This window comes from Paenibacillus lacisediminis (assembly GCF_046567315.2).
In genome coordinates this window covers 57,672-173,014 of record NZ_JBKIAX020000008.1, presented here as the reverse complement: position 1 = coordinate 173,014, position 115,343 = coordinate 57,672, and the positions used below count along the sequence as shown (strand labels likewise).

At 50.6% G+C, this 115,343-nt stretch carries 101 protein-coding genes, 2 tRNA genes and 2 pseudogenes; 27 read left to right on the top strand and 78 right to left on the bottom strand.

The features are described from left to right. Positions 1-139: 139 nt before the first annotated feature. From ACLD72_RS17285 to ACLD72_RS17255, 7 genes and pseudogenes are all read right to left on the bottom strand, one after another. Positions 140-508, bottom strand: coding sequence for a DUF4180 domain-containing protein (locus ACLD72_RS17285; RefSeq protein WP_410998716.1), 369 nt, complete (start codon positions 506-508; stop codon positions 140-142). A gap of 84 nt (positions 509-592) precedes the next feature. Further along, positions 593-679 (bottom strand): annotated as a pseudogene (locus ACLD72_RS17280) (TetR/AcrR family transcriptional regulator); the annotation flags it as partial. An 817-nt stretch (positions 680-1,496) separates the two neighbouring features. Then, the gene (locus ACLD72_RS17275) at positions 1,497-2,639 is read right to left on the bottom strand and encodes a hypothetical protein (RefSeq protein WP_410998718.1); all 1,143 of its coding nucleotides are present in this window, start codon (positions 2,637-2,639) and stop codon (positions 1,497-1,499) included. Beyond that, complete coding sequence (locus ACLD72_RS17270; protein WP_410998720.1) at positions 2,636-5,773, bottom strand: DEAD/DEAH box helicase; 3,138 nt, start codon at positions 5,771-5,773, stop codon at positions 2,636-2,638. Before ACLD72_RS17270 ends, ACLD72_RS17275 begins: the two co-directional genes overlap by 4 nt. Positions 5,774-5,940: 167 nt before the next feature. After that, complete coding sequence (locus tag ACLD72_RS17265) at positions 5,941-6,318, bottom strand: RidA family protein (protein ID WP_410998722.1); 378 nt, start codon at positions 6,316-6,318, stop codon at positions 5,941-5,943. A 239-nt stretch (positions 6,319-6,557) separates the two neighbouring features. Beyond that, on the bottom strand, positions 6,558-7,994 hold the full coding sequence (locus ACLD72_RS17260; protein ID WP_410998724.1) for an ATP-binding protein: 1,437 nt from the start codon (positions 7,992-7,994) through the stop codon (positions 6,558-6,560). A 38-nt stretch (positions 7,995-8,032) separates the two neighbouring features. After that, positions 8,033-9,538 (bottom strand): HD-GYP domain-containing protein, encoded by a 1,506-nt coding sequence (locus ACLD72_RS17255; RefSeq protein ID WP_410998726.1) that lies wholly within the window; start codon positions 9,536-9,538, stop codon positions 8,033-8,035. Positions 9,539-9,993: 455 nt separating this feature from the next. Between ACLD72_RS17255 and ACLD72_RS17250 the strand changes: the two genes are divergently transcribed. The 4 genes from ACLD72_RS17250 to ACLD72_RS17235 all read left to right on the top strand — a co-directional run bounded on the left by ACLD72_RS17250 (position 9,994) and on the right by ACLD72_RS17235 (position 14,464). Beyond that, the gene (locus ACLD72_RS17250; RefSeq protein WP_410998728.1) at positions 9,994-10,905 is read left to right on the top strand and encodes an FMN-binding protein; all 912 of its coding nucleotides are present in this window, start codon (positions 9,994-9,996) and stop codon (positions 10,903-10,905) included. A 33-nt stretch (positions 10,906-10,938) separates the two neighbouring features. Next, positions 10,939-12,819: an FAD-dependent oxidoreductase gene (locus tag ACLD72_RS17245; RefSeq protein ID WP_410998730.1), complete on the top strand. Its 1,881-nt coding sequence runs from the start codon at positions 10,939-10,941 to the stop codon at positions 12,817-12,819. A 152-nt stretch (positions 12,820-12,971) separates the two neighbouring features. After that, positions 12,972-13,424, top strand: a complete 453-nt coding sequence (locus ACLD72_RS17240) for a hypothetical protein (protein WP_410998732.1) — start codon at positions 12,972-12,974, stop codon at positions 13,422-13,424. Positions 13,425-13,483: 59 nt separating this feature from the next. Then, a complete protein-coding gene (locus ACLD72_RS17235) occupies positions 13,484-14,464 on the top strand; it encodes a polyprenyl synthetase family protein (protein WP_410998734.1) in 981 nt (326 codons plus the stop codon). A 662-nt stretch (positions 14,465-15,126) separates the two neighbouring features. Here ACLD72_RS17235 and ACLD72_RS17230 read toward each other — a convergent pair. The 11 genes from ACLD72_RS17230 to ACLD72_RS17180 form a co-directional block, all read right to left on the bottom strand. Continuing rightward, the gene (locus tag ACLD72_RS17230; protein ID WP_410998736.1) at positions 15,127-16,581 is read right to left on the bottom strand and encodes a glycoside hydrolase family 1 protein; all 1,455 of its coding nucleotides are present in this window, start codon (positions 16,579-16,581) and stop codon (positions 15,127-15,129) included. Positions 16,582-16,623: 42 nt separating this feature from the next. Next, positions 16,624-18,519 carry a beta-glucoside-specific PTS transporter subunit IIABC gene (locus ACLD72_RS17225; protein WP_410998738.1) on the bottom strand — a complete coding sequence of 632 codons (1,896 nt, stop codon included), beginning with the start codon at positions 18,517-18,519 and terminating at the stop codon, positions 16,624-16,626. Between the two features lie 114 nt (positions 18,520-18,633). Beyond that, positions 18,634-19,470 (bottom strand): BglG family transcription antiterminator LicT, encoded by an 837-nt coding sequence (gene licT, locus ACLD72_RS17220; RefSeq protein WP_410998739.1) that lies wholly within the window; start codon positions 19,468-19,470, stop codon positions 18,634-18,636. 335 nt (positions 19,471-19,805) lie between these two features. After that, a complete protein-coding gene (locus ACLD72_RS17215; RefSeq protein ID WP_410998741.1) occupies positions 19,806-20,678 on the bottom strand; it encodes a UbiA-like polyprenyltransferase in 873 nt (290 codons plus the stop codon). Between the two features lie 472 nt (positions 20,679-21,150). Further along, a complete protein-coding gene (locus ACLD72_RS17210; protein ID WP_410998743.1) occupies positions 21,151-22,434 on the bottom strand; it encodes an aspartate aminotransferase family protein in 1,284 nt (427 codons plus the stop codon). Positions 22,435-22,604: 170 nt separating this feature from the next. Continuing rightward, positions 22,605-24,725, bottom strand: a complete 2,121-nt coding sequence (locus tag ACLD72_RS17205; RefSeq protein WP_410998841.1) for a peptidase U32 family protein — start codon at positions 24,723-24,725, stop codon at positions 22,605-22,607. 662 nt (positions 24,726-25,387) lie between these two features. After that, on the bottom strand, positions 25,388-26,188 hold the full coding sequence (locus ACLD72_RS17200) for an energy-coupling factor transporter transmembrane component T family protein (RefSeq protein WP_410998745.1): 801 nt from the start codon (positions 26,186-26,188) through the stop codon (positions 25,388-25,390). Position 26,189: 1 nt separating this feature from the next. Beyond that, complete coding sequence (locus ACLD72_RS17195) at positions 26,190-27,104, bottom strand: energy-coupling factor transporter ATPase (RefSeq protein WP_410998747.1); 915 nt, start codon at positions 27,102-27,104, stop codon at positions 26,190-26,192. Further along, positions 27,080-27,925 carry an ATP-binding cassette domain-containing protein gene (locus ACLD72_RS17190; protein WP_410998749.1) on the bottom strand — a complete coding sequence of 282 codons (846 nt, stop codon included), beginning with the start codon at positions 27,923-27,925 and terminating at the stop codon, positions 27,080-27,082. Before ACLD72_RS17190 ends, ACLD72_RS17195 begins: the two co-directional genes overlap by 25 nt. Positions 27,926-27,989: 64 nt before the next feature. Then, positions 27,990-28,538 (bottom strand): Gx transporter family protein, encoded by a 549-nt coding sequence (locus ACLD72_RS17185; protein WP_410998751.1) that lies wholly within the window; start codon positions 28,536-28,538, stop codon positions 27,990-27,992. After that, positions 28,522-28,914, bottom strand: coding sequence for a NusG domain II-containing protein (locus tag ACLD72_RS17180; protein WP_128631550.1), 393 nt, complete (start codon positions 28,912-28,914; stop codon positions 28,522-28,524). Before ACLD72_RS17180 ends, ACLD72_RS17185 begins: the two co-directional genes overlap by 17 nt. 278 nt (positions 28,915-29,192) lie before the next feature. On the opposite strand from ACLD72_RS17180, the gene ACLD72_RS17175 reads away from it, so the two are divergent. Continuing rightward, on the top strand, positions 29,193-30,275 hold the full coding sequence (locus ACLD72_RS17175) for an FAD:protein FMN transferase (protein ID WP_410998753.1): 1,083 nt from the start codon (positions 29,193-29,195) through the stop codon (positions 30,273-30,275). Between the two features lie 815 nt (positions 30,276-31,090). Here the strand turns inward: ACLD72_RS17175 and ACLD72_RS17170 are convergent. The 8 genes from ACLD72_RS17170 to ACLD72_RS17135 all read right to left on the bottom strand — a co-directional run bounded on the left by ACLD72_RS17170 (position 31,091) and on the right by ACLD72_RS17135 (position 42,077). Next, a complete protein-coding gene (locus tag ACLD72_RS17170) occupies positions 31,091-31,972 on the bottom strand; it encodes a glycosyltransferase family 2 protein (RefSeq protein ID WP_410998755.1) in 882 nt (293 codons plus the stop codon). 394 nt (positions 31,973-32,366) lie between these two features. Next, positions 32,367-33,704 (bottom strand): glycoside hydrolase family 30 protein, encoded by a 1,338-nt coding sequence (locus tag ACLD72_RS17165; protein ID WP_410998757.1) that lies wholly within the window; start codon positions 33,702-33,704, stop codon positions 32,367-32,369. A 197-nt stretch (positions 33,705-33,901) separates the two neighbouring features. Beyond that, the gene (locus ACLD72_RS17160) at positions 33,902-34,729 is read right to left on the bottom strand and encodes a carbohydrate ABC transporter permease (protein WP_410998759.1); all 828 of its coding nucleotides are present in this window, start codon (positions 34,727-34,729) and stop codon (positions 33,902-33,904) included. After that, complete coding sequence (locus ACLD72_RS17155; RefSeq protein ID WP_410998761.1) at positions 34,726-35,610, bottom strand: carbohydrate ABC transporter permease; 885 nt, start codon at positions 35,608-35,610, stop codon at positions 34,726-34,728. The genes ACLD72_RS17160 and ACLD72_RS17155 overlap by 4 nt, the downstream gene beginning before the upstream one ends. 155 nt (positions 35,611-35,765) lie before the next feature. Further along, a complete protein-coding gene (locus tag ACLD72_RS17150) occupies positions 35,766-37,067 on the bottom strand; it encodes an ABC transporter substrate-binding protein (protein ID WP_410998843.1) in 1,302 nt (433 codons plus the stop codon). Between the two features lie 79 nt (positions 37,068-37,146). Next, positions 37,147-38,226, bottom strand: a complete 1,080-nt coding sequence (locus ACLD72_RS17145; RefSeq protein ID WP_410998763.1) for a response regulator — start codon at positions 38,224-38,226, stop codon at positions 37,147-37,149. 3 nt (positions 38,227-38,229) lie between these two features. Continuing rightward, complete coding sequence (locus tag ACLD72_RS17140) at positions 38,230-40,005, bottom strand: sensor histidine kinase (protein ID WP_410998765.1); 1,776 nt, start codon at positions 40,003-40,005, stop codon at positions 38,230-38,232. Between the two features lie 65 nt (positions 40,006-40,070). Further along, positions 40,071-42,077 (bottom strand): beta-galactosidase, encoded by a 2,007-nt coding sequence (locus ACLD72_RS17135; protein ID WP_410998767.1) that lies wholly within the window; start codon positions 42,075-42,077, stop codon positions 40,071-40,073. Between the two features lie 232 nt (positions 42,078-42,309). Here ACLD72_RS17135 and ACLD72_RS17130 point away from each other — a divergent pair, with 232 nt between their 5' ends. The 3 genes from ACLD72_RS17130 to ACLD72_RS17120 all read left to right on the top strand — a co-directional run bounded on the left by ACLD72_RS17130 (position 42,310) and on the right by ACLD72_RS17120 (position 45,517). Next, positions 42,310-43,932, top strand: a complete 1,623-nt coding sequence (locus ACLD72_RS17130) for a sensor domain-containing diguanylate cyclase (protein WP_410998769.1) — start codon at positions 42,310-42,312, stop codon at positions 43,930-43,932. 72 nt (positions 43,933-44,004) lie between these two features. Then, entirely contained in the window at positions 44,005-44,607 is a 603-nt protein-coding gene (locus ACLD72_RS17125) for an RNA polymerase sigma factor (RefSeq protein ID WP_410998771.1), read from the top strand. Beyond that, on the top strand, positions 44,564-45,517 hold the full coding sequence (locus ACLD72_RS17120; protein WP_410998773.1) for a hypothetical protein: 954 nt from the start codon (positions 44,564-44,566) through the stop codon (positions 45,515-45,517). The genes ACLD72_RS17125 and ACLD72_RS17120 overlap by 44 nt, the downstream gene beginning before the upstream one ends. Before the next feature lie 474 nt (positions 45,518-45,991). On the opposite strand, the gene ACLD72_RS17115 is transcribed toward ACLD72_RS17120, so the two are convergent. The 6 genes from ACLD72_RS17115 to ACLD72_RS17090 form a co-directional block, all read right to left on the bottom strand. Next, the gene (locus ACLD72_RS17115) at positions 45,992-47,314 is read right to left on the bottom strand and encodes an MFS transporter (RefSeq protein WP_410998775.1); all 1,323 of its coding nucleotides are present in this window, start codon (positions 47,312-47,314) and stop codon (positions 45,992-45,994) included. Beyond that, positions 47,314-47,652, bottom strand: coding sequence for an L-rhamnose mutarotase (gene rhaM, locus ACLD72_RS17110; protein ID WP_410998777.1), 339 nt, complete (start codon positions 47,650-47,652; stop codon positions 47,314-47,316). The genes ACLD72_RS17115 and rhaM overlap by 1 nt, the downstream gene beginning before the upstream one ends. Positions 47,653-47,804: 152 nt before the next feature. Beyond that, positions 47,805-49,448, bottom strand: coding sequence for a response regulator transcription factor (locus ACLD72_RS17105; protein WP_458476063.1), 1,644 nt, complete (start codon positions 49,446-49,448; stop codon positions 47,805-47,807). Next, the gene (locus ACLD72_RS17100) at positions 49,445-51,289 is read right to left on the bottom strand and encodes a sensor histidine kinase (protein ID WP_410998779.1); all 1,845 of its coding nucleotides are present in this window, start codon (positions 51,287-51,289) and stop codon (positions 49,445-49,447) included. The genes ACLD72_RS17105 and ACLD72_RS17100 overlap by 4 nt, the downstream gene beginning before the upstream one ends. After that, on the bottom strand, positions 51,273-52,355 hold the full coding sequence (locus ACLD72_RS17095; protein WP_458476060.1) for an autoinducer 2 ABC transporter substrate-binding protein: 1,083 nt from the start codon (positions 52,353-52,355) through the stop codon (positions 51,273-51,275). The genes ACLD72_RS17100 and ACLD72_RS17095 overlap by 17 nt, the downstream gene beginning before the upstream one ends. A gap of 850 nt (positions 52,356-53,205) precedes the next feature. Further along, the gene (locus ACLD72_RS17090; protein ID WP_410998783.1) at positions 53,206-54,882 is read right to left on the bottom strand and encodes an SWIM zinc finger domain-containing protein; all 1,677 of its coding nucleotides are present in this window, start codon (positions 54,880-54,882) and stop codon (positions 53,206-53,208) included. A 150-nt stretch (positions 54,883-55,032) separates the two neighbouring features. Between ACLD72_RS17090 and ACLD72_RS17085 the strand changes: the two genes are divergently transcribed. Then, positions 55,033-55,212, top strand: a complete 180-nt coding sequence (locus ACLD72_RS17085; RefSeq protein ID WP_410998785.1) for a hypothetical protein — start codon at positions 55,033-55,035, stop codon at positions 55,210-55,212. A gap of 105 nt (positions 55,213-55,317) precedes the next feature. Here ACLD72_RS17085 and ACLD72_RS17080 read toward each other — a convergent pair whose 3' ends face one another. The 4 genes from ACLD72_RS17080 to ACLD72_RS17065 are packed head-to-tail and all read right to left on the bottom strand — an operon-like array spanning position 55,318 to position 59,023. After that, the gene (locus tag ACLD72_RS17080; RefSeq protein WP_410998787.1) at positions 55,318-56,382 is read right to left on the bottom strand and encodes a mandelate racemase/muconate lactonizing enzyme family protein; all 1,065 of its coding nucleotides are present in this window, start codon (positions 56,380-56,382) and stop codon (positions 55,318-55,320) included. Positions 56,383-56,406: 24 nt separating this feature from the next. Continuing rightward, entirely contained in the window at positions 56,407-56,961 is a 555-nt protein-coding gene (locus tag ACLD72_RS17075) for a helix-turn-helix domain-containing protein (protein WP_458476086.1), read from the bottom strand. A 46-nt stretch (positions 56,962-57,007) separates the two neighbouring features. Beyond that, a complete protein-coding gene (locus tag ACLD72_RS17070) occupies positions 57,008-57,565 on the bottom strand; it encodes a helix-turn-helix domain-containing protein (protein WP_410998789.1) in 558 nt (185 codons plus the stop codon). Between the two features lie 18 nt (positions 57,566-57,583). Beyond that, positions 57,584-59,023 carry a serine hydrolase gene (locus tag ACLD72_RS17065; protein WP_410998791.1) on the bottom strand — a complete coding sequence of 480 codons (1,440 nt, stop codon included), beginning with the start codon at positions 59,021-59,023 and terminating at the stop codon, positions 57,584-57,586. An 826-nt stretch (positions 59,024-59,849) separates the two neighbouring features. Between ACLD72_RS17065 and ACLD72_RS17060 the strand changes: the two genes are divergently transcribed. After that, the gene (locus tag ACLD72_RS17060) at positions 59,850-60,344 is read left to right on the top strand and encodes an RNA polymerase sigma factor (RefSeq protein ID WP_410998794.1); all 495 of its coding nucleotides are present in this window, start codon (positions 59,850-59,852) and stop codon (positions 60,342-60,344) included. Next, a complete protein-coding gene (locus tag ACLD72_RS17055; protein ID WP_410998796.1) occupies positions 60,341-61,321 on the top strand; it encodes a hypothetical protein in 981 nt (326 codons plus the stop codon). Before ACLD72_RS17060 ends, ACLD72_RS17055 begins: the two co-directional genes overlap by 4 nt. Before the next feature lie 96 nt (positions 61,322-61,417). Here the strand turns inward: ACLD72_RS17055 and ACLD72_RS17050 are convergent, their stop codons facing one another. From ACLD72_RS17050 to ACLD72_RS17030, 5 genes are read right to left on the bottom strand one after another with little or no spacing between them, the layout of a single operon-like run. Then, positions 61,418-63,661 (bottom strand): amylo-alpha-1,6-glucosidase, encoded by a 2,244-nt coding sequence (locus ACLD72_RS17050; RefSeq protein WP_410998797.1) that lies wholly within the window; start codon positions 63,659-63,661, stop codon positions 61,418-61,420. A 53-nt stretch (positions 63,662-63,714) separates the two neighbouring features. After that, complete coding sequence (locus ACLD72_RS17045; protein ID WP_410998849.1) at positions 63,715-64,593, bottom strand: carbohydrate ABC transporter permease; 879 nt, start codon at positions 64,591-64,593, stop codon at positions 63,715-63,717. An 18-nt stretch (positions 64,594-64,611) separates the two neighbouring features. After that, positions 64,612-65,502 (bottom strand): ABC transporter permease, encoded by an 891-nt coding sequence (locus ACLD72_RS17040; protein WP_410998799.1) that lies wholly within the window; start codon positions 65,500-65,502, stop codon positions 64,612-64,614. Positions 65,503-65,523: 21 nt separating this feature from the next. Continuing rightward, the gene (locus tag ACLD72_RS17035) at positions 65,524-65,961 is read right to left on the bottom strand and encodes a hypothetical protein (protein ID WP_458476055.1); all 438 of its coding nucleotides are present in this window, start codon (positions 65,959-65,961) and stop codon (positions 65,524-65,526) included. Positions 65,962-66,008: 47 nt separating this feature from the next. Further along, complete coding sequence (locus tag ACLD72_RS17030) at positions 66,009-67,247, bottom strand: extracellular solute-binding protein (protein WP_458476085.1); 1,239 nt, start codon at positions 67,245-67,247, stop codon at positions 66,009-66,011. A 485-nt stretch (positions 67,248-67,732) separates the two neighbouring features. Between ACLD72_RS17030 and ACLD72_RS17025 the strand changes: the two genes are divergently transcribed. Then, positions 67,733-69,277 (top strand): response regulator transcription factor, encoded by a 1,545-nt coding sequence (locus tag ACLD72_RS17025; protein ID WP_458476053.1) that lies wholly within the window; start codon positions 67,733-67,735, stop codon positions 69,275-69,277. Between the two features lies 1 nt (position 69,278). After that, complete coding sequence (locus tag ACLD72_RS17020; protein WP_410998804.1) at positions 69,279-70,976, top strand: sensor histidine kinase; 1,698 nt, start codon at positions 69,279-69,281, stop codon at positions 70,974-70,976. Positions 70,977-71,091: 115 nt separating this feature from the next. Here ACLD72_RS17020 and ACLD72_RS17015 read toward each other — a convergent pair whose 3' ends face one another. Then, positions 71,092-71,379 (bottom strand): hypothetical protein, encoded by a 288-nt coding sequence (locus ACLD72_RS17015; protein ID WP_410998805.1) that lies wholly within the window; start codon positions 71,377-71,379, stop codon positions 71,092-71,094. A gap of 180 nt (positions 71,380-71,559) precedes the next feature. Between ACLD72_RS17015 and ACLD72_RS17010 the strand changes: the two genes are divergently transcribed. Together ACLD72_RS17010 and ACLD72_RS17005 are read left to right on the top strand one after the other, a co-directional pair. Further along, positions 71,560-71,937 carry a MerR family transcriptional regulator gene (locus tag ACLD72_RS17010; protein WP_410998851.1) on the top strand — a complete coding sequence of 126 codons (378 nt, stop codon included), beginning with the start codon at positions 71,560-71,562 and terminating at the stop codon, positions 71,935-71,937. A gap of 68 nt (positions 71,938-72,005) precedes the next feature. Beyond that, positions 72,006-72,830, top strand: a complete 825-nt coding sequence (locus tag ACLD72_RS17005; RefSeq protein ID WP_410998807.1) for an NAD(P)-dependent oxidoreductase — start codon at positions 72,006-72,008, stop codon at positions 72,828-72,830. 363 nt (positions 72,831-73,193) lie between these two features. On the opposite strand, the gene ACLD72_RS17000 is transcribed toward ACLD72_RS17005, so the two are convergent. After that, complete coding sequence (locus ACLD72_RS17000; RefSeq protein WP_410998809.1) at positions 73,194-74,249, bottom strand: RNA-guided endonuclease InsQ/TnpB family protein; 1,056 nt, start codon at positions 74,247-74,249, stop codon at positions 73,194-73,196. Positions 74,250-74,253: 4 nt separating this feature from the next. Further along, positions 74,254-74,652: an IS200/IS605 family transposase gene (gene tnpA / locus ACLD72_RS16995; protein ID WP_410998811.1), complete on the bottom strand. Its 399-nt coding sequence runs from the start codon at positions 74,650-74,652 to the stop codon at positions 74,254-74,256. A 329-nt stretch (positions 74,653-74,981) separates the two neighbouring features. Here tnpA and ACLD72_RS16990 point away from each other — a divergent pair, with 329 nt between their 5' ends. Further along, on the top strand, positions 74,982-75,065 hold the full coding sequence (locus tag ACLD72_RS16990) for a putative holin-like toxin (RefSeq protein ID WP_082207943.1): 84 nt from the start codon (positions 74,982-74,984) through the stop codon (positions 75,063-75,065). A 267-nt stretch (positions 75,066-75,332) separates the two neighbouring features. Here the strand turns inward: ACLD72_RS16990 and ACLD72_RS16985 are convergent, their stop codons facing one another. From ACLD72_RS16985 to ACLD72_RS16935, 11 genes and pseudogenes are all read right to left on the bottom strand, one after another. Beyond that, positions 75,333-75,890: an O-acetyl-ADP-ribose deacetylase gene (locus ACLD72_RS16985; protein WP_410998813.1), complete on the bottom strand. Its 558-nt coding sequence runs from the start codon at positions 75,888-75,890 to the stop codon at positions 75,333-75,335. A gap of 22 nt (positions 75,891-75,912) precedes the next feature. Further along, entirely contained in the window at positions 75,913-76,260 is a 348-nt protein-coding gene (locus tag ACLD72_RS16980) for a hypothetical protein (protein ID WP_410998815.1), read from the bottom strand. A 27-nt stretch (positions 76,261-76,287) separates the two neighbouring features. Next, the gene (locus ACLD72_RS16975; protein WP_410998817.1) at positions 76,288-76,590 is read right to left on the bottom strand and encodes a hypothetical protein; all 303 of its coding nucleotides are present in this window, start codon (positions 76,588-76,590) and stop codon (positions 76,288-76,290) included. A 3-nt stretch (positions 76,591-76,593) separates the two neighbouring features. Continuing rightward, positions 76,594-76,848, bottom strand: a complete 255-nt coding sequence (locus tag ACLD72_RS16970; protein WP_410998819.1) for a hypothetical protein — start codon at positions 76,846-76,848, stop codon at positions 76,594-76,596. Between the two features lie 236 nt (positions 76,849-77,084). Continuing rightward, a complete protein-coding gene (locus ACLD72_RS16965; RefSeq protein ID WP_410998821.1) occupies positions 77,085-77,612 on the bottom strand; it encodes a hypothetical protein in 528 nt (175 codons plus the stop codon). Positions 77,613-77,645: 33 nt separating this feature from the next. Continuing rightward, positions 77,646-77,864 (bottom strand): annotated as a pseudogene (locus tag ACLD72_RS16960) (DUF2262 domain-containing protein); the annotation flags it as partial. Continuing rightward, positions 77,857-78,558: a HEAT repeat domain-containing protein gene (locus ACLD72_RS16955; protein ID WP_410998823.1), complete on the bottom strand. Its 702-nt coding sequence runs from the start codon at positions 78,556-78,558 to the stop codon at positions 77,857-77,859. The gene ACLD72_RS16955 and the pseudogene ACLD72_RS16960, both read right to left, overlap by 8 nt. 456 nt (positions 78,559-79,014) lie before the next feature. Beyond that, positions 79,015-79,134: a putative holin-like toxin gene (locus ACLD72_RS16950; RefSeq protein WP_458476045.1), complete on the bottom strand. Its 120-nt coding sequence runs from the start codon at positions 79,132-79,134 to the stop codon at positions 79,015-79,017. 99 nt (positions 79,135-79,233) lie between these two features. After that, positions 79,234-79,422: a hypothetical protein gene (locus tag ACLD72_RS16945; protein ID WP_458476047.1), complete on the bottom strand. Its 189-nt coding sequence runs from the start codon at positions 79,420-79,422 to the stop codon at positions 79,234-79,236. Positions 79,423-79,629: 207 nt separating this feature from the next. After that, on the bottom strand, positions 79,630-79,749 hold the full coding sequence (locus tag ACLD72_RS16940; RefSeq protein WP_458476045.1) for a putative holin-like toxin: 120 nt from the start codon (positions 79,747-79,749) through the stop codon (positions 79,630-79,632). Between the two features lie 112 nt (positions 79,750-79,861). After that, positions 79,862-80,785: a helix-turn-helix transcriptional regulator gene (locus tag ACLD72_RS16935; RefSeq protein WP_458476043.1), complete on the bottom strand. Its 924-nt coding sequence runs from the start codon at positions 80,783-80,785 to the stop codon at positions 79,862-79,864. 96 nt (positions 80,786-80,881) lie between these two features. Here ACLD72_RS16935 and ACLD72_RS16930 point away from each other — a divergent pair, with 96 nt between their 5' ends. The 3 genes from ACLD72_RS16930 to ACLD72_RS16920 all read left to right on the top strand — a co-directional run bounded on the left by ACLD72_RS16930 (position 80,882) and on the right by ACLD72_RS16920 (position 84,533). Then, a complete protein-coding gene (locus ACLD72_RS16930; protein ID WP_411002591.1) occupies positions 80,882-81,373 on the top strand; it encodes a GyrI-like domain-containing protein in 492 nt (163 codons plus the stop codon). Positions 81,374-81,575: 202 nt separating this feature from the next. Further along, positions 81,576-83,423 (top strand): hypothetical protein, encoded by a 1,848-nt coding sequence (locus ACLD72_RS16925; RefSeq protein WP_411002590.1) that lies wholly within the window; start codon positions 81,576-81,578, stop codon positions 83,421-83,423. Positions 83,424-83,894: 471 nt separating this feature from the next. Next, on the top strand, positions 83,895-84,533 hold the full coding sequence (locus ACLD72_RS16920) for a phosphatase PAP2 family protein (protein WP_411002589.1): 639 nt from the start codon (positions 83,895-83,897) through the stop codon (positions 84,531-84,533). A gap of 374 nt (positions 84,534-84,907) precedes the next feature. Here ACLD72_RS16920 and ACLD72_RS16915 read toward each other — a convergent pair whose 3' ends face one another. From ACLD72_RS16915 to ACLD72_RS16905, 3 genes are all read right to left on the bottom strand, one after another. Next, the gene (locus tag ACLD72_RS16915) at positions 84,908-85,393 is read right to left on the bottom strand and encodes an EVE domain-containing protein (RefSeq protein WP_411002588.1); all 486 of its coding nucleotides are present in this window, start codon (positions 85,391-85,393) and stop codon (positions 84,908-84,910) included. A gap of 96 nt (positions 85,394-85,489) precedes the next feature. Beyond that, the gene (locus ACLD72_RS16910; RefSeq protein ID WP_411002587.1) at positions 85,490-86,296 is read right to left on the bottom strand and encodes an arsenite methyltransferase; all 807 of its coding nucleotides are present in this window, start codon (positions 86,294-86,296) and stop codon (positions 85,490-85,492) included. Positions 86,297-86,359: 63 nt separating this feature from the next. Next, on the bottom strand, positions 86,360-86,710 hold the full coding sequence (locus tag ACLD72_RS16905) for an ArsR/SmtB family transcription factor (RefSeq protein WP_411002597.1): 351 nt from the start codon (positions 86,708-86,710) through the stop codon (positions 86,360-86,362). A gap of 373 nt (positions 86,711-87,083) precedes the next feature. Here ACLD72_RS16905 and ACLD72_RS16900 point away from each other — a divergent pair, with 373 nt between their 5' ends. The 3 genes from ACLD72_RS16900 to arsC are packed head-to-tail and all read left to right on the top strand — an operon-like array spanning position 87,084 to position 89,180. Continuing rightward, on the top strand, positions 87,084-87,410 hold the full coding sequence (locus tag ACLD72_RS16900) for an ArsR/SmtB family transcription factor (RefSeq protein WP_411002586.1): 327 nt from the start codon (positions 87,084-87,086) through the stop codon (positions 87,408-87,410). A gap of 15 nt (positions 87,411-87,425) precedes the next feature. Further along, a complete protein-coding gene (locus tag ACLD72_RS16895; protein ID WP_411002585.1) occupies positions 87,426-88,718 on the top strand; it encodes an arsenic transporter in 1,293 nt (430 codons plus the stop codon). A 36-nt stretch (positions 88,719-88,754) separates the two neighbouring features. Beyond that, positions 88,755-89,180: an arsenate reductase (thioredoxin) gene (gene arsC, locus ACLD72_RS16890; protein ID WP_411002584.1), complete on the top strand. Its 426-nt coding sequence runs from the start codon at positions 88,755-88,757 to the stop codon at positions 89,178-89,180. A gap of 124 nt (positions 89,181-89,304) precedes the next feature. Here the strand turns inward: arsC and ACLD72_RS16885 are convergent, their stop codons facing one another. Then, a complete protein-coding gene (locus tag ACLD72_RS16885; protein WP_411002583.1) occupies positions 89,305-90,072 on the bottom strand; it encodes a carbonic anhydrase in 768 nt (255 codons plus the stop codon). Between the two features lie 419 nt (positions 90,073-90,491). Between ACLD72_RS16885 and ACLD72_RS16880 the strand changes: the two genes are divergently transcribed. Next, a complete protein-coding gene (locus tag ACLD72_RS16880) occupies positions 90,492-91,349 on the top strand; it encodes a lytic polysaccharide monooxygenase (RefSeq protein ID WP_458476038.1) in 858 nt (285 codons plus the stop codon). 53 nt (positions 91,350-91,402) lie between these two features. On the opposite strand, the gene ACLD72_RS16875 is transcribed toward ACLD72_RS16880, so the two are convergent. The 3 genes from ACLD72_RS16875 to ACLD72_RS16865 form a co-directional block, all read right to left on the bottom strand. Further along, positions 91,403-93,229: an APC family permease gene (locus ACLD72_RS16875; RefSeq protein ID WP_411002581.1), complete on the bottom strand. Its 1,827-nt coding sequence runs from the start codon at positions 93,227-93,229 to the stop codon at positions 91,403-91,405. Between the two features lie 344 nt (positions 93,230-93,573). Then, positions 93,574-93,906 carry a branched-chain amino acid transporter permease gene (locus ACLD72_RS16870; protein ID WP_411002580.1) on the bottom strand — a complete coding sequence of 111 codons (333 nt, stop codon included), beginning with the start codon at positions 93,904-93,906 and terminating at the stop codon, positions 93,574-93,576. Continuing rightward, positions 93,897-94,616 (bottom strand): AzlC family ABC transporter permease, encoded by a 720-nt coding sequence (locus ACLD72_RS16865; RefSeq protein WP_411002579.1) that lies wholly within the window; start codon positions 94,614-94,616, stop codon positions 93,897-93,899. Before ACLD72_RS16865 ends, ACLD72_RS16870 begins: the two co-directional genes overlap by 10 nt. 112 nt (positions 94,617-94,728) lie before the next feature. On the opposite strand from ACLD72_RS16865, the gene ACLD72_RS16860 reads away from it, so the two are divergent. Continuing rightward, positions 94,729-96,156 carry a PLP-dependent aminotransferase family protein gene (locus ACLD72_RS16860; RefSeq protein WP_411002578.1) on the top strand — a complete coding sequence of 476 codons (1,428 nt, stop codon included), beginning with the start codon at positions 94,729-94,731 and terminating at the stop codon, positions 96,154-96,156. Here ACLD72_RS16860 and ACLD72_RS16855 read toward each other — a convergent pair. From ACLD72_RS16855 to ACLD72_RS16840, 4 genes are all read right to left on the bottom strand, one after another. Further along, the gene (locus ACLD72_RS16855) at positions 96,091-96,807 is read right to left on the bottom strand and encodes a glycosyltransferase (RefSeq protein ID WP_411002577.1); all 717 of its coding nucleotides are present in this window, start codon (positions 96,805-96,807) and stop codon (positions 96,091-96,093) included. The two genes, ACLD72_RS16860 and ACLD72_RS16855, sit on opposite strands and share 66 nt — an antisense overlap. 99 nt (positions 96,808-96,906) lie before the next feature. Then, positions 96,907-97,701 carry a metal-dependent hydrolase gene (locus ACLD72_RS16850; RefSeq protein ID WP_458476034.1) on the bottom strand — a complete coding sequence of 265 codons (795 nt, stop codon included), beginning with the start codon at positions 97,699-97,701 and terminating at the stop codon, positions 96,907-96,909. A gap of 120 nt (positions 97,702-97,821) precedes the next feature. Continuing rightward, positions 97,822-98,319, bottom strand: coding sequence for a sigma factor-like helix-turn-helix DNA-binding protein (locus ACLD72_RS16845; RefSeq protein ID WP_411002575.1), 498 nt, complete (start codon positions 98,317-98,319; stop codon positions 97,822-97,824). Beyond that, positions 98,309-99,619 carry a hemolysin family protein gene (locus ACLD72_RS16840; protein ID WP_411002574.1) on the bottom strand — a complete coding sequence of 437 codons (1,311 nt, stop codon included), beginning with the start codon at positions 99,617-99,619 and terminating at the stop codon, positions 98,309-98,311. Before ACLD72_RS16840 ends, ACLD72_RS16845 begins: the two co-directional genes overlap by 11 nt. A 242-nt stretch (positions 99,620-99,861) precedes the next feature. On the opposite strand from ACLD72_RS16840, the gene ACLD72_RS16835 reads away from it, so the two are divergent. Continuing rightward, complete coding sequence (locus ACLD72_RS16835) at positions 99,862-100,641, top strand: DUF1836 domain-containing protein (RefSeq protein ID WP_411002573.1); 780 nt, start codon at positions 99,862-99,864, stop codon at positions 100,639-100,641. A gap of 99 nt (positions 100,642-100,740) precedes the next feature. On the opposite strand, the gene ACLD72_RS16830 is transcribed toward ACLD72_RS16835, so the two are convergent. The 7 genes from ACLD72_RS16830 to ACLD72_RS16800 form a co-directional block, all read right to left on the bottom strand. Beyond that, entirely contained in the window at positions 100,741-104,478 is a 3,738-nt protein-coding gene (locus ACLD72_RS16830) for an S-layer homology domain-containing protein (protein WP_411002596.1), read from the bottom strand. A gap of 1,166 nt (positions 104,479-105,644) precedes the next feature. Beyond that, positions 105,645-107,297, bottom strand: a complete 1,653-nt coding sequence (locus tag ACLD72_RS16825) for a DUF4179 domain-containing protein (protein ID WP_411002572.1) — start codon at positions 107,295-107,297, stop codon at positions 105,645-105,647. After that, positions 107,284-107,820, bottom strand: coding sequence for an RNA polymerase sigma factor (locus ACLD72_RS16820; RefSeq protein ID WP_411002571.1), 537 nt, complete (start codon positions 107,818-107,820; stop codon positions 107,284-107,286). Before ACLD72_RS16820 ends, ACLD72_RS16825 begins: the two co-directional genes overlap by 14 nt. A gap of 268 nt (positions 107,821-108,088) precedes the next feature. Further along, positions 108,089-108,164: transfer RNA gene (locus tag ACLD72_RS16815), tRNA-Thr, on the bottom strand. 207 nt (positions 108,165-108,371) lie between these two features. Continuing rightward, positions 108,372-108,671: a hypothetical protein gene (locus tag ACLD72_RS16810; protein ID WP_458476030.1), complete on the bottom strand. Its 300-nt coding sequence runs from the start codon at positions 108,669-108,671 to the stop codon at positions 108,372-108,374. 26 nt (positions 108,672-108,697) lie between these two features. After that, positions 108,698-109,369 carry a hypothetical protein gene (locus ACLD72_RS16805; protein WP_411002569.1) on the bottom strand — a complete coding sequence of 224 codons (672 nt, stop codon included), beginning with the start codon at positions 109,367-109,369 and terminating at the stop codon, positions 108,698-108,700. Positions 109,370-109,826: 457 nt separating this feature from the next. Beyond that, the gene (locus ACLD72_RS16800; protein ID WP_411002568.1) at positions 109,827-110,846 is read right to left on the bottom strand and encodes an alpha/beta fold hydrolase; all 1,020 of its coding nucleotides are present in this window, start codon (positions 110,844-110,846) and stop codon (positions 109,827-109,829) included. 143 nt (positions 110,847-110,989) lie between these two features. Here ACLD72_RS16800 and ACLD72_RS16795 point away from each other — a divergent pair, with 143 nt between their 5' ends. Beyond that, entirely contained in the window at positions 110,990-111,898 is a 909-nt protein-coding gene (locus ACLD72_RS16795; protein WP_411002595.1) for a LysR family transcriptional regulator, read from the top strand. A gap of 52 nt (positions 111,899-111,950) precedes the next feature. Here ACLD72_RS16795 and ACLD72_RS16790 read toward each other — a convergent pair whose 3' ends face one another. Both ACLD72_RS16790 and ACLD72_RS16785 read right to left on the bottom strand, forming a co-directional pair. Next, positions 111,951-112,403 carry a VOC family protein gene (locus ACLD72_RS16790; RefSeq protein ID WP_251592416.1) on the bottom strand — a complete coding sequence of 151 codons (453 nt, stop codon included), beginning with the start codon at positions 112,401-112,403 and terminating at the stop codon, positions 111,951-111,953. A gap of 114 nt (positions 112,404-112,517) precedes the next feature. Beyond that, a complete protein-coding gene (locus ACLD72_RS16785; RefSeq protein ID WP_411002567.1) occupies positions 112,518-113,072 on the bottom strand; it encodes a TetR/AcrR family transcriptional regulator in 555 nt (184 codons plus the stop codon). A 294-nt stretch (positions 113,073-113,366) separates the two neighbouring features. Here ACLD72_RS16785 and ACLD72_RS16780 point away from each other — a divergent pair, with 294 nt between their 5' ends. Further along, positions 113,367-114,050, top strand: a complete 684-nt coding sequence (locus ACLD72_RS16780) for an NAD(P)-dependent oxidoreductase (RefSeq protein ID WP_411002566.1) — start codon at positions 113,367-113,369, stop codon at positions 114,048-114,050. Positions 114,051-114,261: 211 nt separating this feature from the next. Here ACLD72_RS16780 and ACLD72_RS16775 read toward each other — a convergent pair. The 3 genes from ACLD72_RS16775 to ACLD72_RS16765 all read right to left on the bottom strand — a co-directional run bounded on the left by ACLD72_RS16775 (position 114,262) and on the right by ACLD72_RS16765 (position 115,174). After that, positions 114,262-114,334 (bottom strand) — tRNA-Thr (locus ACLD72_RS16775). Between the two features lie 203 nt (positions 114,335-114,537). Then, positions 114,538-114,837, bottom strand: a complete 300-nt coding sequence (locus ACLD72_RS16770; RefSeq protein ID WP_251593252.1) for an MTH1187 family thiamine-binding protein — start codon at positions 114,835-114,837, stop codon at positions 114,538-114,540. A gap of 43 nt (positions 114,838-114,880) precedes the next feature. Continuing rightward, positions 114,881-115,174 (bottom strand): hypothetical protein, encoded by a 294-nt coding sequence (locus ACLD72_RS16765; protein WP_458476026.1) that lies wholly within the window; start codon positions 115,172-115,174, stop codon positions 114,881-114,883. Between the last annotated feature and the right edge of the window lie 169 nt (positions 115,175-115,343).

Genomic DNA, 115,343 nt, shown 5'->3' with positions numbered 1-115,343 from the left:
AAATAACTGCACTTTTTACATCTGCTAGGCATTCTCTCGCTGGAACCGGCCGGAATAACTGCAAATTTGCAGCTATTTCGGCTTCTTCGTTAATTTGCAGCGCCTTCTTCGCCCCATCTCCTCCGCCGCATCCAAACCTTTATTTTACCGTGCTTAACTTTTCTATCGCTTGCTGTTCGGACGGCATAAAAAAGAGATCATTCCCGCTGTTGGATTCATAGATGAAGTCCCGCAGGCTTTTACTGGCATACCCCGAAAAATCCCCTACGATGGCAACCTTCGTCTGGTAATTGATGAATTTCTGAACAATCTCGCCCGCCAGACCGGTTTTTAGATCAAAAAAGCTTTCGTTTATCAGGGACTTGTCCATCATAATTCGATCGCAACCTGTTTCATATCGTACGGTGGCCATAAGATCCAAAGCAGACTGAACGTCATATATGACCACTTTGCTGCTGCTCACAACAGCGATTTCTGTTCCGTTAGCTTCTAACTTTTTGATTTGCACAGCGATCCTCCTCCTCGGGTTCCGTTATTTTTTCGCGATAAACCTTTGAACATAATCATGACTAATCAAGCGGTTATCTTCGCCCTTATCCAGCGTAAGGCCGTCCATTCCGTGCTTGCTGATGCAGGTCAACGTGGTATTGAGGACTTCCGCACGGTGCTTTGGCTCCATTCCTAATTTGGGTAAAGGATAGGCTAGTTCGCTCCTGCTGTCAAGTTCTCTATAGAGATACAAACCCTGCCGAAGAAACGCTCTTGTTTAGGGCGTTATCAGAATCGCACAGAAAAAACCGACCCTTTCGGATCGGTTAAAAGCCCAACCGTCGGCTGGGTCTGCAAAATAGCGGAACTTTATGTACTTATTACCTGAAGCCAGACTTGTTCATCTCCATTAGCGACATTTTTTGTCCTTATTTCCCTATGAAGAGGCCGGAACGTGGGCATTTCCTTGCAATTCGAGAAAATAACGACATAAATTGCCTCTATTTTTCTCAAATGGATGGATACCGCCTGAATAAGGACATTTTATGCCCTTAACTGGGGGGCTGAACCACTAGCGTTACATCAAATCTAACAAGATACACATTTCTAGCCACAAAACTATTCTAACGGTTGCCACAACCGCTATTTGTTCCAAAAACGTGGATTTCAAATTCTAACGGTTGCCATGGCGCTTATCTCACTTAAATCCAGCGAATTTTGCCCGGATCAAGGCAAATAGCGGCGTTCACAACCGTTAGAATTTAGAAAAGGGTTATTTTCATAAAATAGCCGCTGCTACAACCGTTAGATTTCCGGCGAACGATAGTTTCGATTCGAAAACCAGGTCCGTTGCGGAAATCTGGAAAGTACCAGGGCTACAACATGTCTTGTGCAAAAGTTGATGCAACGCTAGCGGGACTGAACAGCCGCGGCTTCATCACGGTCAGCGATGCGCTTTGCCGCTGCGGGGCCGGCGGACTGCGCTGGGGCCGGGCGCGGGCGGCGCGTCAGCGCGGCTTGCCGCGCAAAGGGGCGGCGAGCCGCTCGGCCCGCTGCCGCACCTGGGCGGCGACGAGCGCCAGCCCCTGCGCCGCGCCGGGCACGCCGGGCAGCAGCGCCGCCCACGGCGCCGGGTCCGGGCCGCCAGGCGGCTCGCCGGCCGCGTCCGGGCGGCCCAGTTCCACGCCAAGGTCGTGGAACTCCGGCCCCGGCTCGTGCAGCCGGCCCTGCTCCGCCGCCTCGGCGAGCCACTCGGCCAGGGCCGCGCCGCCGCCGCCCGGCCCGGACGCCCGGCGCTCGCCTTCGCGCGGCCCGGCGGCCTGGCGCAGCGCCGCCTCGGGGTCCGGCAGCGGCGCAGCGGCCGCCCAGGCGGCCCACACGGCGCCGGCCAGCGCCTCGGGCGTCCAGCCGAGCGCCTTCAGGCGCAGCGCGGCGTCCCGCGCCCAGGCCGCCTCGGCGGCGGCGATGGCTTCGGCCGCCCTCGCACAGCCGGGCGCGCCGCAGGCGCAGCGCACGCGGCCGCCACTGATGCTGCCGCTATCGCCACTGCCTTCGCCGCTGCCACCGTCACTACCGCTTCCGCTGCTGCCTTCGCCACTACTGCCACCGCTATCGCCGCTGCCCCCAACATTGCTGCCGTTGCCGCGACCGCCTCCGCTGCTGCCTTCGCTACTACTGCCACCGCCATCGCCGCTATCGCCGTTGCCGCGACCGTTGCTGCCGCCACCGCTACTGCCTTCGCTACTACTGCCACCGCCATCGCCGCTATCGCCGTTGCCGCGACCGTTGCTGCCGCCACCGCTACTGCCACGACCACCACCGCCAATACCGCCGCTACTGCCACCGTCACTACTGCCACGACCGCCACTGCCATTACCGTCACCGCCGGCCCACGCCCCCGCCTCGCGCCACGGCGGGCGCTCCGGCAGCAGCGCCGCGATCCCGGCGGCCCCGCGCTCCAGCAGCGCGGCCAGCGCCCGCGGCTGCTCCTGCAGCCGCCGCAGCAGGGCGCGGCCCGCCCGCTCCCGCTCCGCCGCCGGAGCCAAGGGGAGCGTCACCGCATGCTCCCCTCCTATTTTGCAAATCAGCCCGTCTGCCGTAAGGCTCAGGGAGAACTCCCTCCCCTCCGCCAACGATGCCGCGCGGCTCATCCGATCCCTCCTTCCAGAATGCTGTCCGTCTGCAGCGCAATCAGGCTGCGCAGCTCGTCATCGCTCATTTCCGTCAGCCACTGCTCACCGGAGCCGACGACTTGCTCTGACAGCGCTTTTTTCCGCTCGATCAATTCATCGATCCGTTCCTCCAGCGTTCCCTGGCAAATCAGCTTATGCACTTCGACGTTTTTCTCCTGGCCGATGCGGAACACCCGATCTGTGGCCTGGTTCTCCACCGCCGGATTCCACCAGCGGTCATAGTGGACGACATGGTTCGCCCGCGTCAGATTCAGGCCCACGCCGCCGGCTTTCAGCGACAGCACGAACAGCGGAGAGCCGCCGCCTTCCTGAAACAGCCGCACCATGCGGTCCCGGTCCGCTTTCGCCACGCCGCCGTGCAGGAAAAACGGCCTTTCCCCGTACCGGTCGGCCAAAATCTCCTGCAGCAGCTCGCCCATCCGCACATACTGGGTAAAAATCAGCGCCGCTTCCCCGCTGTCCGTAATGATGTCCAACAGGTCGCCAAGCCGCTCCAATTTACCGGACCGCAAAACCGGATTTCCGGTGCGGGTTCTCCCCGCCACCAGATCAGGGTGATCGCAAATTTGCTTCAACCGGGTCAGCGAAGCCAGCACCAGTCCTTTTCGGGCAATGCCACCCTGCCCGCCAATGTTTGCCAGCAGTTCCTCCGTCACCGACCGGTATAGACGGGTCTGCTCCGCGGTAAGCGCGCAGTAAGATTTCAGCTCGATTTTTTCGGGCAGATCCTTGCGGATATCCGGATCGCTTTTCAAGCGGCGCAGCATAAACGGCGCAACCAACCGGCGCAGCTTCTGCAGCTCGCCGGTCTGCTCATCGGCCCCGGCCTGGTAACGCGCGCGAAAAGACGCACTGGACCCCAAATAACCGGGATTGAGGAAATGAAAGATCGACCACAATTCGCTGAGCCGGTTTTCCACCGGTGTTCCGGTCATGGCGATCCGATGGATCGCGCTTAGCTTCATCACGCTTTGGGCCTGCTTGGTCCCGAAGTTTTTGATGTATTGGGCTTCATCCAGCACCACCGTCCCCCACTCCATCGCCCGCAGTTCTCCGGCGTCCCGGCCGGCCAACTGATACGTAGTCAGAATCACGTCGCAGTCACGACACGCTTCAACGAACTGCTCTCCGTGGCAGCGGCCGCTACCGTGATGGACGTACAGCCTGAGCTCGGGGGCGAAGCGGCTTAATTCGCGCTGCCAGTTTCCGAGCAGGGAAGTCGGGCAAACGATCAAGGATTGACCGGCAAAGCGGCTGGCATTGTCCAGCAGTACGCTGATAACCTGCACGGTTTTACCGAGTCCCATATCATCCGCCAGCAGGGCGCCGAAACCGAGCTCCCGCATCGCGGCGAGCCATTGGTAGCCCCGCTCTTGATACGGCCGCAGCGTACCGTTAAGCCCGGGGGGAACCGGCCGGGGCCGGGAGCTTCGGGCCAAGCCGCCTTCGATCAGCATGGTGAGCATGCCCGCCGTCTCGATGCTCTCGACTTCCACGCCGTCAAACAACGCTTCGCCCGCGCCGCTGGAAAGATGCATCAGTTCGCGGAACGTCAGCGCGCCGTTTTCATGGCGTTTCATGAATTTCAGAACCTGACGGATTTCCTTGTTATCGATCTCGATCCATTCACCGCGAAAAAAAACGAGCGGCGTTTTCGCCGCAGCCAGCTCGGCCAGCTCCTCCCGCGAAATTTCCCGGCCGTCCAGCACCGCCGCCGCCTCAAACGCAACCAGCTGCTCAACGCCCATCCGGGGCGTTTCCTGCACGCCGTCTCCCGCCCAGCCCCGGGTTTTAAGGCGGATGCCCGTATTACGGCGGCCTTGCCGGGTCCAACGCGAGGGCATCTGTACCGTGACCCCGTTTTTGCGCAGAGTTGATACCGATTTACTGAGGAACGAATACACCTGCTCCGGCGCCAGCAGCAAACCATCCGGCCGGGGCCCATCCAGCGCGGCGGCGATTTCCGGGGACACCTCCGCCGCTTTGGCCAGCCGCAGCAGCGCCTGTTCCTGCACATTCCGGTAGAGCCGCTCGCGAATCTCCATATCCCGCTGCGGATAACTCCAAATGAGCCGCAGCGGAAGCAGCACCTCGGCATCCTCGGCCCCTTCCGCCCAAAACGTCAGCCGCCACAGCGGCAGATTTGGAGCTTCGCCCTCTGCCTCTGCCCCCGGCTCGTATTCCCCATCCGGTTCGATGCGCAGACATAAGCGGAAGCTCCCTGTCTCCGGCGCTCCTGCTTCCTGTGCAGGAGACTTTGGCCTGCCGCCTCCGGCTCCCGCGATCTCCTCCGTCAATTGCTCCAGTTCCACCGTGCTTCCCTGTATGTCCACCGGTTGTCCGCCGCTAAGCAGCCCGTTCCACCACAGCTCGGCCAGCGGCGAATACCCCCTGCGGTAATCCGCACGGCTCGGATTCAGCTTCCGGCCAAGTTCGCCGGCCGCAGCCCTGGTCTCATGATCGATCATCGCCATCAAAAAGGAATGCAGGACCGACATTTGCCGATCGAGAAGCGCCCCTTCTTCTTCAGCGGCACCGGTTTGCACCGCGGCCAGGCAGACGGGAGGCATGGAGCCGGCCAACTGCCGGAACCGTTTCGCATCCCGCTCCGCCGTCAGCAGCGGCCCCCAGGCCGAGCGCAGCAGCGCCTGCGCGCCGCGGCGGCGCCCGCCGGCCGACACCGGCCTGCTTCCCGGCGCGATCCGCCCCCGCAGCAGCAGCTCCAGCGCAAACTGCGCCGCCTTGCTCCAATAGCTCATCTCTGCCCCGGGTTTGATCCCCTGTGCTTCCCAGTCCGTCTTCTCCCAAGCCAGCAGAAGCCGCCAAGCTTCCGGCACGGGAAGCGCCAGCCCTTCAAGCGTTCGTCCGATCAGGCTTTTACGCTCTCCGGACTTAAACGATTTGCGGACAGAGGACACCGGAAACCGGACCTCCGCCAGCCGCAGCGCGGCATGCCCGAATGGCCGCACACCCGGCTCCGGCTCTACGCGCCTCATCACTGAGGTCCATGCATCCACCCTCACTTCAGATATTTCACCGGAGAAACAGAACAGAACGTCCCCCAGCCATATTCCATATAGACGTTGATTCATGGTGATCTCCCGTCGATTTCCTGTTTCCATCCAATTTTGCTACTACCATCTTATACGAAAACCGGGTTATATAAAACCTGAAGCCGCCGAAGGAGATTCACTTCTCCTCCGGCGGCTCCGGCAAGGCAATGCGGACCGTAAGGCCCGGGTTCCCTCGGCTTGCTGTTTTATTTTACGGCGATGACTTCGATTTCGATGAGGCCGTCCTTGGGCAGGCGGGCCACCTCAACCGCGCTGCGCGCCGGAAACGGTTCGGCGAAAAACGATCCGTACACCTCGTTCACTTTGGCAAAATCGTTCATATCTTTCAGAAACACCGTCGTTTTCACGACTTTATCCAGCCCGCTTCCGGCCGCTTCCAGCACGGCTTTAACGTTGCGGAGCGCCTGCGCGGCCTGCGCCTCGACACCTTCAGCGAATTGTCCGGTTTCCGGAACGAGACCCAGTTGTCCCGAAGTAAAGACCAAATCCCCCAACTGAACCCCTTGCGAATACGGCCCGATGGCCCCGGGCGCAGAAGTCGTTGAAATCACTTGTTTGTCCATTTATACCCATCCCTTCTTAAGTTGAATTATTGATAAGAGCGGGGAAGGCAGGAGGGTAAAATGATTCTGGAGAAGCGGCAGCGTTCGCCTTTGTGAGCGGATTTCTACTTTGTACGAATTTACACCAATCATAGAAATCCGGGAACAACAGCGATCGGAAGAACATTTTACCCGTTTGCATCTATCCGCCCAAATCAATAATTTCAACTTATACACTCTTTCATCTATTGTAGCGATGTTTATCTGCCTTGGGCAAGCCTTGTCTCATTTATTTCGGCCTCCTCCAGCTGCAGGGGCAGATAAAATGAAAACACGCTGCCCTCCCCTTCAGCGCTTTTCATGCGCAGAAATCCACCGAGCAGGCGGGCCAGGTTGCTGCTGATCGGCAGGCCAAGCCCTGTCCCGCCGTATCTGCGGCTGATCGATCCGTCCGCCTGCTGGAACGACTCGAATACGGCCAATTGCTGCTCTTTCGGAACTCCGATCCCGGTGTCGGTTACGGCAAACACGATCCATTCCCCTTGCGGCACTTCGCCGCGTGCGGCCCTCCGTATGTTAAGCGTCACTTTTCCTTTATCCGTGAACTTAAAAGCGTTGGAGAGCAGGTTCCGCAAAATCTGCGCGATCCGATGCGGATCGGAAACGATCGTTTCCGGCAGCCCCGCTTCCACCCGCACCTCATACGCCAGCTTTTTCTGCGCGGCAATATGGTCGAAATGAACCTGCATCCAATCCGCCACTTCCGTCAGCACCACTTCTTCGTTCATGATCTCCAGCCGCCCAGCCTCCACTTTGGACAAATCGAGGATGTCGTTGATGATTTGCAGCAGGTCATGGCCCGATTTGTAGATGATCCGTCCATACTCCGGCAGTTCGTCCCCGGCGTCCTCGCTTTCGGCGATGATTTGCGCCAGATTGATGATGCTGTTCAGCGGCGTCCGCAGCTCATGCGACATCGTCGCCAAAAATTCCGATTTGTAGCCGGAAGCGAGCGTCAGTTGCTTGGCCCGGTCCTCCAGCCCGATTTTCGCTTTATGCAGCTCATCCGTCTGCTTTCGCAGCAGCTCGTTGGCATGCTTCAACTCCAAATTTTGCCGATGTCCCATCTGAAAATCGCGGAGAATCAACGTAAATACAAAACTAAAGAGAACGGCGAGCGGGAGCATGATCGGCATAATTTCAAACAAATAGGTATGTACAGGGGTAACCCCGAAAAGGATAATGTTCAAACAGTTAATGACGTTAACGGCCAGGATGGTGACCAGCCCCATGAAGGCGAAACCCTGCTTCGCCCGGTTAAACCAAATGCGCAGGCCGGCGCAGACTGCTCCGAGCACCGTCAAGTTCACAAGCCCGAAGATCGCGGCGTCGCTTACGCCAAACGATAAGCGCACCACCCCGATCCCAAGCCCGATGATCAGCAGGGTAAGCGGATGCGGATAAACCAGCGTCGCAATAATCAGCGGAACGATCCGGAGGTCGAAAATAATCCGCTCATTCAGCGAGAATCCGAATTCGATGCATATCCAGCCCGCCAAAATCATCACCAGAACGGACAGAATGTAATTGACGCACGGCGAAAGATTCCTGAATACGTATTTGTACAGAATATTGGCCAAATAAGCGACCGCAATCAGCATGCCCAAATTGATCAGGAACGTGTTCCCCAGACTCATAGGCTTCCCTCCCTGTTGGTACACTGGTTTGTATGCGATTATCCGGGATTCGCCTTCTTTTGTTCGGTGCGGTACGCCTTTACAAACAGCTCGGCATAATGCGGATCCCACTGGCTTCCCCGGCCCTGTTCGAGGATCGCGAGCGCCTGAGCGGGCTCCAAGCCTTTGCGGTAAGGGCGGTCGGAGGTCATCGCATCAAAGGCGTCCGCCACCGCGATAATCCGTCCAAACAGCGGGATGTCCTCCCCGGCGAGGCCGTCCGGGTAGCCTTTGCCGTCATACCGTTCGTGATGCGACCTTACCCCCGGCAAAAAAGGAGCCATCGCATCCGCAGGCTCGATCTGCTTCAGAATCGCCTCGCCAAGCACGGGATGCTGTTTAACCTGCTCCCATTCCTCATCCGTCAGGCGCCCATCCTTCAACAGCACGGCGTCGCGAACGCCAATTTTGCCGATATCGTGCAGCAGCGCCGCCTTGCGCAGCTCATCGACGCGCCGCTCCGGCAATTCGGCCAGTCTGCCGATTTGCACGGCATATTCGGCCACGCGCAAGGAATGCCCGGCCGTATACGGATCACGGGCGTCCAAAGCGGCGGCCAAAGTGGCAAAATAGCTGTCGACCAGCTGGCTGTTGCGCGCCGCCTCGGATCTGAGTCCCCGCAGCATATGATTAAACCCGGACACGAGCCGGGAAAATTCATCGGAATACAAATCCGCGGCCTCCGCGCGGAGATACCCCGTTTTTACTTCGGCCATGCGTTCATACAGCTGCTGGATCGGCAGCATGATTTCACGCGCCATCAGCCTGGAACCGATGAAGGCAAAACCAAGGCCGACGGCCAGAATATAGCCCGCCCACTGCCAGTACGCGTAAGAGCCGTACCCCCAATTCTGCAGCCGGAACTGGACGGATAGACTGTACAGCAGCAACGGGGAAGCGCCGACCAGAAAAAAGCTCCATTTTAATTTTCGCGATACGGGAACGAATACCCTTCCTCCCAGCGACAATTCCCTGCCGAACAATTTGCGGCTCCAGGCGCTGAGCTCCTGTAAAACCGGCCGCACCGCATAGGAGGTCAAATAGAACTCGATCAGGGCGTGCATACCGCAGACGAGAACACAGCCCAAGGAGGCGAGCAGCACATAATAGGAAGGAATCGTGATCCGCTCGTCAGCTATAAGCCCCAGCGTCAATCCGGCCCCGGGCCCGACCAATCCGAGCAGATGCGGGCCAAGAATCCGTTTTACGGCCAGGGAAGGCATCCGGTGCACCCTTATGTATACGCTTTGCAGAACCTGGAAGCTGCCGATCTCCTGGAGAAAGGCGCTTCTGACCGGTTTGAGCTGCAAATAAAAGACGCCCCCATCCAGCAGGAGCATGACGCCAACCGATACGCATAATACCCCTGCCAGCCAGAAGTACTCTTCCCTGGAAACATCCAGCGGGGCAGCGAAAATCAGGCTCGCAATCGCGATCCCTGCCAGAAAGGAGCCGGCTGCATAGTTAAGCATGAGACGATGGATAAATGTTTTGTATACCGTCACGGCGTATTCCGCCTTCCCTTTGCAAATTGTCGGTTAACGCCCACTTCCTGTATTATCGGCATGAATCGGACCGCATTTCAGATAGCTCCTGGAATTTTTTATTTAAACCCCCTTTCTTTTTGTACATTAATTTGAGCCCAAGGACAAAACGCAAACAAATCAAGTAACTCTGTGGCAATTTAAAAATAAATATTTTAAATTGGTAAAAATCGCATTTAAACCTGTGAAACCTTGCACAAAGGTACATTCGCCATTTTGCAGGGTTATTTTATGTCACAATGTACGTGATTTTTTTCACATTAACTCATATTTTTATATGCTAAAATGCCTTCGAACAAAGGTTATAAGACTCCTTTAGGCCTAGTCCGATCGGCTATCCGGCGGGCTTCCCGACCTCATTCGTTATTAAAATGTCTTCACATTTTAATATATAACAATTAATGGAGGGTTCTATCATGAAAAAAGCTTTACTCTTCCTCAGCAGCGCCCTGGTATTAGGGCTGTTGGCAGGCTGCGGTTCCAACAATGCCGCGGGCAATGGCAGCGCGGAACCTGCGAACACCGCCCCGGCAACGGCGGAAAGCGGTACAAACAGCAATGGCTCCACGACTTCTCCCGAGCAAGGCCAATACAAGGATGGCGTCTACTATGCGATTGGCGAAGCCGATCCGGATTCCGGATGGCAATCGTACGTGACTCTGACCGTGTCCGGCGGCAAAATCACCGACGCCAAATGGAACGCGCTCAGCGAAAAGGCTCCCGTCGATAAAGTGACTTATTCCAAAGAAGGCAAATACGGCATGAAAGCCGGCGGCGCTTCCTCCGAATGGCATGAACAAGCCGAAAAGGTAGAGCAATTCCTGCTCGAAAAACAGGATCCCAAAGCGGCCGCTCTGAACAATGAAGGAAAAACCGATGCGATTTCCGGCGTTTCCATCCATGTAAGTGATTTCTTTAATCTCGCCGATCAGGCGCTTGCCGCCGGACCTGTGGAACCGGGCATTTACAAAGACGGCACCTACCACACCGAAGGCGCCGAGTTCGATCCGCATTCCGGCTGGAAGGAAACCGCGGACGTCGTGGTGGCCGCAGGCAAAATCGTGAAAGTCAACTTCAGCGGCGTCAATGACAAAGGCGAAGACAAGAAGCAAAATTCGATCGACGGCAAATACGGCATGAAAGCCGGCGGCGCCCAAGCGGAATGGCACGAAGAAGCCGCCAAGGCAGAAGCTTATCTCGTGGAAAACCAGGATCCGGCAGCCCTTACTTTTAATGAAGAAGGCAAAACCGACGCGATTTCCGGCGTATCGATCAGCTTGAAATCCTACTTCGACCTGGTTGTCAAGGCACTTGAACAAGCGAAATAACTACTACCAACCTATACGAGAAGGTGAAACCTCTTGAAAAAGATAGTCGTTTTGGGCGGCGGTTACGGCGGTGTCGTCACTTCCAAGCATCTGGCCAAACTGTTCAAAAAAGACAAGGACGTGCAGATACAGCTTATCGACCGAAACCCCTATCATACGCTGCTGACCGAATTGCATGAGGTCGCGGCCAATCGGGCGCCGGAGGATTCGGTCAAAATCGAGCTTAAAAAGATTTTTGCCGGTCAAAAGGTGGATGTCGTGCTCGATTCCATCGACAATATCAACTTCGCCGCCAAAGAGCTCCGCTCGGCGAAAAATACGTACAGCTACGATTACCTTGTGATCGGCACCGGCTGTAAACCGACGTTCTTCGGAATTCCGGGGGCTGAGGAGCATGCTTTGACCCTGTGGTCCTACGAGGATGCCGTCCGGCTTAAGGAACAGGTTCGCCGCATGTTCAGCGAGGCGGCCAAAGTTGCCGACCCGGTCAAACGCCGGAAGATGCTTACCTTCGTCGTAGTCGGGGCCGGGTTCACCGGCGTCGAGTTGGTCGGCGAATTGGCAGAGTTCCGCGACGAGTTGTGCAAAGAGTTTTACATTGACGCAAGCGAAGTCCGGCTCGTCGTGGCGGATATGGCGCCGAAAATTTTGCCGATCCTCCCCGACAAGCTGATTGAAAAGGCGGCTAAACGCCTTCATAAAATGAACGTGGAGATCATTACGAGCGCGAAAATCACTGGCGTTACGCCAGCCAGCGTGCAGCTTGGGGACCGCGGCGAGCTTGAAGCCGATACGATCGTGTGGACGGCCGGCGTCGAAGGCTCCGAGCTCGTCGGCAAGCTCGACGTGAAGCAGGAAGGCCGCAAGCGGATCGTCACCAACGACAAGCTGCAAAGCATCGACCACGAAGATGTGTACGTCGTCGGCGACAACATTTTCTTCATTCCGGAAGGTGAAAAGCGGCCGGTGCCGCAAATGGTGGAAAACGCCGAGCAGGCCGGGCCGCTGATTGCGCATAACATTTACGCGGACGTCCACGGCAAGCCGAAGAAGTCCTACAAGCCGGGATTCCACGGCACGATGGTGTGCATCGGCAGCCGCTACGGTGTAGCGAATGTCGGACTGCCGAATAAAATGTTTATGTTAAGCGGCTTTATGGCCATGCTCAGCAAGCACATGATCAATATGTATTATCTGTTCACCGTGGCCGGCTTTGCGAAAGTCTGGACTTATATGATGCATGAATTTTTCCATGTCAACAATCGCCGAAGCTTCGTCGGCGGCCATTTCGCCAAACGTTCACCGAACTTCTGGCTGCTGCCGCTGCGCCTTTTCGTCGGCTACAAATGGCTGGAAGAAGGTCTCGACAAGCTGCCGAAAATCCTGAAGGACCCATCAAACATCTTCTTGATTCCGGCTCCACCCCACGCCAGCGACGTCGTCTCCGCGGCCAGTGAAGCGGCCGGCAAGGTTACGGAAACGGTTGACGCCCAGGCTGCGGCTTCGACCGTGGAGAGCGCTTCGACCGCGGTTACCGCGCTTCCCGTGCCGGGATTTATCAAATCCATCGTCAGCTGGTTTATGGACGTGTTCTTCTATACATCCGACGGCGGATATACGGCGCTAGCCACCGTGTTCCAGTTCTTCATGGTATTCATGGAAATCGCGCTTGGCATCATGATTATCGTAGGTCTCTTCACCGCGATTGCTTCGGCAGCCACCGTTGCCCTCGGCGTCATGATCTGGTCCTCCAGCATGGCTTCCGCGGAAATGCTGTGGTATATGACGGCGGGCGTCGCCTTGATCGGCGGTTCGGGCAGCGCGTTTGGCCTGGATTATTACGTTCTGCCTTGGCTCAAGAAGCAGTGGAAGAAAATCCCGTTGGTGCGAAGATGGTATTTATACACCGAATAGTAATCATAGCAAGTGAAAACCAGTAATTCCCCCTTAATGAATAATCCGGAGTAATGGGCGCTAGAGCCGCTTATTACTCCCCTTTTTCTATAATTGCCGAGTCGGTGCCCTTGTTCCCTGCAAGCTTACCGCATACCAAGGAGTGTGTCCTTATGAATTTTATACTCTTCCAAGACGCTTGTCGCTTATTGCAAGGCGAATTATCGCCCGAGGCCGGCATTCATCTCGATATCACGGCAGAAGAAGTCCAACCGTTAGTGAACCTCCTGGAACAATACGATATACCTACGGTGCGCCAGTGCCGTTTGTTGACCATTTACATCGCAATCAAGCTCGCCCTTCAGCGCCACAGCCGGTGCGATCATGCGGCTGCCGGCGAAGAGTTGACCCGTTTGGTGCTGGACGGCGACTATCTATATAGTTTTTACGTAGGGTTATGCCTGAAGTGGGAGGAATACGATCTCCTGTCCCATCTGGCCCCCATCATCAAACAGCTCCAAATCAAACGCGCGGAAGGACGCGCCGAAGATGAACGGCTGCTTAAGGGTTGGGAGCTGTTCCTGCAGCTCGATTTGAACCGGACCACGACCGGCCGGGCGATTTAAATTTTGCGTTACGGTTTAGCCTTGAGATTATGGGAAATGACAGCAAGGAGGGGCTTTCCATGAAGCTTCATGAGGCGCTTGATATTTCTTTAAAAGCGATAGACCGGGAAATCGAAAATATCGTCAAATTTGACCGGGACGTTCCCAACTCCTCACAGCTGGTCAAAAGCATCATCGAACTCGTCCGTTCCGGCGGCAAGCGGGTCCGCCCGCTGATGGTCATCGTCGGCAGCCGTTTCGGCCCCGCCCCGGATAAGCAAAAAATTTGGCGTTTGGCCGCGGCCGCGGAGTTTATCCACGCCGCTTCCCTGATTCATGACGATATCATCGACGATTCCCCGGTCCGCCGCGGACAGAGGGCGATGCACATGAAGCTGGGCGTAAGCGGCGCGCTGCATGTGGGGAACTATATGTCGGCCAGGGTGATCGAGCTGATCTCCGTTTACTCGGCGGACCAGGAAAAATACGTGTACGACCTGTCTTCCCTGGCTACAACGCAGTTATGTTTGGGCGAATATCAGCAGTTGGCTCATCTGTACGATTACGACGTAACGATCGAGCAGTATTTGGAAAAGTCAAAAAACAAAACCGCGCAGTTGATGGCTTCCTGCTTGCAAATCGGCGCCCAGGCGTCCGGGGCGGACGCGGAGACGGCCAAGCTGCTGTATGCCTTCGGGGAGAAGCTGGGCATGTCGTTTCAAATCCGCGACGATGTGCTCGATTTCGCCCAATCGGCGAAGAAGCTGGGCAAGCCGGCCGGCAGCGACCTGCGCAGTGGCCAGGTAACCTTGCCCGTGCTTTTCGCGCTGCGGGACGAACGACTCGCCCCCCGCATCCGGGCGATCACGGCGGCGAGCCCCGCCGCCGAAGTCGACGCCGTCGTCGCGGCCATCCAGGCGAGCGGCGCACTGGAGCAAACCGAGCGCCTGAGCCGCCGCTACCTGGACGAGGCCCAGGAAATCATTGGCCAGCTTGCCCACTACCCGGCGCATCAGGATCTTCAAGCCCTGCTCGACTATTTTAGCGGCCGGGATCATTAGCCGGGAGGGAACCAGAGCTCCTTGCAACCAGTCGTTCCCACCTCCCATTGGAAAAATCCAATAGATTGACGGAAATTGAACGTGATTTAGAGCTCTCATTGGAAAAAATCCAATAGAATCCGCTCAAATTGCCCGTTACGCCCCTGCCGTGCCTAATCTATTGGAAAATTTCCAATCATGCCGCTGTATTTACCACTCATTTTCCAATTCTATTGGAATATTTCCAATCAGAAACATGTATCGAGCGCCTTGGGAACTACGAGACGCCGTATTCCAAACGCAAGGGCCAGTTGAGCCTGCCGCTACGCGCACCTGCTGCCACGCGCACTCATCGCACACACCTGCTACCACGTATATCTTCCACCACGCATACCGGCCGTCATACGTACCTCATCGCACACACCTGCAACCACGTATATCTATCACCACATGCCGGCCGCCATACGTACCTTCATCACACGCACCTGCCACCACGTATATCTGCCACCAAACGTACCTCACCTCACGTACCTGTCACCTATTCTGCCACCACGCATACCTGCCACCATACGCCCAACTGTCCGGCGCCCCTGTACGCCAATTGCACTCTACTTGCACACTACTACGCCGCTTGCACGCTACTTGCACGACCACTTACCAGCCGCGCCCTACCTCTACTACCTCTACTCCACCCCCTCCCCGTTCGTCGCAATTACTTGTTTATACCAGTGGAAGCTTTTTTTGCGGGAGCGGTTCAGTGTGCCTCGGCCTTCGTTGTCTTTATCGACGTAGATAAAGCCGTAGCGCTTTTTCATTTCACCGGTTCCGGCGCTGACCAGATCGATGCAGCCCCAGGGGGTGTAGCCGATCAGGTTCACCCCGTCGGCGATCGCTTCTTTCATCGCCTTGATGTGCTCGCGCAAGTATTCGATCCGGTAATCGTCGTGAATGGCGCCGTCTTCCTCCACGGTGTCGGCCGCGCCGAGACCATTTTCCACCACCATCAGTGGAATTTCGTACCGGTTGTAGATGTTGTTCAGGGACCAGCGCAAGCCGGTCGGGTCGATCTGCCAGTCCCAGGCGCTGGCCTGCAAATAAGGATTTTTGAGCCCCAGCGATAAATTTCCGCCCACCTGCTCATGCTCCGGGTCGGCGCTGACGCAAACCGAGGAGTAGTAGCTGAAGGTGTAGAAATCGACGCAGCCCGCTTTTAAAATGGCCTCGTCCCCGTCCTCCATCACGATCTCGATGTTGTTTTCCCGGAAATACCGTTTGGCAAACCCGGGGTAGGCTCCCCGGACCTGCACGTCCGAGCACAGGAAGTTGCTGAGATTATCTTTTTGCTGGGCCAGCAAAATATCGTCGGGATGGCAGGTCCGCGGATAGGAGCACATATAGGCGATCATGCAGCCGACCTTAAAGTCCTTGTTGATGTCATGGGCCAGTTTCACGACTTTGGCGCTGGCGACAAACTGATGATGCAGCGCCTGATACAAAAGCCGTTCATCCGTTTTGGCTCCATGACCCAGCACCCCATCCCCCTCCGGCATGATCGCGCCGGCGATGAAGGAACCAAACGGCATGGTCAGGATATTGATTTCATTAAACGTCAGCCAATACTTGACAACGTCTTTATACCGGTTAAAAATCACTTCGCAATACTTCACGTAAAAATCGATGAGTTTTCGGTTCGTCCACCCGTTGTATTGCTGCGCCAGATGCAGCGGGGCCTCGTAATGGGATATCGTCACCAAAGGCTCGATCCCGTGTTTCTTCAACTCCGCAAACACCAGGTCATAATACCGCAACCCCTCCTCATTGGGTTCGGTATCGTCACCGTGCGGAAAAATCCGCGACCAGGCGATCGACATACGGAACACCTTGAAGCCCATTTCGGCGAATAATGCGATGTCTTCCTCGTAGCGATGAAAGAAATCGATCGCCTCATGGCTGGGATAGTAGGCGCCCGGCTCCAGCGCCGGCGTAATCCGGCGCGGCGTGGTATGGGTGCCGGCGGTGATTACGTCGGCCGTGCTCAGACCTTTGCCACCTTCGTTATACCCGCCCTCGATCTGGTTGGCCGCCGTGGCGCCTCCCCACAGAAAACCTTCCGGAAAACTTTTAGCGATAGGTGTCATCGTACATTCCTCCCCAAATATTGAATTCCCCCGGCCGCAACCTCAAATGACTACCGTCAACAAATCGTCCTGATAATCAACCGCTTGCTTCTCCGTCTCGATCACATCCAAATAATCTCCGGTATTGGAAATGATCACAGGCGTGGTTATATCGTATCCTTCCGCTTTGATCGCCGCGGCATCAAACTCCATCAGCACCTGGCCTTTGCGGACCCGCTCCCCTTGCTTGACTTTGGGAACAAAATACTTGCCTTTCAGCTTTACGGTATCCTTGCCCACATGGATCAGGACATCCACGCCGTGGTCGCTGGTGATTCCGATCGCGTGTCCCGTCGAAAACAGGGAGGTCAATACCCCGTCAACCGGAGCTACAACCTTGCCTTCGGCAGGTTCAATGGCAATCCCTTTGCCCATAGCCCCTGTGGAAAACGCCTCATCGGTAATTTCCGAGAGCGGTTTAACTGTACCTTTTAATGGACTCCCCACCGTCTCCTGCTTTACCATCGTTTCGGTGTTGCAGGCCTCTTTGGGCTTAACATCGTCCTCTTCATCCTTGAAGCCGCCGAAGAACATCAGCAGGAAGCCCAAAACGAAGCTGACAACCATCCCGATGATGGCCCCGTAGAATGCGGTATCCATGCCTTGCGGACCAATAAAGCTGGGAAGCATGAAAATGCCCAGGCCGCCCATGATATAGATTTTGCCGCCCATGGCTCCGAGAATAGCGCCGCCTGCCGCCGCCCCGATGCAGCTTAAAATGAACGGCTTTTTCCGCGGCAAAGTAATCCCGTAGATCGCCGGCTCCGTCACTCCGAAAATCCCTGAAATGAAGGCCGGGATCGACAGCGATCTTAATTTTGCGCTTCTTGTTTTCAGCATAATGGCCAGCACTACACCGGTCTGGGCAAACGAAGCGCCGAATATCCCGGCGAGAATCGGATCGTATTTCAACACCGCTATATTGTTGATGGCAATCGGCACAATTCCCCAATGCAGCCCGAAGATGACGAGCACTTGCCAAACTGCGCCCAAAAGCAAGCCGCCGATCATCGGGCTTAAGTTGTAGAGGAACAACGTGCCTTGCCCGAGCAGTTGGCCGGCCCAGGTTGCGAGCGGACCGATGATAATCAGCGACAGCGGAACGACAACCAGCAAGGTGAAGAAAGGAACCAGAAACGTTCTTACGACGCTGGGGATAATCTTTCTAAACAGCTTTTCCAGCTTCGCCCCCACATACGTGGAGATAATGATCGGAATGACGCTGGACGAATAGGACATCAGGATGACCGGAATGCCCAGGAAAGTAATGTACACCGGCGACTCGAAGATCGTACCGCCAAACAAGGTGTACAGCGGCTTGCCCGCTCCCGTGATAGCGCTGAGCGCCGGATACACGAGTGAAGCCCCGATCGCCATGCCGATAAAAATGTTGGCGTTGAATTTTTTGGCCGCCGTATATCCGAGGAAAATCGGGAAGAAATAGAACAAACAATCGCCTATGGCGTTTAGAATCTGATATGTTCCCGAAGTGGCCGTGAGCCAGCCCAGAGCCAAGAACAAGGCGTTGAACCCCTTGATCATCCCGGTGGCGGCCAGGACGCCGAGGACCGGTTGAAACACTCCCGAGATGATGTCGATGAATCTGTTAAACAAGCTCATCTTTTCCCCGGACGGTTCCGCCTCCGCATCCCGAAAGCCGCCGATTGCGGCCACATCCGCATATACTTCGGGTACGTGATTGCCGATAACGACCTGGTATTGCCCGCCGCTTTGGATGACCGTGACGATTCCGTCCCTCGCTTTTAGCGCTTCCGTGTTGGCCTTGCTCTCATCCTTCAATTTAAAGCGCAGCCGGGTAATACAGTGGGTCAGGCTGTTTACATTTTCTTTGCCGCCTACGTTTTTGATAATGTCTTTTGCCAATGCTTCATATTTCATGGCAGCCCCTCCTTAACTATTGGCTAGTATTTATCAAAAAGGCGAAACCATACGGACAGCTTTTTTGCTGCCCCGTTTGGTTTCGCCTGGTTGACCAGTAACGATCCATTCCGGTTATTCGGTTTCTCTTAACGTCACACGGTGCGTGTGAATCGTCAGATACAGCTTTTCATCGTCCGAGAGCGGCAAGCCCAAATATTTCTCGATCTTCAGCACGCAAGCGTAAGCTTGCTTATACTTCGCTTTTACCTGCTTCAGCAGAAAATAATCCAGCGTCTCGACCTTCTCCCGTTTGTTCAAGCGTTGGAAAAAATAGCGCAAATGCGTAATAAACCTTTCATAGCTGACCGATTGCTCGTCAAGCTCAATATTGTACGAATATTTGATGATGTTCAAAATATCGTGGATCTTCTGGGTATGGCGGGCCACATCGGCCACTTGACGGCTCCCGCCGTTTGTTTGGGCGTTGATCAGATGGAGCGCGATATTGCCCGCCTCATCTTCGGGCAAGCGATTGCCCGTCACCTCCTCGATGAACTCCAGCGCTTTTTGCCCCACCTTGTATTCCTTGGGGTAATATTTCCGAATCTCCCAGATTAACGGATTAGCGTTGGCCAGCCCCCGGTCGTGCAGCCGAAACGCGTTGTAAATATGGTCCGTCAGGGTAACGTAGATAAAATCGCTCAGTTTGGCCTGCAGCATATTTTTGCCATACTCGATAATGTCGTAGCACAGCGAAACGTATTCGGTGGGGATGTCGTCCATCAGCAGCTTGAATTTCTCGGAAGCTTCCGTCTGCTTAAGGATAAACACCTTTTCGATCAGCCCCTTATCCACTACGTCTCCCGCACTTTTCTTAAAAGCGATGCCCCGCCCCATGACGACGAATTCCTCGCGTTCCTCATCTCTGGCAATGATGGCGTTGTTGTTGAATATTTTTTCGATGATCATCGAAAAATTGCCCCCTCCCTTATGTGCAAATGAGTTAAGCAACAATTTTAACGCTGGGCGGAAAGGAAAGCCTGTGCCGGGCGGTGGCGGGAAACGGCGCATTAAGTGTAAACGAATACATTTCGAGATTCGTGTATGCCGGGCAACCAGCTGCCTGCCCCCAAGAAACGCAACGATTGTCACTTGCATAGCCGGCAAAAATCAAAAAAGGCGATCCCAAGACATGACAAATCATGTCCGGGTTTCGCCTTTGCAGTAACAATCCCAAATTCAGAATACCATCGAATATTCTATTTGGCAAGCAAAAATGTTTGCGCTTTCACGCAGTGTTCATCTCACAGCAAGAAATAGTCTCCCAGCGCGCAGAACAGTATAACCATGCTGATCACTTGGTTTAGATTGTAAGAAGCTACATTCATTCGTTTGCGGTTCGACGGCTTGATGATCTTATGCTCCGTCAGCAGCAAAATGACCGCAAGGATAATGCCCGCGGTGTACATCCAGCCGAGCTGCCGGATCGGGATCAAAGCGATCAGCAGCAGCACCATGATCAGATGCAGGCCGGCCGCGATTCTCAGGCCGTATTTGAGACCAAAGGCGCTGGGGATCGACCACAGGCCGTGACTCCGGTCAAAATCGATATCCTGCGAGCCGTAAATGATGTCGAACCCGGAAATCCATAACATCACGATCGTGCCGAGAATAAACGGCGTGAACGCGAACTTCCCAGTCACGGCGAACCACGCGCCAATCGGCGCGGAAGCGATCGTAAAGCCAAGGTACAGATGGCTTAGGTAAGTGAACCGTTTCGTATAGGAATAGGACGAGATCAGGAAAATCGCCGCCGGTGACAGAATAAAGCAAAGCGGATTCAGCATGGCCGCCGCGAAAATAAAGATCGCATAGTTGACGACGACAAAACCGAGCACCTCCTTCGCTTCCAGCAGCCGCCGCGGCAAATGGCGATGGGCGGTGCGCGGGTTTTGCGCGTCAAAGGTACGGTCGACGATACGATTGAAGGCGTTCGCGCCGTTCCGGGCGGCGACCAAAGCGATCAGCCCCCACAGCATGACCCGCCAGGAGGGAACCCCCTCCGCCGCCCACACCATCGAAATGATCGCGAACGGCAGGGAAAACAGCGTGTGCGAAAACATAACCAATTCGCTGTACAACCTGATTTTGGTGCCGATTTTTCTGGCTACTTCCATGATATAGTCACTCTCCTTCGTGCGATTGGCATAGGACGGTATCGCGGTGTGCTTTAGCGGTAAAAAATACCCCTATTCGCCGCTCTTTGACCGCGTTATGGCAAATAGCGGAATATTATGTCCCTATTTCCGAGGAACCCCCACCAAATTGCCATTTTTTCCATCTCAGCCCGGAAATAGTGCCCTTTTGTTCCTCTATTTGTCCGCAGAACGCATACGCCGCGAAATAGGGGCATAATTTACCGCTATTTCTCCGCTCCAGCAGCCGATAGGTCAAGAGCCGCCGCGCGGGGCCAGCCGATGGATCGGCCACGGTCCGGGCAGAGCTGCCGGGGACGGCAGGTCCGATGCGACGGAGACGACAGGTCCGGTGCGCCAGGGACGGCAGGTCCGGTGCGTCGATACCTGCGGGCCGGCTGACTGGGCGGGCAGGCTGACTAGGCTGCCCGGGCTGGCCAGGGATGGCCGGCGGTTAGGCCAAGCCGGCCAGCACCGCTTCCAGCGCGGCCAGCATGCCGTCGATGTCGGCTTCGGCGATGACCAGCGGCGGTTGGAAGGCAAGAACGTTGCGGTTTACGCCGTTTTTGCCGATAAGATAGCCGCGGTCCTTCATCGCCTCCAGCACGTCATCGACGAGCTCGGCCCCGCGCTGCGGCTCATCGGCGCACAGCTCCGCGCCGAGCATCAGCCCCGCGCCGCGCACGTCAAGCGCGAGCTGCGGGAATCGCGCAGCGAGGCGCTCAAGGCCGCCGCGCAGCTGCGCCCCAAGGCGCTCGGCCCGTTCGGGCAGGCGGTGCGCCTCGATGTAGTCCAGGACCGCGAGCGCGGTCGCGGACGAAACCGGGTTGCCGCCGAACGTGGAGGCGGATGGCCGCGTGAAGCTGGCGGCGATCTCGTCGGTGGTGGCGAAGCCCGCCACCGGAATGCCGCCGCCAAGCGCTTTGGCCATCGTCACGATGTCCGGCGCAACGCCGTAACGGTCCATGGCGAACATCCGGCCCGTACGCCCAAACCCGGTCTGAATCTCATCGGCGATCAGCAGCACCCCGTGCTGCTCCAGCAGCTGCTTCACTTCAGCGAAATACCAGTCCGGCGGCGCGATGATGCCGCCGTTGCCCTGGATCGGCTCGGCGATCATCGCGGCGATCTCGCCGCCTTTGGCCGCCAGCGCCGCCCGCAGCGCCGCGATGGAGCGCCGCCCCGCCTCATCGGCGCTCATCCCCCGCTCGTACGGGCGGGGGATAAACGTCACGTCCGCAGCCTCAGCCAACTGCGGATCGGTGCGCCACATCTGCAAGCCGGTGACGCTCATCGTCAGGTACGTCCGGCCATGCAGGGACTGCTCCAGCGCCAGAAAGCCGCGGCGTCCCGTATGCAAACGGGCAAGCAGCAGCGCCCCTTCATTCGCCTCCGAACCGCTGTTCACAAAAAACGTCCGGCTAAGCCGTCCGGGCAATATCCCGGCCAGCCGCTCCGCAAGCTCCACATTGGGCTGGGTCAGATAAATCGTGCACGTATGCTGCAGCGTCCGCAGCTGCTCCGCCGTCCGCTCAGCGATTTCCGGGTTGCAATGTCCGGCGGCCACGACGGAAACACCGGCAAAAAAGTCGGTATACCGCGTCCCCTCATGCCCGTGCAAGTACTGCATTTCTCCTTTGACGAGCTGTGGGGGATTACGATAGAAATGGCTCGTGCATGGATAAAAGTACTGTTGCCGCTTTTGCAGCACACCCTCCGGTCCGATATACGTCTGCATAATTTTCCGCTTCCCTTCTGTTGAGTCAGTCTTAAAAATGAACAAGCACGGCGTTCCGCCCAACCAACCTGCCCCGCAAAACGACGCTCGCTTACGAGCACGCCGCCGGAACCGTTTGTGCAATGGCCACCAAGTTTGTGCAATGGCCACCAAGTTTGTGCAACGGCTGCCTAATTGGTTCCCGCAGCCTCTTTTGTTCTCGTCTCCTCCTGTGTACCTGCCTCCACTTTTGTTCCTGCGGCCTCATTTGCAGCCGCCACTTCACTTGTACCTGCGGCCTCTTTTGCGGCGGCCGCCTCCGCCGCCGCTCCGCTGGCGCTGCCGCCATCGAACTGCAGCGCGCCCAGCGTATAGCCGGCATAAACCGGCGTTAGGCGTGCAAACTCTGCCTCCGCCGTGCCGGGCGCCGCCGCGGCGTTTTTGTATGCCTTAACGATCCGCTCCAACTCCTCCGGACGATAGGTCGCCCCTTCAATCCGCAGCACGGACACCCCGGCAGCAGCCAATTCTTTCACGACCGGCAGCAGGCACAGCTCCTTGGCGAGCATCAGATGGTTGCGGCCGTAGACGTCCCGGTAAACCGGGTTTTCGCCCTGATCGGTTTTCAATACGAGGATGTGGTTGCCAACGTAATGATTGTCTTCTTCGGCAATCGGTTCGAACACCTCCGTGTTTTCGTACAGGTCATGCTCCATATACATGAGCGCCGGAGAGCCGTGGACAATCACCTCCAGCGTTCCGGGCGCCTCGGCCAGCAGCGCCGCCAGATCGTTCAGCGGCAGCTCCATGGACGCCGTCATCCGAGCCAGGCCCAGCCCCCGGTAAAAATCGGCGGTCAATCTGTTGTACACGTTCAGATTAAAATCGCCGATCAACGGATATCCCTTGCCGGCAAATTTACGGATCGCCCCCAAATTCGTCACCATCAGGCCGTCGAGCGGCAGGCGTTCCCCGGACAAAAGGGCGTCGTAAATTTCAAACTGCAGTTCGTTCATCATCCGCGGCAGGCACAGATACAGCTTCGCCTTCCCCTTAAGTGCAGCGAGCTCCTTGACGTCGGCCTTCGTAAACGGGCGGTCCGGTTCAAACACGTCGCCGGACAAATACACGTGGTCGGCTCCGGCCTTCAGCGCGGCTTTGGCCTGCGCCGTATTGTTTACGTGCACGGAGACCTCCGCAGCGCCGGCATCCGCTGCGGCCGCACCGCCCGAGCGGCTAGCTCCTTCCCCCTGCTCCCGATGCCACGCTTCCAGCCCTTCCCGAATCGCCTCGATCCGCCCAGCGCTCAGCTCCCGCTCCTGCGTCGGCGTGCTGAACACTTTGCCGGTACTGTAAAATTTGCCGGTCCCTTCGTAACGGCGGTTGATGTTCCGTAACCCCGGCCGGCCAAACGCGTAAGCGGTGGAGAAATCGCGCTTGCGGTTTTGGTACAGCAGCTCCGTGTCGCGGCTGCGTTCAAAACCGACCGGATCGGCGATGTAACGGTCGATGGCGTCGCCATAGGCGCCCACGAGCATCAGAACGAAATCGGCGTCGCGCATGCGGCCTTCAATTTTAAAGGAGGTGATGCCGCCGTGGATCAGCTCCGGGATATGCTCGTACATGAACATATCTTTCACGGCCAAAGGGTATTCCGCCGGATACACGTAACCGTCTTTTTTAACGCGGTAATCCCAGCGGCACGGCTTCAAGCATTTGCCCCGATTGCTGCTCATGCCGAATACCAGCGAGCTGAAATAACAGTTCGCACCATGCACTGAGCACATATCCCCGTGCACGAAATATTCCAGCTCCATTCCGGTCGCCTGCTGCAGATAACGGGTTGCCGCAAGGTCCATTTCACGCGACGTGACGACCCGGGTTACACCCATTTCCTGCAAAGCCCGGACCATCTCCACGTTATGCACGTTCATCATGACCGAGGAATGGACATTGATCCTAAGCCCCATCTCCTTAATCAGCGCCAGGACGGCAAAATCCTGCACGATAATCGCATCCGGCCCGGCGCTCTCCAGAAATCGCAAGTACGCCCGCGCCTCGTCCAGTTCGCTTTCGTTCAGCAAATTGTTGACGGTGACGTACGCTTTTTTCCCTCGTTCATGAGCCATCCGCACCGCTTCGGTAATTTCCTCCAGGCTGAAATTGTAGCCTTTGCGCATCAGGCGCATATTGAGGCTGGGGCCTCCGAAATAAACCGCGTCGCAACCTGCATCGATCACTTTTTTGAAAATTTCGAAGGTTCCCGTCGGAGCCAATAGTTCTACTTCTCTTCCGTTAAAATAACGCGCCACCGCGTTCTCCCCCTCATCGCTAGTCATTTATCGGCTATCCAATATCCAATACATTGCACGGTTATCTCTAATCAGCTTGAAAACCATAACTCAACTTTCGCAGAGCCAAAATTGGCTTAACCTCTGCCTATTTATTTCGCCTGGTCGGATTGCAGGTAAAGTGTGCTGGATCGAATTGGCTCTGACCATTAATTGCAAATCATCGACTGTTGAGAAAGTCTTTAGACTTTTCCATAATTTAAAATTTTGTGTGGTGACTCTTGCCTTCGCAAAGAAAAATCGATTTAAACGATCTTGACAGACAAGCTGGCAACAGACCGTGGCCTGGAGCGAGACTAGCTATCCGGAGGCTTTGCACGATTATCCCGTTTGAGCAGGTGACCTGACTTCCTGAACAATTGGGATAATCGTGCAAAGTGGTTTGGAGAGCCCCCACATCTACGTCATCATTTATTTTGTCAAACACTGATTTTGGACTTGAGCCCGAATTTTGTGTTCAAATTTTAAAAAATGGACTTTCTCAACAGTCTGAGGTTTTACACTTAATCAAGTGCTATGGCAGCATTTCAGGAAAAGTGACTGTACTTTTTGCAACTACTGGATAGCCGCTTTGTCCAGTTACATCAACGCTTACTTGGCAATTTCATACTTCGAAAGTTGAGTTACAAAAAACGGCAACCTACAACGGCGGCAGCCAAAAGCGCGTAGGATGCCACGAACCACGTATCCAGGCTCCTCCACGTCAGCAGGTGATATTCCGTGCGCGGCGCGCCAACGACGAATCCCCGGGCTTCCATTGACAGCACCAGTTCCTCCGCCCGGCGAAACGCGCTGACCGTGACCGGCACGAGCAGCGACACGAGCAGCCGCCCTTTCTCCTTCCAGGGCAGCTCTTTCAGGTCCGCGCCGCGGGCCGCCTGCGCCTTGAGGATTTTGTGGGTTTCATCGAGAATCGTCGGGATGAAGCGCAGCGCGATGCTCATCATCAGCGTGAACCGCTCGGACCGTATGCCCATCCGCCCAAGCGGCTTCAGCAGCCCGGTTAGGCCCTGGTTCAGCAGGCCCGGCGTCGTGGTAAACGTCAACAGCGCGGTAAAAGAGACCAACAGCCCCATCCGCCCTGCCGCCAGCATCCCGCTGCTTACTCCGCCGGCATATATCGCCCACGATCCGACGCGCCACAGCTCGGCTCCGCTCTGCACCGTCAAGCACTGGACGACAAAGATAAACGCCATCAGCGTCCATAGCGGCTTCGCCGCCTTGACGTAATATTTGAGCGGTATTTTTGTCGCCAGCATGTACGCGGCGGAAAAAGCCGCCGCCGCGCCAAGCGCCGCCCACGATCCGACGGCCACGATCGCGACGAGGTACAGCAGCATCCCGGTCAGCTTCGCCCGGGGATCTACGCCGTGCACCCATGAGCCGGTGTCGATGCAGCGTCCAAACAGCAGTTTGTTCCGCATCTCATCCGCCTCCCTCTCTTGCCGCGCCGTGGACCGCAAACACTGCCATCTCCGGCTGCGGCCGTTGCAACAGCTGCGCCAGCCGCTCGGCCAGCGCCTCCGCCGTCAGGCAGGGCTGCTCCGCCTCCAGCCCAAACCGGGCGCTCGCCGCCCGCCAGCAATGGATGCTGTCCGGAAGCTTCAGCCCTTCCGCCTCCAGCCTCGCGGCTTCCCGCACCAGTTCGCCCGGCGTCCCCTGAAACGCGATCCGCCCTTCGTTCATGACGATCCACCGTTCCGCGTACGGAAGCATTTCCTCCATACGATGGGTGACGACGATCACCGTCTTGCCTTGTTCCTGGTGCAGCCGGGCCAGCATCCCGGCCAGTTCGGCCCGGCTTTGCGGATCGAGCGTCGCTGTCGGCTCGTCGAGCGCAATAACGTCCGGCTCCATCGCCAGCACCGAGGCGATCGCCACTTTGCGCATTTGCCCGCCGCTCAAATGAAACGGATTGCGCGCCAGGAACGAATCGTCCAGCCCGACCAGGGCTAGCGCCCGGCTGGCCCGCTCCCTGGCTTCGGCCGCCGGACATCCGAAATTTAGCGGCCCGAAGCACAGATCCTTCTCCACCGTATCTTCAAACAGCTGCTGCTCCGGGAATTGGAACACCAGCCCTACCCTGCGCCGCAGCTCCCGCATCCCGGACGCCTTTTCCCCGGCCTGCAGCGTAACGTCCAACACCCGGACTTTGCCGCCCGTCGGTTTCAGCAGCCCGTTGAAAAGCTGCATCAGCGTCGACTTTCCCGAACCGGAAGCGCCGGCGATCGCCGCAAAGGCGCCGCGCGCCACATGCAGGGTTACATTCTCCAATGCGCTGTGCCGCCACAGACTGCGATCATCGTACGCAAAACTTACTTGCTCGAAATGAATGGCCATAACCAGGATGCCTCCTCCTTGCCGCCCCACGCCAAACCTTCCGTGGCGGAAATCCCCCGCCGCTCCAGCTCGCGCCTCAGCCTCATCCGGAAAGGGGGAATCAGGCGGCAGGAGCTGAGCAGCGCCTCGTCCCGGAACAATTCCTCCGGCGGGAGATCGGCGGCGACCGTCCCTCCGCCAAGCACGATCGCCCGGTCGGCGGCCAAGATCTCTTCGGCGTCATGGGTGATCGACACCATCGTGTACCGCCCGAACTCCCGCATATCCCGCAGGATACCGAGCAGTTCCCCTCTCGCCTTCTCATCGAGCATGGACGAGGCCTCGTCAAAAATAACGATGTCCGGCTCCATCGCCAGAATCGCAGCGACGGCCACCCGCTGTTTCTGCCCTCCGGACAATTCCGCAGGGTGTTTGCTCAGCAGATGGCCGATCCCCAGCTTTTCCGCGTATTCCCGGACACGGCGCCGCATTTCCTGCCGGGGCAGGCACCGGCCTTCCAAGCCGAAGGCGATATCCTCCTCCACGGTCGCACCGATAAACTGATTGTCCGGATTCTGAAAAACCATGCCGATGCGCCGCTGCAGATCAGGCGCGGTCTCCCGGTCCAGCGGCACGCCCCCCACCAGGATGGTTCCAGCGTTTGCGGCAAGCAAACCGCCGAGCAGTTTGGCCAGCGTCGATTTGCCGCATCCGTTGGCGCCAACCAGGGAAACCCATCCACCCCAAGGGATGTTCAAGCTCACATCGCCAAGCACCGGACTGGCCGGATCATAAGCGAAAGAGACCTGCTGCACTTCATAAGCGAATCCGTTGTTCTCCATTTTCTCTCCGCTCCCTTCTCCTTGATCCGGCACGCAGGCCGGCAGACATAAGGCGGGTCAAACACTATTCCGGTACAAAACCGCTAAACAACTCCAGCTTCGACAGCGACGGAATCAGATACTTGACCGCGATCCCGACGGCAATGCCGGTGAGCACGCCCATAAGCAGCAGCATCGGCAAATAATAGAAGATTCCCATCGTGTGAAAATAGAGGGAGGCCGCCGTCAGTTGCCCAACATTGTGGGCGATCCCTCCGATCGTGCTGATGCCGATGAGGCTTAGCCGATTCCGTCCGATGAGAAGCAGAAACCACATCGCCGCAAAGCTGAACAAAGCCCCCATGATGCTGAACAAGAAACTGGAAAACGTGCCGAAAATAAACGCCGTCAGCAGCGTTTTAAGCAGCACCATCATAAATGCGTCCCGGGTTCTGAGAAAATACAGGCACGTCAGCACCATAATGTTGGCGAGTCCCAGCTTGGCGCCCGGAACGCTCATATTGACGGGAATTATCGATTCCACCAGGCTGAGCACAACCGCCACCGCCGCAAAAATCGCCACGATCACCGTTCTTTTCAATACCATATTGGATGTTTCATTTAACGACGGCATCCAGATCGTCCCCTTCCCCGGCGGCCACAACCTCGACCATCAGCTTGTGCGGCAGGCAGACGATTGTTCCGCCGTTGCGATCGATGAACCCGAAAGTCAGGCACAATTTGTCCGGACAATCGGCGTCGGTCATTTCAATGCCGTAATCGTGGATTTTTAACAGGTTGTAGCCGTATTCGGTTTTGATTTCCACGGTTTGTTCTTCCTTAGTCAGCTCCACGGTTTTATACAACTTCCCGTCAACCGTAATGTTGGCCACACGCTCGCCATTTTTGTGAACTTTTTCACTTGAATCTCCGCCAAGCCACCTTGGCACGAGAAAAGCCAAGGCGATGGCGACGACCAATCCGATCAACAGGATATCTCCGCGCTTCATGGCAAACTCCCCAAACTTCCTTATTTTTTGATTATATAAATCTTAGACGCCCCCATTATACATGCTGCTCTTCGTCTTCAAATGTGACAATTGTCTCATCCTGGCCCCTGCCTCCTGCATTTCACAAAATCATCACTTGGTCATACATTTTATGGAATTTGGAAAGGTGGATTTAGTGTGAAAAAGATCAGTTGTATTGTGAAAAAAATCACTTTTACAGTGCAGTGATATTTGCTACACTCAAGGCGACATTACCGGACCGAAAGAAGGCTGCGATCATGAAAAAGAACAAAACGCCCATTGTCCTCACCCTCATATTGATAGCCGCGCTGCTCGGCGGCTGCAGCGGCTCGGGCAGCGCGGCAGGCGGCGCCACGGACGAGAAAACGCCGCAAGCAAGCGCGGTTCAGCCGAAATCGGAGACGTATTTTATATTCGATACGGTGGTGACCGTGCGGATTTACGACGACCGGGCCACCGAGCAAAATTTCAAAGACCTGGATAACCTGCTCAAAGGAATCGACAGCTGCATCAGCCGCACCGACAGCGGCAGCGAAATTTCCAAAGTGAACGCGAGCTCCGGCATTGCTCCGGTCAAGGTTTCCACCGAGACGTTTAATCTCGTGGCGAAGGCGCTGGAGTACGCCAAGCGGACAGACGGCCAATTTGACCCCGCCATCGGCAACCTGGTGAGCCTGTGGAATATCGGCCATGAAGGCGCCCACGTCCCGCCTGAGGAAGAAATCACCGCGGCGAGACGCTTGACCGATTACCGCAAAATCGAGATGAACGAGGCGGCGCAGGAGATTTACCTGCAAGAAAAAGGCATGGCCATCGACCTTGGTTCGATCGGCAAAGGGTACGCCGCGGACCGGATTTACGATTATTTGGCGGAGCAAGGCTTTCACAGCGCGATCATCGACCTCGGCGGCAACGTCTACGCAATGGGCACAAAGCCGAACGGCGATGAATGGAACATCGGCATCCAAGATCCGGACAAGGAGCGCGGAAACCAGATCGGCACTATTCGGGTGAACGATAAGACGATTGTGACCTCCGGCATTTATGAGCGGTTTTTTATCGAAAACGGTAAGCTGTACCAGCATATTCTGGATCCTACAACGGGTTATCCTGTAGACAACGGGATCAGCAGCGTCACAATCGTGACCGATAAATCCACGGACGCCGACGCCCTCTCCACGACCTTGTTCGTGCTGGGAATCGATAAAGGCCTGGAGTTTGTCGAAAATACACCGAATACAGAAGCTCTGTTCATTACGAAAGACAAAAAGCTGTACGCGACCTCCGGTTTTAAACAACTGCTTCATAAAACGAACGACAGCTATACGTTTGCCGATTAATTCGCTTCGCAGCAGCCTCTAACTTCCTAAGAAAAATCGCCGCTGGCGAGGTCCTTTTCCGTTGCAGGGGAGAGGTATGAGGTTCCACCCCATACCCCTCCCTCTTCTGCTCTACTTCGAGTCCTCCTCTTTCTTATTAGAAGCTCCAAGGAGTTTCGGCTCCTTCGAGCTGGTGACGCTGCTCTAACGGACTCCAGCGACGTTATTCGCCCATTTCCCGAGTATTTCCCAGCCTAACGGACACACATGACCCTATTTTGCTCTAAACGAGCTCACCCGGGCTAATTTGAGGTAAATAACGTCATCTCTGTCCGTTACATTTTACCAACCTCCGTTTTTCCGCAAATAACGCCTCTACAGTCCTTTAGCCACCACTTCCCTCTTCTTCCCCCTCTCTACCTGCGTATCGTCCTCTACCCGCCAGAATAATTCAAAAAGCCCCCAGCTCTAAAAAGCAGGGGGCCTTATCGGTTTATGTTGCATTTTCAACACACTTGAGTTATAATACTTTATTAGATTGTTACTACCCGTATCGCAGTTCCTCAAAAGATTATAACTCTCCTTATACCTTTCGGTATGAAATTCCTATTTTAATGACCCAATAAAGTAAGGATTTAGTGTTTTTCTGATTCACACTGGCGCGGTCATCGGAGCCGCAAGGACAAATGAGAGGTAGGGCATTTGTTGTTTTGGAAACAAACCGTTGTTAGTTGTAGTCGAAGAAGGAACACCCGCTAGCGTCTTCACGTGTACTGGAGACTGGGGTAAACAATAGCCATAAACCGGTGTTGGCGTGCTGCCGACACCGGTTTTGTTTAATACGGAACACGCGAGATGCAGCGGGAGAATGCCAGATTCAACAGCTGCGGATCGTAAACCGGATGCTTCAGGTTCTGCTCCAGCACCCAGCAGGCAAAACCGAAGGCCCGGGCGTACTGATGCTGATCGGCGGCGTTGACATGAAAATACAAAAGCTCCCGCATAATCCGGTCTTCCTCATGGGACAGCTGCAGGCCCATCTGCGAAAATTGCCGCTGCCGGACTCTCCGGGCGGAATCGTCCTGAATGGCTTTATGCACATGGGATACTTGTCCGGTATGCATACGATAATACAGCAGGTTCATGGGGATATTCGCCATTCTTATGTGCGGGGCCAAACGGTTCCACAGCTCATAGTCCTCAGCATGAGGATAGTTGCTGTCATAGCGAACCCCCAGCCGGTGAATCATGCTATTGCGCATCATAACCGTCGGATGGCAGATGCAGCAGTGGAACAGCAGCCAGGTCCGAATTTCTTCATGCTCCACCGGGTTAACCTTTGGTATGTTGCCAAGGGAGTAGGTAAACGCGGTGCCGCACAAATCGATGGACGGATGCTCATCCATGAACGTCACCTGTACGCCCAGGCGGTTTGGCGTTGACAGATCATCGCTGTCCATCCGGGCCACATATTCCCCGGTGGCCAGACTCAGACCTTCATTTAGCGTAGCGACCAGACCGCAGTTTTGGGGATGAAAGATTTTGCGGATTCTGGGGTCCTCGACCAGCGAAATAAGATGAGCGGATCCGTCCGTAGACCCGTCATCGATAATAATAAATTCAAAATCGGTATAGGTTTGAGTCAGTATGCTGTTTATAGCTTCCTGAACATAAGCGGCATTATTGTACACCGGCATAATTACCGAAACCTTGGGCATATGAAGTATCCCTCCATCATATAGATTCTAAACTAATAGTGCGTGTTCAAAAAGCCAGGTTTTCAGCACCGAGAAGATTGGATGAAGCTAGGGACTGAGTAGCGGAGCGTACGTTTTGGGTAAGTGAGCAACGGAAGGCCCGGCTGAATTCAAGATTCGACGTCGAATCCGCTTCTTGACCTGCTTCGTGATCAAAAGATGACTTTTTGAACTACCTCTAAAAGTAGTTTATAGACTAACATATGATAGTAGAGTCCCAGTGGACTAGACCAATTGCGGGATTTGAAAAAAAAGGCGATCCCCCGGCTCTTTGCGGACCGCGTGCCAAGGTTTTTGCCCCGTTTTCCTTATTCGGCGCCGGTGTTTTTCGCCGCTCTACCGGCCTAGTAATCCGTTAAAACAGGATTGTGTTGAAAGATTCCGGCTCCAGCTCGAAGCCGTACGTTTCCGCTCCGTCCGAGATTCGCACCGTTCTCGCTTCCTTGAACGGATTGGCGATGACTATAACGCGCTCGCCGTCCGGCGTTTCGTAGCTAACCGCATTGCCAAACCAATGCCCGCGCTGGCCAATGCGCTTTGATCCCGGCGTGACGAAATGCGCGAAATGCTTCATGACGTAATACTCGGGGTTAAAAACGGCTTCTTTTTGTTCCCTGTCGGCCGTAATCAGCGAGTTTTGCTCCCAGCCCCACGTGCTGCGGCCCTTCGGCTCCAGCACCATGTTCCAGTAAATATAGGCATTCACCCGGTTCGTAAAATAGTGCTGGTACAAATTGAATACATATTTGGCATACTCCCAGGTGTTGGTGCCGTCGCCGCATTCGTTTTCCGTCTGCATATAGCGAAGCTCCGGGTAACTCAAGGCCGTGCGCTGGATCGCCCATTTGCCGGCCCACTGGTACCCCACGCCTTTGACGTATTTGTAGGCCTCGGGGTCGCTTAATACCGTATGTGCGTAGGCATCATGATCGGCGGTTTTCTTCTTCAGCCACTCGTCCCACGGCTCCGGCGCATTGATCGTGCCCAGCCAGATTTCCGTATCGAGCCCATGTTTGTAGAAGGCCGGCCCCAGGTAATCGCGGATAAATTCGCGAAGCTGCTCGCCCGTCCAGACGCAGGATGGAAACTTCTGATCGGCAACGACCTCGTTTTGGACATGGATCTGGTGGATGGTGATGCCCTCTTCCCGGTAAGCCTGGACGAACTTCACGAAGTATAGGGCGTATGCCTTCAGGTTTTCTTTTTCCCAACGCAGTGTTCCATAGTTGTAAGCCTTCGGAGACTTCATCCACGCCGGCGGACTCCAAGGCGAAGCGAACAGCTTTAACTTGGGGTTTAAGGCTAACGCCTCCTTGATGTAAGGAATCAGATACTTGCGGTCCCGTTCGATCGAAAAATGCTCCATCGCATAGTCGCCGTCGGTTTCGTTGTGGCTGTACCACTCCAAGGCGTAGTCGCTCGCCCCAATCGGCAGGCGGCAGATGCTGAACTTCTGCTCCCCTTCCGGATGAAACAAATGAAATAATACCCGCTGCCGTTCCTCCTCCGGGAGCCCATTTAACGCCACGTATCCCAGTTCATTAAAACACCCGCCGAAGCCTTCCACGTTTTGAAAAACTTCCTCCGTCAGCGTTAAGTCCGCCGCCTCACCGCCCGCGATCGCGGTTGGCGCGTATTTCTCCACCCATTGCTGCTCCCTTGCGCTTGATATCCATCGTTTCGCTTGTCCCATAGGAAGAAACCTCCTTCTTCTTTAACTTGAGAAACCTCGAGCGAAAAGCATAAGCACAAAATATGTCGTTATTCCGGCGATATCCATCCATTTGAGTATGCCGCTATTTTGAGGGCCCAGCCGACGCTTGGTTCGCTCCACACAGCAGCCGGCTGTCAAGCATCGTTTTCTTGGTTGAGCCAAATCTAAGCTTGCGCTCAGCCCTTCACAGCTCCCTCCGCGATGCCTTCCATAATGAATCTTTGGAAAAAGCCGTAAATGACCACCACGGGGATCGCCGTCAGCACGAGCGAAGCCAAAATCAGCGACCATTCCTTGTTGTACTCCCCGAACAGCATGTTGGTGGACAGAATTAACGTATAATTATCCACGTCCGTCAGCATCATCAGCGGCAGCAGAAAGTCGTTCCATATCCACAAAAAGTCCAGAATGGCGATCGTGACGGTGATGGGCAGAAGCAGCGGCAAAATGATCCGGAAAAACGTCTGAAATTCGTTGCAGCCGTCGATTTGTCCGGACTCCTCCAACTCGCGCGGAATCGACTTGACGAAACCGTGGTACAGAAAGATCGCCATGTTGACGCCAAGCCCGATATAGATCAGCGCCAGCCCGTAGGTGCTGCCTTGCGCGTGCAGCGTTTTGGCCATCCGGGTGAGCGGAATCATGATGGAATGGAACGGCACGAGCATCGAAGCGACAAACAGCAGGAAAATGAAATTGCTCAATTTGCCCCGGGTGCGGGATAACTTATAACCGGCCAAAGCTGAACAGAAGACGATCCCGCCGATTCCTAGCACGGAAACGATCACCGAGTTCATGGAGCTGTTTAGCAGATGGATTTTTTCAAATGCCTGCGTATAGTTTTCGAAATGCAGCTTGGTCGGAAGCGCCGTGAACGAAGCGAACATCTCTCCCTGGGTCTTAAACGAGTTGACGACCGCCATATAGATGGGGAAACAGGTGAACAGGGAGCCAATGGACAAAATCAGCACGATCAGCAGGGAATTGATTTTTTTCATGCTCATGCTTCCACCTCTTTTTTCTTCATGACGTTCATCTGAATCAAGGTGACGATCAGCACGATGGCGAACAAAATCAGCGATTTGGCGCTGGCATACCCGTACCGGAAGTTGTTGGAGAACGCTTCTTCGTAAATGTTCATCGTAATCACCTGCGTGCTGCGCCCCGGACCACCCCCGGTCAAGCCGTACACGACGTCAAACACCTTGAAAGCGCCGTTCAGCGTCAAGAAAAAGCAGATCGTCACCGCGTGCGTAATCATCGGCAGGGTCACGCTTTTTAACGTTTGGAACGCACTCGCGCCGTCGATAATGGCCGCTTCCTTTAAGCTTTGCGGCACGCCTTGCAGAGCGGCCAGGTAGATGATCATCATGTACCCGACCCCGTTCCACAGCGAGACGATCAGGATCGAATAAAACGAATATTTCGGATCGCCCAGCCAGGCATGGTCCAGGAAGGTGAAGGCCGCTTTTTCGACCAGTTGCGGGATCACCTGCGAGAACACGAAGGTCCACATAAAGGAGCTGATGATTAAGCTGATCATGTTCGGCATAAAGAAGATCGTCCGAAAAAAACCTTTGCTGCGGGTCCGCGTTTCGATCAGCACCGCCAGAAGTAAAGCGATTACATTTTGTAAAATAACCATAAACACGACGTACTTCAGGGTAAACAGCAGCGCATTGATGAAATCCGGATCCTCCGTGAGCGCTTCAACGATATTGCCGATCCCGACAAAGCTATAATCCTGATTCAAGCCGTTCCAGTCGGTAAACGTATAGTACATTCCGCCGAACGTCGGGATGAGCAGAAAGATGGTGTATATAATGAGGGCCGGGGCCGTAAAAGCCAATAAAGAAAAATACTGCTTATAAATCTTGGACGGCATGTTTTTCTCCCCTCCTGTCATTTCTATGGATGACGCGGCTCGCCGAAAGTTGAACCAAGGAAGTGTACGAGAGAAGGCAAGAGGGGGAAATGATTCTGATAAGAACATTTCACCCGGCTGCCTTTTTCCGTACAAGTATTAGTTCAACTTATCTGTTACTTATTGACTTTGTTAAAGGATTTCCAGGCTTTGTCCAGAGCGGTGACGATGTCGTCCTGCGAGATTTGTCCGGCGATATAGGATTGCAGGGCTTTGCCGGATTCGTCCTTAACCGCCTGCGGAATCCGCGGGTCTTGATACGATTTGCCCGCTTTCACATACACCATGGCGTCGTCCACCCACGGATAGCTGCTGTAGTCGTGCACGGTGGCGACCGGGTTAAACTTTAACGCCTGGTAGAACGCGCTGGAATCCTTGTCGTCCAGGATATAGTTGATAAAATCGAGGGCCACTTCTTTGTTTTTGCTCGTTTTGGACACGGCCAGGGAAGTGGATGTGCTCAAGTTGATCATCGTAGCGTCCGGATTGTCGTTGATCGGCAAAGCCGCTACGCCAAAATCGATATCGGGATTCGATTTCAAAATCGTCTCCGCATACCACGGTCCTTGCACCCACATCGCCGCTTTCCCGGTGGCGAACATGGCCGCGCCGTCGTCACCGCCAACTTCAAGGCCGTTTTTGGTGCCGTTCGCGTAGACCAAATCGATGATGTTAAACATCTCCTTAAGTTCCGAGAAGGAACCTTCGTCTTTGTTCATCCGGTCGATGAAATCCGGTTTTTCCGTGTTGACCATCGCTCCTACGGTCAGCGGCAGGAACAGCTGCGGAATCCACGATTCTTTGTCGGACAGCACAAACGGGGTGATGTTGTTCTGTTTGAGTTTTTCGATGACCGCTTTCATTTCCGTTAACGTGGTTGGGGGAGTGAGGCCCTGTTCTTTAAAAATCGTCTTGTTGTACAAATACCCCCAGGACAACGTTTCGAGCGGCACCGCGACGACTTTGCCATCCTCCGTCGTGACCGAAGGCTTCACGCTCTCCAGCAGCTTGCCTACGAACGGCTGATCGGACAAGTCCTCCAGATAACCGGCTTTATAGAAAGAAGGAATTTCATTGACCGCGTGAATGGCGAACACGTCAGGAGCATCGTTCGAAGCCAGTCGCGTTTTCAGGATTTGCGGGGCGGTATCCGCCGGCGGCATTTCCAGTTGAACGGTGACGTCGATGTTTTTCTCCGCCTTTTCCTTGGCCACAAAAGCATCGATATACTTATCGTAGTGTTCCTTCAAACGAGGCTGGGCGATAAACATTTTTAAGCTGACGCTTTTTCCGTTTGCGCTTCCGCCGCCCGTTCCCGACGTTTCATTGTTCGCCGCATTGCTTCCTCCGCCCGATCCGCATCCGGCAAGCAACGCAGCGATTACAGCAGTTCCGACGATCCCCTTCCACATCTTCATCATTTATGACCTCCCAGACGATTAAGTTTGTTTACGCTTTCATTTTAATCAAAACATGTAAGCGCTTCATTGGACGGGATTAGACTCCTTCATTGGATATTTTTAAACCTTGTGAAGCTTTTCTCGCTTCTCCTGGCGAAAGTCCGAAATGTTTTTTAAACACCCGGTGAAAATAGGACACATCCTCGTACCCCACCATCTCGGCTACGCGCTTGATTGCGACCTCCTCGCCCGCTCCCAGCCACTCCATCGCCTTCTCCATTCTTAATTGCAGCAGATAGTCCGTAACCGTAATGCCATACTCCTGTTTAAACACTTTGCTCAAGTACTCCTTGCTGACAAAAAACAGCTTGGCCAGTTGCTCCAAACCAACCGGCTCGGCAAAATGATGTTCAAGATAGGATTTCACTTCTCCCAAATGCAGTTTATTTTTAAATTTCCGCTGTTTGATCAGTTCATCCAATGCGGCCATATAGCAGCCTTCCATCAAGCCGGCCGCATCATGGTATGAGTCCGGCACCTCCGCATGTTCCGTGAGTCGGCCCAATTCGGCGGCCAGCGCGTTCGCCGCGCAAAGTTCCTTTAAATACAACAGGATTTCATGCACGAAATAGCGGATCGTCTCCGGCTTTAGGGCGGATGCAAGCTGCGTATCCGCGTGCAATTCGCCGAACACTTTGCGGATTCCTTCGCCGTTTAACTCATTAAAGCAGGACCCCAGCCGCTTCTTGTATACGGCCAGCTTCGCGGACAACTCCAGGTCGATTTCCTGACGGCCGCCGCGCTGCCGCAAGGCTTCCCGGCATTTGGCCAAAACCGCGTTCAATTCCTGGGGATCGATCGGTTTCAGCAAATAGTCGGCCGCCTTGTAACGAATCGCCTGTCTGGCGTAATGGAAATCGTCGTACCCGCTCACCACGATCACCTGCTTGCCGGGAAAACGGTCATGGATATTCCGCATCAGCTCTTCACCGTCCGAACCCGGCATGCGCATATCGGTTATGATGAGTTCCGGACCAAGCTGCTCGATCAGCCGCAGCGCTTCCAGTCCGTCCTCCGCTTCCCCCGCAACCTCCATGCCCAATTCATCCCACCGGCCGAGATTTTTGATGATGTCCCGGTTCCACTCTTCGTCGTCGACGATCAACACTTTGAACATGCTTTATCCCTCCTTTTGCTCGGGAAGATGCAGCGTTACGCAGGTTCCTTGGCCCGCTTGACTGTTTATGTCCACTTTATATTCCGCCCCAAAATACATTTGAATCCGCGAAGCCACATTGATGAGGCCGATGCTCGTCCCCTGCGTCCACACTTGCTCCAGATCTTTATTTAGCTGCGATCGCAGCCGCTTCAGTTGTTCAGGCGCCATACCGGCTCCGTTGTCCCGGATCATGATCAGCAAGCCTCCCCCGGAGGGCTCACGGCTAATCGTCACCTCAAGCCGCCACTCCCCCGCCTTATGATCCAGGCCATGGATAAACGCGTTTTCGACCAAAGGCTGCAGCGTCAGTTTGGGAATTCGGCAGTCCAGCACGTCTTCGGATACACCCAGCTCGTAATGAAGTCTTTTGCCAAACCGCTGCTGCTGAATTTTCATGTAATGATGCAGATGTTCAAGCTCCGCTCTGAGGGTCGCCAGCGTATCCGGATCGCGCACGATGTAACGGAACATTTCGCTTAAGGAGCGGATGATTTCGTAGCTTTCCGCCGGTTTCTGCGAGAAGATCATGCCGCCGATCAACTGCAGTGTATTTTGCAAAAAATGCGGGTTAATTTGCGATTGCAGCGCCTTCAGCTCGGCCGTTTTCTTTTCCAGGCGAATTCTGTATTCCGTATTAATATGCTCTCTGATCCGCTCTCCCATCGTGGCGAAATTGGCTTCAAGCAGCCCGATTTCGTCCTTTCGCCTGCTCCGGGGAAATGCGTGTCCCTTGGTGAGATCCAGCTTGCGCATCGCTCGGGCCAGCCCGATGATCGGCTTGGTCGTTTTCCAGGCAAAATAAAAAGCAAACAACGCGGAGACGGCCACGGAAATCATCCCGACGATTAAACCGTAATTCATCGTTGCCCGGGCGCTTTCGTTAATGGCGGCGATCGGGATGACTTTTACCAATCGGAGGCCAACCGGGTCCACCGTATTGTAGAAGACGAACTCCCCGTCCGTTCTGAAGTAGCCCGGCCCGGCTTCTTGGGAAGCGGACAGCGCCGCGGCCGCATCTGCGGACAAACCGCCGCCTTTGCCGTACAGAACGTTTCCTTTCAAACCCGTAACGTACACGGACTGTTCTTTTCCTTCGCCGAGCAAACTCATTGATTGGTCGAAATAAGACCAAAGCACATCCAAAGAGATATAACCCAGCTTCTCCTGGTTTTCAAAGCGGTTAATGCTGCGGATCAAACGTAATTTGTCGGGGGCCGACGGGGGCGTCTCCACGATAAAATCTTTGTTCTGCACAAGCAGCTCCTGATACGCGCGCGGCATGCCGCTTATCGTTTCCACATCATTTCGCATCGAATTGATCGTAAACAACGTGCCTGTCTCGTGCAGGTACATGATCACCCCAACGAGATGATTTCCGCCGCTGTAATACACGCTGTTGAGCGTATTAAAAACGTTCTGCTGCGCCGTAAAATGGCTGGCCGGGGTTTCTCCCTCGGGCCGGTTCAAATAATCGGTCAGCCCCGGACTGATCTGGATAGAGTAAATCAGATTGTTCAGTCTGGCGAACTGCTCACCCAGATAAATCCCCGTCCATTTCATGTTGGACAGATTGGTGCCGATCACTTGCTCCTCCATCGAGGTTCTGCTGTTCTCCGCCGCGAGCACGGTGACGACCACGACGGGGATGACCGCGATCAACATCATCGTCAAAATCAACTTGTTGCGGATGCTCGTTTTAAATGGATCGATGACCCGCTGCCGCAGTCTGCCAAACATGCGATCCCCCCCCCTGATGCCGGAAATATAGTAGAAAACGCCTCATGAGAGGCGTTAGAAAATATCTATTGTTCTTCAATAATCTTGAATCCCCAGGGTTCAAGATTCAGGGTCTCACCGGGACTTACCGGCGCGTCCGAGAGAAGTTCGGTCCCCTCTGAATGAGGATAATTTAGCGATGCCGGCAAATCGGAATAGTTAAAATAGTAGCGGACGGTTTTGCCCATTCCGTTAATCCCGTGTTTGGCAATAAGCGGGAAACGGATGTCTTGATCGGGCCCCCATATACCGGCTTGTTTCACGGCATGCTCCAGGATCTTACCCATGACGGCTTCGCTGGTCATGCAGCCGATATACACGGCTTGACCTTGGCCGTACCGGTTTTGCGTCACCGCGGCGTATTTCCCCCAATGCGGATGGTCGTAATAGGCAAGCACCTCCGCCGTCGCCGGCGTCAGCAGTTCCATCCAAGTATGCACTTGGTTGTGCTCCGCCCCGACCTGGAACGGATCGTCTTTCAGCGATACACGCTTCGGCTCTACGAACATGCTGTATGAGACGCCGCAAGCCTCCCCGATCCCCCCGGGCTGGGGTGTGGTGCGGACTTTGACGTTTTCGTCCGTGAATCCGCTCTTAAAAGTATAAACGATGTGCCCGCCGTCATACACAAACCGGTTAAGACGTTCCAGCAGTTCGTTGGAAGCCGTGTACAAGGCCGGGACCACAAGCAGGTCATACCGCTCAAAGCTTGGGGTGGCGGGTGACACGAAGTCGCAGCCGACGTTCATCCGGTACAACTCATCATACATCATCCGGACGACATCGTTGTAGTTTTTGGTGCTGGTAAAATTAAACTTAAACCACTCCATCGCCGTTAACGACTCATTGCTGACGAGGATGGCGACTTTGTTCTGCTTCTTCAGGTTCGCCAAATGCGGCGACAAGCGGGCGAAATCCCGGCCGATCGTTTGGGCTTCCTCATAGACCGGATTAGGCTCGAAGTCGTGGCTGAGCAGGCCTTTCCAGTACGTTTCGATAGAATTGTGGATCGAATGCCAATGCCAATAAGCGACCATATTGGCCCCGGAAGCCAAGTGGCTGAACGCCTGCAATCTCAGCTGCCCCGGATACGGCGTCCAATGGCTGAAAGCTTGCGCCTCCGTCTCGATCACCAAATAATTCGTTCCTTTGGTAGAGCGGGCCACATCCCCGCCGAAAGAAATTTCAATGCCGGTAAGATCGTCCTGGGAGGGATGATAGATATCCACCCCCGTGATGTCGAACGGACGGGACGCCTCAAAATGGTCGACATCCGGCTGGATGCCGTAGGAATGCCCCCGCCACTCAAAGTCGAAGTTTTGCGTGACGAACTGATCCGGCCGCTTGTATTCGTTTACGATCGATACCTGCCAATTCAGAAAATCGGCGGCCAGCTTCCGCTGGAACTTGGCAAACTCCGCCCCCAGGCTTCCGTTGATCGTCCCGACAACCGAGGGGAAGTCCTCCCAGCTGTTGATCCGGTTGCTCCAGTAATCCAGCCCAAAAGCCTGGTTCACCCGATCCAGCGTTTTGAATTTCTCTCTGATGTATTTAACGAACAGCAGTTGGACGTTAGGGCCTGCCGTGTGGTAATGTTTCGTTTCGTTGTCGGTCTGATACCCGATAACCGCGGGGTGGCCGCTGACCCGGGAAATCAGTTGGCGGATGATCCGTTCCGCATAGAACAGATAGGCCGGATGGGTGATGTCCATAATTTGCCGCGCTCCGTATTTGCCGGGGCCTTTCGCCGTCGTAGCCAGCACATCCGGATGCTCCTTCACCATCCAGGTCGGCACGGCATACGTAGGCGTGCCGACAATGACATGTATCCCCGCCCGATCCATCGCGTCCAGCACCCGATCAACCGAAGTGAAATCGAACACGCCGTTTTGGGGCTCATGCGTGCTCCACGTCGATTCGGCGATGCGCACCACGTTGATCCCCGCCTCTTTCATCATCCGGATATCTTCGTTCAGCCGTTCGTAAGGCATATATTCGTCATAGTAAGCGACACCGTAAAGCAGCTTCTCCATAAGTTACCTCCCGAGAGTGATCACAAAATGATTACGCTTTCATCGTATTAAAAAAAGCTCCCTCCTTCATTGGACGAATTTAAGCTTTTGGGGTGGACGATTTTAAACCGGCAGGCCGGGATGCCGCAAAAACTCTGTTCAACGCCGCGAAGATTTGGTATGCTTATGCTCATATCCATCCTTCGAAGGATGTAAAAAACCGCTAGGAACAGCATAGAGGAACCGCTTAAATATGAACAGCAAAAAGCGCTACTACCCCAAAATTCGCCTGGCCGTCCTTTTTTCGCTGATCGTCGGGCTCGCCGTAATTATAACTACGTTTATTTCCGTGGCTTCATCCTATAAAGCCGAAAGAAGCATTTTATACGATAGAACGCTTGAAATGAACTATTCCACTTCACTGCAGATGAGCCGCACTTTAGGGACTTTATTCACGTCGATGCGGCAAGGGCTGCATACCGTATCCATCCATCTTTTCGACGCGGACGAGGTCTCGCAATCCGCCGACATTCAAGCCAAACTGGATTTCTTCAAGAACAGCAACGACTATTTCAATTCGGTGTTTTGGGCGGACGCCAAAGGTGTCGTTCGCAACATCACTTCGCCGAACTATAAATTGGCCGGAACCAAGCTTGCCTCGACGCCGGTGCAAGAAGCCCTGGCGACCCGTAAATCAACGCTGTCGAAGCCTTATACCGGCGCAAGCGGACGGCTCCTCATCCTGATGACGGAGCCCGTGTTCGACAAAAACAGCGTTTATCAAGGGTTCATAGGCGGTACGATTTACCTGGAGGAAAACAACATCCTCGACAGTATTTTCAGCGAAAAGCAGGCGGATAAGACGGGCTCTTATTATTATATCGTGGATTCCAGCGGACAGCTGATCTTTCACCCCGACACCAGCCGGCGCGGCGAAAATGTTAGTGAAAACGCTGTAGTCCAAGCTGTGAAAAGCGGCGAAAACGGCCGCCAATCCGTGATCAACACGAAAAAGGTAGCTTTTTTGGCCGGGTACGCCACGGTGCCTGAGGTCGGTTGGGGCATCATCATGCAAACCCCGATCAGCATGTTGGAAAAACAACAAAAAGAGCAGGTTCGCAAAATGCTGCTGATTATGGCCTTTCCCTTCATTCTTATCATAGCAGTTACGATCTATTTGGCGCATAAGGTCACGGAGCCGATCGTACGGCTGGCCCAGTTTGCGAAAAGTTCGGTCCGTAATCCCAAAAAGCTGCCGCCAATCCGGACAAGCCATTGGATTTGGGAGGCCGACTTGTTAACGAAAACCGTGCTGAATTCCCTGAAAACGATGAAGGACCAAAATGAACGGCTTACCGACAGCACCCGCAAAGATCCGCTGACGGGCCTGCAAAACCGCAGGGCGTTGGATGAAGTACTGGCTTTATTTGATTTCGCCAAGCATTCTTTTTCGATGCTCGTGCTGGATATCGACCGGTTTAAACTGATCAATGACACGTACGGTCATCAAACCGGGGATGAAGTGCTCAAGTTCGTAGCGGATTTAATTCAATCGGCCGTGCGGCAAAAAGACCACTGCTTCCGCTTCGGAGGCGAAGAGTTTATCGTGATTCTCCCCGATACGCCGCTGGCTGTTGCCTTTCAAACGGCGGAACGGATTCGCAGCCAGCTGGAAGGCACGGTAAGTCCGGCCGGCAGGCCGGTTACCGTATCAATAGGAGCGGCCGAGTTTCCCATTCAGTCGGATGATCTGGATGAGCTGTTCCGCTTGGCCGATAAAGCGCTTTATAAAGCCAAGGGAGACGGACGCAACCGGACGGTTGTGGCGGATGAGGGCTTGGAAGAAGTACGTTCGTTCATCATGGGCCGGGATTGACCGGTCCTTTTTCTTTTTTTGTGGATTTGTCACATCCGCGGGCGGGCGATCCGTTGTATAAGGTGAAAGGGTGTGAAACGTGTGGACGATGTCGATCTGTCGCAAACGATAACCGGCATACTGGAAGGCGACACCGAAAAGTTCGCGGAAATCATGCGAATTTACCAAAAATCGATTTTCCTGTATTGCTATCATATGTTAGGCAACTATGCCGAAGCCGAGGACAGCGGTCAGGAAGTATTTCTGAAAGCCTACCGTTCGTTGGGAAAATATAAACGCGAAGTTCCATTTGGAGCCTGGCTGTACAAAATCGCCTACAATCATTGCATCGATATGATCCGCAAGCGGAAGCTGGCCAAGTACCTGCCCTTCTTCTACCGGGATGACAAGGAGAACAAACCGGTGGACTGGCGGATCGAAGCCCATTATTTTGATGAATTCGTATACCAGGCTATGTCGAAATTATCGGCGGAGGAACGGAACTTGTTGATTTTGCGCTGTGTCGATGAGAAGAGTTATGAGGAGATCAGCCAGATTCTCGGGCGCAGCAACGCGGCTCTCCGCAAGAAATACGGGCGGGCGGCGGCGAAATTCCGTCAGTATTACGCCGTGGCGAAAGGAGTGTGTTCATATGACGCCGGACAAGGATCAGGATCTGAAACAACTTTTTCGTGAAACGCAGCTTCCCGAGGTCGACCTGACCCCCAAAGTGATGAGCAAGCTGCGTGCCGAAAAAAAAACTAAGGCGCGATTGCTCGGGAAACGCAGATTAGTTTTGCTGGTCATGGCCGGAATGCTGCTGGCGGCCTCCACCGCTTTTGCGGCGTCAAACTACTACTATGCCTTTAAGAGTAAGCACGGCGACATTATTTGGGAAGAAAAGATATTGGACAAGAGCAGCCCAGAGTATAAAAAGCCTTCCCTGGATGAGCAACGGCGTTCGCTGAACAGCGCCGGTTTATCTAACGATCTGCTGAAGGACGGGGAGGCCGCGATCTTTTACGTGCTTGAGAACAATCCGGATCATGAGATCGACATCGAATGGAAGCGGGTTCCCTTCCACGATTTGACCGAGCTTCGTTCCCGCATGGCGGGGCAGCCGGTAAAGCTAATTGATCGTTTTGAGGGTGATTATCAATTTTCTCATGCTACGGTCTCCTTCTACCCGGCCCTTTATGAAAACCCGCTAACCGATCAGGAAGAGGCGGAGATCGCCGAAAAACTGCGGAAGCAGGCGGAGGAATCGGGCAAGGGCTATGCGATGATGCCGATTGAGGTCTCGAAAAAATACTGGATAATGATGAGCTCATACCAAAGAAACGGCAAAACAGGAATTCTGGTGACAGCTTCCAAAGCCCCCGGAAAGCAGACGATTTGGATGCCCGAAGAAAGCAAGGATAATCCCCGTGAGACCCTCGAAGTTAAGGGTATAAAAATGCTGTATACCGAATTTGCAACCGGCCGGAATATTCAATGGGTCTATGATATTCCGGGCAGCAAGGAGGCCGTATATTACTCGATCCAAACCGGCTTGCAAATGAACAAAGACCAGGTGATTGAACTGGCCGAGTCGTATTTGGATTAAGCGAAAGCGCCCGCTCTGCCTGTGGATTCCATTCCGTAAGCAGGGTGGGCGCAGATTGCTTCAGAGAAAAAAATAAGGACATAAAAAGGCGTTATTCCGTCAACATCCGTCCATTTGAGCGAAATAGAGGAATTTTATGTCGCTAGTTTCCTTTGTCGCAAGGAAATGACTTCGTTCCGGACCATTCTTAGGAAAATAAGTACATAAAATGGCGCTAATGGAGATAAACCTGCTAGGTTTCGGATAATAAGTACATAAAGTACCGCTATTTTGAAGGCCGGCGGTTCGACGGTTGGCCAGCAGGTGGGGCAGCAGGTAGATCAGCAGGTAAGTCAGTTAATTGGTCGTTCCAGCAGCCGGCTGTGTTAATCACCGATTTCTAGGTTGAGCCCATAAATATCCTCGACATCTCGCGCTTTTCTCTTTTAAACTCCACCCTTCGCGGCGGCCCCCGTCCGGGACATCGATTCGTCGTTACCCGGTCCGGGACATTGATTTGTCCGGATGGTTCACAAAATCCCGTCCGTACACTTCCTCCTGGATTTGCTCGAGCGTCTTGCCGCGGGTTTCCGGGGCCATGATCACGCCGATCACCGCGGCGATGATCAGGAAGCCGATCATCACCATGCCGGAAGCGGCAAAGCCCATGGAGGTGAGCATGGACGGCACCACCAGCGAGATCAGGCCCACCGCTACCCGGGCGGTGCTGAACAGAAAGCCCTGGGCTTTGGCGCGGTATTTGGTATGAAACAGCTCGCCCGCCCACAAGCCGTAAAAGGCCTGCGCTCCGAAGCCGGCGGCGACGCCCCACAGCACAACAAAGGCCAGCAGTTCGGCCATGCCCATGCCGCCGAAGGACAGGATCGCCCAGGCGGCAATCCCCATGAGTGCGCCTATGCCGTACAGCACTTTCCGGTTGACCTTATCGCCGAATTTGATAAAGACGAAATACGTCGAAGCAACGGTCAAAATCCAGAGGAAAGCCTGCAGCAAATTGGCCTGGGCGGAGGTGAGGCCGCCGACCCGCTGGTAAATGTAAGGCATGAAGTAGCCCATCACGCCCGCCACCAGATTCCAGAAGCAATAGATGCCCAAAAGCAGGACGATCGAGCGCAGATTGGCCCGGCTCTTGAACAGCTCAGCAACCGAGCTTTTCGCCGCCTTGCCGCCCGCCAGCGCCTTGGCTTCCTTAGCTTTTTCCTCCTCCCAGATCTTGCTCTCGTTGATTTGCTGCTGCATGATCCAGGTAATCAGGGCGATGACAAACAACTGCCCGAAGATCAACCGGCTGCCCAGCAGGCCAAGCGGAGCCAGCGCCACGGACAGCAGCAGCGATATCGCCGGTCCGATAGACCAGGCCAGTTGCCCCCAGCCTACCCGGGCGGCCCGTTCGCCTGCCGGCGCCTCTTCGGAGATATACGTCCAGGCGGCCGGGATCGCCGCGCCTACCGCGATGCCGGTAATCACGTAACCGGCCAGCAGCATCGGAAAATTAAACGACAGGGCGACGAGAAGAACCCCCAGCATGTACACGAGCAGATCGTATTTGTAAATCAGCTTGCGGCCATATTTATCGACCAGGACCCCGCCGATCAGCGCGCCGATCGCCGACCCGAATCCGTTGGCGCTGAGCGCCCCGAGCAGGCCCAGCTTCACATCGTCCAGCTTTAGGTATTCCACCCATAAGGTGAGTCCACCAGCACCGGCGACGATAGAACCGGCTTCCAGGTAATTCGACATGGCTACGGTGATCGTTGACTTGAGACTGCTCTTTTTTGTTGCTTGAGCGGAAGCCATCACACCCGCTCCTTCCCGGATTCCGCCTGAAGGTGGAACACTTCCGTCAAATCACGGGATTCCGGACTGTTATCGGGGTTGGTCCGCATGATGTCCTTCATGTAATCCCACCATTTGCGGCAGACCTCCGTATCCGCGCTTTTGGCCCAGAGCGCTTCATCCTCGATTTCCAGGTAGGCAAACAAGGTATGGGTCGTTTCGTCCAAAAAAATCGAATACGTGCGGACTCCGTGGCTCAGCAGCATCTCTTTCATCTCCGGCCACAGTTCGTCATGGCGTCTGCGGTATTCCTCATGGCAGCCTGCAAAAACTTGCATGATCGAGGCTTTCCGTATCATGTTACAGCTCCTTCCCGATCCTCAAAATATTCGCGCCTGTATGTTGGCGCTTACACCTTCCACTATATAAGCGGGGCGTTCCCGCCTGTAGGAGGGATTCTTCGGGTCGGGTAGACATTCTTCGGAACATGATATAAAACTGCGGGACGCCTCTAGCCGGTTCCGCTCGTCCCTCGGTACTCGGACGGAAGCTGGCCGAAATGCTGCCGGAACAGCCGGCTGAAATAGCGGACGTCCTGATATCCGACAGCCCGGCTGACGTCCCGCAGCTTTGCCGAGGGGTCGGCAAGCAGCCTTCGCGCCTGCTCCAGCCGGACGCGGGTCACGTATTCAAGCACCGTCTCCCCGGTTTGCAGCTTAAAATACTGGCAAAAATACGTGGGGTTCATATGGACTTGCCCGGCGATTTTTTTCACCGTAATCGGGTTTCCCAGGTTCCGGCCAATCCACTCCTTGGCCGCTTCGACCGGCTTGGCCGCAGGCCCGGACCGCGCCTGCTCCAGCGTCGTCACGGCCCGCCTGATCAACCGCAGCGCCAACAGCTTCAGCTCCTGCAGGTTCACTGCTTCCCGTGCCTCCTGCAGCGCCGCTTCGGCTCCCGCGCCCCCCACCGTCTCCCCGCACGTTTCAAACAGAGTGGACTCGATCAGGAGCAGCACATTTTCCGCAACTTTGCGGATTTGCGCCGGGGAGGCATACCCGCCGATATGCTCGAACAACTGCCTGCACACCGCTTCCGCCTCCGTGGCATCGGCCTGTTCGACCGCCCGCTTCATCCGCCGCAGCAGCGATGGAAGAAGGCCGCCGGGCTGTCCCCCTCCGTTGTGGCCGCTCCGGTGGATGCGCCCGTACGGAAACACCTTGTTCCCCCCTTCCAGCAGACGGTAATGCATGGCGGAAAGCACTTGCCGTTTCGCGTAAGGCAGCAAATACAAATCGCTGATCGGCTCCCCGAACGAGACCGATACGGTAAACGGCGTATACGTTCTTACCGCTTCGCGGATTCGGCTGGCCACCTCCTGGGCAGCCTCTTCGAGAACGCCGCCGCCGTGCGCCTCGGCCGGCCGGCACAGCAGCGCCCAGAAATCCGCGCCCGTTCCCCGCCACCACCAGCCGCTCATCCGGTGTTTTTCCGCCACCTCGCCGACAACTTCGCCGGTCATATTTTCCAGTACGTAAGAATAAGCCCGCCAGTCTTGATCGGTAAAGCTTCTGGCTTTGACCGGCATCGCGTCCATCGAGATATATAGCAGGATGTACTCTCCCTTTGGAAAAGAATCCACCCAGAACCCCAGACGGGCCAGGTCGCTTCCATCCGCTGTGATCCGGCCGAGCGCCTGCGTCTGCTGTGTGAATTTGAGCACCGCTTCTTTTTGGCGCAACGCGCTCCAACGGTAATCTTGAAGACGCCGTTCCTCCACCTTTTGCCTGATCTCCATCAGCACCGCCGCCAGCTGCTCCCGGTCAATCGGCTTCAGCAAATAATCAGCCGCGCCTTCTTTGAGCGCCGTGCGGACGTATTCGAAATCGTTGTAGCCGGTCAGGACGACGGCCAGGAACTCACGGATCTTACCCGCTTCCCGGATCAGGGTGAGTCCGTCCATTTCCGGCATACGGATGTCGGTGATGAGCAGATCGATTTCGGCATTCTGCGTTTGGAGGAAGTTCAACGCCTCCCTGCCGTCCCCCAAAGCGGCCAGCACTTCCCATTCCTCGCCGCAGGAGGCGACCAGCCGCTTAAGCCCCCGGCAAATTCGCGGTTCATCGTCCACGATCAGTACTTTGATAGGCTTCATATCCGTCCCTCCTTTAGCGGTTCGGCCGGGTCTTCCGCGCCCGCCCGCTCGATCGCCGGAATGCGAATGATGACGGTGGTACCTTCACCCATCGCGCTTTCCATCCGCAGACCGTACCCGCTTCCCAAGGTATAATGAATACGCGCGTTTACGTTTTTCAGGCCAAAGCCGGAATCCTTCCGCTCCATGGACACGTTCTTCAGTTCGCGGTTCAGTACCTCAAGCCGTTCGCTGCCGATTCCCGGGCCGTTGTCCTGAATGCGGAAAACAATATGCCGTTCTCCCGGGTGCGTCCCCGGTTCCTCGGCGACATGTAGTCCGATCCTTAGACTCCGGCGGCTCTCCATTCCGTATTTCACGGCATTTTCCACGATCGGCTGCAAAATAAACTTGGGTGTATACCAAGCGTTGTTCACATCTTCCGATATCGTAAAATCCAGCCGCTCTTCAAAGCGAAAGGCCTGGATCGTCAAATAATCGCGAACGTGCTGCACTTCCTCGGCAATCGTGACCCATTTTGATTTGTTGGATACCGAAAACCGCAGCATACGCCCGAGCAGGGTAACCATTTTTACGACCGTTTCCTGCTCCCCTTCTTCCGCGGCCATGCTGATGCTCTCCAGCGTGTTGTACATAAAATGAGGGTTGATCTGCGACTGCAGCGCGTACAGCTCCGCTTCCTTCTGGCTTAGCTCGGTCTGCACGTTTTTCGCGATCAGCTCCCGGATCATCGACACCATGAAGTTGAAGCTCCGCGCCAGCATCCCCACCTCATCCCGGGATTGAATTCCCGGATCGACGTCAAACCGGCCTTGGCCGACCTCCTTCATCAAGCGGGCGAGTTTCTTCAGCGGCCTCGTCACCCGGTAAGAGAAAACGGTGTAGATGATCAAGGTCACAAGCGCGAATCCGGCAAACAGCAAACCGACGACATTCCGGGTGATGTCGGCCTGCTTTGTCAACTCTTTCAGCGGGATGCTGTACATCAACCTCCAGCCGTATCCGGCAGAGCGCGAGTTGCTCATAATCCAGGTTTTCCCGCCTGCCTGCTTGCGGAAGCTGCCGCTTTGCACCGGATATTCGCGGATTTCGGTATCATAGCCGCCGATCCGCGCACGGTTGGTATGATAAAAAATTTCGCCTTGCCCGTTCATCAGCCAAAATTCCGCCTGCTCGTTTTGCTCAAAATTTTGCAGAATCCGATCGATAAACGACATTTGCACCGCGATAAACATCGTGCCGAGGCTGGTGCGGTTGTCCACGTCGTCAATTTGCTTCATGATCATGAGGTAAGGTTCGCCGGTACCAAATTCCAGCCCGAAATCGCTGGACAGCAGCAGCTTCGCTCCGCCCCTTAGCTCCAAGTCCTGCCCGTAGGGAATCAGCAGTCCCTTGCTGTCCAGGCCCGTAAAATCGAGGCGGGAAGCGGAGAACAGCCGGTTTTTGGATAAAATGAACACCCCGAGAATTTCCGAATTGCTGCCTTCGAGAAACGTTTTGGACAGATAATTATTCAGCATATAGGTATCCGTATTGAGATCGGACTTGCTTTGGTAGGCATCCTTGCGCAGAATCCGCACAACGTCGGCGGAACTGAACAACTGCTCGGGAAGCACGGCCAGCTTGTCGATATGCTGATCGATCGAGCTGTTGGCCTGATCGAGGAACTTCGGCATATATTGGCCGATTTGCTGCACGATCGATTTTTCATATTGCCGGTAAGAAATGACGCCAAGCAACGAGATCGGGAGTACAGTAAGCACCACATACACGATCAGCAGCTTGGAACTAAGCCGAAAATCCCGGAACCGCCGTCTTCCTCTCCTAAAAAACATATTCATCCACATTATCCTTGGTAAAATCGAGCGGCTCCCCCATAATCACCGAATCTCCCTTCACCCGAATCTCCCCAACATTGCGGACAACCTGGCCGTTTACGGGAGCTTGGCCGTCAAGCAGGTTCACGGCCAGCACGATCGTTAAATATCCCAGCCGTTTTGGACTCCAGAGGGTGGCGTTCTTGACGGTCCCGTTTTTTAAATATTCCCGCATCAGATTGGGCGTGGACAGTCCGACCGCGTGAATGCTCCCGGCTTGCCGCTTGTCTTCAAGCGCCTTGGCCGCCGCTGGCAAGGCGACGGAGGAGGTGCCGATGATACCCGCCAGATCGGGGTACTTCTCCATCAGCCTGATCGCCTCCGTGTAGGCGAGCTGCGGATCGTCATTGGCTGCGGCGGTCTCGACCAGCTTCATGTCCGGATAATATTGCGCATTCTGCGCCTTGATCCATTTCATCCACTCATTCATATTGGATGCGGTGGAAGCCCCGGACAAAATGGCGTATTGCCCCGCTTCGTCCATTTGCATTGCAAGCGCATCCAATAAATGGCGTCCGAGCGTTTCCGGATCGACCATATTGACGAACAGCTCCCGCCCTTCCGGCTCGGTATCCGAGTCCCAGGTGATCACCCGGATGCCGCTTTGCTTCGCTTCCCGCAGCACGGGCAGCAGCTTGGCCGAATCGTTGGCCGACACCGCGATCAGATCGACCTTGCGCGAAATTAGGCTTTGGATGACGCGGATTTGCTGCCCGGTGTCCGCCACCGGCGATCCTTCATACAGAAGATTCGCCCCCAGATCGGCAGCCGCCTCGCGCGCCCCGTCCTCCACCAGATTGAAATAAGAATTTTCCGTAGCTTTCGGTACCATGCCGATTGTGTAAGTTTCCTGGGCAACCGGGTCCGCCTGGCTTTCGGTCTCCTTTTCGTTGGAGTAGATAACGTCGTATTGAATGGCCGCCTCCCCGTTCCGGCAACCGCCGATGACAACGGCAAGCAGCAGCAGCATTGAAAACCGCAGCCCGGCAAACCTCAGTCCTACAAACCTCGGTCCTGCAAACCGTTGCACTTTAAGTCGTTGTCCTGTAAGCCATTGTCCTATCATCCGCATTCTTATAAGCCACATTCTTATCATCCACATTTCTATAAGCCGCATACTTATAAGGCGCATTCCTATACCCCAGCGGCGCAAAGTCCTTCACTCCTTCCTAATTGTGCAATTTTTGATTCGGCGATCCCATCGTATACCCGTACATTTTTGTTGTCAACGGAATAACAGGATAATTCATGTTGTTTTATGTTGCTTCTTGTTGATTGCATTGTCCACTTCAAGAAGGTAAAGGTATAATATGGTTCGCCATTAGCGAATATGTCCATTGGGAGGAAATCTACTCTTTTTTTGCCGATCGATGGTGCAAGAACCAGGTTGCCCGTGAAAACTCCAACAGAAGATAAGAACCTAAAGTGTCGTTATTTCGGCGATACCCGCCCATTTGCGAGAAATAGCGGCATTTTATGTCTCTATTTCCCCCCGTCGAATGGAAATGCCCGCGTACTGGACCGTTCGAAGGAAAATAAGTACATAAAATGCCGCTAATGGGGAAAACACGCTAGGTTTCGGATAATAAGTACATAAAGTTCCGCTATTTTGAAGGGCGACGGTTGGTCAGAAGACAGTAGGTAGGTCAGTAGACAGTTGATTGGCCGTTCCAGCAGCCGGCTGTCAAGCGCCGATTTCTAGGTTGAGTCCGGTTTTAGGGGCAAAAACTCCCCCGATCGATTGTCCTCCCACCCCTCATTGGAAAAATCCAATAGATTGGTGGATAGCAAACGTCATTTTGAGCTCAGAACATTGTGCCGGGCCGCAGCAACCTGCCTCCCGGCTATATTAGAGCTAGAATATCGGCTTATAGCCCGCCTTAAATTTTACTCAACTCCGCCAAAAAGGCTGGTCTTCCGCTATATAATGTCATTAATTCATCGACCATTTGTTGTTGATGGGTTTCGCCCGCTATCTTTTTGTATCTCGCAAGAATGCCGCATACGTTCCGGTAATGTTTTCGTGTGGACGAAGCTTTCGCCGCCAAGCGAATATGCTCCTGATACAACGCTAGCACCTCGTCCTTAAACCGCTCTGCCAGCCTGTCGGCATAGGTTTCAATTTCGTCCGGATGCTGCCTTACATATTCCACGAGCCCGTCCAGATCGTTTTCCGCTTCAACCAGCTTAAGGTACAGCCTTTCGCCGCGCCAGCCATTTTGCTCTTTCAACTCTTGCTTCAATTGACGGTAAAACACTTGCTTATCTCCGCAAGCCAATTGTTTCAGCAGGCTGTAATATTCAAAATGTCCATCCAGCAGCAGCTCTTTGGCTAGTTTGATCTGTTCTTCCTTAAGCGATAGTTGTGTATAGGCGTCATATCTGATTTTTTTCCATTGGAAAACGAGTCCCGAAAATGCTTCGTCCTGAGCTTCTCCTTCCAAAGCCAAGTCCACAACTTTATGAAAATCCCCTGCCTCCATAAACTTGCCCATATACCATTCCCGAAAAAAAGGGAACCGGAGATTTTCCGTGATAAAATGTTCGCTTTCTTCAGGTGTGCCGTATTCCTGTATGATCCCAAACAATATGCGTAACATACTTTCATTACTGTATTTCTTGTACTCGTTGTCGGCATTTTGGCGGATCAAGTGTTCGATCTGCGCTCTCAGCTTGCTCCTGAACGCTTCAACGCCGGCAAAACCGGCGCATATTTCAAGCAGTCCGTTTTGGTAATCATCCCATCTCCCGAAGAGCCCGCCTTCGATCCGGTCCATCAACTTATTAAATACCTGCTCTCGCCCATCCGCATCCAGATCGTGACTTTCCCCGGCGATTTCCCCGATCAGTTCCAGCGCTTCATCCGCCAAAACGCCTATGTCCCCATCCGAATCATCGGCATACTCAAAAGCTTCCATGGTTTCTTCCAGTAACAAAAGAGCGATATCCAAAGCCAGCGGGAGGTTATCCGTCCCTCTTGCCTTCTCTAGTATTTCACTCATCTCTTGCGCAAAATCATAGGTTTCCCCATACGGAATAAAGCCTTCCCGGCCCGTATATTTTCTGGCGATAGCTTGGATCAGCTTCCGGCAATTCTCCAGTTCCTGTTTGTCGCCCCCTTTGGCATATTTGAATAAAAGGGAATTTCTTAGCATCGCATCCCCTCGGGCAACTTCCATGATAATCCCGACCAATTCTTCCTTGGGAAGCTGATCGAGCACCTCTTTCAATACCGGCTGCCTTTCCGTCCCCGGTTGCTCTGTTTCGTTACGCTCCTCTTCCTCACTGCTTAACATATCCGCCAGTTCATAGTAAGCCGCCACTTTGTGCTTGCAAATAGGACCGTAAGAATAAGGGCAATCACAATGGGAATAGAGGATGTCCCCGTTTTCGCCAAGCTTGACGACGACCTCGTAATCGTCGCTGCCTTCCACTTGGATAATATATTCACGATCCCCTTGGTGATAGACGTCAACAACACGGTCATCTATGTAGTAATCGTAACCCTTAGTTAAAACCGCTTCGGCTATGTCGTTCTCGAAATGGTTGATATTCATGGCAATTCCCTCGTTTTCCCTAATATTAATAGTTTATTTCAAATATAGCACACGAATTCTCACAATAGAGTCATGGAAGGAAAAAACTATCTTTTGTCGAAATTTATAGGAGGTGGCTCGAAAATGCTCGAATTGAAAGGGGGTGCGATCATGGAAAAAACAATCGTACATAAGCTTGTTGACGAAGTGATGAGCGAAGTGCTCTCGACCAACCGAGAAGCCTTGGAAAGCGAAGGTATTTCTAAGGATAGCGTGGAATTGGCCGTCCGGTTGTCGGCGATGACGACCGTGAAAATCCTCGAAAAGCTCGAACTGATCGAAAAAGGTTAACGAGTTTTTTGCCGCTGATCCGGGCGACTCAATCCAAGTGAATGAACTGTTCCGAAGACGAAAAAACCCGAACGTTGTGCAATAGACATCGTTCGGGTTTTTGGCTCAATTTACTTTAATCCCTAAACCATATTCATCCGACAAGGTTATATAAGGTCCGTCGCAGGTGAAGCCTCCCTGGATTTTTTCGTTTTCTTTAAAATACATAAAACTGTCTAAGTCTCCATAGATGAAGTTCGGTCTGGATGCCACCAAAGCCGCGCCAGCCGCAATCCCGATCCGGCTCTCCATCATACAGCCAAGCATACACTCTATTCCACTTGCTTCCGCGATGGAGTTGATTTGCAACGCTCGATAAAGGCCGCCGCATTTCATCAATTTAATATTAATGAGATCCACCGCCTCTTTCTTCACCAGCTTGATTGCATCCTGCGGAGAAAAACAGCTTTCATCGGCCATGATTTTCAGAGGCGATTTCGAGCGGACATAGCGAAGCCCGTCGATGTCCCAATGAGGAAGCGGCTGTTCTACCGCCTCCACGCCGTATTCGGCATAGCGGTGAATGACGCGAAGCGCATCGCCGGCGGACCAGCCTTGATTGGCGTCCACTTTCAAATGGATGGCCCCGCCAACCGCTTCCCTGATCCGTCGAATCGCTTCAATATCGTCGTCCGGATTCAGGCCAGCCTTGACTTTGATATGGCGGAATCCTTGTTCCGCCAACTGGACAGCTTCCTTGGCCATGTCTTCCGGAGCGCCGATTCCGATCGTCCTGTCCGTCTCCATTTGCTTGGCCATTCCGCCGAGCAGGCGATACAACGGCAGCTTCGCATATTGGCCCATAATATCGTAAAGGGCAATATCGATGGCGGCCTTGGCAGCGGCATTATGAACCAATGTTTTGTCCATCAAATGGTGAATAGAATCAATGCTGAACGGGTCCAGTCCGACTAATGCCTGTTTCAAAAGGAGAACCGCGCTTACAATCATGTCGACCGATTCGCCGGTCACAAACGTGGCGCCGCTTCCTTCTCCGTATCCGAGAAGACCTTCATCCGTTTCAATCTTGACGATGACGGTTTCGCTATAATCAATGGTGCCCAGGGCAATGACGACCGGCTGCCGCAATTCCAGCTTCAGTTTTTTCGCCGTAATCTCCTTGATTTTCATCGAATTATATGCTCTCCTCCCTGTTCATTTATTTTGCCAATGGGGATGCATGTTTCCGAGCACGGCAAAAACCTTGGCCTCTTTTTTACCGGGGTTATACACCAGATGGGGCACATTTTTCTTCATATAAAGGCTGTCCCCTTCTTCCAGGCGATAGGTCCGTTTATCCGTCCGGTATTCGATGCACCCTTCGAGAACATAGCAAAATTCCACGAAATCATGAGTCACCATTTCATCATAGTCCGTCTTACCCGCTTCAATCTTCACCAGCATGAACGACATATCCGGCTTCTCGCCATTTTTCAACCGGACCGGCGACAGCAGCCGATATTTGGCATGCGCCTGCGGAAAGGTCAGCTCTGCCGCCTGTTCCCCTGCCGTGATAAAAACATCCGCCGGCACTTCATATTCCAATAGAAACAACAGCTCGACATTCAGTGTCCTGGCGATTTTTCTAAGGACGGACAGGGAAGGCTCCGCCAAATTGCGTTCGATTTGCGAAATATAAGCGGGCGTGACGCCGGCCAAATCGGCCAAAGCCGTGGAAGACAAGCCTTGCGCTCGCCGTAAATCCCGGATTTTTTCACCCTTTAGCTTAAATGAAACTTCCTTGCTGCTGATGGCGCTAACCCCCTATCGTGGATTTGACAATCCATAGAATGGTCGCCGGATCCTCGCCCGGATTAAAAAGATAATGTCCGGTTTTCCTGGGAATAAAAATGCTCCCCCCCGTTTCGATCCGTACGCTGTCATTTCCGTATCGATACTCAAGCTGTCCCTCCAGGATATAGATGCCTTCATCCGTATCCGTGGATAAATCCTCGGTGGAAATCCGTTCATGGGGAGGAACCTCCAAACTTAGCACCTCGATTTCCGGAGGCTGGGCGCTTCTCCAGGCCATCGGCGTCAAAACCTCGCACTCCCCGGGAAGGTTCAGGAATTTGATCGTTGCCCGCTCGTTTTTGCGAAGCACGATTACCTCTTCTTCGGGCTCTTCGGCAAACAACAGGGTGGCCGGGATGTCCAGCTTCTCGGAAAGCTCCCTCAGCACCGGAAAAGAGGGTTCCTGCCGGTTGTTTTCCAGGTTGGACAAATACCCCGTGGTGACTCCAATCCGCTTCGCCAGTTCCGCTAAGGTGAGATTTTTCTGTTTTCTTGCTTCTCGCAGTATATCTCCTAACATAAAGTGAGTCCTTTTTGTTTATTTTCGTGTGAACAGGATCGGTTCCACTGTAAGTTCGAACGGGATGCTTAGCGAGGTGATCCGTCCGTCTACGCCCGTAGCGAATGAAACGGGATGCGGGCCGCCGAGCAGCTCAAACGTGAAAATATCGTAATGAAGGTGTTTCACATCCATGGAGTTGTTATGGAATTGCATATGCAGTGCGTCATCCTTCTCCGTGATGCATATATCGCCGTAGCCGGGGTTCGTATATACTCCCGCGTATTCTTCCAAGTCGTGGCTGTAAGGTTTGCCTTCGATTTTCGTATCGTAAAGCGCATGAAGCTGTCCCTTCATTGCGGCCAACAAGGTATTCATGCCGTCCTGATATGCCGAGAACCAGTCCTTTTCGCCCGCGTGTCCAAGATACCGGTCATATATTTCCATGGATAACGCCGTCGTAAACAAATTACTGTTCGCATTGGTGAGGACAGCGCAGCCGATATTGTCATCCGGCATAAAGGAAATTAAGGCGGAGCCCCCGTTTACATTTCCTCCGTGATCCACCACTTTGCGCCCCCGGAACAAATCGACCGTCCACCCTAACGCATAACCAATCGTGACGCGCTCCGGAAATTCGAAAGGCAGGATCTGGTACGGGATGTTCGGTTTATGAAGTTCTTTGAACAGAGCCGCATCGATTAACGGCTGCTCTCCCGCTTTGCCGCCGTTCAGGTTAAAAGCCACCCATTTGGCCAAATCATCGATCGTTGTATTGATGGAACCGGCCGGCCCCATAGCGTCGATGATTAGCGGCACATTTTCCTTGTTGACGCCATGTTCGTCCGGTGTATACAATCTGGCGTATTTGCTGCTCTGATCCGGATACGGAATACGGAAGCTGTATTCTTTGATGCCCAGAGGCGAGAAAATTCTCTCCTCTACGAATTTTTCCCAGGTCATGCCGCTGATTTTTTCGATCAAGTATCCAACGGCCGCATACATCTGATTTTGGTACTGAAAGCCGCTTCTGAATGGGATATTGTTCTTCAAATGACGGATACGGTTGACCGCCAAGTCTTGACGGTTTAAATCATCCCAATTGAACCACATGAGTTCATGTCTCGGAACTCCGGTTCTGTGACACAGCAGATCCCGCGTAGTGGCCTGTATGGAGGCTAATGGATCGGATAGTTTGAATTCCGGCAAATACGTCCGGATTGGCGCATCCAGTTTCAGCTTCCCTTCATGGGCCAGAATGGCGGCTGCTGTCGCCGTAAACGACTTGCTGGAAGAGCCGATCGGCAACAAGTGTTCCTTGGTCATCGGAATGTTCTCATCCAGGTTTGCGTACCCGAACGCCTCGGAATAAATAACCTCCCCATCCTTGATAATGGCTACCTGAGCACCGGGAACGTTCAAGTCGGACATCGCCTTTTCGATGGTCTCATGAAGACCGTTCAAGATTTGATCACTCATGTGATCCCTCCTATCAATTAAGTAAATTCGGTGGGTTACCGCAGTTAACGCCTCATTTTCGAAACCCCTCAAGTCGTGCTTAGAAGTTATGACTATTATTTTAATTGAATAAATTTAATTGTAAATATAAATGTGGGGTTTTTTATTTTTATATTTAATAAATTTACTTTTGCAGGCCGCGGAACGGGCGGGTAGTACCGGGGAACAGGCGGGCGGGCGTAACGAGGAACAGGTGAGCGGGCGTACCGGGGCGGCATCCAGGGGGACTAGGTGCGTAAGCGTAGAAGATCGCAAGCGCGATTCTAACGGTTGTGAGCGACGCTATTTGGGCTAAAACGGGGGTTTGCAAAATGTAACGGTTGCCAGCGAGCTTATTCCCCATTTTTCGGCGGTAAAAGGGCTGTTTTCGTCCAAATAAGCGCATATACAACCCTTAGAAAAAAAACCTCCCGATTTTCGGCCGAATAAGCGCGATGACAACCGTTAGCGTAGAAAATATTTCGGATTGTCCAAATATACGTTATATATTCTGTCCATGCTCGAAATCCTTCACCATGGCACGCAAGTACTCAAGCCCAGATTCTTTTCCATATAGACGTCCATGTTTACGGTCTTCCAGGCTGTGCTGTACTTGCTGGATTAAATCAGAATCTGCTTCCAAGAATGAAATATCCAGTTGATGTTGATCCGCTTGCTTCCGCGATGGAATTGATTTGTAACGCTCAATGAAAGCCACCGGATTTCATCAAATATATTTTTTTCTTAACAAAATGTGACCTATTGCCGTCCATAAGTGTGTTATTGGTAAAAGGAGGACAGTGCTACCATGCAGCGATCCATGACCCGGCCGGGAAATCATGTGATAAAGAGCTATGAAACTTACGCCAACATGCTGTTCCGGATTGCCATGGTTTATCTGGGCAGCCGTGAGGATGCGGAGGAAGCCACTCAAGATGCCTTCATCAAACTAATGGAAAAAGCACCCAAGTTCAAGGATGCCGAGCATCAAAAGGCCTGGTTGATCCGGGTGATCACCAATCATTGCAAAACGCTGCTTCGCAGAGGCTGGCGCAAGCGGGAGGTTAAGCTGGAAGGCGCCGAGCCGGTTACGGCCGACGCTGCCGAAGATTCGGCGCTGCTCCATCTCGTAATGGCGTTGCCCGTGAAGTATAAAGCGGTTATTCATTTGTACTATTACGAGGATTACCGAGTCCAGGAGATCAGCAAAATTTTGCGGATCAGCGAGTCCGCGGTGAAAATGAGGCTCCAGCGGGGACGACAGCTGTTAAAACTCAAGCTGGAAGGAGAAGAACAGCCATGAATGAAGAACAATTCCGGATGAAATATAAGAAAGCGGTGGATACGATGACAACGAATGAAACGATGAAAAAACGCATGGAAGACAAGCTGCAGGAGCTGCAGCAAGAACGAAAACGTCCGCGCAAGACGATCTATATCGCCGCCAGCATCGTGCTCGTTGCCGGCATCGGGCTAGCCGCGCCCAGCGTATGGCAGCAGGCGAACGGGCCGGCATCGCCAGTCGGCGATACCGCTCGGGTGAATCCAAACACGCCTCCCCCAAGCTCATCCGATAGTGTTGTCATTCCCAAGATGGAGTTGCCGAATCTGAACTCCGGTGTTAAAGCGAACATGATCCCCCTGGTCGTCTATCAAAATAATGTTTATACCCAGGCGGCGACCCGCATCGACGCCGACGACGCGACTGCGCTGCGCGGCGATAAGCTCGGCCGGACGACGGGCGGCATCGATGAATGGAGCGGCAAGGATAAGTACATCGAGTTGGCCTCCAACATTGGCGAAACGGACATCTACGCCGTGAAGGGGTATGATACGGATTTCCGCATTATGTCTTACACCGAGATCAACGGCCAAATATATGCCGAGCTGTTCGAGCATACCAACGGCATCACCGTAAGCAGCGGAGCTGATCTGCTCGGCAAGTTGAATCTGGAGAACCGGATCGCCTCGGCCGAATGGGAGAGCTTCGACAGTTGGAACAACGGCCTGCAGCAGTATACGCCGCTGGCAAACGACGAAACGCTAGGCAGCTTCCTAGCGGCCCTTCAGGACGCCAAACCGCTGGCAGCAGAACCGCTGATAAATCAGGGCATCTACGATGACGTGAACCGCAAATCCCTCTACCTGACGCTGAAGGACCATACCCGCGTGGAACTGACGTTATTTGGCCGGGGACTGGTACGTTACGGCAATGCGGCGGTCTTTTTCGAGGTCGAATCCGGTGCGTTCCAAGCGTTGTGGGAGCATATGACACCATAACAAGGCCGGCAATAAAGCAGCGGCTTGTTTCTTCGGAAGCAAGCCGCTGTCTTTATCTGCTCCATATCATTGTGGACCATCGTCATAGCTTTAAATTCAACTTATATCGTTTTCTCCAATTACCGGGTGATGCTCCAAACTTAACGGCTCTGCAAACTTCACATTGTGAAAGCACCGATTGTTCTGCGCTGCGTGCTTAGTACGGTCTTCAGATTTTGATACGTCAAGTTCAACGAATTTACCGTTCGAATCTTGCAAAGTGATCTTTAAGCTGTAGGCGCCAACGTTTAGAGTCAATACCGTGCTCGGTTCAACATCAACTTTTACGATTTCGAATGGGGATATGTCGATCATGGCCTGCAGAGCGATATGCTTAAAGACGTAGCGGTATGCCCGGTTAACTGCATCTTTCTTATAGCTTGCCTCTATAACGCCTTTGCCTGCCTTCACCAAGTAATTCAGCGACTGCAATTCACCAGGAATTCTAGGCGCGATCGTCAAGGTATGATGAATCAAATCAGGACGCATGCCTAAGAAATACTGATACCATACGCGAAGATGCTCGGCATTCGACCAGGCCTGCAAATAGGCACCTGTCAGCGTGGCCCAGCTCTGGCCTTCATGCGGGTAGGCGTTCATATTTTCACACAATCCCCCGACTACCCCGAGATTCAAAGCCTGCCAGTTCATGTTCTTGAACAGCTTGTACGCCGTCTCTTCCTGTCCAAGTTCAATCATGCGCTGCATGGCTATGCCGTTCAACCAGAGCCACACGGCACCATTATGGTAAGCCGCGTCTTTATGGTAATGAGGCGTCAAATGAAAAGGATGGAATAACGGATGATGCCGTTCCAGAGAAGAAACGCCCCATGGGTAGACGAGTTCCTCCCAAGCCGTGCGGGTTGCCTGGCACTTGAACTCATGGTCTTCAAACAGTTCGAAGGCGAACAATTGGTTCGGCCTTAATGAGAATTCCGCCTGATCGTGCGCGTCTAAACGATCCGCCAAAAATGGATGCGCCTGATCCCGGAAATCGATGCCGAAATGATGCTGCAATTTCTCGGCGATGCCATTCCATTTGACGGCATTCTCCGTGTCGTTCATATATTCGGCAAAATAAACGCCTGCACGCAATTGATTGTACCAGAGCGCTTGAATGTCATTAGCGCGGGTGTCACGCGGTGAATACGAGTTCAAGTCGGCATCCCTCGCATCCATCCAAGTTTCATTAGCGGCATGCATCAGATAGCCCTTTTCATCCACCCAATATTTAATGGAGCCCTCGATGCTATTACATACGGCAGGGTATAGTTCCTTGATAACATCCGTATCCCCGGAGTATTTCACATAATCCTGCAATTGGATAATAAATCGCGGTGTACCATCCGTCGTATGGTAATCGATATTTTGAGGAGCCAGGATGTTTGGCACTCTACCGAAAAAGACCGAATTCTCATCCGTATTCTGGAACTCGGCAAAAGACAGCAATATATTTCTGGCCGTCTCGAACTGTCCGGTAACGAGACAGGCCCCGGTCAGAGATATAAACTGGTCTCTTCCCCAATATTCATTGAACCAGGGCAGACCGGCATATATGCCGTCGCCCTGCTGTCTGGTGACCAACTGATCCATCGTCATATGAATCCAGTCCAGCGCCAGAGCGAGGTCCTTATCATCGCTCTCCAGATGAACATTGTTTTGCAGAAAATCCTCCATCCGTTTCATGCGTACAGTTTTCCATTGGAGGCTATCGTCTCTGGTGCCATGAATCAAGGCTACCGCTTCATCCGCCGTCTTCCCCGCCGCGATATAGAATCCGCCGGCATTTGCCCCGGTAGTTAAAATGTCCTGCTTAAGTTGAACGGCTTGCCCGTCCTTGGAGCTTACGGCAATGATCCAATCCCCCTCCATCGACTGGAAGAAGACATTTGTCTCTTGCTGGCTCAGCAGCTTAAGCTTCTCCCCCGTGAAATGAATTCCGATCGTACGCTCGGCTCCGGCAACTTGAACCTCCAGTATGTTCTTGTAGTCGAACATCCACAGTTCTTCCTTGAGGCCTCCTTCGTGAATCCGTTCCATTTTGTAAGGATAAACCCAAACCTCGGACTTTTGGTTGTCCAGTGCTTTATGGTCCGCAGTCAGAGCATAGCCGCCAAAAATCCGGTTCTTGGCGATGTTCATCCCCGCAAAGAAAGAGTGCTCCGCATGATTCGTATCATGAGACTGCGTAAAATAATATGCCGCCTCTTTATTCGTAAAAGAAACAGCCCGATTCGCTTCTGCGGGTACGAATATTCTCATTGCATCCAGAATGTTGCTGTTCGGTTGATGACTGCTCATAATTAACCTCCTAAATTAGCCTTAATCGCTTAAATACAAGGCCGCCATGAAGTCTATTCTTTAACAGAACCCACTACAATCCCTGAAACGAAATATTTCTGCATGAACGGATAAATCATGAGCAGCGGTAAAGTAGAAACTACGATTTTGGCTGCGTTCAAGGTCCGGTCGGAGATCTTCGCAAGCTCCATTAGTTTCTCCGGATCGGTAATGTTCTGAACCTCTACGCTCAGCTGCTGAATATAGGTCTGCAGCGGATAGTTTGAAGTTTTGTTGATATAGACCAGTGCGCCGAAATAATCGTTCCAATGGCCAACAATCGTAAACAGCATGACCGTCGCCAACGTAGGCAACACAACGGGAAGAAAAATGCGCATCAGGATTCTCCATTGCGAAGCCCCGTCAATCGTGGCCGCTTCTTCAAGCGACTTCGGCACCCCGCGAAATGCGTTCATTAGCAGGATGACGTTGCCGATCGGAACGGCCCCTGGTAAAATCAAGGACCAAATGGAATCGAGCAAATGAAGCTGTTTGACCACCATAAATGTAGGGATCAGACCGCCAGAGAACAGCATGGCGAAAATAACGATGTTCATGTACACCTTCTGGCCGCCAAACTGCCTCGGGCTCTTCGATAACGGGTAAGCGGTAAAAATCATTAGCGTCATATTGACGAGCAGACCTAAGGCTACCCGTTCGACCGAGATCATGAACGAACGCCAAAACTGGGAATCCGATAGCAATTTCTCATAGGAGCTTAACGTCGGATTGACCGGAAAAATACTGACCAGATTCGCGGAAGCTGCCGCGTTATCACTGAAAGATATAGCTACCAGGTTAAGCAAAGGAACTAGACAAGATAAGGTAAACGCCAGCAATAATATCCAAATAATAATATCTGCAATGCGGCTTTTTACGATTTGAGCGGTAATGGGAGCCACCCCCTTCTTCTAGAAAATGCGATAATCAGTAAGTTTTTGAGCTAGCTTATTCGCGGAAAGAATCAAGATAATACCGACTACCGACCGTAAAAGGCCTACTGCCGTTCCCAAGCTATATTGTCTTTCTACGAGACCTACCCGGTACACGTAGGTATCAATAATATCCGCAGTCTCATAAACCAGCGGATTGTACAGGTTAAAGATCTGGTCGAACCCGGCATTCAGTACATTAGGCAGGTTCAGGGTCGTAACGAGAATAATCGTAGGCATCATGCCCGGAAGCGTAATATGCCACAGCTGCTTCCAGCGATTTGCTCCGTCAATGGAGGCGGCCTCATACTGGCCCGGATCAATCGACGTCAATGAGGCCAGGTAGATGATCGATCCATATCCGAATCCCTTCCATACATCCGTTAGCACCAGCATCGGTCTGAACCAGTCGTTGCTGGCCATGAACAGGATCGGGTCAATGCCGAACCAGCCGAGGAACGTATTGATCGGGCCCTCATAAGAGAAAATATTCATCACTACGGTAGCCAGAATCGCCCAGGACAGAAAGTTCGGCAAATAGACAACCGTTTGCATAAAACGTTTGGCAAAACGTACGCGCATTTCATTCAGCAAGAGAGCAAAAATGATGGATACCAACGTTCCCGCAACAATTTTCCACACAGCAATGATAATGGTATTGGCAAAGATCAGTTTGCTGTCGGGAATTTGCAGCATAAACTTGAAGTTATCCAGGCCTACCCAGGCTGAGCCGCTGATCCCTTTGGCAGGAATATAATTCTGAAATGCCATTACAATCCCAAACATCGGAATAAACGAGAATATAATCAGAAAGATCATGCCAGGCAGCATCATGAAGTGGAAAGCTGCTTGATCTTTTTTATTCTTCATTAAGGATCATCTCTTTCAACTTCAATTGGAAGCGAGCGCTTCATTAACTTCCTTCGTAATGATATCGCCACCGGTCTTCTTCCAGCTGTCGACAAAATTATCGAAGGCATCGGGAGTCTGATCGCCGGTAATAATTCTCAAATACATTTCAAGTTCCATTTTGGATAAGGTCGGCCATTTCAACGACATGGAAGGCGTCGTTCCAAAGAACACCGGATTGACCTCCTTGATATTCGCCTCTTTCACCATGCTCGCTGTACTAATGCTGGATGCATAACCTGCCCATGCTACCGAATCCGGAGCTTCGCCTTTCTTCACGCTGTCAAGATATCTCTTGTAAGAATTATACGCGTTGATGTCATTGTTGCTGATCAATTTGCTGGCATCGCCTGTTTCCAGGGCTTCCTTCATAATGTCAACGTTGCGGTAGAAAGCGTCATAGTAGTCGATATTAACCATAATCGGAGATCCACCTACGTTAAGATTGCTATAATCCTCGAACTCTTTCAGAGTCGCTTCGTCTTTCTNTCGCCTTTCTTCACGCTGTCAAGATATCTCTTGTAAGAATTATACGCGTTGATGTCATTGTTGCTGATCAATTTGCTGGCATCGCCTGTTTCCAGGGCTTCCTTCATAATGTCAACGTTGCGGTAGAAAGCGTCATAGTAGTCGATATTAACCATAATCGGAGATCCACCTACGTTAAGATTGCTATAATCCTCGAACTCTTTCAGAGTCGCTTCGTCTTTCTCTTGATAGCGCTGATAATCAAATTGGAGACTGACCATTTTTACGGCTGCCTCAGGATGTTCGAAGCCTTTGCGTACAACCAGGTAGCTACTGGAAGGATTTCCGGTGAACATCGTAAGCGAACCATCCTCGGACTGCGGAGCTACATAAGATACCCACTCTGCATCCGGATTAAGCTTAAGCGTATCCGCTACTGTCCAGCTTCCCCACCAGTTATCCAGGAAGGAACCGCTCTTGCCGCCAGTAAGCAGCGCTTTGCGGTCATCCCCTGTACGAACCGCGAGCTGACGGTCGATCAGGCCTTTCTTGTACATGTCGGCGATTTTAGTAAGCGCAGGCTTCATTTCGGGCTGGATCGAACCATATACCGCATTTCCGCTGCCGTCGTCAATCCACTGTTTCGGGTACGCTCCGTATAAAGAGAAGATGTTGTTCAACGAATATTGGCCGCCGGAAATACCGGCAACGTTCTCATTGTCAACGACGAGGCCAACCGTTTTTCCCGGTCCGTTACCGCCCGGATCTTTCTCAATGAACTGCGTAATGATGTTCTCCACATCTTCCAACGTCTTAGGCTCTTTGAGTCCTAATTTGTCCATCCAATCTTTCCGCAGCCAGAGGATCCCCGGACCGTGAGAAATTTCCGTAGTTGGAATCGCCATCAATTTACCGTCGAATTTGGCATTCTCCAGTACACGTCCGCCGTAGGAATCATAGATCTCTTTAATCCGGTCGCTTGCCGTATTGTTATATGCTTCTGTAAGATCAGCGATCAAATCGTTCTCATACAACTGCTGTAATGTTGAATAATCAGGAACGACCATAATATCCGGAATTTCGCCGCTGACGATCGCCATCGATACTTTCTGGTTGTAGTCTGTTCCGTCATTGGCTTCGAACTTTGCAGTGTTCTGTACGTTAAGCTTCTCCTTGAAGTATCTTGTCCAGACATTGTCCGTAGCGTTGTCCTTCTCATAAGGAGTTCCATTCAGCATCGAATAGTTCGATGCCGTTTGACCTACTGTATAAGTTACGGTCTCGGGGTATTTCCCAAAAGGAGTAGTCATCGCTTCTTCCCAAGCAGGAGCATTCGCAGTAGCTGCTGCAGAGCTGTTATTTCCCTTGTCGGAATTTTGGCAACCGGCGAGGGACGCTGCTAATAGCGCTGCCAACACAAGTGAACTTGCACGCTTTGTTTTTGATAACATCGATAGACCTCCCTGTTTTTATCTTATTAAATTAAATAGTGTTTAACTCACACGATTTTAAAACGGTTTCAAAGCGCCGGCTTGCTTAAAAACTGAATTCCATAAGTACAAATCTATTCTATGATTGACATGAATGAACGTAAACGAAAAAAAATTACGTTTTATATCAAAAAATACTCGCATTCTCCAAGTCAAATTGCCCGTTCGATAACCGGTAAAGTAAAATCATGCTGTAAAGCAAAATCATGCTGTACATGAAGCAGGAGGATATGATGTTAACGATTCTGGTGGTAGACGATCATAAAGAAGAACGCGAAGGGATCGCCTTCCTTATTAAAGAGTTGGGTCTCCCTCTTCAACTGGAGACGGCAGACAATGGCCCTAAAGCACTCGATTACTTGAGGCGGCAATCTGTCGACATCTTGTTTACCGATGTAAGGATGCCGCAGATGGACGGTCTGCAGCTAGCGAGACAGGCTCTGGAGCTTCACCCCGGGCTCAAGGTCATTCTGTTCAGCGGCTTCGCTGAGTTCGAATATGCCAAGACGGCTTTAGCTTTGGGAGTCTCCGATTATCTGCTCAAGCCGATCAATGTCGAAGCTTTCCAAACGACGATCAAAAAAGTGATAGACGAATTGACTGACCGGCAGCAGCAGGACGAAGCCTCGCAGATGAAACAGGCTTATGTAAAGAAACATATTCTCTTTACCTTGGTTAACGGCATCGGGGAACCGCCGTCCATGCAAGGATTGTGGCATGACTTCCCTACCTACTATGAAGGAATGCTCCTGCTGGAATTCGAGAAAGATTTCTTTGAGAACGCTGATCCGGAATTCGAGGAATTTTTGCTCTCCCTGCTCGATACCCCAGCCGACTATTTAAACATGAACGGCTGCCAGAGTCTGCTGCTGTTCCCTGAGCAAAGCGGAATTCATTCAAGTATTTCCTATCAAAAGCTGGCAATGCGTATTCATGATCGTATTTTGATGAAATATAGAGCAACCTGTTACATTGGCATTAAAAAAGGATTAACCGCCATACAGGACCTGTCCGAGATTCTGCCGGAATTGGAGCAATTGATGGAATACCGCTTCTTCCTGCCGGATACCTTCGTGTTTGACACGAAGAATGAACTTCTGTTCTCCGAGCAGCTATTTCCCGACCTGTCCGACACCCAGATTATTGAACAAATCCGCAGCAATATAAAGGACAGAAATATTTTCAGCTTGAAAGCCAACATGGAGTTGCTCTATCAGAAATACTTAAGACAGGTTCAGTTTTCGCAATTGTATGTCAAGCATACCTTTTCTACGGTATATCAAAGTATGATGTCATCCATAAAAGCATCGGAGCGGGAGATCCATCTGGGGATTGATAGAATATATAAAGCTGACGATTTGAGAGATATCAAGAGCATTGTTTGGGAAGGAGTCGTCCACCTTGAACACAACTTCGGGAATGCGGAGCCTGCCCAGAATAAGGACATCATGTCTATAAGACAGTATATTGAGGATCATTTCGCCGAGGATCTGAGTCTGGAGCTTCTTGCCTCGAGAGTATATTTGTCCCCCCATTATTTAAGCTCGATGTTCAAGAAAACGACCGGCTGCGGGATCAACAAGTACATTAAAAATGTACGCATGCAGAAGGCAAAGGAACTGCTGACAAGCACCCACTTGAAGATATCCGATGTATGTAGTGCTGTCGGTTACCGCAACATCTCTTACTTCTGTCAGAATTTCCGGGATTTCTATGGCCATACCCCTGAGAAATTCAGACAGTATAACCAAGGTGACCTTGAATCCATGGAGGACTAACATGCAAAACTGGCGATCCCTCAAGAAGTATATCCATGACTTGAACTTTCAGACGAAAATCAAACTCGCCTTTTTGCTAATCAGCATGATTCCGGTCATCGTACTGGGGAGCTTCTGTTTCTCGGAGACAAGATCGCTGCTCATCAATCAGTCGAAATCCGATTTGAACGCCGCCCTGAATCAAAGCGCTTTAACCCTTAACAGTCAACTGGAAGCATACAATAAAATCGTAAACTTTCTGAGATTCAATCAGGAAATCGTAAATGCCGCCAACCATACGTATACCAGTACTTTTGAAATGTACGACACTTTCGTCAACGTGATCGATCAGAATTTCTATACCGCACGCAATTTGAACACAAGCATCGAACAGCTCACGCTATATACGGGAAGCAATCTCCATCAGCATGGGCAAACGGTACACCCTATTGATGAAATCAAGAATACTGACTGGTATCCGCCGGTCATGAACTCCACCAATGTATTGTGGTTTTCTGACAACGATAAAATTTTTAGCGTCACCCGGATTCTTAATACGAAAGAGAGAAATCCGAAAGATAATATTTTGTATACATGCATCAACTATGAGAGTCTTATGCAGCCTTTTGAAACGTTGGAGGCTCCGGGAGCGAAGCTCCTTATATTGGATGGTGACGGACAAGCTGTCTATTCCTCGGAACAAGAGTACCCTGCTTCTCTTTTCACGGAACCGTCCGTAGAGGAATTGGATTGGAATGGAGAGAAATATACCGTACTGCATTCAAGCATTTCTACCTCTGGGTGGACGGTATTCCTGTACAAACCTACAGGTCTGATTACCAATTCAGCCTGGCGGATCGTCTCGACCGTTCTGCTCATGATTATAGCCTGCATAGCTGCTGTAGCTGTAGCTGGCTCCCTGTTCTCACGCAAATTTATATCCAGGATTCAGCATCTGCGAAATAATATGAAGACGGTTGAGGAAGGATCGTTGGAAGTGACTGTATATAGTGACTCCAAGGATGAGATCGGGGATCTGATCCGGGGCTTCGGAAACATGGTCGTCAAAACGGAGGACCTGATCAATAAAGTGTACCGAGAAGAAATAGCGCGTAAGGAATACGAAATGAAAGCTCTGCAGGCCCAGATCAATCCTCATTTCCTCTACAACTCGCTCTCGCTGATCAATTGGCGTGCGCTGCGGATCCACGCAACCGATATTAGCGAAATGGCCCAGCTCTTATCCACGTTTTATCGCACGACGCTCAATAAGGGCGACAATATGATACTGGTAGCGAATGAGATTTTAAATGTGCAGTCGTATATGAAGATCCAATTGATTATGCACAGCAACAGCTTCGATGTAGAGTATCAAATAGACGAAGCCATTCTCGCCTATCATATGCCTAACCTGATGCTTCAGCCGCTTGTGGAGAATGCGATAATTCACGGAATCGAGAACAGGAGCAAAGGCGGAGAGATTAAACTATCGGGCAGATTAGAGGATGGTTGTATCGTTTTTCAGGTAGAAGACAATGGAATCGGTATAGAACCGGATCGCCTTGCTCAATTGCTTGAATCCAAACCTACAGGCTATGGACTTAAAAATGTGCATGATCGTACAAAAGTGATGTACGGCCCGGAATACGGATTATCGATACAAAGTGAAGTGAATCAGGGGACCAGGGTTACGCTAAAATTCCCGGTAAACAAACACTGATAAAAGAAGACGGATCGCAGGATACGATGGAGTGGCATCGCTCTCCGGAAATCCGTCTTTTGGAGAATTCCAGATGCCGGCGAAATCGCTAATACGAAGGCGCTCACTTGAGATTTTACTGATATTCCGCAGTTTCGTCCATCAAGGTAATGACAAGTTGTACTCCGTCCTTCATGCCTTGCATGTACAAAAGTTCATTCTCTAAAGCCCGCCTGAAGTGATGCTTATCCTCCCAATCCATATACTCCGGCAGCTTCTTTTTATCCTCGTCGGGAAACATCGCCTCAAAAGCCGAATGTTCTTCGGCACGAAGTTTACGCATCTCAGGATCACGTGCGATCCGTGCCGACACGTCATCCAGCCTTTGCTGAATTGCGCTTTGCAACCATGATGGAAATTGCATTGATTCTTCCCCTCCTCTTAAAATAACCTTAGCTCTATTATGGAGGAGTTTATAAGTACGGATATAGGCTTGTCTGGAGTTATCCTGTTCGCCTTTACATCGCCCAATCAAAGTGCTATGATACAAACATGACGTTAACGTTATATTCTATTGTGAAAGGAGTGATCGATCTTGGACCGTATGCGTATCGGCGAGTTGACAGAACGTGCCGGGGTAACCCAGCGCACGGTCCGTTATTACGAGAGCATCGGACTGCTTCCTTCAGGCGAGCGCGAGGGCAACGGTCATCACTATTACACGGAAGAAACGGTCGCCCGTCTGCGGAAGATCGATCAGTTGAAGAAACTGGGCTTAAGCCTTGAGGAAATTCGGGACATAATCGAGCTCTACTTCACGGACCCTAGCGGAGTGCAGCCGAAGCGGAAGGTTCTTGGCCTGCTGCGCCAGCATCTGGCCGACACGGACGAGAAGCTCGAAGCACTGGGGCAGTTCCGCGCCGATCTGCAGTCCCATATCGAACGCTTCGAGCGGTGGCTCGAGACCAATGATCGAGCCTAAATTTTTTTGCCAAAAACATGACGTTAACGTCATGTTTATTATAAAATTTTAAAGGAGGAATTATATCAATGAGAGAAAACATTGGATTTATTGGACTCGGCCTGCTCGGGCTGCCCGTCGCAGCCAATCTGCTCCAAGCGGGGTATGCGTTGACCGTATACAACCGCACCGCGGACAAAGCGGAGCCGCTCGTTGCCCAGGGCGCGGTACAGGCGGCCCGTCCCGCCGACGCCGTGACGGCCGGGGGCATCGTCGTCACCTTGGTGTGGGACGATGAAGCATTGGAAAGCGTCGTCAGAAGCGATAACTTCCTGGAGCGGCTCGGGCCGGGCGGCATTCACGTGTCGATGAGCACAGTGTCGCCGGATACGGGCAGGAAGCTGGCGGACTTGCACGCGCGGCACGGCTCCGTCTATGTCGAGGCACCCGTCTTCGGGCGGCCCGAGGCGGCCACTGCCAAGCAGCTGTGGATTCCCGTAGCGGGTCCGCAGGAAGCGAAGGAGCGGGTGCGGCCGGTGCTGGAGGCGATGGGAGCCAGAGGGATCTTCGACTTCGGCGAAGAAGCCGGTACGGCCGTGCTCGTCAAGCTGATCGGCAACTTCCTCATCGTCTCCGCCGCACGCTCGCTGGAGGAAGCACTAGGAATGGCCGAGCGCGGCGGGGTCGATCCCAAAGCGGCGGTCGACATGCTTACGAGCACGCTGTTCACCGCCCCAATCTATCAAACCTATGGCCAAATGATCGCCGAGAAGACGGCAACCATCTCCCAAAGCAAAATTCCGCAGAAGGATGTCGGCCTCTTCCTGGCGGCAGCGCAAAACGCGCAATTCCCCGCCCCGCTTGCCAGTCTGCTGCTCGATATGCTGGAAGGCAGAGATCGGAGCAGACAATAGACTGAGCCGATTCGCAAAATAAGAAGGGGCTGTCCCAAGGTCTCGAATGTGACCTGAGGGGCAACCCCGTTTTTTTCGTTGTACATTCGCTATAGTCTAAACAAGCTTGTTGTTTTATACAAGGTTACATTTTAGGAGGATCGATCTCAATCTTCAACCCTTCCCCCTTCAAACCGGGCAACACAAAAGGAACTCGCATCTTTTCGATTCCCGTTTTGTCATTTACTAAGGTTTGAGCCTCCAACATGGCTAAAGCCAAAGGATTCTTAGCTAGTTAACGCACGCAGGCCATTTCTGTTTTGTGCAGACTGCTAAGTTAGGAGCTAGCTCATTAGCTCATCCTAGATCAGAGCGTATAGCTATCTAGGCTGATAGACTGTTACCATCTATCACAGGTTGGCGCATAATGTTGATGGCTCCAACTCTGTCGCGATGTGCGCGATACCCGCAGGAACACTGGTACGTTCGGTCCGTAGCCTTGTTTCGATCCCCACAGTAGGGACAGGTTTGGGAGGTGTATGCAGGATTCACTTCGATGACTTTAATCCCGCCCAATGCCGCTTTGTATGTGATAAACTTCTGCAGTTGATGGAACGTCCAGTTATGCAAGTTTTTTGCGTTTTTACGACTTGTTCTTGTCGCTTGGCGAATGTTCGTTAGCTTTTCCATCTTGATGACCGATACTTGTTCTAGGGTCGCCATGTTCACAATCTTACGGCTGATTTTGTGGTTCTGGTCTTTGATATAGCGATGTTCTTTATTTTCTTGCTTACGGATTGCAGACAACTTCTTTAACTTGCCCATCTTTCTTCTTCGCTCTTTGTATTTGCGGCGGATGTACTTGTTTTGTCTACCGTTACCCACAAACTTCGTCTTGCCCGTGGAGGTGACAACAACGGCTGGGATTTTTAAGCCCAAGTCAATTCCCATCATGGCATCGCCAGTGGTTTGCTCTACCTTTCTTTCAACAGAAATTTGAACGTACCACTTCCCCGACTTCTCCACCAATTTTAATAGGCCAAGCTTGCCGCTGGATATCAAACGTTGTTCGCGCTCCGTTACACGAGCTGTAATTTTGAGTCGCTGTACCTTTCCGTTCAACATCACAGGAAAGGTAACGCTATGGTCCCCAAGAGAGTAGTTCTGGTTATTGACGTAGTAGGCTCTGCGCTTTAGCACCGGACGTTTTCCTTGCTTTTTCGTCTTTTTATGTATGCCTTGTGTATCTCGAATGGCTTGGTTCTTTACTGCGGATGGAAGGTTGGCATCGACATCCTTGGAGGTGAGCTTCGGAAATGTACCCGATGCTTCCGCTTGTTCGGTGAGGAGATTGACCGTTTTGATGTATTCGTCCCCCATCTCCTTCAGCAGGGAAACCTCGTTTGGAAATATTCGAATTTGAACGGTTACGGTTTGCATAGCTTCACCCCCTTGTCTTTTGTTCTTCAACATAACGTTTGATGGTTTCGCTCGAAACATTCCCTGCCGTGCTGACGAAATAGGAACGTGTCCAAAGGCTGGGCAGATGGTTCAAGTGCTTAAATTCTTGACGCAAAAATCGCGAGGTTGCACCTTTCAATTTGGCCATAATGTCCGCTGGAGAATTCGTTGGCAGCACGTTTAAGAATAGATGCACATGATCGGGCATAACTTCCATCGCAACAATAAGCCAATCGTTTTCTTGGCACAACTCTTGCATAAGCTCTTTAAATCGCGCCTCTACTTGACTCACAAGTACCATTCTTCGATACCGCGGGCAAAACACAAAATGGTAGTTGATGAGTGATACGGTTGTTTTCGTTCTTCTATATTCTTGTCCCATACACTAATTGTATCAGTTTAAATATAAAACTGCAGCAACATGAAAGAATGTAGGACAATTAAGCTGTCTAAAGACAGACCTTGTCCTAAGCCGATTCATCCCATGCCTAAAGGTACGGGCTTTCTCGGCTAAGATCTGTAATTTGGGGTTCCCTAGTACTTGACGCTTCTTGGATGATAGCCACAGAATCGCCTTGTTCATCGTTATTTTCATTAGAGCTTCTTCCATCATTTCAGTTATCTACCATTAGTTTACATGGTATAATTTGGTTTGTACAACATATCAGCTAACAGGGCGGCAGCCAAAACTCCCGGAAGGGAGGTGAGGCTATGACAGTATATGAAGCATTATCCTTGATGCTCGCATTCGGCATGTTTGTGATTGCCGTGCTGTCTTTCCATAAAAGGAAATGAGCCGCCCTGTGGTTAGGATGACGGCTCATTTCCAATGACCTAAATCTGGCTGCCCGCTCTTTTAGCGGTGGTTGTACAGGGGATCGGAGGCAACCGATCCTTTTTCTATTTTATGTTATCACATTGAAAATATTCAGGCAATGCATTTACTTTACAGACCCGTTCCGGCTAACACGTCATAGAAAAAGGAGAAATAAGGAAATTTGTTTGCCAGAAGCCAGTATCTCTGGTAATTCGGGTATGTTATGAAATGCAAAATGCCAGATGTTAGTGATTTAAAGATTTTTTCAATTCATTCTTGTAAATTTCAAAATTCATTTCATCGAAACAGACAAACACAACTTTCTTAATTGTGTTGTTGTTATTCGCCAAATACTTCGAAACTTCATCCACGGCTGCCACACATGCCTGGTGTTTCGGATACTTGTATATGCCTGTGCTTATATTGGGGATGGCAACACTTGTTACATTGTTGGAGTCAGCCAATATGAATATACTTTTATAACAATTCCTTAGCTTCTCTTCTTCTTGATTGATTCCACCATTCCAAACGGGACCAACTGTATGAATGACAAACCGGCACTTCAAATTTCCTCCGGTTGTAATCACGGCCTCCCCGACTGGGCAACCGCCTCTTTGATTCCGGATTTTTATACATTCCTCCAGGATCGCCTTTCCGCCGGCTTTATGGATAGCGCCATCTACGCCCCCTCCCCCCAGCAGGCTTGTGTTTGCCGCATTTACGATAGCGTCCACTTCACATTTCGTTATATCGCCTCGAATCAATTCAATGACAGTGTTATTTATCGTTGCAGTATAATTCATGACGTCTCCTTTACGAACTCCATTAGGTGTAGCTTTTCACTTCATTCCTGAGCCAATCGACGTCGTATCCCATCTGATCAAGGATATCCAATCCATCGGGAAATTCCATGCAATTTCCTCCGGTCCATCCATGATCCAAAGCGTATTGAGTAAGTTCTGAAATCCATTTAGGCCGATGTAAATTAACATTTTCTGTATGGTTTCTCTCTCTATTTTTTAATGCCACTCCCGTTAAAAGCGGGCTGCCTGCTATGGGATTATCCCAAGTACAAAACTTAGAAATCATGCTCTTCTGCTGAGAATACTTCTGGTTGATTACATATATATACTCTTTTTCACACACCCTGATTTCCCTGGTCTTTTTCTTCACTCCACAAGCTCCTTCAACGCCCTGAATCTACCCCAAATAAACACTGCCCGTAGTATCTGAAATATTAGATTCTATGTAGCTCAAAAATTCTTCCATACTATTGCAATCAAACCAGCCGCTCTTTTCATTGATCTCATATAAGGTCTCAAGACCATGATAATTCAATAGCATTTCCCATCCGTCTTTGTAAATTACCGCCTCCATGATCTGACAGTAATCAAATAAAGTTTCAACTATTTCTTTATGGATTAAATCCGCAAATCTGTAGCTCGTTCCTTCCGGCAAGTGATAAGTGCGATACGCCAGTTTTTTCTTTTCATATTGTTGCAACCCTTATCCCCCCTTCGAATTTTGACTAACAAAATTTCGTATGGAGCCTAAATATTTTTCCCGGTCGTATTGAAAATTTAGTTCATGCGATTCACTAATACGTCTGATTTCTTCAAACTTTTCAACTAATTGTTCAGCAAACTCAATTATATTGTTGCGCGAGAAAATAAATCGCTTTGAAGGCAGTAAAGACTTATCCATAAACGGGGATTGCTCTGTAAGCCAGATAACAGCGTCATCTTCATGGAAAACATCCACGTAATATCCCCCGCAACCAAATATTCCACAGGTGCCAGATTCATTCCAAAAAATGACTATATCGAGTATAAAAAAGTTTTGATCATATCAAAGAAATTTTGACGCAAATCTGCTAGATGATGATCACTTTTGGTTTTGGTTTTTATGTATTCGAATATTTTATCCTGTTCCCTTTTATGTGTGACGACAACAAAACTGTAATCTAGCCCTATAAAACCATCTCATTGCGATATGAATTAACTATTATTGCAAAGTATACAGCCGAATAATGAGAGATAGACACCATGTTTCTCGCATTTCGGATAACCGTATGGAATGGTGGGGCAGTCATCCCCTTCTTCAATCTCAGACCATTCCAAGTAGTTGTTTATATCGACACTTCTTTTCTCAAAAGCACGGACCATTAAATCAAATTGTTGTAAGCATCTTTGGACCATTTCTTGATTAGGTTCATAATTGAGCCGTTCCCATCCTAACCCGTCAATAGCCGATGCAATAGTTCTAAGCATAAATTCTTTTTCTGCTTCAAAAGAGTCGATCGTCCACGGCATTTCATCAATGTCAAAACCCACCGTTCCAATCCCAACGCAAGCTTGATCCCTCTGGGCCAGCCAGATGACCAGTTCTTTCTCCCGGTTTGTTGTAGCTAAGATCGACCCGCTTAATGCAAGAACCTCAATAAAAACGGAAGTCAATCCATTGGACATATGCAAATCTTCAACGGAGTAAGCCGGATCTTCGGGTAATGAAACATAATTCGCCATCACTATACCTACTTTCGGTTCTTTTAATGTGTATTAGATATCCGCTTTTAGCAGATTATAGTCTTGATTAAAGTAAGCGTGTATACGATGCCCGCCAAACATCTCTCCATCATCGTATTCGCAATAAATTTCGTTAGCTCGAATTTCTATATGAAGAAGTGTCAGGGCAGCCCCAAATTCCTCTTTGGTTACCTCATATTCTCCAGCCTCAACTGCATCCCAATCCAGGTTTTCATCATCTTCGTCATATTCCTAGTCGGGCCAGCGCACGCTTGGCGGCTAGTCTTCCATTATGCATTCCATGTTCTAAAAGCTCGCTTAATTTCTCTCTAGCTGGCAAATATTTGTGATAACCCAAAATGTCGCATGCCCGTTCTTGTACATACATATCCTCGTCATCCAGGAACTTAAGCAAAGTATCCAATTGGTTGTACGGCGTTAACGCCATAACACTGTATATATACTGGCATCTTACATCATCGTCCAAATCGGGGGTTTGCAACATATGATTGATTTGCTCAATACTTTCAAGGTCAACAGCGCTCAACTCGTTATTGTTATTTTGATCCTGCGGGTAATCTTTTTTCAGATCGCCCCAGTCGTGATTCGAATCTTGCTCCAATGCAGCTATAAAAGAGCCGGCACTTCTAAAAGCAGGAGAAAGATCGGTCTCTTCATGATTTAAATAACAGACTCGATAGCTTAGAGGGCCGTTAAAATAGATCCCTACATAATTGGAATTGTCATCGGTCCAGACCGGAATCATACTTTGAAATATTTCGTCCATGTCAGACATAAATTGGTGCAGCTCGGCGATTTCATCGTGACTTAACATGCGCAAGAAAAACTCTTTCTCTTCTTGTAACAAAAAATGACCGTTCAACTGCGCCAATACTTCTTCAGACATTGCGATATTTAGTGATTTAAAGATGTCGCTAAAAGGCATTATTTCTGCTCCTTACATATAATTATATTTCCAGATTGTCGAAGGGATCTCCCCACACTCCACCTTCATCCGCATTCAAAATCACTTTATCGGCTATAATCGAAAGCTTGTACGTACGATCCTGATTCCGAAAGGCAATGAGAAGAGATCGCGGAGGCGCGCTCTGGAGCAGCATTATTTTTGCTAACTGGTTCAAGGTTTGAATTTTCGCGGCAACCGGAAAGAATACTAATGAGTAAAATGACGTTTAAGAATATCCCTCAATAGTTGATTCCCGTTATATGTTAATTCGGAATTTTAAGCATTGAGGTATAGTAAAGCTTGTGCTACGATAAAAATAGTAAAGGAGCCGTGCTTGCAACACGGACTCCCTGTACACTTACCGCTTTAAAGAGCGGTCGGCTGTGCTAAGGTGCTACGATCGAAATAGACCGCATCCTTTGCGTGGAGGGCGGTCTATTTCTTTGTGTTTTGATTAATCGCTACGATAATGGCCACAACCAGCGTCAACAGCGCAATTATTAGCGCGGCAAAACTGATCATGATCATCAAAGTGTCTTTAATCGCCACAGGCATCACCTCCCTTCCGGGAGATTAGCCGTCCGCCCTTATAAGCCAGTTTCGTGTACATGCTATATTGTAGCAAACCTGATCCCGCAATATATCACGGATTCCCTAAAGTCTTGTAATAATCCCGCAGTACCACCGGCAAGGAATACCCAGGCTTTTTTCCTTTGCCTGAATGTCAGCCTCTGGAATGCCGTGCTGTTCCTCATGATGATTTCCCAATATACGGAGAAGTCCTTCGATATTCGCTTCCATTTTATTAAGCCAACCTCCTCGAAATGCGCCTTTGATTCTCATTTTCTTTTCCAACGAACCATTCCATTTGCTCCCACGGATGAAATCCGAATTTTAAGCATTGAGGTATAGTAAAGCTTGTGCTACGATAAAAATAGTAAAGGAGCCGTGCTGGAACACGGACTCCCTGTACACTTGCCGCTTTAAAGAGCGGTCGGCTGTAGGCAAAGTTACGGTTTGAAATAGACCGCTTCCCTTACCCGGGGCGGTCTATTTCTTTGTGTTTTGATTAATCGCTACGATAATGGCCACAACCAGCGTCAACAGCGCAATTATTAGCGCGGCAAAACTGATCATGATCATCAAAGTGTCTTTAATCGCCACAGGCATCACCTCCCTTCCGGGAGATTAGCCGTCCGCCCTTATAAGCCAGTTTCGTGTACATGCTATATTGTAGCAGAATTTGGCAGCCGGGTAAGAAATGATTTTAACAATTTTATTGTTAATGCTCATACTTTGCCAGAATCCTCCCAACGTATTGCCGAAAACCCTCTCGCATTTCGGATGGCCCCACAATTTCGCATTTATCCCCAAAAGCGAGCAGCTTGTCGTAACCAAATTCATTAGGAATGATAGGATAGGTAGCCAAGCAAGTATCCCCCTCTACCCGTATTACATTTCCCTCGCCAAATCGTTCAATAACTTTATCTATCATAGAACGTTCAATACGGATCGTAACCGAAACCCAATTTTGATTCATCCAATCCGCTCCATCCATCGGAAGCGGCGAAAAATCCCGCGGCACAAAGGTTTCCTGTAAAACTTGCAGCTTGCTCATGCGAGCCAATTTGAATATCCGGTAATCCCTTTTTTCAAGACAATAACCTCGCAGATACCAGCTGCTTTCTTTGAAAACGACCCGGTAAGGCTCGACTTTTCGGGAACTTACATGGCCCGCCTTATCAACGTAATCAAAGATTAAGCAGCGATCTTCATTCAAGGCCGTTTCCACATGGCTCAGCAGCGTGCGCAACGATTCATTTCCCTGATTCAACGATAAATCGACAACAAATTTTCCTTCCGGAATCGGTGCCCCACCTTCATGACCAATAGCGCTCAGCTTCTCCAGAACGTGGACAATTTCCTTATGATTAAACAGCAGCTTATAGCTTTTCAAACTGGTTACCAGTGTTTGAACGTCTGTACGCGTGAACAGCTTTTTGTCCACTTTATACGATTTCATCAGGCCAACGCCGCCTGTTGCTCCTTGATGGGTGAAGATGGGCAGCCCGGCAAAAGTCAACGTATCAATATCGCGGTAGATGGTTCTTCTGCTAACCTCAAGCTTTTCGGCCAGTTCCCGCGCGCTGATAACCTCATGTTCCAATAATATGACGATCATCGCAATTAAACGGTCTATTTTCATGCCGCACCTCCTCCTCAAGTATGCCATACAGTTGTCATATTTGGCATGCTACGCTATATACGAATTCAAAATCAACCATTAGGGAGGCAGTTACAAGTGAACAATTTCAAAATCGAAAAAAAGGCATCTTTCCGTATCGTCGGATTTAAAACCGTTTTGACAAGTGCATTAAGCATCCACTCGCCGCATTTTTCAAGTCAGAAAACTTCGTTTTTTAAAAGCACAGTAAACAACGGGAAAATGGCGACGCTGCGTCCATTGTCAGAAAGCCCATACGGCTACGCTGCCGTGGTCATGAATAATGACACTGCATTTTATTATGCAGGCGTTCAATCTTCCCAGCCCCTGCCGGATGACGCCGAAGAAGTATGGTTCCCGGAAAGCGAGTATTTGGTTCTGTCGGGCAGCGGCGGTTTGTCCCGTCTGGCCTTTGATAAATTGGAGGATCAGGCTTTTGGGGCCATTTTAACGGATACTTATGAGTGGGAGTATTCCGGTGCTCCAGTCGCTGAAATCTTGCTTAACGGAAACCCGACAGACGCAGAAGTGGAAGTATGGGTACCTGTAAAGAGACGTAATGATCAGTAACCCATATAATTGGGGGCAGTCTAAATCGAAATTAAAGCATTGAGGTATAGTAAAGCCTTTTCTCCCAGTCGTCCCGCCCTAACTGACGCTCTCCGATCTGCCAAAATTAAGGAAGAAGGCGGGATTCCCTTCCAGTTCCCTTTTCCAGGATAATAGAAGAAGGCAATATCCCTTAAAAAAACAAAATTGGGAGGGAAAGTTGATGTTGCATCGTTTTAAAGGATTAGCCCTATTATCGCTAAGCTGCGTGTTGGCCTGGATCGGATGGACCGGTTCCAGCCAGGCCGCCTCCGCTGTTTCGGAGAAGGATCTCGAAGCGAAGGTGGAGTGGAGTAGAGAGTACGGCGAAAGCTACGCTTCTGCCCAGGCGCGTTCGGTGGTCCCCACTGCCGATGGAGGTTATGTTGCAGTTGGCTCTGCCCAAAACAATGGCGATGAGGCTGGGTATGTGGTCAAGTTGGACAAGGATGGTGCCGTGGAGTGGGAGCAACGGCTGCAGATCACCGGAGACTACACCAAGGATGGCGTTGAGGCCAGACAAATTATCCAGACGCAGGATGGAGGATATCTCGTAAGCGGTGCGATCACCGACCGAACCGAGAGACCGATCACCCTCCCTTATTTGGCCAAGCTTGGCGGCCAAGGACAAATCGAATGGACCCGCTATTATAAAGACCTATACATCGGAACGCATTTATATGCGGGATCCGTGGCGGAAACCCCGGACGGAGGTTTTGCCGTTACCGGGTACAGCGTCAATTCGTATTGGGAAGCCCCCGCATACCTGCTAAAGATCGACAACGAAGGAAACCAGCTTTGGTTTAAAACGTACCGCTTTGGTGAAGGGAATAACCAGGTTTTTAATGAGGTCATCACCACGCCCGACGGAGGGTTATTGGCGGTAGGCTATATCGACAGCGTGATCAACTCGAACTCGGACGCCTCCGTAATCGTGAAGGTGGACGCCCAAGGTGAAGTCGAGTGGGAGAACAAGCAACCCGCTCCCCAGACCGGCCGCGCAGCCTATTCGGTTCAATTGTCGGCGGACGGAGGTTATATCGTATACGGTACACAGCAGCAGAACGGAGAAAGAATCGCTTTTCTCCTGAAAGCGGATGCAGATGGCAATATCGTTTGGGAGAAAAACTATTCTCCCCACGGCGACAACGGCTCTTACAGACAATTAGTGACCACAAAGGACGGATACGCGCTTTTAGGCAGTTCGACCCGCAAGGAAGATGCGAAGTATCAATACCAGATCTCCTACATCAACCAGGATGGCGAGTTGACCGGAAAGCTGCAATATGCGGCTCCGGGACTTGCCGCCGTAGGAAAAGGATCCCCCACTCCGGACGGAGGCTTCATCCTGTCGGGCCAGGTAAAGGAAAACGGAAAGTACCGCATGCAGTTGGTTAAGCTTTCGGGATCTGGACAAGAACCCGGCAATCCGGAACTGGCCGAACTTCGCTTCGCCGATCCGGCCGTGAAACTGGAGATCGGCGAGCGCAAGCCGAGCGTCATCGAGGCCGTTTATACAGACGGAAGTGTCACCGATGTGACGTATTTTGCCGGCTTCAGTTCTCTGAATCCGGAGATCGCCGACGTGGATAAAGCAGGCGTCCTCACGGGCATATCCACCGGAACCGCCGAAATTACCGGCGAATACGGTGGACTCAGAGCCGTGTTATCGGTCACGGTCAATGGCGGATCGGGTGAACCGCAGCCTGGTTCCGGGCAATTCTACCTGGATTCGGACGACTATTCCGTAACCGTCGGCAGTGAGCTGGACATCGAGGCGTTGTTCACCGACGAGGACGGAAACACGTTGAACGTCACCGGCGAAACCCAGTTTACGACGGCTAACCCAGAGATTGCCCAAATTGACGAAAGCGGCTATATCACCGGCATTAGCCGGGGACTCACGTCCGTGACCGCCGTCTACCAAGGCCATGCTTATACGTCGACCCTCCTCGTCGTCAGACCGTATACACCGCCCGGTGTGATGGACAACTTTGACGACTTCAGGGCGATTGAGGATTTGGACCAGTAAGGCCACGCAATCGCTTACCACCAAAAAGCCCGTCCATTTTTAAATGGACAGGCTTTTTTCAATTAAAAACGTGGCTCAACCTAAAAATCGGTGCTTGACTAAACGGTTAATCTCGAATGATCAAGCTACCCGGAACATTTTCTACGCTAACGGATGTTATCGCGCTTATTCGAGCGAAAAAGCAATAATTTCTTTTTTTTAACGGATGTAACCGTGCTTATTCAGGCGAAACCGCCCCAGTGCTGCCGATAAAACGGGAAATAGGCTCGTTGGCAACCGTTACATTTTGTATCCGCTCGTTTTTACGAAAATAACGGTGCTCACAACCATTAGATTTTTTTCGCCCTCTTTTATGTTGCTCTAATAATCATCTGCATTTTAAAGCAGCTTGGCTTGAGTCCGCTAAACTTTGTTATACTAGTGGAATGCCTACAATAACAACTTACTCGCTCACGGAGGAAACATTCCAACATGTTCAGAATCAAAATATCACTAGCACTGGTTACATTAATCGTATGCACTCTGGGGTTCGGGGCGATTTCCCTGTTCGTACACGACAACGAAATACGCAATTTCGATAAGATTGTCACCGCTTGGATTCAGCATTGGGAAAATCCTGCTTTGACAGCCGTTATGAAATTTTTTACGACTATCGGTGGAGGTTTGCCGTTCATTCTTGTGATTATCACAGCCATGGTTGTTTTATATACCGTCTTGAGGCACCGCAGAGAACTTGTCTTCTTGGCCGGTGTCATGCTTGGTTCAACCGTACTGAACTGGGCACTTAAAACACTGTTTCACCGTGCGCGCCCCGTCATTCACCGGATTATTGAAGCTGAAGGCTACAGCTTTCCGAGCGGACATTCCATGGCCGCGTTCAGTTTTTACGGTGCCCTAGCTTTTCTGATTTGGAGGCATGTGCCCACTTCATCAGGCCGCTCGCTGATAATCGTTCTGAGCACCCTGTTTATCTTGGCCATCGGAATCAGCCGGATATATTTAGGGGTGCATTACCCGAGCGATGTCCTCGGAGGATATTTCGTTAGTGGGTGCTGGTTAACTGCAAGTATTTTGTGGTATAAGAAATACGTTATCGATCGTACTCCCTAAGAAGCCAGACCACATTAAGCGGCAGTTTTTCCCCACAACCATGGAATTGTTCAGCTTTGCTTTGCTGAAAACTTTACAATTCAACTTTGGCAGAACGAAAATTACCTTAAAAGCAGGTCGAGCATGGGTTAAACCGCGATGGAATGCGGGGTTTGAAGCCGCCTAGGAAGAAGGGTAGTTCCACGAAATGCAAAAGTGCAGTTCATCTCCGGTCAAAAGCTGCTTTTTTATCGGATAAGCTCAAATGAGATGTACTTTTGCACTTCAATCGCTCTAAAATGGTTATTGGCGAAAAATAGGATGCACTTTTGCAGTTGACCACATCGCCCCCATCAGGTCGTCCTTCTTCCCATGAAAAACGATAAACTCGGCTTTCAGCGTTCAACTCTACCGCTCCCCAGCATCTCATTAGCTATGGTCAGAAAATCTTCACGGCTGATTTCGAATTGTCCGAAGCGAAAGGAGTATCCCCAGTTGCGTTTCCCCTTAGTGAACGTAAGCTTGTCCAACAGAGCGGCAATTTTAACGGTGCGGCAGGGGAAATAATGCATATTCCGGCGATATGGAATAGAGTCATCGTTCATTTTAAATGGATATACGATATCGTCTGTCACCTGGCCAATCGCCGTAAACGCCTGCAGAACTTCCCCGCCCTTCATCTCTGTCCGCGGCGAGTAATAGATGAGCCAATCGCCTGGCCGCATTCTTCCGAGCGGGCGGGCTTTCCCATGGCAAGTCTGGGCGATCCCTTCCCTAACCCCGCGGCTGACATGCGATGCGGAGACTACGCCAATCCAATAGCGGCTCCCTTTAGTTATATCGTTCCCGGCAAACCCCAAATCAGGTGACTTGTCGATCATTTTATTGCGGCCTCCTTTTGATTTGTATAACGAAAGTATACAAAAACGCTGCTGACAACAGCATGTCAGTAGCGTTTCACGGATTTGCAGTGCATATTAGTTATATGGTTTTATTGCTTTGATAACCGCCGATTGAATATAGTCTTCCAAATGGCCGCCAGGCTCCCAATCCTTAATAAACTCATGGGATTGATCTTTCGGTTCAACGGCAATTTCCTGAAATCCGCTGTTCCGGAGCATTTCCTTAACTTCTTCGACGGTTGACGCCCCGGATACACAACCCGCCAGCGAATCGAGATCTCCTTTGATCTCGACGGGAAGTTCCGCGGTGGTAACAATATCCGATACGGCGATGCGGCCGCCCGGTTTCAAGACACGGTAAGCATCATCAAAAACCTGCTGCTTATCCGGAGACAGATTAATGACGCAGTTCGAGATAATCACGTCGACCGAATGATCAGGTATAGGCAAATATTCAATTTCTCCCAACCGGAATTCCACATTCCGGTAGCCGTTTTTATGCGCGTTATGACGGGCACGGCTAACCATTTCAGGGGTCATGTCGACCCCATAAACCTTCCCCGACTCCCCAACTTGCTTCGATGCCAGGAAGCAGTCAAAACCGGCGCCTCTGCCAAGATCGAGCACGGCCTCTCCCGGCTTCAAAGAAGCGATCGCTTGCGGGTTGCCGCAGCCTAACCCCAGGTTTGAACCTTCGGGGACATCCGCCATCTCCTCAGCCGAATAGCCCAATTTGAAGGACACCTCATCCGGGGTAGCGCAGTAAGAAGATGAAGAAGAACTTGACGTGCAGCACTTCGCATCAGTACGGCTGCCTTGAGCTATTTGCTTGTACCGGTTACGCACATGTTGGCGAACCTTATCATTTTGCAATGAATTCATGTAATCTCCTCCTAGTATATCAAAATATTTTGATTAATTAGACAACTTAAAACCCAGCGGATTTCATGAACAGCATCCGCCAGGCTGTTTGTCTGCCTTTCGAAAAACACAGCATAGCTCCGGAGACAGCAGCCGGTTGACTTCGGCATGGTTTAATTCATAATAGCTCCATGTGCCCTTTGTCTCTCTGGTGATTAATCCGGCTTCAAACAGAATCTTTAAGTGATACGAAAGTTTCGATTGCGGCATATCCACGATATCCATTAAATCGCAAACGCACACACTTCCTTTTTGCGTCAGTTCATACATAATTTGCAGGCGTTTTTGATCGGCCAGCGCCTTGAACTTAGCTTCATATTTTGCAAAATCAACCGTTTCATCCGCCTTCGAAATGACGGGCAGCACTCTTATCATATCAACACGCTCCTTTAACAGCAGGCAGGGCAACAGGGTGCGACCGATTTCGCAACCAGCGTTTGGAAAATTTTCGCTTGTTTCCGATCTTTTCGGTTCGGCCACATCCATGCCCGGAGCGCCTGTTGTTCAATTTCATTTTGCTGGAACTGCATGAGTTTCTCCATGACGTAGTGATTCATCATCGTGTCCCCACCATTCATCAAATATTTTTGATTTACGAATCATATCACGGCCAATTGGAAATTTCAACATTAAATCAAAATAGTTTGATTTTTTCTATTCCGCACGATATAAGTGATTGATAATATAATTGATTGATTATATAATTTATCTTGCTAAGTTCGCCAATTTTAAAGAAAGGTGTTAACAGATGACCTCACCCGAAACCTCCATCGCTGAAATGGCGGAAACGCTGAAGTTGCTTTCGGATAAGACGCGTTTAATGATCGTCGCCCTCTTGAAAGAACAAGAGATGTGCGTATGCGATATCGTGGATATTCTTGAAACGACGCAGCCTAATATCAGTCAACACTTAAAGAAATTAAAAACGGGCGGAATTGTGAACGAAACCCGCCGTAGCCAATGGATTTATTACGCATTAAACGTCGGCGACAAACCTTATTTGAACGATATCTTAAATCAACTCCCTTCCATGAAAGAGAAAATGAAAGCCCGTCATCCTAATCGTTGTTGTTAACCCGGGAGGTCTCCTATGCTTATTATCGCCACAATGGTCTTTCTTGTTACCTTGATTTTCGTCATCTGGCAGCCAAAAGAGTTAAACATCGGGTGGTCCGCATGCGGAGGCGCCATTGCCGCCTTAATCTGCGGCGTTGTAAATCTGCAGGATGTGTGGGACGTAAGCCGAATCGTTTGGAACGCCACATTGGCGTTTGTTGCAATTATTCTGATTTCCCTTATTTTGGACGAAATCGGCTTCTTCGAATGGGCCGCGCTGCATATGGCTCGTTTTGCGCGCGGGAACGGCATACTTATGTTCATCTACGTGATCCTGCTCGGAGCCGTTGTCGCTTTTTTCTTCGCCAACGATGGGGCCGCCCTTATTCTTACACCGATTGTCCTGGCCATGGTCAGGGCGCTCCATATGGATGAGCGCATGATCATTCCCTTCATCATGGCCAGCGGCTTCATCTCTGACACGGCATCGCTGCCGCTCGTTGTCAGTAACCTTGTGAACATCGTTTCGTCCGATTTTTTCGGGATCGGTTTCTTGGAGTACGCAAGCCGCATGATCATCCCGACCCTCTTCTCGGTTGCCGCGAGCCTGCTGGTTCTATACTTGTTTTACCGGAGGAGCATTCCGAAGAAATACGATGTATCGCAGCTGAGAAATCCGGTTGAAGCGATCAAAGACGTTCGTTTGTTCAAGATTTCCTGGGTTATTTTGGCGGTCCTCTTTATCGCTTATCTCGCCAGCGAATTTATTCAGATCCCCATCTCCATCATTGTCGGCGCGGCAGCTTTGGTTTTACTGCTGTTCGTAAAACAAAGCCGGGGATTTCAACCCTGGAAGCTCGTCAAAAGCGCTCCTTGGTCTGTGGTGGTTTTTTCCATCGGGATGTACGTGGTTGTCTACGGGCTCCGAAATGTAGGTTTAACGGATCAACTTGCGGAGATGTTCGAATGGATCGGGGCTCAAGGCCTGTTCGCCGCAACGATCGGGGCTGGATTTATTGCGGCAATCCTGTCGTCCGTCATGAACAACATGCCTACGGTCATGATCAACGCCCTGGCCATTGACGGGACAAGCGCAACCGGCCTAATAAGGCAAGCACTCATCTATGCGAATGTCATTGGTTCCGATTTGGGGCCCAAACTTACGCCAATCGGTTCGCTAGCCACCCTGCTTTGGCTCCATGTCCTATCAAACAAAGGCGTTAAAATCACGTGGGGCGCGTATTTTAAGACGGGTATCGTCTTGACGGTTCCCGTATTATTTTTAACGCTCTGCGGTATGTTCATTGGGCTAAAAATAATAGGTTAGTTCAAAAAAATAATGAATGTAAAGGGGAATTTGAAAATGAGTACAAAACCGCTTGTTTACTTCTTATGTACGGGAAATTCTTGCCGCAGTCAAATCGCCGACGGATTTCTAAGCGCTCTGGGCGGAGACAAATACGAAGTAAAAAGCGCCGGCCTTGAGGCACATGGGCTTAATCCCCGCGCCGTTCAAGTGATGCGGGAAGCCGGGATCGATATCAGCGGAAACAGTTCCGATGTCATTGATCAGGACATCTTAAACCGCGCCACTTACGTTATTACATTATGCGGACATGCGGACGAGCACTGTCCTGCGATTTCAAATCCAAAGGTGAGCAAATGGCATTGGGGTTTCGACGACCCGGCCAAAGCAACCGGCACCGAAGAAGAAATCATGGCGCAGTTCCGAACTGTTCGGGACGCTATTAAGGCCAAAATAGAATCGTTCGTTCGGGACGGCCGGTAAAGAGGTTCTGCCAGCGGGATTCCACGTCAGGAGGCCTGCTATACGGAGGAGTCCAAAGAGATTCCGGTACTCCTCCGACTGCGGCAGGCGAATGTGGCAGACTGTATACATTCTTAGCAAGAAACTAAGATTTCATAAAAACTTTACGGTCATTTAATTCTTGGATATCGCGATGATTGTTGTCGTAGTATTCGTAAAAGTCATCCAGTTGTCCTTGGGAAAGCTGGACCGCATCCTTCAGAATGTACCATTCCACATTTTCGGTTAATGGAGGTGTCGTCAAGGACCCCAAATAATGATAGTAGACCAAATGAGCAGGGAGCAATTGGCCGATATCCAGGTTGTCGATCGTAATTCCCTTCTCTCCTTTTGCATTCGCTTTTGCCGCAGCTAAAATTTTCCCGAAAGCTTGATTTTCTTCCCCCGCAGTAAACATAACTCCGATTACAGCGATCCGGCCGTCTGCAGCCTTATGTACAAAGTGCCCTTCAAGCGGATAATGCTTACCATCGATCGTATGCTCGCTTTCGGCATGAAAATGAACTTGAGACAGTGTAAAGGTACGCTCATCAATTTCCGCGGTTCCACGCAGACCCACTTGTATGCTATGCCCGTTATCTTCTATTGAAGTTCCCACTTGGTCATAGTTTAATCCCAACCCGGATCCCTTATAATCAATAACCTGGGATGTAACAATATTTATAGGAGATTGCATGTTGCCCGATACAAACTCCCACTCCTCTTGATGTTCATACGTGAAGTGGCTTACTTCCTGAACTGTTGGATTTTCTTTCTGAGAATTGGTAGTTAAGTTGGTTGCCGCGTGACTCGCAGAACAACCCGCCAACAATATAAAAGCCGTAAATCCGAATACAATGAAATTTTTCTTCATATCCATGCCCTCTTTGCATTTATTTTTTGATCATTATACTCCTTACCCTTTTTTATGTAATGCATCTTACCAACCATATTCAAACGGATATTATAGTTCTACTGGTACAACAAATTATTCAAAACTTCGACATATATGTAAATATTATTACCTAATATATATTATAATCTCGTTGACAATTATGGGGTCATAATATAGTATGTAGTAAATAAATCCAATATATGGATTATCCATCATTTGGGGATCAATTTCCATAAGAATGGACAGGCCTCTTTGGAATTGATTCATAAAAAGTTCATTGAAGGGAGGGATCTGCAGGCACCGATCACGCGCGTCTCAAGTCAATGAAAGCGTTGTCAAAATTAAGCTTGGAAAGCTCGCGGAAAATCCTATTAAAAAATGCAAGGAGGAGTAGAATGATGACAGCCCGGACTTTTGTAAATCGTCATTTATTTATGAAATGGTTTGTTGTTTCGGCAGGTACCCTGTTTCTGATGCTGGCGGGTTCGTTGGTGTTTGCTGACAGCGCTTCCGCACACGGGTATATGACGGACAGCCGCGCCCATCTATGTTCTACGGGCCAAAACAGCGATTGCGGACCAGTGAAATGGGAGCCTTTCAGTGTGGAGGGCCGCGGGGATTTCCCTGAATTCGGTGTCCCGGACGGTCAGATCGCCAGCGGCGGGAAGTTTTTTGAACTCGACGAGCAAACGGCCGATCGCTGGACCAAGGTAGATATGGTAGGCGGGGAGCATACATTTCATTGGAAGCTTACAGCCAATCACAGCACGAATACATGGGATTATTATATTACGAAAAAAGACTGGGATCCCAATTCCCCGTTAAAACGGGCGGATCTTGAGTTATTTTGCCGCTATATCGATGACGGCGCGATTCCGCCAATTGACGTTTATAACGATTGCTTTATTCCGAATGACCGGGAAGGCTATCACGTCATCGTGGCCGTTTGGGATATTGCGGATACAGTGAATGCTTTCTACCAAGTGATGGATGTCCAGCTCAGCATCAACCCGTCGGCACCGACCACGCCAGAGCCAGGATTCCCGGGAGACCCGGACCGTTTCGGAGAGCACCTCATCTGGAATCCCATCAGAGTTTATACCGAAGGTGAAATCGTTCTGCACAACGGGCAGTTCTGGCAAGCTCTCTGGTGGACCCAGGGACAGGAGCCAGGAACGACTGGAGAATGGGGTCCGTGGAAGCTGATCGGCGACGTGCCGCCCGGCGAGGTAGGCAGCGAATCGGACAGCATATAAGGGCATATCCCGCAAGAGCCAGAGGGTAACAATCCCTCTGGCTTTTTGCCCGTTTATTTTCTTAAATGATAAGGAACCGTAGCGACGATGACATCTCTCCGATACAGGAGATGTGCGCGAATCAATAGACTCGATTGGTTATGCAGGATATTGTGCCATCCTTTTTTCGGAATAAATTGCGGGATGACCACGGTCACCTGGTAATTCGCTTCATGCGCCTTTTTTTGCACCGTATCCACGAATTTTATTAACGGATGAATAATGCTTCTATACGGAGAATACAACGTCACCAACCGAATGTCCGGCTGCCATTTCTTCCACTTCTCTTCAAAAACCGCTTCCTCCCCCTTTTCAAAAGGAACGTGTACGGCAATGATTTGATACGGCGAAAGGGACTTGGCATAGTTCAGCGAGTTCTCCACTACACGGGTGATTCCTGCAACGGGTACAATCACCACATTCCCTTCGATCGGCACAGCCGGCTCACAAGTTGAAATTCTCAACTGATCCGCAATCGCTTCGTAGTGCTTATGAATCCGATAAAAGGCGTAAATAATTATAGGTAAAAAGATAAGGACCGGCCAGACATTATGGAACTTGGTGATGAAAAACATCACGCTGACCAACAGACTGATTAATGCTCCGATGGTATTGATCGAAAATTTCTTGATCCAACCTGGAGGTTTTTCCCGTAACCACTTTACCATCATCCCTGACTGGGACAGTGTAAAAGGAATAAACACGCCGATCGCATAAAGCGGAATTAAAAGCTCGGTTTTCCCTTCAAAAACGATGATTAGTAAAATCGAAAAAAGCCCCAGGAAAATGATACCATTCGAATACCCCAGCCGGTCTCCACGAACCGTAAACGCTCTTGGGATGAACTTGTCTTTAGCCAAATTAACGGCAAGCAATGGAAAAGCGGAATATCCGGTGTTGGCAGCCAGAATAAGAATCAAAGCCGTCGTCCCCTGAATGAAGAAATACATGATATTTCTTCCGAAAGTGTGTTCCGCGATCTGGGAAAGTACGGTAACCTCCGCAAGAGGACCTACGCCATAATAATAAGCCAGAAACACAATTCCCGTGAACAATACAGCCAATATGCCCCCCATGGCCAGCAAGGTTTTTGCCGCATTGCGCGGAGCTGGATCTTTAAAGTTGGGGATGGCGTTTGAGATCGCTTCTACCCCTGTCAAAGCGGAACATCCGGAAGCAAAGGCACGAAGCAGCAAGAATAAACTAATTCCAGCCACCGGAGAACCAAGCGGAGCATGTAGTTCCGGCGAAATTTGGCCGGTCATGATTTTATAAAGGCCAGAACAAATCAAAATCACCAGGGCCAAAACAAATAAATAAACGGGAAAGGCAAAAATGGTAGCCGATTCGGTGACACCACGCAAATTGAGAATGGTAATTAACAATACAAAACCTACGGCTATGGGCACAGTGTATGAATGAAGGCTCGGAAAAGCCGAAGTAATGGCATCCGTACCGGCCGAAACACTCACCGCAACGGTCAAGATATAGTCAACAAGTAACGAACCGCCGGCAATGAGTCCGGGAATTACACCCAGGTTTTGCTTGGAAACCACATAAGCCCCACCGCCATGAGGATAAGCAAAAATAATTTGCCGGTAAGACAAAATAAGGGCAACCAATAAAACCAGAACACCGGCGGCAATCGGAATCGAATACCAATAGGCTATCGCTCCCACGACCATTAAAACAAGCAAGATCTGTTCAGGTCCATAAGCGACCGATGACAGGGCGTCGGAAGAAAGGATGGCAAGCGCTTTGGTTTTGCTTAACTTCTGTTCGCCCAGTTCCGTTGATTTTAACGGCCGTCCAATAAGAAATCGCTTTATATAAGAAAGCACAGGGGGTCACCGCCTAAATTACGTTGTTTTTTTATATTGCTCGGCAAAAATAAGTATTATTTCAAACGCAAACTGAAGATTAAGGGCAAATCGGCCAATTTAAGGCAATAAAAAAACACAGGGGCCCCTGTGCTAAACTTCACAAGTCATGCAACCCACTCCTGACTACGCTTAGAACAAAATAAATCATACGTTCAGTGTAAAAGTTTGTAAAGCAAGAGTATGGAAGGTGAACTGTCGGAATCATACAAAAGAATTCATGTTAATCGCTTACATTCCAGAAATGCTCTCCAAATCTAAGTTTATTAATGGCTAGCGCTATTTTGCATCGTTTCGCCTCATCGTCAAAAGATAATTTGAATCAAAAACATGTAAACGAGCGTCCCGCCGGCAATGGATAGTAGCATGTTCCTTTTCCAAATATGGAGAAGTACGACAATAGCAATCGAAATCAATTCAGGAACACCATGGTTGCCGGATATAAAATTCACGTCTTTGATACTGTAGACAACCAATAATCCTAAAGCCGCCGCGGGCAGCACTTTGCCGAGATATTGCACATAACGCGGAGCGGGCCGGCCCGGAGGGAAAATCATAAAGGGAATAAACCTGGTCAACATCGTTCCCAAAACGATCATTCCAATAGTAATTGCCCGTTCTAATACCGTCATTGACATATAGTTTCACCCGCCTTCTTCTCCAGTGGCTTCCGCATCAAAGTGAGCACGCAGAGAATCATCATCATGGAAGGAATAATAAAGTTGTCGCCGTTAAAAATAAAAAGGCCTACTACGGATAGCCCCAAGCCCAGCAACCCGCTGTGATGTGTTGTTTCTTTCATCCATTGTTCAATGAAGATGACCACAAATAAAGCCGTCATCACAAACTCAAGCCCTTCCATGTTTATTGCTATTAACGATCCAAATAGTCCCCCGAGGGTAGCGCCAAGCACCCAATAGATGTGGTTAAGCAAGGTAACGAAAAACATGTACCATCCTTTATTCACCTCTTGCGGGATTTGGGCGGTGTAATTAATGGAGAACGTTTCATCACACATGCCAAAAATCAGATAGATCTTTTTTAACCCGCTCCCTTTGTACTTTTCAAGCATGGATATCCCGTAAAAAAGATGGCGCGCGTTGACCATCAAAGCGAGGAAAAAAGCGCCTAATGGGTTAAAAACACCCAGCAGCAGATGGACAGCGACAAATTCCATCGACCCGGCAAAAATAAGCAGGCTCATCAGGAAAGCATACCCCACCCCAAATCCCGAAGTGTTCATAAAGATGCCGTAGGCAATACCCAGGAATAAAAAGCCTGCCAAAATGGGGATTGTAGCAGGAAAGGCGGCACGAAACGCCAATTGAAGTTCGTTTTTGTTAGGCATGATTTGCTTGCATCTCCTCAGTACAATTACTTATCCATGCCATTTTAACAGTGCAAATCCATACAATCAACGTTATAATTGTATGGATTACAATTTTATGAGGTGTGCAAATATGCCGATAAATTCCTTTACGGATTACCCGATGTCATGGAAACCCGATAGAGACGCCTTGAAACGCCCACTCTATCGTTCGCTCGCCCTACTGCTGGAACATGACATCATAAACGGATTTTTAGCCCCGGGTACAAAACTCCCGCCGCAAAGGGAACTGGCCGATTTTTTGGATGTGAATTTCACGACCATCACACGTGCTTACAAACTGTGTGAACTTAAAGGCTTAATCTATGCGGTGACAGGCAGCGGTACTTTCGTTTCAGCCAACGCGGCACGCTCCATCACCATTTCGAAAGACAAAATTTCAAATGAAATTATCGATCTTGGTTTTGTCGCCTCATTTGAGCAAAGCAACAATATTGTCGCTGAAGCAGCTAAGAAGGTGACGGAGAAAGGTTATTTGGAACAGCTCTTGAATTACAATGACCCTACAGGTATCCCCCATCAAAAAGTAGCGGCGCTAAACTGGATGGAGGATTTTGGAATCCATGCAGACAAAGACAATATGGCGATCGCTTCCGGGGCGCTAAATGCATTGGCGATCACGTTATTAGCTCTGTTTGAACCAGGCAACCGGATCGCGGTCGATATGTATACATTCTCTAATTTTATCGAGATTTCGAAATTGTACCGTATTAAATTGGTCCCGATTCCCGGTGACGAACACGGCATGCTGCCGAGTGAGCTTGACAATCAGTGCCTTCAAATGGATGTGCACGGCGTTTTTCTGATGCCTTCTTGTTCCAACCCCACGACGGTCATGATTCCGGACAACCGCAAACGCGAACTGGCTGCCGTCATTCGAAAGCATCGGCTGATTTTAATTGAGGACGATATACATGCCTTTCTGTCAGCCGGTATTATGGCAGATTACGGACAACCAATGTTTCAGCTTCTCCCGGAGCAAACGGTGTATATTTGCAGCACATCCAAGTCCATCTGCTCGGGCCTTCGAGTGGCTTATATCGTGTTTAGCGAGGCATTTAAAGAGAAGATCGTGAAGGCCATTTTTAATATTAATGTCAAAACCTCTTCATTGGATGCCGAGATCATCACCGAACTGATTTTATCCGGAAAGGCAAGTGCAATTACGGCGAAAAAAAAACAGCTGGCGGAATCCGCAAACCGGTTGTTTACGGAGTTTTTCCCGCAGCTGCCTCGTACCGGCCATCCACTAAGCTTCTATAGATGGCTTCCCATATCGGATGATGCCGATGGTACGCACATGGAGAATTATTTTCTGAAACAAGGAATTCGCGTGTATCACTCCGATCGCTTTTTAAGCGGGGCCAGTAGGCGGGACAAATATTTACGAATAGCCCTTTCTTCCACCAATTCTCTGGAGGAATTACAACGAGGATTAGGGATTTTGAGTAGCCACTTTCCTGAATTGATCGGTTTTCGCAAAAATACGGCTCCCCTTTAGGACATATTGATCGCTGCCTTTCCATGTATGTGAGTTTTTATTTTTTCTTCTAATTTGCACATAATTATACGGATCAGGCGCATACACTTTATATCCTTTAGCCCGGCATCTGCTTAAAAATGAGACGTCTTCTCCTAATGACACATGGGGAAATCGGACGCGGTCGAACACATGTCTTTTGAATAAGATGGTCCCTCCCGCAACTACCCCAACGAACTTATTCTGTTGTTTGGGAAAACGAAGGACCAGCAGCTTTTTAGCTTCGAGATACGCCAAATACGCGCGTTTTCCCACCACATCGGCATTTGACCGGCGTAAAGCCTTCATTTGCCCGGTTAGATAATAAGGCGAGTAGAAATCGTCATCATCAAATTTTGTGATGTACGGGTATTTCGTTTTACTGACCGCATAATTAAGACAGCTGCCTAAAGATTCTTTTTCAGGAAGCTTGTAGACGGAGACATTTTTATACGTCTGGGCAATTTTTCGGTATTTTGCTAATTCCATGCTATCTTTATTCAAGATAATAACCAGTTCTTTGACCGGGTAAAGCTGATTTCTGTAATTCTTAAGAATATTATTGAAAAAACGCGGGCGGTTCGTGCTTGTTATTATTGATATCCCTTTTAACGAGCTAGAAGTTTGGCCCAACTCCCTCTCACCTCCAAATCAATCAATAACGGTATATGCTAAGCCGCATAGCAGTGCTTGTTCGTTTGTTCCTGTAAACGGCCGGCGCCATCTCCTTCACTATTTCAGCAGTATTAGTGTTTGAAGCAACATGGCTCCCCACATCAGCAAGCTGCATCCCCAGCACGCTCGTGAAATCCAGCGCTCGGCCGGCCCCCCGTTTTTAAACAACCGCAGGGCGATTTTAAGCTTTGGCAGCAGCAAGAAGTGAATCCCTTCGTCCCCAAATATATCGCCGGCGAGATGAGCCCACCAGCCGATGACAAACCCGATCGCTGCCATATTGATGATTTCCGGTTGCTGGGCAGAAAAATTAAGCAGGCCTATGGATAGTACAGCCGCAAACTCCGGGGTATGAATCACCCCGCGATGTTTGACTAGCGGAAGAATGAGAAACGCAAAGCCGGCAAAGGCCGCGATCCAGTGTAAGTCATACATCGCGTACCCTGCCAATAATAAGGCGCCGATACCGATCAAAACCAAACTCCGCAGCCTTGCCAGCAGCCAGAACAGGATGGCGGCACCAATCCATAACGGCCCGCTCTTCACCCATTCCCCTAAATGTCCCGGTACATTTCCAAATTGGTGATAAGCCATTAACCCTATACCGATGATCCCGACAAATCCGGACAAAGTTTTAAAGAGACGCCGGTACCGGAGGGGAAACTGGATTCGATTGCTCACCGTGCTGGTTTTATGATCAAAGTCCGGGAACACTCCGCCGATGCCTGCCGCAGCCACAAGCGCCGCTGCAATTCCCGCATCGGTTTGCATGGCTAATGACGGCATCATAAGCAGGCCGGCCGATCCCGCTGTCACTGCCAAAGCAATATGCCCTTTTTTATTCACATTCATCACCTTATTTCTGTAATAATGAAAAAGCCTTATAGGCGGCCTTACTATTCTACAAGAATTTTTAATATTTGCGAACAAAAAAACAACCCTTGCCCCGCAAAACGAGACAAGGGTTGCCTGCTAGATCCCCAGCAATAAATCCGGCTTCGTGATGTTAGAGCGCTGCTGGATTCGCAATAATTCCCGTCCCTGCCGCAAATAGGACTTGATCGTTTCCACCCGGCAGTTCAAGACGTAAGCCGTTTCCTCGGGCGTCAGCCGATGAGCGTACTTCAGGATCATTGCGATCCTAGGATAAAAAGGTACGTGGCCTAGCATTTCTTCCACCGCATCACTCGGTTCGCCGGTGCGATCTTCTTCGATACCGGTTTGCACTGAGCAGGATACGGCGAGCGAATACAACCATACATGAAACGGAAGGGAGAAATCGTATTCGCCCAGCCGCTGCCTGGCCGCAACAAATGTACGGACCACCTGATCCTGAGCCGCGGTTTTATTTCCAGCCATCCGGAAGCATAAGTCGAAAATCCGGCTATGGTACATGTTAATCAGCTGCTTAAAAGCGCGGATTTCCCCGGCAAGCGAACGCTTAATCAAACGCTCGGGCTTAACCTTCATGTTCGGACACCTTTGCTTCCGTCTTCACAATTTCCAGCTTGCGAATCCGATGGCGGTCCTTTTCTCGGACGATAAACTTCAACGGACCGTACTCCCACTCGCTTCCCTTCTTCAAAGCCGGATTTTGCGTATAGACCCATCCCCCGATCGTATCCAGTTCTTCGTCAAGCAATTCGATGCCCAGCAGTGAACAGACCGACTCCAGCGAAACTTTGCCGTCCACGAGAATGTGGTTTTCTCCCAACTTTTCAATTTCGGCTTTCTCTTCCGAATCAAACTCGTCGCGGATCTCGCCGACAATCTCTTCCAGAATGTCCTCAATCGTGATCAAACCGGAGGTACCTCCATATTCATCGACCAAAATGGCCATATGCACCGATTCCTGCTGCATGCGCAGCAACAGATCCTTGACCGGCATAGCTTCCGAGACAGACAGGACAGGTTGTATCAGCTTACGTATTTCCAAATTCGAATCATCGCTTAATTGCATCAAAAATTGTTTGGTATTGATAATGCCCAGGATATGATCCTTGTTCTCCTCCAACACGGGAAACCGGGTATATTGCTCGGACTTCATGACCTGAAGCGCCGCTTCCTTGCCGGCCTGAACGTCGATGCACACCATGTCCGTACGCGGAACCATGATTTCACGGGCCAGCAGTTCGTCGAAAGCAAAGATTTTGTTCACATATCCGTATTCCGCTTGGTTGATCATCCCGCTCTTATAGCTTTCCGTAAGAATAATGCGCAGCTCTTCCTCGGAATGGGCCTCCTCGTGTTCTTTGGCCGGCTTAATTCCGAAGATGCGCACCAGGCGGTTGGCGGAACCGTTCAAAGCCCAGATAAAGGGGTACATCGCTTTATAAAAGTAGATCAAGGGCTTAGCTGTCAGCAAAGAGACCATTTCCGCTTTTTGAATGGCCACGGTTTTAGGAGCCAATTCGCCCAGCACGACGTGAAGAAAGGTGATCGAAGCGAACGCGATGCCAAAAGATAAAATGCTGCTGACTTCCGCAGGCAAGCCGTACCGGTCAAAAACGGGATGCAGGATTTGCTCCACGGTGGGCTCCCCCAGCCATCCAAGTCCCAACGCGGTGATCGTGATGCCTAGCTGGCAGGCGGATAAATATCCATCCAGGTTGCTCGTAACCCGCTGCACGGCCAATGCGTTTTTCCGGCCTTCCAGCACCATCTGGTCAACCCGGCTGGATCTCAGCCGCACGATGGCAAACTCGGCCGCCACGAAAAAGGCGGTGGCCAGAATCAGCAAGGCAACCAGAAACAAATTCAAAGCATACATGCAAACACTCCTCACTAGAATGAGTCTCTAGAACTTTAAATTTATAAGTTCTTATGAACTTATATTATCAGAGTTCATATAGCAGTATCAACATCTTACTTTGCCTGATTTGGGGCAAATTGCTCCGAATTTTAACTTCTTTATGCCTTTTTAACTCACAATGCTGGTTTTACTTCTTCTTTGACTTTTTTTCGCCACCGTCGTAAGATGAGTTCGTAAGAACTTATATGGAGGAATTAAACATGGAAACATTCCATCTCACCCGCAGCGAAATGTCACAGCTCCTGCTTAGCCTGAGCGGTCAAAGCCAAAAAGCGCCCAAAAACATCCTCCAGGAAGCATGGGCGAAATCGCATAAAGAATTGATAGCAGGCGGCAATTCATTAGGCGCTTTTATCTCCACGGCCCTGCCCCCGATCTTTGAAAAATTGATGAACATGAATCCAAGCGATCTAGGACTGTCGCTTAACGATATCGTTGCCTTGGGCTCTCAGATTGAATACAACCATTTTGCGCTGACAGCGGTGCAAAACTGGGTAAAACGCGATTTGAAGGAGATTATCGGTTCTCCGAGGTTAGGAAAGAAATATTCGATCGAGCAGGCGGCAATTCTGTTCATCATCGAGGATTTGCGGGCCGCGTTGGACCTGGATTCCATTAGAAAACTGCTTTTGCTGATCTTCCACGATTTTGATGATCAAGCCCAAGATCTCATCAGCCCCATCGACCTGTACGCAGGTTATTCCGGGATTTTCGAGGAACTTGACCAGAACAATGACCAGGTGCTGGATCTCCAATCCGGCCACTTGAGCAGAGACAAAAAGCAGGATCATCTCATGGAAACGACCGTGAAGAAAAAAGCGGATGAATTTGCCCATGGCCTTGCCGGCCTTAATCCCCAGCAGCAGGAAGCAGTCAGCAATACGATCGTAATCGCCATGTTATCCGTTCAAACCACGTATTTTCAAACCTTAGCCAAACGTTTCCTCAACGCTTCTCTTTTTCTGCACAATTTAAGGTAGGGAGATGAGCGGGCCAAAGCAAAAAAGCGCGGCTTCCGAGTTTTCGGAAACCGCGTTTTGCTTTACATTATGGAGATGCCGGCTCATTTCTTTGTTTCACTAGATTAAATCGGACTTTTCCAATAATCTCTTGATGATAGTGGCAATTTCAGCCCGCGTTATGAACGCCTTAGGCTCCAAATTCATGTTATTTCTTCCCGACACGATCCCCGCCTGAACCGTATCAGCTACTCCGGCCGTTGCCCAAGCAGAGATTTCCGTTTCATCCTGATAAGGCTGCAAAATAGCATCCAGGGATGAACCACTCGCAATGCGATCTTTCAACCCTGTTATCTTCATGGCATTGGCAACGATCGCCATCGCCTCTTCGCGGGTAATTTTCTCATCAGGGCGGAACGTTCCGTCCTTATAACCTTTGATCAAGCCATATTGGTATGCCGTGTTCACGGCACCGGAATACCAGTCCGCCTCTTTAACATCGGTAAAGGAGCTTTCTCCTGCCCCAGAACCCAATCCGAGACCGCGAACGATAATCGCCGCAAATTCGGCGCGGGTAATATCCCGATCAGGGCTAAACATATCGTCGCCCGTTCCACCCGCGATCATCCGGGACCCCATGTCATTGACGTAGTTTTTGGCCCAGTGGTTTTCCATATCTTTAAACGCCAACGGGTGCCATACTACTGCATAGGTGCTGTTCGTCAAACTATTGATTTTTGCGTAATAGATGCCATCTTCTTTGATCACCTTGGTTGGTACATGACGAACGAATCCATCCGGTTCTACCACCACACCGGTGGTAATCCGGTTCGGGTCGATCCCTTCCGGAAGCGCTAAAGCGCGCTCCACATATGCGTTAAATTTTGCTGCTTCTTCGGTGCGGTCGCCATAAACCGCGCTCACTTTGAAGTTAAGCGGAGGAACGACCAGCGTCAGCCCGTCCCGCTCGGCCGCTTTCTCAACCGTACGTACAGTCTCTGTCTGCGGTACGGAAATTTCAATCTTGACTTTGATGTCCTGCAAAGCCAAGCCTTTACCGAAACGCTCCGAAATGGAATCAATATCGATTTGTTCCGCAGGCAAGGTGTAAGTTGCCTTCTCCGAGCGAATCACCACAACGGCTTGCTCGGTTTCCATATTTTTGACCATGCGTCCATTGAATTCGCCAACGACAACATCGCTCCCCGCAGAAACAGATAGCGTTATGGTAGCGCCTTTACCTTCGTCCGTGAGCCGCTGCCGCAACTTTTCTTCATTCACGGTAATGGTCATGACTTTTTGTCCGTTCACGTCCTCCATTGCAGCCGTTCCCACATTGTCAAGCTTCCCGTTCACAAGCACGTCTGCCCCTGTATTCTCCTGCTCAGGCTTCTGCTCTGGCGCCGGCTGAGAAGAGGAATTGCTATGATTATTTCCCGACCCGGAATGTGTACCGGAATTTCCGTTATCACTCCCTGGGGTATCTTTCGGCGTAACGGCATTGGACGGTGCAGACGGCGCACTGCTGCCTACGGCATTTTTAGCTTTCATGATGAAGGTGTACGTGGTTCCGTTCAATAAACCTGGGACGGTAATCGAAGTTGAACCGGCTTCTCCGGTGGCAACAAGCGCTCCTTGAGCAGTGAAGACTTCGTAACCCGTAATCGAACTTCCGCCATTATCCTGCGGAGGCGTAAAGGTGATCTTAGCGCTGCCGTTGCCCGCTTCCGCCGTCACATCGGTTGGTGCTGATGGAACGGTTGCAGGCGTTGCGCTTACCTGATTGGACTCGCTTCCGAGTCCTTTACCGTTACCTGCTCTCACTACAAAATAATAGGTTGTTCCGTTATTCAAATCCGGCACCTGATAAGTTGTACTTGTCACTGTCGCGATGAAATCAGCGTCAAATTCCCCCGGTTCGGTCGACATATACAAATTGTAATACGTGGCGCCGGTCACCGTATCCCATCGCAAATCAACTTGACGGTCCCCTGCCGTGGCGGCCAAATTCAGCGGACTAGCGGAAATATCCGGTAAGTCGACAACTTGAGTAACTGTGAATGTTACACTTGCCATGTTGTCTGCCGATACAGTAACCGTTGCCGTGTAAGTTCCCGCCGCCAGTCCAGGCTTGGCTTGAATCGCCAAGGTTGTTGATGCATCAGGATCCAGTGTACTTTGCAGAGGCAAAGTAAAGTCAAATGCGTTGACATGAACACCGCCGAGCGAGACGCTCAAGTTTGAAAGACCCGTGGTGCCTGTATTAAGAATGCGAATCGCTTCCGGTTCTGAACTGCCATAACCTTGAACCAGCCCAGGCAAGGTCATATCGCTGATCGGCTCAATGGAGAACGTATGGGCTATCGTATAGGTGAAGGTTGCAACCTCGCTGCTTTCCGAGCCATTTTTTACAGCGATGGCCTTCAAGGTCACCGTACTGCCCGGCGTTCCCGCAATAGTGACGGTAGATCCGCTTGGACTATCGGCCGTAGGATTGGTTCCATCCGTCGTATAGTAGATGACCGCTCCGGGCGAAGTTGCGCCGAGCGTTACTTGGCTGTGATTTGTCAGCACCGTACCACTGGCCGGATTGGCCGTTGGAGCAGCCAGGCGCTCTTTAACCGATACGGTTATATTTTTAGATGCCACGCCCCCATCCCCGTCGCTGACTTGAACCGTTAGCCAGTCTGTACCGTAATACCCTTCTGCCGGCGTGTAACTGACGGTACCTTCGGGAACGATATCGGAACTTCCGCTGGGCGCATTTGCCCCGGAAATACTTACCGTCCCATGTACCGGCGAGGAAGTTAGCGTCCAGGTCAGAGTCTGGCCTGGATCCGGGTCACTGACATGCAATAGAGGCTTAAGATCAACAGGGCCCGAGTCTTGAGCGACTGTCAGCATCGACTCGGTGCCAACAAAGGCCGGCAAGGTATTTTGTCCCGGGATTTTCTTAAACGTTCCCTGACCGTCAAACATGAATATTTTGTTTGCACCGCCATCCGCAACATAAATATTTTCGTTGTCATCAACGGTTATATGGCGCGGATATTGTAAATCGGGATGTCCAAGCGTCAAGGCATAACTTCCGTCTTTATTAAAAACCTGCACGCGTTTATTATTTGAATCCGCAATGTACAACCGATCCTTACCGTCAATATATAGTCCCATGGGGGAATTGAGGTGACTGTTGTCGTTGCCTGAAACATTTTGTACCCCAATCATTTTAACCTGCGTATAAGTATCATCGCTATCGTGCTGGAACACCAGTACAATATGGTTCCAATATTGAGAGATGTAAAGGTTGCCTTCGGAATCAACCGCAACTCCCATGGGTCTGTCCGAAGTCGAAGCAACCGGGGTATATACTCCCGTCTCAATGTCCATCCTATATACGCGATTCCAATTTTGATCCGAAAAAAAGATATGCCCGTTATCGTCAAGCGTCATAGCTTCAGGCGCCGGGTTGGCGAAATTAGGCAGCGGAATGGAGCGAAGCCAGCCGCCCTGGCTGTTGAACTCCTGAATCCGGTTATTAGAGGCATCGAAAACGTAGATGTTTTTCGTGGAATGCTCGACGGCAACATATTTCGGAATACTGAAATGAGCATTGTCCGCTCCCGAAACCCCTTTTTCGCCGAGCGTTTTATACACGCTTTCATCTTGATTGAAAATTTGAATACGTTGGTTACCCAAATCCGTTACATATAACTTTCCATCATCGGCCGCCAAACCTAAAGGGGCACTTAAATCCCAACCCGGCTTCACCACCGTTGCCGCCGCTTCAACGTGGACGCCAATACTCCCTGCAACCCCCGTCACGAGAATTGTAAAAATCATAGCAAGCTTACGAAACATACTCACCCTTTTCACTCCCTCACTCTCCCCCGAGAAATATGTAGAAAATTGTCGTTTGAACACAATTGTATAGGGGGCCAATAAACAAATAATAAACAAGTGAGAAAAGTTCTTGACAATCTGAAGGGACAGCCTATATCTTATTCAGTCATACATCCACAAAGGCCGTCCGGAAATAAGTAACCATTGGCCCCGTAAGCAAAACTGTGCAGAGAGTTCCTACGCCGACATTGAAGAAACCCGGGTAGAACATAAAGGAAAAAAAGGGCGCTATTTCAGCGACAACCCTATGTTGCGTAAAATAGTGGAATTTTATGGATTTATTTTCATGATTTAGTGGAGAAAGACCGCTTTTAGACCTATTCATCAAAAAATAAGACCCAAAATTTCCCTTATTGATGATAAATAGGCTCAAATTCGAAAATAAGGACCAAAAGTTCCGCTATTTTATAGGAGCGATACTGAGCACAAGACTAATATAGAACAAAGTGCCCTATGGCCCCCGACCGTAGATAAGCCATATTATTTGATGAAACCCTTCAAAGAAACGTGAGAGATTTGAGAGATTTCAATATAGGGGACACTATTTCTTTTGAAGATACAATTTCTTCGATTAAGTATGACAACGATAAAAACTATACTCTTTTGGGATTTAAAGACATTGATGGTGACATAGTCAACTGGGTATTTAAACGTGATTTAAATAGCAGCTTCAAGGTCGGTGGCTCATTACGACTAAAACTACGTTGTTAAAGAGACAAACGGATTTGAGAATATTGATTTAATCAAGAACTTCCAAGACAGTGGAGAAACGGCTGATGAAATTGATAAATACTTAGTTAAATAAAGAAACAAGGTGATATTATCAATAAGGTAAAAAATTGGGCAGTTATAGCACTAGTTTTCTGGGGAATATTTCAAATTTTTTATTATATACTTAAAAATTTAATTTTTGGACAAATCAACATACCGTCACCTTATGAAAATATTGTTCAGTTAATAGGCCTGGTCATAATTATTCTACTCTCAATAATTTTTGCAATACTTTTGGTCAAAGGAAATAATAAACAGTGACAAAAGAAGAGGGGGCTATATCGATATCGAGCCCACTCTTCTTTTGTACGTTCGGCTGGGTTCTATTGAATTGTCAAAGCGGCTACATAACACTACTTCCCCGGCTTGACCTGAACGCGCAACTCGTCCTCCGGCTGATTGGTGGTATACATATAAATGTAAATGTCCTGCTCGGTTTTGTTAAATTTCTCGTACACGTCTATATTCTCATTCCCCTCGTCTCCAAGCATGCGGATGAGAGCAGGCTTCCCGTAATTTCGCTCCCCGCCGTCGAGATAATAGGTTTGATTCACCCCGCCAAACGCCGGATCGCTGCTCCGGGATTCTACATACAGATTGCCGTCCTTCATATAGTAGGTCCATGTGATTGGATAACCCGCGATGCTGGAACTCACGGCTTGCCGCTTCGTCGAGATGTCGGTTAGCCGGACCGGATGGCTATCGCCCTTGTACTCGTCGACACGATGTTTCGCAATCAGAGTTATCGGCTCATTGGCCAACGCTTCCGGTGTAAGGCCAGCCATTTCGAACCGCAGTTCGGTTTGGGCCGGTTCATTGGAAACGGGCCAGAGTCCGCCATCGAGAAGCTTGCCCCCAACATCCAGCTGATATTCCGTATAAGGCACCCTTGCGTATTCCTCTTCATGGGTCAACACAAGCCGAACCTGGGTTGGTGTAACGATCAATTCAGCAATTTTTGTTCCTCCTGGCACCTCCTTGATCGGAATATTCAGCCGGTCCTTAAACGAGCTGCGTTCCAGTTGCTTCTTCGAGAGGGCGGTACGGAGACTCCAAGTTCCAGCGGCCGTTCCCAGCGTACGGTCATATTTGAGCTGGAACGAAGTTCCTTCAGCCCGTAAGTCAGTTGCCAAATAAATTTGCTGGTTCGAATATTCGTCAGAGGCTTCAGGTGTTCCGAATACTGAGGGCTTAGATTCCCGGATTCTCTCGCCTTTAGCGTTGACAGCTTCAATACGAACCCAGCTGTTATTTTGAACCCACGAGTCGGTGAAGCTAATAACTGATTTCAGCAGCATTTGTCCTCCGGCTTGCTCGAAGGATTGCAGCGAAACGGTGCCGATACCGTCCTTCTGGATGTTGAATGTCTGGGTCTCCGCACGGTCGGGACGAAAATCGATGGCCTGGCTGCCGTCTCCGACGAAGCGGATATTTTCCACGAAAAACTCCACATCGGCCTGGCGCTCATTGAGCACCCAATCCGTTTCGAAATACCCTTGATATACCTTAAGCTCCTCATTCCAATGTTGGTTGTAGTTGCCCTCGATCACCCGGCCGCTGCCATCGCGAAGTCCGATATTTTCGAAGCTGATAGCCTTCCCTTTCCAGGCCGGGCCGGGATCGAGGCTGTACAGAAGGAAGGTCCGGTTCTCATCGGTAAAAGCGGTATGCAGCGTAAGCGTTACGCCGTCCCGGGTGACCGACTGTTCGATCGTTTGGCCAAGGCCCTGCTCCAGGGCCGTTTGAATCCCGGCTCTATAAGATAGAAGGTTCGACCAATCATACGTAACCGCTGCATATACTGGCGTAGCTATAAGGGCAACGGACAACGAGACGGCGATGGCGGTCCGTTTCCGGTTGCGTGGACGCGGAATTGCCGCTTTCCCTCCGGCGGCCATCCGTAGCTCGTCTTGGCGGATGCTGCTCCACATCCGGTCGAAATCCGGATAAGACACCGTGTCCGCGTGTTTCATTTGGTCTTTTAACTGGCTTTCAATACGTTCCAATTCGTTCCTCTCCCTTCAGCGATATGGGGTGGGTTTGTTCCAGTTTCTTGCGCATCATTTTCAACGCTTTATGAAGCCTTGATTTTACGGTTCCTTGCGGAATGCGCAAGGTTTCGGCGATTTCTGCCATCGACAATTCACCGATATAGCGGAGGGTTACGACCGCCAGCAGCTTATCGGGCAGCTGCTTCAGCAGCTTCTCCCATTCGGCGGAGGCCTCCTTCTCTAGCACGAGCGCGTCCACAGGTTTAACCGCTGCAGCGACGGCGTGCTCATGCAGCCGCTGCACCTCGGATTGCTTTTCCCGCTTTGTCCGGTTTTTTCGGAGCAGGTTCAGACAGTGATTCATGGTAATGCGCATAATCCAGGCCCGCACATGCTCGATCCGCTGCCAGTCCTGCCGAAACACGGTGACGAAGACGTCATGGCATATATCCTCCGCATCCTGCGCGTTCCGGAGCATGTAATAGCAGGTTCGATAGACGTCTTTGTTGTAGCAATCAAACAGCTCACGTTCCGTCAATTGCTGCACTCCTTTCTTTGCGTTATGTCTTATAAACAGATGAGCTTTGAAAAGAGTTCATTTTTTTCGAAACCGCTGTAATAAGAACGAAACAAACCGTCAACTCAATAACCCTACAATAACAAAAGAACACCCGTCCCGCTCTAAATAGTGGGGCAAGTGTTCTTCTACTAGGATTGAACATTAAAGAAATAAAGGTTAGCACGTAAAAAAAACGCGGCCCCCGAAAACCTCGGAGGCCGCGCTGTTCTTGACATTATGGAGATGCTGATGAAGGGATTCGAACCCCCGACCTACGCATTACGAATGCGTCACCGTAGTGATTTGTAGGGCCTAATAAGGTCTTAAAAGCCCATAAAACAAGAGTTTTCTAAGATTCAAATACTTATAAAGTTTTATTAATGCCGTTAGAAATTTTGTTAGAAGTTATCATAAACGATTTAGACTTATCAGGTATATTTCGTAGTTCAGCGGATCCTCGGCAATTCTCATTTAAAGCTCAAAACATAATCCCCGCTAAAATACCAAAGAAAATTCCCATTTAAATAATTTTAATTTTTGAAAAAGGTCTTTACACCGTCATAGATAATAATTAGACCGATAACCACAGCAAGAGTCCTTACGATCAACTCAGCACTCAAAAGATTTCCCATTACTTGATTAACATTATAATAAGATCCTGTAATAAAAACTGGCGAAAACATAATTAATATTCCTACAATGAGGCTAACTAAAAGAATCACTATCTTACCACTACTGCTCAAGTTACGACCTCCAGTAAAAATTTCAATAAAATAGGATAATAAATCTAAAATAATAGTTACCATGAAGGAAAGAAAAACATCCTCCATGGTAACTGCAAGTCTACTTACTCAACTTAATCCCAATCATAATCATCTTCCTCATAAATTGTTGCGTACCAGTTACTAGAGTAGGAAACACTAAATGAAAGTTCAAACGATTCGCCGATACCAGCTGTACCACCACCAGAAATAGTCGTCGTCCCATTGTCATAAAAATCTCCACTGACTATATAGTGAATTCTATTAGCATGTTCTAAATTAGTGTAGACCGTACCAGCGTATTGCTTAGATACACCTTGATACACTCTGTTCATAGTAGTGCTCAGAACTTTTAATATACCATAAAAAGAATAACCACCTTCAGTTGTCTCACAATAGAATTTCAAGGATGGTTTATAACTCTTCATAGCGTTAAGTTGTGCAGTAAAGGTCCTATATGTGGCTAATTGTGGACTTATAGTGGCTGTTTTCGTTCTTTTTCCAGAATAAAAATTAGAAAGGAGAGTTTCTCTAGCCTGCTCCACAGAAATACCACTATCATTAGCATAGGTTGAGACCAATTCATCAAAAGTCAAAACATCACTCATTTGCATATCGGAAACTTCTTGTTGGACATTAATCGAAGCTTCAACATTATCGGCAGGATTCCTTGACGCTGCAAAATCATCAGCTGCAACAAGCGGAATACACAACACAAAAGACAGAATACCAGAGGCAATACTTGATACCATCCTTTTCCTACTCATATCACAAAAAACCTCCTTGGAATTTATTTCCTATAAAACCATAACTCCAATTAAGTTATAAATCAACATCAATACCATTTATTTCACATTTTTAACATATTTGATTAATTCGATAAGGGGATTATTGGAAATTATACTTTGAATAAAATAGAATTATTTTAACTTATAGATGCTTGCTTTCTATCCGCTTTTATGAAAATTCGAAATCAATAAGGATCTACCTCAAAAGCATCCCGTGCCTGCCTCAACTCTACAAAATAAAAAATTAAGGTTCGTACCTTCAATTAGACCACAAGATCCGGAACTTCGATCCCTTCTGCAATAAATAAGCTGGAAATAAACAAAAGAACACCCGTCCCGCTCTAAATAGTGGGGCAAGTGTTCTTCCTGTTTGGATGAGGTGCGTTAATTGCAAATCTTGCTATTCCTGACTGGACACTCTAATGCTAATGATGATCTATCCGTTTGTACTAAGCGTGAGCAAGCGTTTTAGATTGTCATCAATAAATTTATTATCGGCATTGTTGATTCCACGACCGGCAAAATGGCCCCAGATCGACTCGATAGGACTAAAAACAGCATTAGGTATACGCTTAGCTTCGTATTCGTTATCGTCCGCCTTGCAGAAGAGATCCGTACTCCCAGGCATGATGCAGGCGAGCGCTTTAATACTTTTGAGCGCCTTATCGAAATCTCCGTTATAGGTGGGATTTGCACTAATATCTGCATTTTGTCCGGTCCATAACATGGCCAGGACATTGTGCGGATCCATCTTCATAAAGCTATCTTCCCAGACACCCGCCACAAAACCTGCCAATGAGTCGAATCCAAGTTCACGATAAAGTTCCTCCCTGTAAAACGCATCCGATAAGCCCCATCCCGCATAGACACGGCCAACGGCACGCATGTCTGCAGAAGTCAACTGGTTTAGTTTACTTGAATCAAAGCGGGCGGCAGCCATGAGCGCAGCTTTCATTCCGTCCAGGACCAGATACGTTTGGGGCCAAGGCTTGGCAACTCCGGCGAAAGGCGCAATTCGTTCCACCATATCCGGATAACTTGCCCCCCATTGGAACGCTTGAATACCTCCCATTGACCATCCTGCTACGAGAGCGATCTTGTGAATACCGAATTTTCCGGTCACCAGCCGATGCTGAAATTGAACGTTGTCATAGATAGTTATCTGCGGGAAGTTAGCCCGGTCGAATGGGGGAGGCGTGTTACTGGGAGACGAAGATAATCCGTTGCCCAGCAGATTAGGAACGATAATGAAATATTCTCGCGGATCCAGTGCCATGCCGTTTCCAATCAACCATTCATTCTGAACATGCGTGTCGCCAAAAGCAGTTGGATAGACGATGACATTATCTTTCTTTTCATTCAATTTTCCATAAGTCTTATAAGCGAGAAAAGCGCTCGGTAACGTCACTCCTGATTGCAAGGTTACGTCACCCAAATCAAAAATCTCATAATCCATCGTATTGTCTCCCCCTTCAACATGAAACCACACATTTAAATTGTATTTCTTGTACTTAGTATAGGCTTGTGGTACCCTCAATAAAAGTGAATAGAATTCAAAGTAGTCTTCAATAATATTGAAAGTAAAAGGGGGACTGTATGATGGAATTGCGTCAACTGAATACGTTCCGCATGGTTGCATCAACGTTAAATTTCAGTCGGGCTGCGGAAGTGCTGGGCTATGTCCCCTCCAACGTCACGATGCAAATCAAAGCATTGGAGGATGAGCTTGGTGTTCGTCTCTTTGACCGTTTGGGCAAGCAGCTCGTTCTTACAACTGCGGGTAAAAGCTTTTTAACTCATATTCAAAGCGTTCTAGATAAATTGGACGAAGCTCGCAACGCCGTTCATGACAATGAAGTTCTAAGCGGCACCCTAACGATAAGTGCCAATGAGGTTATTTGCGCCTATCGGCTTCCCGCTGTCTTTCAACGATTTCGTTCGCAGCATCCGGGAGTTCGTTTGATCTTCCGCTCCGTTCCAAATCAAGAGCTCAAGCAAACACTCTTTGAGGGAACCGCGGATGTTGTCTTTATGTTGGACGAACCCATTCGCTCGAGCGGACTTGCCGTGGAACCGTTGGTGGAAGAAACTTTCCGCTTGTTCGCTGCTCCAGATCACCCGCTTGCAAAACGAACTGTGCTACAGCTAGGAGATTTTCACGGAGAAGTGTTCCTGACGAATGAAAAGGGCTGTCCCTATCGCACCATGTTTGACCGGTCATTTGAGAAAGAGGGCATTGATAGTATTACGTATTTGGAGTTTCAAAGCGCTGAGGCCATTAAACAATGTGCAATTTCGGGAATCGGTATTGCCTTTCTTCCTGAAATCGTAGCGGAAGCCGAAGTTGAACGGAGCGAACTTATTGCTCTTCCATGGCAAATTCCGGACTTGCACGTGTATACACAGATGTCATGGCATAAAGACAAGTGGCTTTCACCCATCATATTATCTTTCATAGAAGCAGCAAGAGAGGTTATGGCTATAGAAGAGGGGAATAAAACTGTTTAGCCTATTCATAAAAAAATTCCCGAGCTGGCACCGTTCGAGCTATAAACGTCACTTATTTATTACCGAGTTGTTCCGCCAAACCGATTAGAAGTCCTTCATTTCCACGAATGTAGCAGAGCCGATACGAGTCCTCGTACTGAACCACTTCGCCAACGAGCTGAGCACCATACTTAGTGAGTCTGGATACCATTTCGTCAATGTCTTCAACAGTGAACATGACGCGTAGATAACCGAGGGCATTTACAGGAGCAGTTCGGTGATCTGATATAGTAGGCGGGGTGAGAAATTGCGAAAGTTCAAGTCGGCTGTGGCCATCCGGGGTAACCATCATAGCAATCTCTACACACTGTGAACCCAGCCCGGTTACGCGGCCAGCCCATTCACCTTCGACAGTAGCTCGCCCTTCGAGCTTCAAGCCAATCTCCTCGAAGAACGGGATTGCGTTATCAAGGGATTCTACAACGATGCCAACATTGTCCATTCTTAGTAATTTGTTTTTTGCCATAGTTTTATCTCCTTATGTGTACAAATTTATTACCTGATCATCTTCATATTTATTCTATTAAGAATTGCCAACTCCTTGCAAAAGATTAACATCTTGTCACAGTTCATGAATCGATTATAAATTCCTACCTAACAATGCTCCCACTCGTTGTGCCATGCAGTGAGAGGGGTAGGGCTTTCCGTTCTTGAACCACCATTCCACTACCCCTACGATAGCAGCTCCAAAAAATTGAATACTCACATCTTCACCGTCACTTAATTCTTGAGATCTTCCATCGGTTATGTTTTCTTCATTCTTTAACTCTTGGAGGACAAATTCAAGGAACCGACTGCGAAAAAAAGGGCCCCCTTTACTCGCTAACATCGTTGAAAAGAATAAATAATGACTCTCAAAGTACTCGAACCATAACAATACTGTATCAATATAATCGGTATTATTAACTGCTAATTCGCAAAGTTCCCGTAGTTCGTAAATATGTTCTTCGATTAGCTTATCTAAAAGATCATATTTATCCATGTAGTGAAGATATATTGTTCTTCGGCTAACATTTGCCCTATCGGAAATTTCTTGTATAGTAATCTGATCAAAATTTCTTTCAGTCATCAGTTCAATAAAAGCTTTTTTTATCGCTTCTTGAGATTTGATTATTCTTCTATCCACCTTAAACATTGCGAGAGTCACCAAGCTTTCTGGAAAAATACACAATTTAAATGATTCGTGAACAAATGCACAAATTACGGCTATTTGGTAATTACGGATACCTTCTTTTTCGTTTATATTATACACAGTTGTTATCTAATACACTAATGTGTATTTTTTGCGGATATTAATTGAAACCAGTAGGAGCCGATCCTCTTTGCAAATGGCAAGCTGCTTCAAAGCTTTGGCAGTCCAGCCGTGCTGTCTAGCGGAGCAGGCACAGGTAGAGGTAATAATCAACATATTCGAAGGGGGAACTATTCAATGAAAATCACGGTAATTGGAGCGACGGGTACGACAGGCAGGAAAGTGATAGAGCGAGCACTTGAATTGGGACACGAGGTTGTAGCCGTGGCTCGTCGGCCGGAAGTCATCGCCCCCACAGAACGCCTCAGCGTCCGACAGGGAGACGTGCTCGATATGCCTAACATTGCCAAGGCCTTGGCCGATACTGATGCGGTAATTAGTTGCATAGGTCCGACCAGAAACTTTTCGCCGGGCACCATAATGCCGGAGGGCATCACGAGCATCCTCAAAAACTTTTCGCCAGGCACCGTCATGTCCGAGGGTATCTCGAACATCCTGGCAGCCTGTCAGAGCGCCGATGTCAAGCGCTTCGTTATGCAGAGCGGCATCGGTCTAAGCGACGGAAAAGAGCTTTCCACGCTCAATCGCTGGGCCATACGCATTTCGGGCCGCATCTTCTCGAAGGCGGTCGAGGACAAGGCCATTGCCGAGCGTGCAGTGCAACAGAGCGACCTGGATTGGACCATTGTACGACCGGGCGCACTTAGCGACGTAGCCGCCACTTCGAAATATACAGCAGGCCCCTCCACCCGCATCGCTCCATTCCTGCCGCTTTCCTTCGCAGACTGCGCCGACTGCCTCGTACGGGCGGCGACAAATGAGCCAACCTGGATCAGGAAGATCGTTAACGTTGGGCGGTGATGAGGTTATTTTAAAGGGAAGGAGATAGCCGAAGATCGACGGTCCCCGGTTAATATTTTCGCAACAGAACGGTGTCATTCGCCTATACACACGCCATAACAACATCTGCACCAAGCTTTAAAGCATCAAATGTTAGAAGTTCCCTTTTTACGCAAAAAAAGCGCGGCCCCCGAAAACCTCGGAAGCCGCGCCGTGCTTTACATTATGGAGATGCTGATGAAGGGATTCGAACCCCCGACCTACGCATTACGAATGCGTTGCTCTACCAGCTGAGCTACATCAGCAAGTTCACTTTTAGCGAACAAAAATTATTATACCGTGTTTTAAAAATAATGCAAGCCCTAAAGTTTGGGAATTTTGCGCAAGCCCGTTTTGTCCGGATTTCGTGGTGCTTCCGGCGCACGTTGCGTGCCGCGCAACGGTCAACGACATGGTCCCACCACACACGTGGCGCTATCACAATGCTGCCACAACCAAACCGCTTGCACTACAACTTCTCCCTCACGGATTGAAGCTTCTGCTCGGACGAACTCGCTTTGTCGCGGCGGTCGTCGATCTTGATCGAGGTCGACACCCGGCCGGCGCCCGACTGGAACGGCGCTTCATGAATCGCCCGGATGGCCGCGAATACGTCGTCCAGCGTCCCTTCAATAATCGTGCTCATCGACGTCAGCGTGAACTTAATACCTTCTTGCTTCTCCAACACCCGTTGCAGCTCGGCCACATAAGAGCTGAGGCTGGTGCTGCCCGTGCCAATCGGAATAACCGTCACTTCCGCAATCGCCATTTTCGTTCCCCTCACTTTACTATATTTAATTCCCGTCCGAGTACTATTTTATCAATTCCCCACCGGTAAATACAAACAAAAAGGGGCTCAAAAACATAAGGGCAAAAAATGTCGTTATTCCGGCGAGATCCGTCAATTTGAGAAAATAAAGGAAATTTATGTCGCTATTTTCTCGGACCGTAACAAAATACCCGCAATCTGGACCGTTCATAGGAAAATAAGAACAAAAAATTCCGCTAATGGGGATGAACATGCTCAGCCCCGGATAATAAGTACATAAAGTTCCGCTATTTTGAAGGCCGGCGGTTTCCCGTTCCAGTAACCAGCGCTTGGCCAACGGTCGACCAGTAGGTGGCTGTTCTAGCAACCGGTGGTTTGCCAACGAACGGCCGGCCGTTCCAGCAACCGACAGTCGGCTGGCGAACGGTTCGCCGTACCACTAACCGGCTATCAAGTACCGATTTCTAGGTGGCTCCCCCAAAAAAAGCACAAAATTTTTTTCTCCT

What these genes read in the sequence shown, in the direction of transcription:
- ACLD72_RS17275 (WP_410998718.1), bottom strand. Translation starts at nt 2,639, where the DNA reads ATGAGCCGCGCGGCATCGTTGGCGGAGGGGAGGGAGTTCTCCCTGAGC.
- ACLD72_RS17270 (WP_410998720.1), bottom strand. Translation starts at nt 5,773, where the DNA reads ATGAATCAACGTCTATATGGAATATGGCTGGGGGACGTTCTGTTCTGT.
- ACLD72_RS17265 (WP_410998722.1), bottom strand. Translation starts at nt 6,318, where the DNA reads ATGGACAAACAAGTGATTTCAACGACTTCTGCGCCCGGGGCCATCGGG.
- ACLD72_RS17260 (WP_410998724.1), bottom strand. Translation starts at nt 7,994, where the DNA reads ATGAGTCTGGGGAACACGTTCCTGATCAATTTGGGCATGCTGATTGCG.
- ACLD72_RS17250 (WP_410998728.1), top strand. Translation starts at nt 9,994, where the DNA reads ATGAAAAAAGCTTTACTCTTCCTCAGCAGCGCCCTGGTATTAGGGCTG.
- ACLD72_RS17240 (WP_410998732.1), top strand. Translation starts at nt 12,972, where the DNA reads ATGAATTTTATACTCTTCCAAGACGCTTGTCGCTTATTGCAAGGCGAA.
- ACLD72_RS17235 (WP_410998734.1), top strand. Translation starts at nt 13,484, where the DNA reads ATGAAGCTTCATGAGGCGCTTGATATTTCTTTAAAAGCGATAGACCGG.
- ACLD72_RS17230 (WP_410998736.1), bottom strand. Translation starts at nt 16,581, where the DNA reads ATGACACCTATCGCTAAAAGTTTTCCGGAAGGTTTTCTGTGGGGAGGC.
- ACLD72_RS17225 (WP_410998738.1), bottom strand. Translation starts at nt 18,519, where the DNA reads ATGAAATATGAAGCATTGGCAAAAGACATTATCAAAAACGTAGGCGGC.
- licT (WP_410998739.1), bottom strand. Translation starts at nt 19,470, where the DNA reads ATGATCATCGAAAAAATATTCAACAACAACGCCATCATTGCCAGAGAT.
- ACLD72_RS17215 (WP_410998741.1), bottom strand. Translation starts at nt 20,678, where the DNA reads ATGGAAGTAGCCAGAAAAATCGGCACCAAAATCAGGTTGTACAGCGAA.
- ACLD72_RS17210 (WP_410998743.1), bottom strand. Translation starts at nt 22,434, where the DNA reads ATGCAGACGTATATCGGACCGGAGGGTGTGCTGCAAAAGCGGCAACAG.
- ACLD72_RS17200 (WP_410998745.1), bottom strand. Translation starts at nt 26,188, where the DNA reads ATGCGGAACAAACTGCTGTTTGGACGCTGCATCGACACCGGCTCATGG.
- ACLD72_RS17195 (WP_410998747.1), bottom strand. Translation starts at nt 27,104, where the DNA reads ATGGCCATTCATTTCGAGCAAGTAAGTTTTGCGTACGATGATCGCAGT.
- ACLD72_RS17190 (WP_410998749.1), bottom strand. Translation starts at nt 27,925, where the DNA reads ATGGAGAACAACGGATTCGCTTATGAAGTGCAGCAGGTCTCTTTCGCT.
- ACLD72_RS17185 (WP_410998751.1), bottom strand. Translation starts at nt 28,538, where the DNA reads ATGCCGTCGTTAAATGAAACATCCAATATGGTATTGAAAAGAACGGTG.
- ACLD72_RS17180 (WP_128631550.1), bottom strand. Translation starts at nt 28,914, where the DNA reads ATGAAGCGCGGAGATATCCTGTTGATCGGATTGGTCGTCGCCATCGCC.
- ACLD72_RS17175 (WP_410998753.1), top strand. Translation starts at nt 29,193, where the DNA reads ATGAAAAAGAACAAAACGCCCATTGTCCTCACCCTCATATTGATAGCC.
- ACLD72_RS17170 (WP_410998755.1), bottom strand. Translation starts at nt 31,972, where the DNA reads ATGCCCAAGGTTTCGGTAATTATGCCGGTGTACAATAATGCCGCTTAT.
- ACLD72_RS17165 (WP_410998757.1), bottom strand. Translation starts at nt 33,704, where the DNA reads ATGGGACAAGCGAAACGATGGATATCAAGCGCAAGGGAGCAGCAATGG.
- ACLD72_RS17160 (WP_410998759.1), bottom strand. Translation starts at nt 34,729, where the DNA reads ATGAGCATGAAAAAAATCAATTCCCTGCTGATCGTGCTGATTTTGTCC.
- ACLD72_RS17155 (WP_410998761.1), bottom strand. Translation starts at nt 35,610, where the DNA reads ATGCCGTCCAAGATTTATAAGCAGTATTTTTCTTTATTGGCTTTTACG.
- ACLD72_RS17150 (WP_410998843.1), bottom strand. Translation starts at nt 37,067, where the DNA reads ATGAAGATGTGGAAGGGGATCGTCGGAACTGCTGTAATCGCTGCGTTG.
- ACLD72_RS17145 (WP_410998763.1), bottom strand. Translation starts at nt 38,226, where the DNA reads ATGTTCAAAGTGTTGATCGTCGACGACGAAGAGTGGAACCGGGACATC.
- ACLD72_RS17140 (WP_410998765.1), bottom strand. Translation starts at nt 40,005, where the DNA reads ATGTTTGGCAGACTGCGGCAGCGGGTCATCGATCCATTTAAAACGAGC.
- ACLD72_RS17135 (WP_410998767.1), bottom strand. Translation starts at nt 42,077, where the DNA reads ATGGAGAAGCTGCTTTACGGTGTCGCTTACTATGACGAATATATGCCT.
- ACLD72_RS17130 (WP_410998769.1), top strand. Translation starts at nt 42,310, where the DNA reads ATGAACAGCAAAAAGCGCTACTACCCCAAAATTCGCCTGGCCGTCCTT.
- ACLD72_RS17120 (WP_410998773.1), top strand. Translation starts at nt 44,564, where the DNA reads ATGACGCCGGACAAGGATCAGGATCTGAAACAACTTTTTCGTGAAACG.
- ACLD72_RS17115 (WP_410998775.1), bottom strand. Translation starts at nt 47,314, where the DNA reads ATGGCTTCCGCTCAAGCAACAAAAAAGAGCAGTCTCAAGTCAACGATC.
- rhaM (WP_410998777.1), bottom strand. Translation starts at nt 47,652, where the DNA reads ATGATACGGAAAGCCTCGATCATGCAAGTTTTTGCAGGCTGCCATGAG.
- ACLD72_RS17105 (WP_458476063.1), bottom strand. Translation starts at nt 49,448, where the DNA reads ATGAAGCCTATCAAAGTACTGATCGTGGACGATGAACCGCGAATTTGC.
- ACLD72_RS17100 (WP_410998779.1), bottom strand. Translation starts at nt 51,289, where the DNA reads ATGAATATGTTTTTTAGGAGAGGAAGACGGCGGTTCCGGGATTTTCGG.
- ACLD72_RS17090 (WP_410998783.1), bottom strand. Translation starts at nt 54,882, where the DNA reads ATGAATATCAACCATTTCGAGAACGACATAGCCGAAGCGGTTTTAACT.
- ACLD72_RS17085 (WP_410998785.1), top strand. Translation starts at nt 55,033, where the DNA reads ATGGAAAAAACAATCGTACATAAGCTTGTTGACGAAGTGATGAGCGAA.
- ACLD72_RS17080 (WP_410998787.1), bottom strand. Translation starts at nt 56,382, where the DNA reads ATGAAAATCAAGGAGATTACGGCGAAAAAACTGAAGCTGGAATTGCGG.
- ACLD72_RS17070 (WP_410998789.1), bottom strand. Translation starts at nt 57,565, where the DNA reads ATGTTAGGAGATATACTGCGAGAAGCAAGAAAACAGAAAAATCTCACC.
- ACLD72_RS17065 (WP_410998791.1), bottom strand. Translation starts at nt 59,023, where the DNA reads ATGAGTGATCAAATCTTGAACGGTCTTCATGAGACCATCGAAAAGGCG.
- ACLD72_RS17060 (WP_410998794.1), top strand. Translation starts at nt 59,850, where the DNA reads ATGCAGCGATCCATGACCCGGCCGGGAAATCATGTGATAAAGAGCTAT.
- ACLD72_RS17055 (WP_410998796.1), top strand. Translation starts at nt 60,341, where the DNA reads ATGAATGAAGAACAATTCCGGATGAAATATAAGAAAGCGGTGGATACG.
- ACLD72_RS17050 (WP_410998797.1), bottom strand. Translation starts at nt 63,661, where the DNA reads ATGAGCAGTCATCAACCGAACAGCAACATTCTGGATGCAATGAGAATA.
- ACLD72_RS17040 (WP_410998799.1), bottom strand. Translation starts at nt 65,502, where the DNA reads ATGAAGAATAAAAAAGATCAAGCAGCTTTCCACTTCATGATGCTGCCT.
- ACLD72_RS17035 (WP_458476055.1), bottom strand. Translation starts at nt 65,961, where the DNA reads ATGGTTAATATCGACTACTATGACGCTTTCTACCGCAACGTTGACATT.
- ACLD72_RS17025 (WP_458476053.1), top strand. Translation starts at nt 67,733, where the DNA reads ATGTTAACGATTCTGGTGGTAGACGATCATAAAGAAGAACGCGAAGGG.
- ACLD72_RS17020 (WP_410998804.1), top strand. Translation starts at nt 69,279, where the DNA reads ATGCAAAACTGGCGATCCCTCAAGAAGTATATCCATGACTTGAACTTT.
- ACLD72_RS17015 (WP_410998805.1), bottom strand. Translation starts at nt 71,379, where the DNA reads ATGCAATTTCCATCATGGTTGCAAAGCGCAATTCAGCAAAGGCTGGAT.
- ACLD72_RS17010 (WP_410998851.1), top strand. Translation starts at nt 71,560, where the DNA reads ATGCGTATCGGCGAGTTGACAGAACGTGCCGGGGTAACCCAGCGCACG.
- ACLD72_RS17005 (WP_410998807.1), top strand. Translation starts at nt 72,006, where the DNA reads ATGAGAGAAAACATTGGATTTATTGGACTCGGCCTGCTCGGGCTGCCC.
- ACLD72_RS17000 (WP_410998809.1), bottom strand. Translation starts at nt 74,249, where the DNA reads ATGCAAACCGTAACCGTTCAAATTCGAATATTTCCAAACGAGGTTTCC.
- tnpA (WP_410998811.1), bottom strand. Translation starts at nt 74,652, where the DNA reads ATGGGACAAGAATATAGAAGAACGAAAACAACCGTATCACTCATCAAC.
- ACLD72_RS16990 (WP_082207943.1), top strand. Translation starts at nt 74,982, where the DNA reads ATGACAGTATATGAAGCATTATCCTTGATGCTCGCATTCGGCATGTTT.
- ACLD72_RS16985 (WP_410998813.1), bottom strand. Translation starts at nt 75,890, where the DNA reads ATGAATTATACTGCAACGATAAATAACACTGTCATTGAATTGATTCGA.
- ACLD72_RS16965 (WP_410998821.1), bottom strand. Translation starts at nt 77,612, where the DNA reads ATGGCGAATTATGTTTCATTACCCGAAGATCCGGCTTACTCCGTTGAA.
- ACLD72_RS16955 (WP_410998823.1), bottom strand. Translation starts at nt 78,558, where the DNA reads ATGCCTTTTAGCGACATCTTTAAATCACTAAATATCGCAATGTCTGAA.
- ACLD72_RS16950 (WP_458476045.1), bottom strand. Translation starts at nt 79,134, where the DNA reads ATGCCTGTGGCGATTAAAGACACTTTGATGATCATGATCAGTTTTGCC.
- ACLD72_RS16945 (WP_458476047.1), bottom strand. Translation starts at nt 79,422, where the DNA reads ATGAGAATCAAAGGCGCATTTCGAGGAGGTTGGCTTAATAAAATGGAA.
- ACLD72_RS16940 (WP_458476045.1), bottom strand. Translation starts at nt 79,749, where the DNA reads ATGCCTGTGGCGATTAAAGACACTTTGATGATCATGATCAGTTTTGCC.
- ACLD72_RS16935 (WP_458476043.1), bottom strand. Translation starts at nt 80,785, where the DNA reads ATGAAAATAGACCGTTTAATTGCGATGATCGTCATATTATTGGAACAT.
- ACLD72_RS16925 (WP_411002590.1), top strand. Translation starts at nt 81,576, where the DNA reads ATGTTGCATCGTTTTAAAGGATTAGCCCTATTATCGCTAAGCTGCGTG.
- ACLD72_RS16920 (WP_411002589.1), top strand. Translation starts at nt 83,895, where the DNA reads ATGTTCAGAATCAAAATATCACTAGCACTGGTTACATTAATCGTATGC.
- ACLD72_RS16915 (WP_411002588.1), bottom strand. Translation starts at nt 85,393, where the DNA reads ATGATCGACAAGTCACCTGATTTGGGGTTTGCCGGGAACGATATAACT.
- ACLD72_RS16910 (WP_411002587.1), bottom strand. Translation starts at nt 86,296, where the DNA reads ATGAATTCATTGCAAAATGATAAGGTTCGCCAACATGTGCGTAACCGG.
- ACLD72_RS16905 (WP_411002597.1), bottom strand. Translation starts at nt 86,710, where the DNA reads ATGATAAGAGTGCTGCCCGTCATTTCGAAGGCGGATGAAACGGTTGAT.
- ACLD72_RS16900 (WP_411002586.1), top strand. Translation starts at nt 87,084, where the DNA reads ATGACCTCACCCGAAACCTCCATCGCTGAAATGGCGGAAACGCTGAAG.
- ACLD72_RS16895 (WP_411002585.1), top strand. Translation starts at nt 87,426, where the DNA reads ATGCTTATTATCGCCACAATGGTCTTTCTTGTTACCTTGATTTTCGTC.
- arsC (WP_411002584.1), top strand. Translation starts at nt 88,755, where the DNA reads ATGAGTACAAAACCGCTTGTTTACTTCTTATGTACGGGAAATTCTTGC.
- ACLD72_RS16885 (WP_411002583.1), bottom strand. Translation starts at nt 90,072, where the DNA reads ATGAAGAAAAATTTCATTGTATTCGGATTTACGGCTTTTATATTGTTG.
- ACLD72_RS16880 (WP_458476038.1), top strand. Translation starts at nt 90,492, where the DNA reads ATGACAGCCCGGACTTTTGTAAATCGTCATTTATTTATGAAATGGTTT.
- ACLD72_RS16870 (WP_411002580.1), bottom strand. Translation starts at nt 93,906, where the DNA reads ATGTCAATGACGGTATTAGAACGGGCAATTACTATTGGAATGATCGTT.
- ACLD72_RS16865 (WP_411002579.1), bottom strand. Translation starts at nt 94,616, where the DNA reads ATGCCTAACAAAAACGAACTTCAATTGGCGTTTCGTGCCGCCTTTCCT.
- ACLD72_RS16860 (WP_411002578.1), top strand. Translation starts at nt 94,729, where the DNA reads ATGCCGATAAATTCCTTTACGGATTACCCGATGTCATGGAAACCCGAT.
- ACLD72_RS16850 (WP_458476034.1), bottom strand. Translation starts at nt 97,701, where the DNA reads ATGAATGTGAATAAAAAAGGGCATATTGCTTTGGCAGTGACAGCGGGA.
- ACLD72_RS16845 (WP_411002575.1), bottom strand. Translation starts at nt 98,319, where the DNA reads ATGAAGGTTAAGCCCGAGCGTTTGATTAAGCGTTCGCTTGCCGGGGAA.
- ACLD72_RS16840 (WP_411002574.1), bottom strand. Translation starts at nt 99,619, where the DNA reads ATGTATGCTTTGAATTTGTTTCTGGTTGCCTTGCTGATTCTGGCCACC.
- ACLD72_RS16835 (WP_411002573.1), top strand. Translation starts at nt 99,862, where the DNA reads ATGGAAACATTCCATCTCACCCGCAGCGAAATGTCACAGCTCCTGCTT.
- ACLD72_RS16830 (WP_411002596.1), bottom strand. Translation starts at nt 104,478, where the DNA reads ATGTTTCGTAAGCTTGCTATGATTTTTACAATTCTCGTGACGGGGGTT.
- ACLD72_RS16810 (WP_458476030.1), bottom strand. Translation starts at nt 108,671, where the DNA reads ATGGAGGATGTTTTTCTTTCCTTCATGGTAACTATTATTTTAGATTTA.
- ACLD72_RS16805 (WP_411002569.1), bottom strand. Translation starts at nt 109,369, where the DNA reads ATGAGTAGGAAAAGGATGGTATCAAGTATTGCCTCTGGTATTCTGTCT.
- ACLD72_RS16800 (WP_411002568.1), bottom strand. Translation starts at nt 110,846, where the DNA reads ATGGATTATGAGATTTTTGATTTGGGTGACGTAACCTTGCAATCAGGA.
- ACLD72_RS16795 (WP_411002595.1), top strand. Translation starts at nt 110,990, where the DNA reads ATGGAATTGCGTCAACTGAATACGTTCCGCATGGTTGCATCAACGTTA.
- ACLD72_RS16790 (WP_251592416.1), bottom strand. Translation starts at nt 112,403, where the DNA reads ATGGCAAAAAACAAATTACTAAGAATGGACAATGTTGGCATCGTTGTA.
- ACLD72_RS16785 (WP_411002567.1), bottom strand. Translation starts at nt 113,072, where the DNA reads ATGTTTAAGGTGGATAGAAGAATAATCAAATCTCAAGAAGCGATAAAA.
- ACLD72_RS16780 (WP_411002566.1), top strand. Translation starts at nt 113,367, where the DNA reads ATGAAAATCACGGTAATTGGAGCGACGGGTACGACAGGCAGGAAAGTG.
- ACLD72_RS16770 (WP_251593252.1), bottom strand. Translation starts at nt 114,837, where the DNA reads ATGGCGATTGCGGAAGTGACGGTTATTCCGATTGGCACGGGCAGCACC.